Below are 115,343 nucleotides of genomic sequence, written 5' to 3' on the forward strand. Positions count from 1 at the left end.
TACCGTTCCCGGTAAGATAAGCCCCACCAGCGCCAGCGACTCCAGGAAGGCAACCAGCAGAACGGCTATCAGGGAATAGACCGTGGATTGAGTAATAAAGTGTTCCAGCAATGCTTGCATAATGTACCCGGTTTAAAAACGAAGCACGGATTCTCCGGAGCCGCCAATACTTCGTCAAGCCATCAATTGTTTGTATAGTTTACTGGCAGTGTTAATAATCCGGGTCATCATTTCACTTTCTTTACTTTTTATTCACATCCCGCGCGGAACTCACTCGGGCTGGCGCCGGTGCATTTCTTAAATACCCGGGAAAAGTACAATTGGTCCTCAAAGCCCACGTTGCGACCTACGGTGGCGATTGGCATCCTCGTGGTGCTGAGCAGTAGCTTGGCCTGGCTAATTCGCTGATCTTCCCGCCATCCGAGTACGCTGATGCCCAGTTGCTGGCGGAACAGATGCGATAAGCGCGACGGCGACAGGCACACATGTTGGGCGACGCTGGCAATATCAAAATGGCTGTCCGCCAGATGATCGCTAATGTACTGACAGGCATCGCGCACCCTGTTATCCAGCGGCGGGTGCAGCGACTCGTTGATCGCCTCCATGCGCCTTAGCAGCAGTTGCTCCATCAGGTTTATCGCCAGCAGCTCGGAATAACGCCCAGCCCCCTGCCCGGCATCAACAATTTGACCAAACAGTTCGCAAAAACGTGTCTGCCACTGCTCATCGGGGCGAAAAAAACCGGTCTGGGCAAAAATCGTCGGCCAGTTCAGCCATTCATGCCAGTAGGCGCGCGGCCGGAAGTAAACCCATTGGTGATACCACTCCCGGGCATCAGGGTGGCGCCCATAATGGTGAATCTCCCCCGGTGGGAACAGCAGCATATCGCCGGGTCGGCAGATAAATTGCTCTCCGTGGTTGTTGATTACCCCTTCGCCGCGGATCGTCAGGTTCAGAATATACCCCTTCATACCCAGCGGGCGGTCAATGAAGAAATCCAGATAGCCTTCTGCGTCAATTGGCGTCAGGCCCGTCACCAGATGGGCATTAAAGGAGTAACCCGGCAATAAAGGATCGTTTTGCGTTTCGGCCATAAAATCAGCTCTCCCGGAGACATTTTGGACACCAATTGTCCATACCTTGTATTTTATCGTCTGGCTGACAGCCCGTACTGCGACGTGGATTAGAAATCGAATTAAAACCCGCCTTCTCTCGGCAAAAACTGAGCACAGCGCACAATTCATACGCATTCAGCACATAACTGAAGTGTCTATAAATACGGCAGAAAAGTCCACATTGAATATTTGCACGGCGTCACACTTTGCGACCTCACAGCAATATAGTCCATAAGATTAGCGAATACAGCCTGACGGTTTTCGGCACGAATATCTACTGTTTCACCATGAATGTTTTTTAGCATGGAGTAACAGAATGGCAATTGCGATTGGCCTCGATTTTGGCAGTGATTCAGTACGCGCCCTGGCAGTGGAATGCGCGACCGGCGAAGAGCTCGCCGCAAGCGTCGAATGGTATCCGCGCTGGCAGGAGGGGCTGTTCTGCGATGGCCCGAACAATCGGTTCCGCCATCATCCACGTGATTACATTGAATCAATGGAAGCCGCGCTGAAAAGCGTCCTGGCGTCATTGAGCGCCGAACAACGCGCCGCCGTCGTGGGTATCGGCGTCGACAGCACTGGCTCAACGCCCGCGCCGATTGATGCTGACGGCAATGTCCTGGCGTTACGCGAAGAGTTCGCCAACAACCCTAATGCCATGTTCGTACTGTGGAAAGACCACACGTCGGTGGAAGAGGCGGAGGCTATCACCCGTCTGTGCCACCAGCCAGGCAAAGAGGACTACTCTCGCTATATCGGCGGCATCTACTCCAGCGAGTGGTTCTGGGCCAAGATCCTCCATGTCACCCGCGAGGATAGCGCCGTTGCCAAGGCCGCCACTTCGTGGATTGAGCTGTGCGACTGGGTTCCAGCCCTGCTTTCCGGCACCACCCGCCCGCAGGATATTCGTCGTGGCCGCTGCAGCGCCGGGCACAAATCACTGTGGCACGATAGCTGGGGTGGCCTGCCGCCGGCCAGCTTCTTCGATGAACTCGACCCCATTCTTAACCAGAACCTGACCTGGCCGATGTTCAGCGAAACCTGGACCGCCGATTTACCTGTCGGCACGCTGACCGCCGAATGGGCGCAGCGCCTGGGTCTGACGCAAACCGTCACCATCTCCGGCGGCGCTTTCGACTGTCATATGGGCGCAGTCGGTGCTGGTGCCCAACCTAACGCGCTGGTCAAAGTTATCGGTACCTCAACCTGCGACATCCTGATTGCCGACAAACAAAGCGTTGGCGAACGTACGGTGAAAGGGATCTGCGGCCAGGTAGACGGTAGCGTGGTGCCTGACTTTATCGGTATGGAAGCCGGACAATCCGCGTTTGGCGACATCTATGCCTGGTTTGGCCGCATTCTTGGTTGGCCGCTCGAGCAGTTGGCGCTCGCGAATCCGGAGCTGAAAGAGCAGATCAAAGTTAGCCAAAAACAGCTGCTACCTGCGCTGACCGAAGCCTGGGCGAAAAATCCGTCCCTCGAACATCTGCCGGTGGTGCTGGACTGGTTTAACGGTCGCCGCACGCCGAACGCAAACCAGCGTTTGAAAGGGGTGATTACCGACCTGAACCTCGCCACCGACGCTCCGGCGCTGTTCGGCGGACTGATTGCCGCTACCGCTTTCGGCGCACGCGCCATTATGGAGTGCTTCACCGAACAGGGTATTCCGGTCAATAACGTGATGGCGCTTGGCGGCATTGCGCGGAAAAACCAGGTAATCATGCAGGCCTGCTGCGATGTATTGAATCGCCCGCTGCAAATCGTCGCTTCCGATCAGTGCTGCGCTCTGGGCGCCGCCATCTTTGCCGCCGTCGCCGCTGGCGTGTACCGCGATATTCCGACCGCGCAGGAGAACATGGCCAGCCAGGTGGAAAGTACCTTGCAGCCGCGCCCTGAGCAGGCACAACGTTTCGAACAACTCTATCAGCGCTACCAACAATGGTCGGTCAGCGCAGAACAACTCTATCTCCCTTCGACTGCAAAGGCGGAAACAGCCCCGCAATCCCAGGCAGCTCTCACCCATTAAGGACATGAAAATGACAATTTTTAATAACTATGAAGTGTGGTTCGTTATTGGTAGCCAGCATCTGTATGGCCCAGAAACGCTGCGTCAAGTCACGAAGCATGCCGAACATGTGGTGAATAGCCTCAATGCGGAAGCCAAACTGCCGTGCAAACTGGTGCTCAAACCGCTGGGCACCACCCCAGATGAAATCACCCATATTTGCCGCGACGCGAACTACGATGATAAGTGCGCCGGGATGGTGGTGTGGCTGCATACCTTCTCGCCTGCCAAAATGTGGATTAACGGCCTGACTATCCTCAATAAACCGCTGATGCAGTTCCATACCCAGTACAACGCGGCTCTGCCGTGGGACAGCATCGATATGGACTTTATGAACCTGAACCAGACCGCACACGGCGGCCGCGAGTTCGGTTTCATCGGCGCGCGTATGCGTCAGCAGCACAGCGTGGTGACTGGCCACTGGCAGGATCAGGAAGCTCATCAGCGCATCGGCTCATGGATGCGCCAGGCGGTATCAAAACAGGATACTCGCCATCTGAAAGTGTGCCGTTTCGGCGACAACATGCGTGAAGTGGCGGTCACTGACGGTGATAAAGTTGCCGCGCAAATCAAGTTCGGCTTCACGGTTAACACCTGGGCAGTGGGCGATCTGGTGCAGGTGGTTAACGCGGTCACTGAGGGTGAAATCAGCGCGCTGATCGATGAGTACGAAAGTACCTACCGACTGACGCCTGCGGCGCAAATCCACGGCGATAAGCGTCAGAACGTGATTGATGCTGCACGCATCGAACTGGGGATGAAGCGCTTCCTCGAACAAGGTGGGTTCCATGCGTTCACCACCACATTTGAAGATTTACACGGCCTGAAACAGCTTCCGGGTTTGGCCGTACAACGTCTGATGCAGCAGGGCTACGGCTTTGCGGGCGAGGGCGACTGGAAAACCGCCGCTCTGCTTCGCATCATGAAGGTGATGGCAACTGGTCTGCAGGGCGGCACCTCTTTTATGGAGGATTACACCTACCACTTCGAGAAAGGCAACGATCTGGCGCTGGGCTCACACATGCTGGAAGTCTGCCCGACCATAGCTACCGCCGAGAAACCGATTCTCGACGTGCAGCCGCTGGGCATCGGCGGTAAAGCCGATCCAGCGCGTATCATTTTCAATACCCAGACCGGCCCGGCGATCGTCGCCAGCATGATCGATCTCGGCGATCGCTATCGTCTGTTGGTTAACACCATTGAAACGGTGAAAACCCCGCACGATCTGCCGAAGCTGCCGGTGGCTAACGCCCTGTGGAAAGCCCATCCGGACCTGCGCACCGCGTCTGAAGCCTGGATTATCGCAGGCGGCGCGCACCACACCGTCTTCAGCCACGCGCTGACCCTGGACGATATGCGCCAGTTCGCCGAACTGCAGGATATCGAGCTGACCGTCATTGATAACGAGACCCGCCTGCCATCGTTCAAAGATGCGCTGCGCTGGAACGAAGTTTATTACGGTTCAAAACGTTAAGAGGCCGTTCCCCTCACCCTAACCCTCTCCCCAGCGGGGAGAGGGGACCGATCGAGCGCAATGCCGCCTTTCTCCCTCTCCCTTCGGCTGAGGAGGAAAGTTCAAGCGCGGTCCGCCTTTCTCCCTCTCCCTTCGGGAGAGGGCCGGGGTGAGGGAAACCTGACTCGCCTGCTATTTGGAGTACATTATGTTAGAAGATCTCAAACGCCAGGTACTGGAAGCCAACCTGGCCCTGCCAAAGCACAATCTTGTCACCCTTACCTGGGGCAACGTCAGCGCCGTCGACCGTGAACAGGGCGTACTGGTGATTAAACCTTCCGGCGTCGACTACAGCGTGATGACCGCCGAAGACATGGTCGTGGTCAGCCTTGAGACTGGCGAAGTGGTTGAAGGCAAGAAAAAACCCTCTTCAGATACGCCAACTCACCGCCTGCTGTATCAGGCATTTCCAACGCTGGGCGGCATCGTCCACACCCATTCGCGCCACGCCACCATCTGGGCGCAGGCCGGGCAGTCGATTCCCGCTACCGGTACCACCCACGCCGACTATTTCTACGGCGCGGTTCCCTGCACCCGCCTGATGACCGACGACGAAATCAATGGTGAATACGAGTGGGAAACTGGCGAGGTGATTGTCGAAACCTTCCGTGAAAAAGGCATCGATCCGGCGCAAATGCCCGGTGTACTGGTGCACTCCCACGGCCCGTTTGCCTGGGGGAAAAACGCCGAAGACGCTGTGCATAACGCTATTGTGCTCGAAGAGATCGCCTATATGGGCATCTTCTGCCGCCAGCTGGCACCGCAATTACCAGATATGCAGCAAACGCTGCTGGATAAACACTATCTGCGTAAACACGGGGCGAAAGCCTATTACGGGCAGTAAAACTCCACAACCGTCTGCAAGTCTGGTAGCCCGGACAGGTGCGAAGCGCCGCCTCCGGGAACGGATGCCCGCCACACCTGTATAAAACCCCAGCACCATTGCATGAACCAGGCTATAATCAGGCCTGGTTTTTACTAATGAGAGCACGGCGTGACGCAGCCACGAGAAGGTTTTTTACTGACCCGTCACTGGCGGGATACCGCGCAGGGCACCGAACTGACCTTCTGGCTAGCGACCGATGACGGCCCGCTTCAGGTCACGCTGCCGCCGCAGGAATCCGTTGCTTTCATCCCCGAATCCCAGCGCGCGCAGGTTGAACGCCTGCTGCAAGGGGAAAACGGCCACCGTCTTGCTCCCCTTACCCTAAAAGATTTTCATCGCCAGCCGGTGTTTGGCCTCTACTGCCGCGCTCACCGCCAGCTGATGCGGCTGGAAAAAAAGCTGCGCGAAAACGGCATCACGGTCTATGAAGGCGATATTCGTCCGCCAGAGCGCTATCTGATGGAGCGCTTTATCACCGCCCCGGTGTGGGTCGAAGGTGACGCGCGCGGCCAGCAGTTGGTCAACGCGCGAATGAAGCCCAACCCCGACTACCGCCCGCCGCTGAAATGGGTCTCGCTGGATATCGAAACCAGCCGCCACGGCGAGCTCTACTGCATCGGTCTTGAAGGCTGCGGGCAGCGGGTCGTCTATATGCTCGGGCCTGAACCGGCCTCGCCGCCAGCCGTCAATTTTGAGCTGGAGTATGTTGCCAGCCGCCCCCTGCTGCTGGAAAAGCTGAACGCCTGGTTTGCCGCCCACGACCCGGACGTACTGATTGGCTGGAACGTAGTGCAGTTCGATTTACGTGTCCTGCAAAAGCACGCCGAGCGCTATCGTATCCCGCTGATGCTAGGGCGCGGCAACAGCGAACTGGAGTGGCGCGAGCACGGGTTTAAAAACGGCGTCTTCTTCGCTCAGGCCAACGGCCGCTTGATTATCGACGGCATTGAGGCGCTAAAATCCGCCTTCTGGAACTTCTCCTCTTTTGCGCTGGAATCAGTCGCTCGCGAGCTGCTCGGCGAGGGGAAAGCCATCGATAATCCTTGGGATCGGATGGACGAAATCGACCGCCGCTTTAATGAAGATAAACCGGCGCTGGCGACCTATAACCTGCAGGATTGCGAGCTGGTTACGCGTATCTTTCATAAAACGGAGATCATGCCGTTTTTGCTGGAACGCGCGACGGTCAACGGCCTGCCCGCGGATCGTCACGGCGGCTCGGTCGCCGCCTTCGGCCACCTCTATTTCCCGCGTATGCACCGGTTGGGCTACGTCGCGCCAAACCTCGGCGAAGTACCGCCGCAGGCCAGCCCCGGCGGCTACGTGATGGACTCGCGGCCCGGCCTGTATGATTCGGTGCTGGTGCTGGACTATAAGAGCCTGTACCCGTCAATTATCCGTACCTTCCTGATTGACCCGGTCGGGCTGGTTGAGGGGCTGGCGCAGCCCGATAACGAACACAGCACCGAAGGCTTTCTTGGCGCGCGCTTCTCGCGTGAGAAACACTGCCTGCCGGGCATTGTCGGGCAAATCTGGCACGGGCGAGACGAGGCTAAACTGCACAAAAACAAACCGCTGTCACAGGCGCTGAAGATCATCATGAACGCCTTTTATGGCGTGCTGGGCACCAGCGCCTGCCGCTTTTTCGATCCGCGCCTGGCCTCCTCAATCACCATGCGCGGCCACGCGATTATGCGCCAGACCAAAGCGCTGATTGAATCCCAGGGCTATGACGTTATCTACGGCGATACCGACTCCACCTTCGTGTGGCTAAAGCGCGCCCACAGCGAAGAAGAGGCGACGAAAATCGGCCATTCGCTGGTGGCCTTCGTCAATGCGTGGTGGGCAACAGAACTTGGCAAAGATAATCTGACCAGCATCCTGGAACTGGAGTTTGAAACCCACTTCTGCCGCTTTTTAATGCCGACAATCCGCGGTGCCGATACCGGCAGTAAAAAACGCTATGCCGGGATGATTCAGGATGGTGACGAGCAGCGGATGGTTTTTAAAGGACTGGAGACGGTACGCACCGACTGGACGCCGCTGGCCCAGCAGTTTCAGCAGGAGCTTTATCTGCGCATCTTCCGCAATCAGCCTTACCGGGAGTATGTGCGCGAAACCATTGATAAGCTGATGAACGGCGAGCTTAACGATCGGCTGATCTACCGTAAACGCCTGCGCCGCCCGCTGGCGGAGTATCAGCGCAATGTGCCGCCGCACGTGCGAGCAGCCAGGCTCGCGGATGAGCAAAACGTCAAGCTGGGCAGGCCGCAGCAGTATCAGCAGCGCGGCAGCATTAAGTATGTCTGGACCACCAGCGGGCCCGAGCCGGTGGACTATCAGCAATCACCGCTCGATTATGAGCACTATTTGTCAAAGCAATTGCAGCCTGTTGCCGACGGAATTCTTCCCTTTGTCGACGACGATTTTGCTACAATAGTGACAGGTCAGCTGGGGCTATTTTGATTTTTACTCATTCATTCAACCTGCAAAAAAGCAGTAAATTGAAGGGTGAGCAGGACGTGACGAACGTTCCGCCATCCAGTAATATAGCGCCCTTTCCATTCCCGGACCCAATATTGACGCATCTCCGACCTTTCTGGAGACCCTCAACTATTGCCTGCAATTAAAGAACTAAAGAGCCGAACATATATGCCTTTTACACTTGGTCAACGCTGGATTAGCGACACAGAGAGCGAACTGGGATTAGGGACGGTGGTTGCGCTGGATGCGCGCATGGTTACCCTTCTTTTCCCTGCTATCGGCGAAAACCGTCTGTACGCACGCAACGACTCCCCGATCACCCGCGTGATGTTTAACCCGGGCGATACCATCACCAGCCACGAAGGCTGGCAGCTCCAGGTTGACGAAGTTAATGAAGAGAACGGCCTGCTGGCCTATACCGGCACCCGTCTCGATACCGAAGAAGCCAACGTCGTCCTGCGTGAAGTGCTGCTCGACAGCAAGCTGGTCTTCAGCAAACCCCAGGATCGCCTGTTCGCCGGACAGATCGACCGCATGGACCGTTTCGCCCTGCGCTATCGCGCGCGCAAATTTCAAAGCGAACAGTACCGTATGCCGTGGAGCGGCCTGCGCGGACAGCGCACCAGCCTGATCCCGCATCAGTTGAATATCGCCCACGATGTCGGGCGCCGTCACGCGCCGCGCGTCCTGCTGGCAGATGAAGTGGGCTTAGGTAAAACCATCGAAGCCGGGATGATCCTCCATCAACAATTGCTCAGTGGCGCTGCCGAACGCGTGCTGATCGTCGTTCCGGAAACTCTGCAACACCAATGGCTGGTGGAAATGCTGCGCCGCTTCAACCTGCGCTTCTCGCTGTTTGATGACGAACGCTATGCCGAAGCCCAGCACGACGCCTTTAACCCGTTCGAAACCGAACAGCTGGTTATCTGCTCGCTGGATTTCGTGCGCCGCAGCAAGCAACGTCTGGAACACCTGTGCGATGCAGAGTGGGACATTATGGTCGTCGACGAAGCACACCACCTGGTGTGGAGCGAAGAGGCACCTAGCCGTGAATATCAGGCGATTGAACAGCTGGCCGAACGCGTGCCGGGCATTCTGCTGCTGACCGCAACCCCGGAGCAGCTGGGTATGGAGAGCCACTTCGCTCGCCTGCGTCTGCTTGACCCTAGCCGTTTCCATGATTTCGCTCAGTTCGTTGAAGAACAGCAAAACTACCGCCCGGTGGCCGACGCCGTTGCCCTGCTGCTGGCGGGCAATAAACTCAACGATGCCGAGCTGAACGCGCTGAGCGATCTGATCGGCGAGCAGGATATCGAGCCGTTATTGCAGGCCGCCAACAGCGACCGCGATGACGCCCAGGCCGCCCGTCAGGAGCTGGTCTCCATGCTGATGGATCGCCACGGCACCAGCCGCGTGCTGTTCCGCAACACCCGTAACGGCGTCAAGGGTTTCCCGAAACGCGAGCTGCACACCATTCGTTTGCCGCTGCCGACCCAGTATCAGACCGCTATCAAGGTCTCCGGCATTATGGGTGCCCGCAAAACTGCCGAAGAGCGCGCTCGCGATATGCTCTACCCGGAACAGATTTATCAGGAATTTGAAGGTGATAGCGGTACCTGGTGGAACTTCGACCCGCGCGTCGATTGGCTGATGGGCCACCTCACCAGCCATCGCTCGCAGAAAGTGCTGGTCATCTGCGCCAAAGCGGCCACCGCGCTGCAGCTGGAGCAGGTACTGCGCGAGCGCGAAGGTATCCGCGCGGCAGTGTTCCATGAGGGCATGTCGATTATCGAGCGCGACCGCGCCGCCGCCTGGTTTGCTGAAGAGGATACCGGCGCTCAAGTGCTACTGTGTTCTGAAATCGGCTCCGAAGGGCGTAACTTCCAGTTCGCCAGCAACCTGGTGATGTTCGACCTGCCGTTCAACCCGGATCTGCTCGAGCAGCGTATCGGCCGTCTGGACCGTATCGGCCAGGCCCACGATATTCAGATCCACGTTCCGTATCTGGAAAGAACCGCTCAGTCGGTGCTGGTACGTTGGTATCACGAAGGGCTGGACGCATTCGAGCACACCTGTCCGACCGGCCGCACCGTTTACGACAGCGTGCATAACGAACTGATTAACTACCTTGCCGCGCCAGAAAATACCGACGGCTTTGACGATTTGATCAAATCCTGCCGCCAGCAGCATGACGCGCTGAAAGTCCAACTGGAACAGGGTCGCGACCGCCTGCTGGAGATCCACTCTAACGGCGGAGAAAAAGCCCAGGCACTGGCGGAAAGCATTGAAGAGCAGGATGATGACACTAGCCTTATCGCCTTCTCCATGAACCTGTTTGATATTGTCGGTATCAACCAGGACGATCGCGGTGAAAACCTGATTGTGCTGACCCCGTCCGATCATATGCTGGTCCCTGACTTCCCGGGTCTGCCGGAAGATGGCTGCACCATTACCTTCGAACGTGATGTTGCGCTGTCTCGCGAAGACGCACAGTTCATCACCTGGGAGCACCCGCTGATTATCAACGGCCTGGATCTGATCCTCTCCGGCGATACCGGCAGCAGCACCATTTCCCTGTTGAAGAACAAAGCGCTGCCGGTAGGAACCCTGCTGCTGGAGCTGATTTACGTCGTCGAAGCGCAGGCGCCGAAGCATCTGCAGCTTAACCGCTTCCTACCGCCGACGCCGGTGCGCATGCTGCTCGACAAAAACGGTAATAACCTCGCCGGCCAGGTGGAGTTCGAAAGCTTTAACCGCCAGCTGAGCGCAGTTAACCGCCATACCGGCAGCAAGCTGGTTAACGCCGTCCAACAGGATGTTCACGCCATTTTGCAGCAGGGCGAAGGCCAGGTGGCAAAAGCGGCCCAAGCGCTGATCGACGCCGCGCGTAGCGAAGCTGACGATAAGCTGTCGGCTGAACTGTCGCGTCTTGAAGCGCTGCGCGCCGTTAACCCGAACATCCGCGATGATGAACTGGCGGCTATCGAGAGCAACCGTCAGCAGGTGATGGACGCGCTGGCCCAGGCAGGCTGGCGTCTCGACGCGCTGCGCTTAATCGTGGTCACCCACCAGTAACGGAACGCGAATATGGCGATGGAAAACTACAATCCGCCACAGGATCCCTGGCTGGTTATCCTCTATCAGGATGAGCACATTATGGTGGTCAACAAGCCCAGCGGCTTGTTGTCCGTGCCGGGGCGGCTGGAGGAACACAAAGACAGCGTGATGACGCGCATTCAGCGCGACTTCCCGCAGGCTGAGTCAGTGCACCGCCTGGATATGGCCACCAGCGGCGTGATTGTGGTGGCGCTGACCAAAGCAGCCGAGCGCGAGCTGAAGCGTCAGTTCCGCGAACGCGAGACGAAAAAGCAGTACGTCGCCCGCGTGTGGGGGCATCCGGAAAAAGCGGAAGGTCTGGTGGATTTACCGCTGATTTGCGACTGGCCGAACCGGCCAAAGCAGAAGGTGTGTTACGAAACCGGCAAAGCAGCGCAAACCGAGTATGAAGTGCTGGAGTTCGCACAGGATAATACCGCCCGTGTGCGCCTCAAGCCGATTACCGGACGTTCGCATCAGCTGCGCGTGCATATGCTGGCGTTGGGCCATCCGATTCTTGGCGACCGCTTTTACGCCTCGCCAGAAGCGCTGGCCATGGCGCCGCGTCTGCTGCTGCACGCCGAAACGCTGACTATCACCCACCCATCGTTCGGTAACGCGATGACGTTTCGCGCCCCCGTCGATTTCTAATCGTTCAGAACTGTCCCGGGTCGTGCCGCTAGCGGCTCACCCGGGCTATCCCATCGCTTATTCAGCAAACGAGAAGTTCGCGTTAATCGCGGGCAAACCACGCATCAATCATCTTCTCGACGCGAGCGACAACCAGCCCGGTATCATGACGACGACTGCGGGCGCAGGCGTGCGCGGGTTCTTCGCACAGCAGGCAGCGGCGTTGATTTTCACCCATTGATTGACGACCAACCAGACCATTTTTCGGGCAAATCACGTCGATATCCCACAGGCGGCCCAGCGGATGAGTCTGTTCCAGCTCCGAGCAAAACGCTTTGATTTCACTGGCGGCGTGATCAACACACCACAGCGCTTCCGGGCCGGTCGGCAGCCACAATACCTGGCGATCGAGCGTTTGCCAGCGATGTTTCCACAGCATCTGATCGCAGGCCTGCAGCGCCACACCCATCATATTACGGTAGCGAATACTGTCTTTCACCGCACCCGGCGTCACCAGGGTCAGCGAAATCACCGGCTGTTGATAATGGGCTAACCAGTCGGCCTGGCGAGCCGCACGCTGCTCTTTCGCCGCCAGCAGCGCTTCCATGCTTACGCCCTCACGGGCGAGAGTATCCACTGACATTTGTTCCTCTCCTCACTTAATAAAAGACAGCGATCGGGCTGTCGTCGCAATAGCGAATAATGGCGCTGATTGTATCGCTAAACGATCCCTGTTTTGGAGACGGGGCGCAGAAATTTTCTGCGCCATTTAGCACGAAAAAGCAGACTTAACTGTTACAAAAAAGTTAAATCAGGCTAAAAAATGACTGAGGAATAGCAGACCCAATGAAACATTAATCGCACCACCAATTCTTGTTGCGATCTGCGCGAACGGCATCAGGTTCATGCGGTTGCCGGAAGTCAGAATCGCCACGTCGCCGGTGCCGCCCTGACCGCTCTGGCAGCAGGAAACAATCGCCACATCAATCGGGTGCATACCTATCTTTTTCCCCACCACAAAGCCAGTCGCCACCAGCGCCGACACGGTGCTGATAATCACCAGCAGGTTGCTCACAGTGAAGGCGTTGACCAGCTCCTGCCAGGGGGTGATCGCCACGCCAACGGCAAACAAAATCGGATAGGTCACTGCCGTGCGGAAAAATTTATACACCATCTGCGAGCCCTCCTGCAGACGCGGAGAGACACCGTTAGCCAGTTTCAGCAGTACTGCGAGGAACAACATCCCCACCGGAGCCGGCAGGCCAATCATCTTTTGACCCAACATTCCCAGCATATACAGCAGCACAGCCAGCAGCGCGCCGGAGGCCAGCGTCGTCACATCCATTTTTCCCTCAGCGGACTCTTCGCGGTGCGTTTCGTTGCGGCGGTTTGGCATCAGCTGTCCTTCGCCGGTTAAATGCGGGAAGCGCTTGCCGAGCTGGTTTAAACAGCCGGAGATAACAATCGCCGTCAGGCTGCCCAACATCACCATCGGCAGCACGCGGCCCAGCGCAACGCCCTGATCCATATGCATCAGCGCGGCATAGCCTATCGACAGCGGGATAGCCCCCTCACCTACGCCGCCAGCCATAATCGGCAGGACAATAAAGAAGAATACCTGGAACGGCTCCAGCCCCAGAGCGGTACCGACGCCAACGCCAACCAGCATGCCAACGATTTCTCCGCACAGCATCGGGAAGAAAATCCGCAGAAAGCCCTGAATTAGCGTGGTACGGTTCATGCTCATGATGCTGCCGACGATGATGCAGCAAATGTAGAGATAGAGAATGTTGGTCGACTTATAGAACTTGGTGGTCGACTCCACCACCACGTCCGGCAGCAGGCCATAGTGCACCAGCGCGGAGGGAATAAACGTCGCGCAGATCGCCGCCGCGCCGAGCTTGCCCAGAACCGGCAAACGCTTACCGAATTCACCGCAGGCAAAGCCGAAAAAGGCCAGCGTTGCCACCATCACCACAATGTCGCTCGGCAGCTTGCCACCCAGGCAGTCCAGCGTGATCAGGCCACCGGCTAGTAGAAACAGCGGCAGCGGGATAATACCGACTTTCCAGTTATCGAGGATATGCCACCAGCGCTGCTTGAGCGGTGCTTTCGGCGTGTTAATAGGATCGATGGTTGCAGAGAATGCATTGTCTGTGGTGCTCATAATTAAGCCCTCTGGTTATTATTACTTTTCAGGTTAGAGGGCCATACGCAGACTTAATGTGAGTCTTGCCAGATTAAGAACGAAGTTTTAATGGTCACTATGGTTTTTATGGTTTCTATTATTAATGTGATATTTCTCTGATTTATTAGCGTGGTTTTTATGGTTTTAAATCTACCTGCTCATTCACCTTGATAAATTCACCGCCAGCGGATAATTCTGGTTCCCTGACGCCTGTGTAGGCGTTCACAAGTTTCCTTCAACCATGATGTCGGCAGCGCAAAAGATGATAAAGTGCCGCATCCCTGATACTGTGCATCATACTTATGAAAGTTTCATTTCAATTTAAGTTGTTCATTTCGCTGGTCGCCTTTTTCTCAGTTCTGTTCGCACTGCTGGGGGTTTATTATTATTTCGATGCCAGCCATCAGCTTTATCAGGAAATGAGCGCCCGCGCTAAAATACAGGCGGAAGAAATTGCTTTAATGCCGAATTTACGCCAGCAGGTGGCACTTGAAGACCCGCAGGCGATAAAACCGTTTATGCAAAATATCGCCGCCCACAGCGACGCCAGCTTTATTGTGATTGGCGATAAGCGGGGAGTGCATCTATTTCACTCGGTCCATCCGGAATGGGTCGGTACGCGGTTAGTTGGCGGCGATAACCAGGCGGTGCTGGAGGGGAAAAGCACCACCACCATCCGTAAAGGCGGGCTCGGTATTTCGCTACGCAGCAAAGCGCCGATTCTCGATGATGCGGGTCGGGTTGTCGGCATTGTCTCCGTTGGCTATCTCACCAGCTACCTCGACAGCATCACGCTGGAAAAAGTGATTAATATTTTCGTCGCCGCCGTACTGCTGCTTATCGCGCTGTTTGTCTTCTCCTGGTACTTCACCCGCAGCATCAAGAAGCAGATTTTCTCGCTCGAGCCGCGGGAAATCGGCCTGCTGGTGCGCCAACAAAAAGCAATGATGGAGTCGATATACGAAGGGGTGATTGTGATCGACCACAATCGGCGAATTAAAGTGATAAACCATGCCGCCCGCAGCCTGCTCGGGCTGAGCCAGCCCGCGCACCAGCTACGAGGTAAGTCGATCGATAATGTCATCACCCCGCAACCGTTTTTCGCCAGCACAGAGATGCTCGAAAGCGATACCCACGATGAGCTGTGTCGCTTTAATCAGCTTACCGTGCTCGCCAGCCGGGTGCGTATCATGCTGGAGGATTCGCTACAGGGCTGGGTAATTACCTTCCGCGACCGCGACGAAATCAACTCCCTTAGCGCCCAGCTCAGCCAGGTCAAACGCTACGTCGACAACCTGCGCATCATGCGTCACGAGCAGCTAAACCGCATGACCACGCTATCCGGACTACTGCATCTGGGCCACTATGATGAGGCGATTCGCTATATTCAGGCGCAGTCGGAACATGCCCAAGAGCTGCTGGACTTTATCTCATCGCACTTTAATTCACCGACGCTCTGCGGACTGCTGCTGGGTAAAGCCGCCAGGGCGCGGGAAAAAGGCGTTGAGCTGAGCTTTGACCCGGCCTGTCGTATCGACCGTCCTCTGCCGTCGTTGATGGAGTCCGAGTTAATTTCTATCATCGGCAACCTGCTGGATAACGCCATTGAAGCCACTCAGCGCGCCGAACTGCCGCACGAACCGGTTGAGGTTCTGATCCAGTTGAACGCCCGGGAGTTAATGATTGAAGTGGCTGACCGCGGGGTTGGTATTCGTGCGGAAATCCGCGAGCGCATTTTTGAACGCGGTGTTACCACCAAAACCCGTGGCGATCACGGCATGGGTCTGTATCTTATTGAACGTTATGTCACTCAGGCGGGCGGCACAATTGAAGTGTCCGATAACACGCCGCGCGGCGCGATTTTCACGCTGTTTATTCCCGCTGATGGGCCTGTTCATCCGCAACAAGAGACGCACTATGCATCATGACCTGGTCGATGTCCTGATCATCGAAGATGAAAACGAACTGGCGCGGCTGCACGCCGAGCTTATCCAGAAACACCCGCGCATGCGTCTGGTGGGTATAGCAGCCTCACTCACTCAAGCGCGGCAAATGCTCAATACCAGGCCACCGCAGTTGGTGCTGCTCGATAACTACCTGCCGGATGGTAAAGGGGTCACGCTGATGACCGATCCTGTTCTGGCTAATGCCCACTGCTCGGTGATTTTTATCACTGCCGCCAGCGATATGGAAACCTGTAGCCTGGCTATCCGCAACGGCGCTTTCGATTACATTCTCAAGCCGGTGTCATGGAAGCGCCTGAGCCAGTCGCTAGAGCGGTTTGTGCAGTTTTACGATCAACAGCGTGAATGGAAGATTGTCGACCAGCAGAACGTCGATTCGCTGTATCAACTACAAGCAAAAAACTACCGTACCGACAGCGGCAGTAAAGGCATTGAGGAGAAAACGCTGGCGCTGGTGCAAAACCTGTTTACCGGCAGAGAGGATCGCTGCTTTTCGGTGGATGAAGTGGTTAGCGAGGCTGGATTAAGCAAAACCACTGCCCGGCGCTATCTGGAGCACTGCGTGGAGATCGGCTTTCTGGAAGTGGAGATGCTGTACGGGAAGATTGGCCATCCGCGCCGTATGTATCGTCGCGCCACAAGCGCATCCTGACGCCTCTCCCCAACGGGGAGAGGCCAGTAGTTTAGAATCCGCGCTGCTCTTTAATCAGCTCCCAGGCTTTCTGGATTTCCTGCGCTTTTTGCTTAGCCATCTCCATCATTTCCGGCGGTAAGCCTTTCGCCACCAGTTTATCCGGATGATGCTCGCTCATCAGCTTACGATAGGCGCGCTTGACGGTGGTGGCATCGTCGGTCGGCTTTACCCCCAACACATTACAGGCATCTTCAAGAGTTGGCCCGCGCTGCGCCTGCTGCCAGCCAGCGTTGCCGCCATGCTGCCCGTATGACTGCTGCGAACCGCCGCCAAACTGCGCGCCGCCCTGCATCATACGCAGGAACTGCTCAAACTGGGCGCGGGAGATACCCAGTTCATCGGCAATGACAAACAGTACTTCGCGTTCGTTGGGGTGCAGGTCGCCGTCAGCGAAGGCCGCCTGCAGCTGAATTTCCAGAAACATCCGAATCAAATCGAACCGACCAAAACAGACGCTGCGCAGCTGGCGCATTTTCTCACGCAGCGGGTAATCATCTGATTTTCCGACCCGAAACGCGTGCTGCGCCGCGGTGCGCGCTTCGCCGTGCAGGCTCATGCGATCCATCAGTAAATTGGCGACGTGGATATCCGCTTCGGTGACGCGCCCTTTGGATTTAGTCAGATGCCCCATCACCTCGAAGGTGGTGGAGAAAAATAGCGACTGACGCTCCTGCTGGTTGGTAAAAACATTCAGCCGACGACTGCGCGCCCGGTCAAACATATGTCCAATTAAGAAGCCCAGCACCACGCCCCAGAAGCCGCCACCCATCATCAACGCAACCGCAACGCCAATTATTTTACCCAAATACTGCATAGACTCCCCAATCTCTCTGCCGCCAGTTAAGCTATATCTGACCGCACATTACAAAGCGTTGACGCCTCGGTCAATTGTGGGACATAGCCTATAATTTGCTTTATCATACTCGTCATTCTACACGGTGCCTAACGCTCGGGTTCGAAACGGGCAGGATTAACACTAGCGCGATTAAGATGAGTACGTTAGGCTCTGACCGTTTGCAAGCCGCTGCCACACGATGACGGAACAACAAATACAACGTATGAAAAAACGTATTCCCAGCCTCCTGGCCACCATGATTGCCAGCGCCTTGTATAGCCAACAGGGCCTCGCTGCCGATCTCGCCACGCAATGTATGCTTGGCGTCCCAAGCTACAATCGTCCTCTGGTTGAAGGGAAACCCAACGACCTGCCGGTGACGATCGATGCCGATCATGCGAAGGGTAATTATCCTGATAACGCCGTTTTTACCGGCAACGTTGATATCAATCAGGGTAATAGCCGCCTGCAGGCCGATGAAGTTCAGCTCCATCAACAGCAGGCCGCGGGTCAGCCGCAGCCTGTACGCACGGTCGATGCGCTCGGCAACGTTCACTACGACGACAATCAGGTTATCCTGAAAGGGCCAAAGGCCTGGTCGAACCTGAACACCAAAGATACCAACGTCTGGCAGGGCGACTACCAAATGGTTGGCCGTCAGGGGCGCGGTACCGCTGACCTGATGAAACAGCGCGGTGAAAACCGCTATACCATTTTAGAAAACGGCAGCTTTACCTCCTGTCTGCCGGGCTCTGACACCTGGAGCGTCGTCGGCAGCGAAGTTATCCACGACCGCGAAGAGCAGGTCGCGGAGATCTGGAACGCACGCTTTAAGCTCGGCTCAGTACCGATTTTTTACAGTCCCTACCTGCAGCTGCCGGTGGGCGATAAGCGTCGTTCAGGCTTCCTGATCCCTAACGCTAAATACAGCACCAAAAACGGCGCAGAATTCTATCTTCCTTATTACTGGAATATCGCGCCGAACTTTGATGCCACCATCACCCCGCACTATATGAGCAAGCGTGGCGGCGTGATGTGGGAAAACGAATTTCGCTACCTGACTCAGGCTGGCGCGGGTTTATTCGAGTTTGATTACCTGCCATCGGATAAGGTTTACGAGGACGATCACTCTGGCGACAGCAACAGTCGCCGCTGGCTGTTCTACTGGAACCATTCTGGCGTCGTAGACCAGGTGTGGCGCTTCAATGCCGACTACACCAAAGTCAGCGACCCGGACTACTTTAACGATTTCAGCTCCAAATACGGTTCCAGTACCGATGGCTACGCTACGCAAAAATTGAGCGCGGGCTACGCCAATCAGAACTTTGACGCGACCGTATCGACCAAGCAGTTCCAGGTCTTTGACCGCGACTCAAGCAACGCCTATTCCGCTGAGCCGCAGCTGGACGTGAACTACTATCAGAACGATGTCGGCCCGTTTGATACCCATTTTTACGGGCAGGCGGTGCATTTCGTTAACTCGAACAGCAACATGCCGGAAGCGACTCGCGTTCACTTCGAGCCGACTATCGATCTGCCGCTGTCTAACGGCTGGGGCAGCATCAATACCGAAGCCAAACTGCTGGCGACCCACTATCAGCAGAATAATATTGATGAATACCGCTCTTATACCAAGCGGCAATACAGCAACAATCCTTCGGACTCAAATCGAAATGCACTTGATTCCGCAAATGCTCTAAAAGATTCAGCTAACCGTGTGATGCCGCAGTTTAAAGTTGATGGCAAAATGGTGTTCGAACGCGATATGCAAGAGAGCTATACCCAGACGCTCGAACCGCGTATGCAGTATCTGTACATCCCCTATCGTGACCAGAGCCATATTGGCACCTACGACTCAACGCTGCTGCAATCGGACTACAGCGGTCTGTTCCGCGACCGTTCATACAGCGGCCTCGACCGTATTGCATCTGCCAACCAACTCACTACCGGCGTCACATCTCGCGTTTATGATGCCGCCGCAGTTGAACGTTTTAATATTTCCGTTGGTCAAATCTACTATTTCACCGAGGCACGTACCGGTGATGACAACATCAACTGGGAGAACAACGACACGCGGGGTTCACTGGTATGGGCTGGCGATACCTACTGGCGCATCACCGATGACTGGGGTTTACGCGGGGGAATTCAGTACGATACGCGTCTGGATAACGTCGCTACCGGCAGCGGAACCGTGGAATACCGTCGCGACGAAAACCGTTTAGTGCAGCTTAACTATCGTTACGCGAGCCCGGAATACATTCAGGCGACTCTGCCATCGTATTCCACCGCGAAGCAATATAAAGATGGTATTTCGCAGGTCGGGATGACCGCCAGCTGGCCAATCGTCGATCGTTGGGCAGTCGTTGGCGCGTACTACTACGACACGAATACCAGAAAGTCAGCAAATCAGATGTTAGGGGTGCAGTATAGCTCTTGTTGCTACGCTATCCGTGTCGGCTATGAACGTAAGATCAACGGCTGGGATAACAGCAGCAGCGAAAGCAAATACGACAACACCTTCGGCTTTAACATCGAGCTGCGTGGTCTGAGCTCCAATTACGGCCTCGGCACACAGCAGATGCTGCGTTCGAACATTTTACCGTACCAGAGCTCCCTGTGATGTGGCTGGTTTAAACGTAATCCGCAATTGCGGTTAATTGAAATGGAAAAAGTATGAAGAACTGGAAAACGCTGCTTCTCGGTATCGCCATGATCGCGAATACCAGTTTCGCTGCCCCACAGGTTGTCGATAAAGTAGCGGCTGTCGTCAATAATGGCGTTGTTCTGGAAAGCGACGTCGCTGGTTTGATGCAATCGGTAAAACTTAACGCCGGCCAGGCCGGGCAGCAGCTGCCGGATGACGCCACCCTGCGTCATCAGATCCTCGAACGTCTGATCATGGATCAGATAGTGCTGCAGATGGGCCAGAAAATGGGCGTGAAGATCTCTGACGATCAGCTCGACCAGGCCATTGCCAACATCGCTAAGCAGAACAATATGTCGATGGATCAGATGCGCAGTCGTCTGGCCTATGACGGCATTAACTACAACACCTACCGTAGTCAGATTCGCAAAGAGATGACGATTTCGGAAGTGCGTAATAACGAAGTTCGTCGTCGCATCACCGTTCTGCCGCAGGAAGTAGAAACCCTGGCAAAACAAATTGGCGATCAGAATGACGCCAGCACTGAGCTGAACCTCAGCCACATCTTGATCCCGCTGTCGGAAAACCCAACTTCCGAGCAGGTTGCAGAGGCTCAGGACCAGGCAAACTCAGTAGTTGAGCAGGCGCGTAGCGGCTCAGACTTCGGCAAATTAGCCATCACCTACTCTGCCGATCAGCAGGCGCTGAAAGGCGGCCAGATGGGCTGGGGTCGAATTCAGGAACTGCCGGGCATCTTTGCTCAGGCGCTAAGCACCGCGAAGAAAGGCGATATCGTTGGCCCGATTCGTTCCGGCGTTGGCTTCCATATCCTGAAAATTAACGATATGCGCGGCGGCAGCAAAAGTATCTCCGTTACCGAAGTTCACGCTCGCCACATTCTGCTGAAACCTTCGCCGATCATGAACGACGATCAGGCACGGGCGAAGCTTGAGCAGATCGCAGCAGATATTAAGAGCGGCAAAACCACCTTTGCTCAAGCGGCGAAAGAGTTCTCTGAAGATCCAGGTTCTGCTAACCAGGGCGGTGATTTAGGTTGGGCGACGCCGGATATTTTTGATCCGGCGTTCCGCGACGCGATTCTGCGCCTCAACAAAGGCCAGACCAGCGCTCCGGTTCACTCATCCTTCGGCTGGCACCTGATTGAACTGCTGGATAGCCGCAACGTCGACAAAACCGACGCCGCGCAGAAAGACCGTGCTTACCGCATGCTGATGAACCGTAAATTCTCCGAAGAAGCGGCTACCTGGATGCAGGAACAGCGCGCCAGCGCGTACGTTAAAGTTCTGAGTAACTAAATGACCGGTACACAACGAGTCGTTATCACTCCCGGCGAGCCCGCCGGGATTGGCCCCGACCTCGTCGTGCAGCTTGCGCAGCGCGACTGGCCGGTAGAGCTGGTGATTTGCGCCGATGGCGCCCTGTTATCCGACCGAGCAAACCTGCTCGGTCTTCCTTTATCCCTTAGGCCTTACGACCCCACCGTTCCTGCCTCAGCGCAGCGCGCGGACACCCTGACGCTTCTTCCTGTCGCTCTCAACGCTCCGGTTGAGCCAAGTGTGCTTAACGTTAGCAACGGTAGTTACGTGGTCGACACGCTGGCCCGCGCCTGCGATGGCTGCCTGAACGGCGAATTTGCCGCGCTGATCACCGGGCCAGTACATAAGGGCATTATCAACGATGCAGGTATCGCTTTTACCGGCCACACCGAGTTCTTTGAAGAGCGCTCGCAGGCCAGTAAAGTGGTGATGATGCTGGCAACCGAAGAGCTGCGCGTGGCGCTGGTGACCACTCATCTGCCGCTAAAAGCGATAAGCGATGCGATTACGCCAGACCTGCTGCGTGAAATCATCACCATTCTGCATCACGACCTGCGCACCAAATTTGGCATTAATGACCCGCACGTGCTGGTCTGCGGCCTGAACCCGCATGCAGGCGAAGGCGGTCACATGGGAACGGAAGAGATCGATACGATTATTCCGGTGCTTGAAGAGATGCGCGCAAAGGGCATGAACCTGAGCGGCCCGCTACCGGCAGACACCCTGTTTCAGCCGAAATATCTCGACCATGCCGATGCAGTACTCGCGATGTATCACGATCAGGGCCTTCCCGTGCTAAAATACCAGGGCTTTGGCCGCGGCGTGAATATTACGCTCGGTTTACCTTTTATTCGCACCTCCGTTGACCACGGTACCGCACTTGAACTTGCGGGCCAGGGAAAAGCGGAAGTCGGCAGTTTTATCACGGCGCTTAATCTCGCCATCAAAATGATTGTTAATACCCAATGAATAATCGAGTCCATCAGGGCCACTTAGCCCGTAAACGTTTCGGGCAAAACTTTCTCAACGATCAGTTCGTGATCGACAGCATTGTCTCGGCCATTAATCCACAAAAAGATCAGGCGATTGTTGAAATCGGCCCCGGCCTTGCGGCACTGACCGAGCCGGTCGGTGAACGCCTCGACAAGTTGACCGTTATCGAGCTGGACCGCGATCTGGCTGCACGTTTGCAAACGCATCCGTTCCTCGGACCGAAGCTGACGATTTATCAGCAAGATGCCATGACCATGAACTTCCGCGAGCTGTCGCAGACCATGGGCCAGCCGCTGCGCGTGTTTGGCAACCTGCCGTACAATATCTCCACGCCGCTGATGTTCCATCTGTTCAGCTATACTGATGCCATTGCCGACATGCACTTTATGCTGCAAAAAGAAGTCGTCAATCGTCTGGTTGCCGGGCCGAACAGTAAGGCGTATGGTCGATTGAGCGTGATGGCGCAATATTACTGCCAGATAATTCCGGTACTTGAAGTTCCGCCGAGCGCCTTTACGCCAGCACCTAAAGTGGATTCTGCCGTCGTGCGTCTGGTGCCTTACCGCACGCTGCCGCATCCGGTAAAAGAGATTCGCGTGCTGAGCCGCATCACCACCGAAGCTTTCAACCAGCGTCGGAAAACGATCCGTAATAGCCTCGGCAATCTGTTCAGCGTCGAGGTTCTGACCGAGCTGGGTATCGACCCGGCGAAGCGCGCAGAAAATATTTCCGTGGCGCAGTATTGTCAGTTAGCTAACTGGTTATCTGAGAACGCGCCCACCAAGGAGAGCTAACCATGATCAATTCGCCCCGAGTTTGTGTGCAGGTACAAAGCGTCTATATCGAATCGCAATCTTCTCCGGAAGAAGAGCGCTACGTTTTCGCTTATACCGTCACCCTGCGTAATTTGGGGCGGACTCAGGTTCAGCTTCTTGGTCGCTACTGGCTTATCACCAACGGCAATGGTCGTGAGACCGAAGTTCAGGGTGAAGGGGTTGTCGGCGAGCAGCCGCATATTCCGGCCGGCGGCGAATTTCAATATACCAGCGGCGCGGTCATTGAAACGCCGCTGGGCACCATGCAGGGACACTATGAGATGATCGATGTGAACGGCGCGCCGTTCTCCGTTGATGTCCCTGTTTTCCGTCTCGCAGTACCCACTCTCATCCATTAAAACAATGTCTACATACCTTATTGGCGATGTTCACGGTTGCTACGATGAACTGATCGCATTATTAGAGCAGGTGGAGTTTAATCCTGAGGCTGATACGCTGTGGCTCACGGGCGACCTGGTCGCGCGCGGCCCCGGTTCTCTGGAAGTACTGCGTTTCGTTAAGCTACTCGGCGATAGCGTACGCACCGTGCTGGGCAATCACGACTTACACCTGCTGGCGGTTTTCGCGGGTATCAGTCGTAACAAGCCGAAAGACCGGCTGAAATCATTACTTGAAGCACCAGACGCTGACGAGCTGCTCAACTGGCTGCGCCGCCAGCCGCTGATGCAAATCGATGAAGAGAAAAAGCTGGTGATGGCTCATGCAGGCATCACTCCGCAGTGGGATCTGGAAACCGCCAAACAGTGCGCCCGCGATGTTGAAGCGGTGCTGTCCAGCGACTCCTACCCGTTCTTCCTCGATGCCATGTACGGCGATATGCCGAACAACTGGAGCAACGAGCTCAGCGGTCTGGCACGCTTGCGCTTTATCTCCAACGCTTTTACCCGCATGCGCTACTGCTTCCCGAACGGGCAGTTGGATATGTATGCCAAAGAAGCACCGGAAAGCGCCCCCGCGCCGCTAAAACCGTGGTTTGCCATTCCTGGCCCGGTGGCCAGCGAATACAGCATTGCCTTCGGTCATTGGGCTTCGCTGGAAGGAAAAGGAACGCCGGAAGGGATTTACGCGCTGGATACCGGCTGCTGCTGGGGCGGAGATCTCACCTGCCTGCGCTGGGAAGATAAAATGTACTTCACGCAGCCGTCGAATCGACAGAAAAATATGGATGAAGGCGAGGCGATCGCCTCCTGAACAAAGCGTCCCGAATAGCGCACGGAAGAGCAATCAGGCTGCTGACACCGTGCGTTCTTCTGAATTTTCCCGGCGGCGCTTCGTTTGCACGGGCCGACAAAAACCAGTGAATACGTAGGCCGGGTAAGGCGCAAGCCGCCACCCGGCAGAACTACGAGCACAATATCTGAGCCGGTTTTTCATCAGCCCCAAACTCTAAAAGAGCGCGTATCCGGGCATAATATCCGCGTCAAATGAATACTCCACTGGCGGATTCATGAATTAATAAACCTCTTCAGCCAAAGGCAGCGCACGGTCCCTGGACCAACGAGCATACAGCACCAACGCAGCGTTCACTTCGTCAGAATCAAATGTATACAAATGCTCCATCATTTTCTGCGGATCGGCATCTGGCTGTTCAATAAAATCCAGCAGCGCCTCGAAATCCTCTTTATTTTGTTGGTTTTTTTGCGGATCGCTAAGGATATCAAGTAAGTGCATATGGCTGTCAGGCCCCCCGCAATCTTCCATAGGACAACGCATCCTGCCGTCAATGCAACCAAAAGGTAAAGGGATGGCGTCCTCTTCAATGAAATTTTTATTTTTGAGGACGATTTCATGCACCCAATCATCACCGAAATCATATGTATAGGTCAGAGTGTTACCACTTTTCTTGAGCAGTTCATTTAAGCGGGTCAACGCTTCATCTTCATCATCGAAGGATTCAGGCTCTTCAAGCCAGACCTTATTTTTGAATTTGAAGCTGTGAAGATGGCAATCCTCCCACCCCATCACAATTTGAATCACATCATGAAGGCGATCGAGAGTAATATCGGCAGGTACGACGAAGGAACGCCAGACAGGCGGGCTGACATCTTTGAGGGTGATTTTCAACTGATAGAATTTGTTCATGCAAATCTCCTTTTGATGAGCGCTATACATTCAGAATGTTAGCTTACACCAACCCCCGGCAACCTTGCGCTACCGGGGAGGAGAATCATGATTTAGCGGCGTTCCAGAATCTCGAAGCAGTAGCTGTGGGAGTTCTGCGCATCAGCGTCGTGAAACTCGCTGAATACCGACTCCCACTGGTCCGGATCGTAATCCGGGAAATGGGTATCGCCTTCCACTTCCGCATCAATATGCGTCAGATAAAGCTTGTGCGCTTTCGGCAAAAACTGCTCGTAAACGCGACCACCGCCAATCACCATCATCTCTTCAACATCGCCGCAGGCGGCAATGGCTTCATCAACGGACTTCACCCACTGCACGCGATCGTCGGTGCCGGGCTGGCTGCTAATAACGATATTTTTACGCCCCGGTAACGGGCGTCCGATGGATTCCCAGGTCAGACGACCCATGACTACCGGCTTGTTTAAGGTGTTGCGCTTAAACCAGGCGAGATCGGCAGGCAGATTCCACGGCATGGCGTTTTCCATACCGATGACGCGATCTACCGCTAACGCCGCAATCAGACTGATCATTGATTAATTCCCGAATGCAAAAAATTGCCGCCACTATACGGAAAGCGTAATACTTCGTCGACTGGGCGAAGAGTAAAGAATCAGAAAATTTTAAGATTTGCTGGCAAGCCCACGTAAGCCACGTGAGCCGCCAGAACAGGATCTAAATTGAAAACAAATTGTTACTTGTAAAGCTAGCGTAACACGCGTAATTCATCGTCAGGCCGAGGGCTTATTCTGTGGCTCATCGGCAATATCGCCAGTGTGCCGTCCCTCTTCCGTCCCCTGCCAACCATGGCGCTGAACCAGCGATAAATGGTTGCGATCCTCGTTGATAATGCCGGTCAGCATATCGCTGGTGCGTTTGAACACCGCCACCCGGGAAGCCGCATCATTTTCCGCCATCGCCACCATCTCTTCGACCATTTGCAGATTGAAACGGCGGAACAGATCGGCACGCTCGCGAGCCTCATATGCCCCCAGCCCCAGCGCTTCGAGGGTCATACGCCCGGACTTCAGCGCCGCTTCAAAGGTTTCACGCTCTGGCGCTTCCACTCCGGCCTGACGCAGCTTGATGTAATGATCGACATCGCGGGCGCGAGAGATAATTTGCAGATGCGGGAAGTGCTCTTTCGCCAGTTCCGCCAGCTGCAGGTTAGTCTGCGGATCGTCGATGGCGTTAATCAGCACTTCTGCTTTTTCCGCCCCCGCCGATTCAAGCAGATCAACCCGCGTCGCGTCGCCGTAGAACACTTTCATATCAAACTTACGCAGGGTATCGACGTGGTCTGGGTCGTGATCGAGGATAACCATCTTCACGCCGCTGGAGAGCAGCACACGACCGGCAATCTGCCCGTAGCGACCGAATCCGGCGATGATGACTCGCGGCTGCTCTTCATCAATCTCATCGGCTTCACGCTCCTGACCGCTGGCGGATTTTTCCAGACGGGTCAGCAAAACCAGCAGGATTGGCGTCGCCGCCATCGATAATGCAACGGCCAGGGTCAGCGCCTTCGCCCACTCGCTGTCCAACACATCAGCCATCTGCGCCGCGCCGAAGACCACGAAAGCAAACTCGCTTCCCTGCCCGAGTAACACCGCAAACCAGCGGCGCTGGGAGCGCGGCACGCCTAACGGTTTAGCAATCAGCCACAGCATCACGGACTTGATAACCAGGAAACCCACCAGCAGAATAAGAATGCGCAGCGGGTGAGTCACCAGGGTACCGAAGTCGATAGACATTCCGACGCCGATGAAAAATAACCCCAGCAGCAGACCTTTAAACGGCTCAATATCGCTTTCCAGCGCATGACGGTACTCGGAGCTTGCCAGCAATACTCCGGCAAGGAACGCCCCCATCGCCATCGATAGCCCGACCTCTTCCAGCAGCAGTCCGAAGCCAAACACCAGAAACAGGGCCACGGCGCTGAACACTTCACGCAGACCGGAGCGCGCAACAAAGCGCAGCATAGGCCGGGTCAGATAGCGGCCGAGCGCCACCACCAGCGCCAGCGCGCCCGCCACCTTCAGCGCTGACAGAGCAAACGCCCCCAGCGTCGTTGAACCGCCGCTCGCCGCCAGCAGCGGGATCATCGCCACCAGCGGAATTGCCGCGATATCCTGGAACAGCAACACCGCAAAGGCGCTCCGGCCCAGCTGCGTCACCGTCAGGTTACGTTCGTTCATCGCCTGCATGGCAATCGCCGTTGATGAGAGCGCTAGGGTCATACCAATCAGCTCCGCCACCTGCCAGCGCAGGCCCAGCGACATACAGAACAGGCCGATTAGCGCCCCGCAGACCACCATCTGCAACGCCCCGCCACCGAACACCGAGGCGCGCAGCTTCCACAGGCGCTGCGGATCCAGCTCCAGGCCGATGACAAAAAGCATCAGCACCACGCCGATTTCCGCAAAATGCAGAATCGATTCGGCGTCGGTGACTAGCCGCAGCCCCCACGGGCCAATAATACAGCCAGCGATTAAGTAGCCGAGCACCGACCCCAGCCCAAGACGCACGGCAATCGGCACAATCAGCGCGGCGGACCCCAAATAGATGAGCGCCTGTATGAGCGTATGGCTATCCATTATTGTGCGCCTCCTGCCATTCGATTAAGCGTTGCCGATAATGACGCGCCTGCGCCTGAAGGGTTTCGTCATCGCAGACAAAGGTGCAATGCATGGCGAACGGCGGCAGCCATTTCATGCCACAGTACAAACCCGTCGCCTGCAGCGGCTGCGCCAGAACGTCAAAACCGGGGAATGAACCGATAGCAAAGTGGCTTTCGCCGCCGCCGGTGGTCACTGCCCACATCAGCGATTTCCCGCGCAGCGCGATGCCGTTGTGGCCGTAAGCCCAGCCGTGCGACAGAACTTTATCCATCCACAGCTTCAGCAACGGCGGCACGCTATACCACTGCATCGGATGCTGCCAGATGACCAGATCGGCGCGAGCCAGCGCCGCCTGTTCGGCGGCGATATCGATGTTGAAATCGGGATAAAGTTGATAGAGAGAGCGTATCTCTACGCCATCAAGCGTCCTTGCCTGCTCAAGCATCCGCTTATTCGCATGCGAGTGCTGCGGATAGGGATGTGCATAAATTATAAGAATCATTGATTCGCCTGCGTTAACTCTTGTTGTAATCAGCAAGAGTGTAGACAGTTAATTGAATCGCTTACAATGATAAGTGTGATTTATATCTCATAGTGTTACGCATTCCGCGGTTGTTTAACGATCGCGGCATCCGGCTGAGCGGTATCGAGGTCGCACTTCTTCGGCAGCAGAAAGGTAATCGTCCCGGCAATGATTAACGATCCGGCCAGCGCGCAAACCGCCACGTTCTGCCCGTAAAGATAAATCATCACCCCCACCAGATACGGACCGCAGAACCCACCAAGGTTACCCAGGCCATTAATCACGCCGCGCGCGCTACCGGCCACCTCCGGCGAGGCGATACGTCCCGGCATTGACCAGAATGGGCTGGTTGCCGATTTCAGGAAGAAGCCGCAGACCACCAGCGCGATATAGGCCGCCACCACATGTTCACGCAATATTACCGAGGCCACCAGCGCCGCTGCGAAGCAGTAAAGCGAGAAACGAACCCACAGACGACGTTTGCCGCTGCGGTCGCTGAACAGCGAAATCACGTAGATTCCTGCCAGCGTCGCCATGAACGGCAGTATGGCGAGGAACCCGACGCTGGCCATGCTACCGCCGGTCAGCCCCTTCAGGATGGTCGGTAGCCACAACGTGTAGCCATAATCGCCGGTCTGGTAGAAGAAATTGAGGATCACCAGCTTCATCAGGCCAGGGTTGCGGAACACATCTTTAACCGGCGCGTTGCTTACCGGCGCTTCCGCCAGCTTCGCCGCCCGCTCGGCGGCCAGGGTAGTGACCAGATACTGACGCTCGCTTTCCGGCAACCAGCGCGCCTCTTCCGGACGGTCACTGATCATGAACCACCACACTACCAGCACCACTATCGACAGCAGGCCTTCGATGATAAACAGCCAGCGCCAGTCAAGCGCCGCGATAATCGCGCCCGATACCGGCGCGGTCAGCATGCCGCCCAGCGGAGCAAACATCATCACGAAAGCATTCGCCCGGCCGATCTCTTTCTCCGGGAACCAGTTGCTGATCATGGTCAGCACCACTGGCAGCATTCCGCCCTCAGAGACGCCGAGAATAAAACGCAGTACCAGCAGCTGATATTCGTGAGTGACAAAACCGGTGGCAATAGAGACCACCGCCCAGGCCACCAGCGACCAGGCAATAAATTTCTTCCCACTGCCGTTTACCGCAATTCTGCCGCCGGGTATTTGCAGAAATAAATAACCAATAAAAAATATTCCGCTGGCGACACCGGCCATCTGGCTGGTAATACCTAAATCGGTTTCCATTCCGCCGGGCAGCGCAAAGCTAATATTAACCCGGTCCATAAACGAAATAATACAGGCGATCAACACCGGCGTAATAATACGCAACCAGCGGGTGCTGGGGATTTTATCGTTCATATATCGCACTCTCTATGCAGAGGTTATCATTGTAATAAAGTGAGCGTAGGGACAGAGAAAAAGAGATGATAATTAATTAATCGCGTTGGGTAATATCGTACCGGCGAAATAAGCGGCAACGTTGGCATATACCACATCGCTCATTTTCTGCCGCGTCTCATGAGTCGCGCTGGCAACGTGTGGTTGCAGGACCACATTGTCGAGCGCAATGAGTTCAGCTGGTACGTTTGGCTCATCTTCGAAGACGTCGAGACCGGCCCCGGCGATAACACCGTTTTGTAACGCATGTATCAGCGCTTTCTCGTCCACCAGCGAACCACGGGCGATATTAATCAGCCAGGCGTGTTTCGGCATGACGTTAAACACGGAAGCATCAATCAGCCCGCGGTTAGCTTCGCCGCCCGAAGCCGCGATCACCAGGAAGTCGCTTTCGTGGGCCAGCGTGTGCAGGTCCGCGCACCACTGATAGCGCAGTCCTTTAACCTTTTTGCGATCGGTGTAGAGCACTTCCATATCGAACCCGCTCGCGCGGCGGGCGATAGCCTGACCGATATTGCCCATCCCCAGCAGGCCAATGCGTTTGCCGCTCACCTGGGTTGCCAGCGGCAGTCCGCCGTTCAGCCAGCGCCCCTCACGCACAAAACGATCGCCCTGACACAGCTGACGCGAACCGGCCAGCAGCAGACCCATCGCCAGGTCGGCAACATCGTTGGTCAGCACGCCGGAAGTGATAGAGACGGCAATCTGCCGGGAGCGAGCGAAATCTAAATCAACAGCATCAGTACCCACGCCGAAGATAGCAATCAACCCAACATGCGGCAGCAGCTCCAGAACGCTGTTCTGTACGCCAACATCGCCTCGGGTCACTACAGCGGCAATGTTTTCCCCCTGCTCGCGCAGAAAAGCGATCGGGTCTTCCTGCTCATACAGGCGATACAGCGGAAACTCTGCAGCCAGTTGCGCCTGCAGAGCGTCAATAACGGGGGCCACTAAAAGGACGGCGCGGGTAATAGCATTATTCATCAGATCACCTGTTTGATAGTTCAGTACAACGGTAGTCACTATCAAACGGGTTTTTTGTGTGGTTTTTTGCGATCTGCGTCACGCTGAATCGTGTTAAAAATAGCTGTTACGCTCTCCGTGATCGCTAAGACAAAACTGGCTTGCGGCGGGCGTACGGTGGACGATGCGTTAACCTTCTGCTAACACCGAGCCATCGCCGTTCAGGCAGGGTTAAATGGTTTCGCCCATCGACAGCCGATAATGCAGATCGACTTTTTCGATAGTGGGCAGCCCTTTGATTTTCTTGATTAAGATCTCTGTTGCCACTTTGCCCATCTCAAAGCGCGGGGTCAGCACGCTGGCGAGGCGCGGAGAGATTATCTGCCCTATCTCCAGGCCATGAAAACCAGCAATTGCCAGCTCCTGCGGCACATTGATACCGCAAGCGAGGCATTCCTGTAACACGCCAACTGCCAGATCGTCATTGGTGCACAAAATCGCGTCCATATCGGCATACATCTGCCGCGCCAGGGTCATCATTCCGGTGCCTATCGACACCGACGATACCTTATTCGGCGCGATACGCCCTTGCGGCAATCCGGCATTCACCATCGCCTGACAGTAACCGGCATAGCGCTGCTCATCACGCACGTCGGACATCGAACCAAAGTAGATAACCCGCCGCTTACCGCTCGCCAGCAGCATGTTGGTCATATCAAACCCGGCTTTAAAATTATCGAAGCCGACATTGATGCGCCCGACGTTGTCCGTCAGCCCCATCACTTCAGCCACGGGAATTTTCGCCGCATTGAGATATTTGTCAGCCCGCAAAGTATGCGCCGACTCGGTTAACAGCAGACCCTTGACGTTAAAGGCCAGCACGGCGGCGATCTGCTCCTCTTCGCGCTGGCGGTCGTAATCGTAGTTCACCACCAGCGTCTGGTAGCCGTGCGCGGTGGTGACCGACTCAATTCCAGCCAGCAGATCGGCAAAAATTTGATTATGAAAGGAGGGAATAAGCACGCCAATGCGCGGGACGACAACGCTGATCATCGCCGGATTATCGGGGTCCGGCTCATAGCCAATTTCGGCAATCACGCTGGCAATACGCTCCGCCGTTTCAGGCTTCACTTTATCCGGGGTACGTAAATAGCGGCTGACGGTCATCTTGGTTACGCCCGCCAGCGCTGCAATATCATTGAGCGTAATGCGTTGTGCTTTCATCTATCGGCCCGTCAAATACATCCACTGCATCAGGCCATTATGCCTGTCGTGGGTTAAAAAGAGAATCTTACCACTGACGAGTTAACCCGTTGAGCGATGGTAATTTCCGCCCCGCCTCACGTTTAGCGTAACCCCTTTTAGTAACATGGTTTTGAGTGATCTGCATCACAGTTTTACCCGTCGAAAATCCGTGAGATAGAGCACAGGTCATTCCGCTTTCGTTATTCAGGAAATCAGAATCACCGGGCACAACATTATTTATACCCTAAATAATTCGAGTTGCAGGAAGGCGGCAAGGGAGTGAATCCCGATGAGCTTACTCAGGTAAGTGATTCGGGTGAACGAGCGCAGTCAACACACCTGCAACTTGAAGTATGACGGGATATATTCAGCCGTTAATCAGGATATCAAAATGAAAGACCTTTTCAGCTTACAAGGCAAACGCATTTTAATTACTGGCGCAGGACAGGGAATTGGATTTGTCATGGCGCAGGGCCTTGCGCAATATGGTGCAGAAATTATTGTTAATGATATTTCGGCCTCGCGCGCTGATGATGCGGTCATGAAATTACGTGATGTGGGCGCGACTGCCCATGCGGCAGTATTTAATGTTACCGATGCTGATGCCGTTGAAAATGCCATTAATCAAATCGAAAATGAAATTGGCCCTATCGACGTATTATTTAATAATGCCGGAATTCAGCGCCGCCACCCGTTTACCGAATTTCCGGTACAGGAATGGAACGACGTTATTTCGGTCAACCAAACCGCCGTATTTCTCGTTTCCCAGGCCGTCGCCAAACGCATGATTGACCGCCAGCAGGGAAAAATCGTCAATATCTGCTCAATGCAGAGCGAACTCGGGCGCGACACGATAACCCCATACGCTGCGGCGAAAGGCGCAGTAAAAATGCTGACCCGTGGGATGTGCGTCGAGCTGGCGCGCTATAACATCCAGGTCAACGGTATTGCGCCAGGCTACTTTAAAACCGACATGACCCAGGCGCTGGTTGACGATAAAGCCTTTACCGACTGGCTGTGCAAACGCACACCTGCCGCTCGCTGGGGTGACCCGCAGGAGCTGGTCGGCGCAGCAGTATTTTTATCATCCAACGCCTCGAATTTCGTTAATGGCCATCTGCTGTTCGTCGACGGCGGAATGCTGGTCGCCGTCTGAACAAGGAGTTCACCATGGCAGGACAATGCATTATTTTGATGGGTGTATCCGGCACCGGCAAGACCACCGTCGGCCAGGCCTTAGCCCAGGCGCTTGGCGCGAAATTTATCGATGGCGACGATCTGCATCCTCGCAAAAATATCGTCAAAATGGCCGCCAGCCAGCCGCTTGATGATGACGATCGCCAGCCGTGGCTGGAGCGTATTGGCGATGTTATTTTCAGTCTCGGGCAGAAGAACGAGTCCGGCGTGCTGGTGTGTTCGGCGCTGAAAAAGCGCTACCGCGACCAGCTGCGGAAGGGGAATCCCCATTTACGCTTCCTGTGGCTGACCGGTGACTACGACTGCATTTTGCAGCGTATGCAGGCGCGCAAAGGCCACTTTATGCCTGAAGCCCTGCTGCGCAGCCAGTTCGCCGCGCTGGAAACGCCAGACGCCAGCGAAAGCGACATTTTAGCCGTCGATATCGCCCCCGATGTCGCGAGCATTGTGGCGCACTCCATCACGCTACTCAACCATCATCAACGACAGGAGATACCGGCATGATTATTGATACCTTAACCGCCGCCGCCCAAAATAGCTTTTACCCGCCGGTTATCCGCAAAGCGCTGCAGGCGGTTTTGCAACAGGAGCCGCACGCCCTGCCGCCGGGGAAATATACCGTTGATGGCGATAATTTATTTTTTACCGTCGTTGAAGGCAGCACTAAACCACTGGCGGAACAGCGCCCGGAATATCATCGTCAGTACATAGATATTCATATTGTGCTGAGAGGTGAGGAGGTTATCGGTGCCGGTAACAAGGGTCTGGAGATCGTTGACGATGGGCCGTTTAATACCGCGCATGATATTGGCTTTTGCCAGGCAATCAGCAGCGAAACGCTGATTCACCTACATCCTGAAGAGCTGGCAATCCTGTTCCCAGGCGAACTACACCGGCCCATGGCCGCGATGGATGCAGGCGCGGCATTGCGCAAAATTATCGTCAAAATTGACTACGCCTTACTTTAAATCAACCGGCCCCGCCGCACTCCTCGCGGGGCCACGGATAACGCTTAGTTATCCAGTTTGTCCATCGATTTCACCTGATCGCGATTGATCTGCTCGGTGCGGCCGGTTTCAGCATTTTTATAGGACACCAGCCCGGTATCATCATCTACCTGCGGTTTGCCATCGGTCACAATCGTTCTGCCATCGGTGGTTTTTAGCGACTGGTTTGTTGAACACCCGGCGATGGTAAACAGTGCAGCGGCGGTAAAAATTGCCGCAGTGAGTGGTTTGAATTGCATCGTGTTTCTCTCCCGTTATTCAGTCAAATTAATTATCACCCTAACCACTTTAGGCTAGCTGACTGAACAGGGAGAGAAAACCAGAACTCTCCGAAGTGGCGTTTTAGCGCGAATTCCTTTGTTTTTGCTCGAAACTCACCGCCGCGCCAATCAGGTTGGCCTCGTTGCGATACTGGCAGAGCAGAACCTGCGGCAGGAATTCTGCCAGTTCTTTCTCTTGCACCAGTTCAGCCAGGCGCTGCTTAATACCGGCAAAAATCTTATCGCTGGCGGAGATACCGCCGCCGATAATCAGGCAATCCGGGTCATAGCAGACCTGCAAATTGAGTAAGCCCACCGCCATCCAGTGGTAAAACTGCGCCACTTCCTGCTGTGCAATATCATCCCCCTCTTCCGCCAGGCGAAAAACGTCAGCGCCAGTGAGCGAATCTGACGCCAGCGACATTCTCTGCGCGTAACGTCGCGCCATCGCCACCGCGGTCGCCAGCTCGCTAAAGGTTTGCCCATCGTGAAGCGTCATCAGGCCAAACTCTCCCGCATAGCGATGGCTACCGCGCCGCAGGACCTTGTTTTCGACAATCGCGCCGCCCACGCCGGAACCGACGATCACAAACAACACGTGCTGGTAGTCCCGCCCCGCCCCCTGCGCCGCTTCGGCGATACCCGCCGAATTGGCGTCGTTTTCAATGCACACCGGCAGCGAGAATAATGTCTCCAGCTCTTCGACAATCGCAAAGTGGTGAATATAGGGGATGGCGCTCAGCCCGCCAATTACCCCGCGCAGGGCATCGACGCTCCCCGGCGCGCTGATGGAAACGCCCTCAATAGCATAGCGCTGCTGAAATTGCTGGCACAGCATCAGCAGCTGCGCCTTCATCTCCGGCCAGCTGGCTGGAGTCTTAACCGACCCGGTATCAGCTAATGCGCCCTGCTGCCAGACGCCATACTTAATCGCGCTACCACCCCAGTCAAACAATAGAATTGCCATATATATCCCCTTGATTAAATTCGTAAAAACAAATTAATGCTCACAAGGATAGTCACTTTTGTTTAGCCCCGGCTTATCGCAACGCAAAAAAAAGCGCCTCCGGTGTCAACCACCGGAGGCGCAGTTACTGGCAGATTACATTACTTTTTAATCTGCGCGTGCATTTCCTGCACCGACGTCACTTTCTCAATCGCGTTGGCATTCAGCGCCATCGCCGTGGCGAAGCCGCCGTTCAGCGTGGTGTCGTAATGCACTTTGTACTGCAACGCGCTGCGGCGAATCAGCTTGGAGTCGGCAATCGCCTGACGACCCTCAGTGGTGTTGATGATGTAAGTATATTCGCCATTCTTGATACGGTCCTGAATGTGCGGACGACCTTCATGCACCTTGTTCACCAGGCGCGGATTGATGCCGGCTTCACCCAGCACAATCGCGGTACCGTGGGTGGCATCCAGCTCGAAGCCGAACTTCAGCAGTTTTGCCGCCAGGTCCACCACGCGCTCTTTGTCGCCTTCGCGTACGGAGAGCAGCGCGCGGCCCGATTTCTTCATCGTCGAGCTACTGCCCAGTTGCGCTTTAGCGAACGCTTCCGCGAAGGTGCGGCCCACGCCCATCACTTCACCGGTGGAGCGCATTTCAGGCCCCAACAGTGGGTCTACGCCCGGGAACTTGTTGAACGGCAGCACCACTTCTTTCACCGAGTAGTATGGCGGGATGACTTCTTTGGTCACGCCCTGCTGCGCCAGCGTCTGGCCTGCCATCACGCGCGCCGCGACTTTTGCCAGCGCAACGCCGGTGGCTTTCGAGACGAACGGTACGGTACGCGCTGCACGCGGGTTGACTTCAATCAGGTAGACTTCGTTGTTTTTAACCGCAAACTGCACGTTCATCAGGCCGCGTACCTGCAATTCGAAGGCCAGCTTCTGCACCTGCTCGCGCATCACGTCCTGAATTTCCTGGCTCAGCGTGTAGGCTGGCAGGGAACACGCGGAGTCACCAGAGTGGACGCCTGCCTGTTCGATGTGCTCCATGATGCCGCCAATCAGCACCATTTCGCCGTCGCAGATAGCATCCACATCGACTTCTACCGCATCATCAAGGAAGCGGTCCAGCAGCACCGGCGCATCATTAGAGACGCTGACGGCGGTCTGGAAGTAGCGACGCAGGTCAACTTCGTCATAGACGATTTCCATTGCCCGACCACCGAGCACGTAGGACGGACGCACCACCAGCGGGTAGCCAATCTCTTTCGCTTTTTCGACAGCCATTTCGATGGCGGTTACGGTGGCGTTTGCCGGTTGCTTCAGCTTCAGACGGTCAACCGCCTGCTGGAAACGCTCACGGTCTTCTGCACGGTCAATCGCATCCGGGCTGGTGCCGATAATCGGTACGCCTGCCGCTTCCAGCGCGCGCGCCAGCTTCAGCGGAGTCTGGCCGCCATACTGCACGATAACGCCTTTCGGCTTCTCGATGCGCACGATTTCCAGCACGTCTTCCAGGGTGACCGGCTCAAAGTACAGGCGGTCGGAGGTGTCGTAATCGGTCGAAACGGTTTCCGGGTTACAGTTGACCATAATGGTCTCGTAACCGTCTTCGCGCAGCGCCAGCGAGGCGTGAACGCAGCAGTAGTCAAATTCGATACCCTGACCGATACGGTTCGGGCCGCCGCCGAGGACCATGATTTTGTCGCGGTCAACGGACGGGTTCGCCTCGCACTCATCTTCATAAGTGGAGTACATATAAGCGGTGTCGGTGGCAAATTCCGCCGCGCAGGTATCTACGCGCTTGTAGACCGGGTGCAGGTCGAACTGGTCGCGCAGCTTGCGGATTTCCGCTTCGCGCACGCCCGAAAGCGCGGCCAGACGCGCATCGGCAAAACCTTTACGCTTGAGCTGACGCAGGAAGTCAGCGTCAAGGCCGGTAATACCGACTTCAGTCACTTTCTCTTCCAGACGAACCAGCTCTTCAATCTGCACCAGGAACCAGCGGTCGATATTGGTCAGGTTGAACACGCCGTCAACGGACAGACCAGCGCGGAAGGCATCAGCGATATACCAGATACGCTCGGCACCGGCATCTTTCAGCTCGCGGCGAATCCTGGTCAGCGCTTCCGGGTCATCCAGGCTCACTTTCGGATCGAAACCGGTCGCGCCCACTTCCAGGCCGCGCAGCGCTTTCTGTAAGGATTCCTGCTGAGTGCGGCCAATCGCCATCACTTCACCGACCGATTTCATCTGGGTGGTCAAGCGGTCGTTCGCGCCGACGAATTTCTCGAAGTTAAAGCGTGGGATTTTGGTCACAACGTAGTCGATGGACGGCTCAAACGACGCCGGAGTACGGCCGCCGGTGATGTCGTTCATCAGCTCATCAAGGGTGTAACCTACCGCCAGTTTCGCCGCCACTTTAGCAATCGGGAAGCCGGTGGCTTTCGAGGCCAGGGCCGAGGAGCGGGAGACGCGCGGGTTCATTTCGATAACGATCAGGCGACCGTCTTTCGGGTTGACCGAGAACTGAACGTTGGAACCGCCAGTTTCTACACCAATTTCACGCAGTACCGCCATCGATGCATTACGCATGATTTGGTACTCTTTATCGGTCAGGGTCTGCGCCGGGGCGACGGTGATGGAGTCACCGGTATGGATGCCCATCGCGTCGAAGTTTTCGATAGAGCAGACGATGATGCAGTTGTCGTTTTTATCACGCACCACTTCCATCTCGTACTCTTTCCAGCCAATCAGCGACTCATCAATCAGCAGCTCTTTCGTTGGGGAAAGATCCAGCCCGCGTTCGCAAATCTCTTCAAACTCTTCACGGTTGTAAGCGATACCGCCGCCGGTGCCGCCCATGGTGAAAGATGGGCGAATGATGCACGGATAGCCGACGTCAGCGGCAACCGCCAGCGCTTCTTCCATAGTGTGAGCGATGCCGGAGCGCGCGGTGTCGAGGCCGATTTTCTTCATCGCCACGTCGAAACGGCGGCGGTCTTCGGCTTTATCAATCGCGTCAGCAGTGGCGCCAATCATGGTGACGCCAAACTCTTCGAGTACGCCCTGACGTTCCAGTTCCAGCGCACAGTTCAGCGCAGTCTGGCCGCCCATGGTCGGCAGAACCGCATCCGGGCGCTCTTTTTCGATAATTTTGCGTACCACTTCCCAGTGAATCGGCTCGATATAAGTCGCATCGGCCATTTCCGGGTCGGTCATGATGGTCGCCGGGTTGGAGTTCACCAGAATGACGCGATAACCCTCTTCGCGCAGCGCTTTACACGCCTGCGCGCCGGAGTAGTCAAATTCACAAGCCTGGCCGATAACGATCGGGCCAGCGCCAAGAATCAGGATGCTTTTTATATCTGTACGTTTTGGCATTTTGTTTGCTCCTGATTATTTTGCTGAAGAACGGTAGTGCTTAATCAATTCGATAAAGTGGTCGAACAGCGGCGCGGCATCGTGCGGACCCGGGCTCGCCTCCGGGTGTCCCTGGAAGCTGAACGCTGGTTTATCGGTACGATGAATCCCCTGCAGGGTGCCGTCGAACAGCGACTTGTGGGTCACGCGCAGGGTAGCAGGCATCGAGGCTTCATCCACCGCAAAACCGTGGTTCTGCGCGGTAATCATCACCACGTTGTTATCAATATCTTTAACCGGGTGGTTACCACCATGGTGACCAAACTTCATCTTGATGGTCTTCGCTCCGCTCGCCAGCGCCAACAGCTGATGGCCAAGGCAGATGCCGAATACCGGAATCTCGGTTTCGAGGAACTTCTCAATCGCTTCGATGGCGTAGTCGCACGGAGCCGGGTCACCGGGGCCGTTAGACAGGAAGATGCCGTCCGGATTCATCTTCAGCACGTCTTCAGCGGAGGTCTTCGCCGGCACTACCGTCAGACGGCAGCCGCGGTCGACCAGCATGCGCAGAATGTTGCGTTTCGCGCCGAAATCATAGGCCACAACGTGGAACGGCAGGTCGTTTTCTGCTTTGGCTTCCGGCAGGTCGCCCGCCAGAGTCCAGCTACCTTGCGTCCAGCTGTAGGTTTCTGCGGTAGTCACTTCCTTCGCCAGATCCATCCCGTTCAGGCCCGGGAACGCTTTCGCTTTTTCCAGCGCCAGCTGCGCATCCGGGCTGTCGCCCGCAATAATGCAGCCGTTCTGCGCGCCTTTCTCACGCAGCAGACGGGTCAGCTTACGAGTATCGATATCGGCGATCGCCACGATGTTATGGCGCTTCAGGTAAGAAGAGAGGTCTTCGGTATTGCGGAAGTTGCTGGCAATCAGCGGCAGGTCGCGAATGACCAGGCCCTGCGCATGTACCTGAGAAGATTCTTCATCAGCGGCGTTAGTGCCGACGTTGCCGATATGGGGATAAGTCAGAGTGACGATTTGGCGGGAATAGGAAGGATCAGTGAGGATTTCTTGATAACCGGTCATTGAAGTATTGAAAACGACTTCCCCAACCGCCGTGCCGGTAGCCCCAATGGCCCGACCGTGAAACTGGGTTCCGTCTTCCAGAACCAATAGCGCTGACTTAATCAAAACACCCTCCAGAGAATATCCACTCACTTTATTTGCATATTAATTCATAATGCAGATCTGAATCAATGCAAATCTGTTGCCCGCAGAATTTTGGCAAACGGCGGCATTCTGGAGAGATGGCGGGTAAAAGTCAACTTAAAGCGGATATTTTTAATCTTATTTCAGGCCACTGTTCAGCAATACCAGCCTTAGCTGGTAAAAAGATCAACTAACTAGCCAGGGAAAACGCTTGCGGGGCCGGATTATTGTAAAATCATTGAGCGGAGAACAAAAAAGTAGACCAGATGGTCAAAATTTACAATAAAACAACAATAAATACAAAGATAACATAATCTTTTGAAGACTTGATGATAAAAATATAAAAAAATCGGAAAAATAAAAAGGGCAATAAAATATTGCCCTTTGCAATCAATTACATATTGAATGCAATAACCACATCACGATGGGTAATAATCGTTATAAAGAGTTCAGTTCAAGCACGTCACGCATATCAAAAAGACCGTTTTTCTTACCTTTCAACCATAATGCTGAGCGAACTGCACCATTTGCAAAAGTCATCCGGCTGGAGGCCTTATGGCTGATTTCGATACGTTCGCCGATATCGGCAAACATCGCTGTATGCTCACCGACGATATCTCCGGCGCGTACGGTGGCAAAACCGATCGTGCCCGGCTCGCGTTCACCGGTGTAACCTTCGCGACTGTAGACCGCACAGTCCTTCAGATCTTTATCCAGAGCACCGGCAATCGCCTCGCCCATCGCTAACGCCGTACCCGATGGGGCATCGACTTTGTGGCGATGGTGCGCTTCGATAATTTCGATATCGGTGTAGTCGCCCATCACCTTCGCCGCTTTCTCCAGCAGCTTTAACATCACGTTGACGCCGACGCTAAAGTTAGCGGCGAATACAATGGCGATTTCCTGCGAAGCATCGCGAATCGCCTGCTTCCCGGCATCATCAAAGCCGGTGGTGCCGATCACCATCCCTTTACCGTGTTGACGGCAAAAAGCGAGGTGGTTCAGCGTGCCTTCCGGGCGGGTAAAATCGATGAACACGTCGAAATCATCTTTTACCGCCTCAAGGCTGCTTTGCACCACAACGCCTGACTTACCCACGCCCGCCAGCTCGCCCGCATCGCTGCCGAGCAGTGAGGAGCCTTCACGTTCCAGAGCCGCGCCAAGCGCCGCGCCGTCCATTTGCTGTACCGCCTGGATTAACTGGCGTCCCATCCGGCCGCCCGCGCCCGCGATGGCCACGCGGATTTGTGCATCATGCATAGCTATTCTCTTTTGTTAACACTACGTAAATTGTTTTCAGAGTAACCAGCCCGTCGATGAGCCGCTACTCAAAAACACCGATAATTAGAAATTTATGACAAACTGCCGCCGATATCAGTAAAAACTATACGATTGTGCCGGGAATTTGGCGTTGAGTAGTGAGAAGGGGTACGCATGTGGATTCAGGAACCCCGGTTCGGCCATTTGCAGGCCAATCCGGGGTCAGCTATTGATGAAAAGCCGAACAATTAATGCAGGAACAGCTCTCCTGGAGGGAAGCCATACAGGAACCAGGTGACCGCCAGCAGATCGGCGCTGCCGCCGGGGCTGAGATGGCGAACAATCAGTTCATCGTCCAGCTGACGTAACGCTTCCAGCCCACCGTCGGCCAGCACTCCGCCTTCCCACAGCAGCTTTTGCGCCTGCTGCTGAACAAAGTTGAGTCCTTCCAGCCCGCCGCGTGAAACCAGGTTGGTATCGTCATTCCATGCCATCAGATGCAGCAAGGTCTGTAATAACGCCAGATTGGTATCGCCGGTATCCGCCATCACGCGATTAAATACCGGCATAGCCTGAGTGCGCACGGTACGAAAGCCGCTTTCCGCTTCACCCCGGGCACCAGACAGCCCGTAGCGCAGGAAATGCGCCTCGCCTTTGCTCACCTTCTTCCCTTCCGAGGGGGAAAGCTCGCGCCCAACCACGCCGCGACAGAATCGGGCAACCTGATCGCAAACCCGGTGCTGTTCAACCGGCTCCCCTCGGGCAACCAGCCTTCCTGCCGCCGCGCTGAGCAGGCCAAAAGCGAAGATCGCCCCGCGATGGGTATTCACCCCCCCGGTGACCTCCAGCATATCCGTCTCGCAGGCCATGCCCACTGGACGCAGCATCATCAGCACCTGTTCCGGTGTGATATTGGCCGTATCGTGACCCATAATGAAAAACTTCTCCATCCACGGGGCGACAACCGCCGTACTGGCTTCAAATGACGCTAGGTCCATATCCTGATGCGCGCCGGTGTTACGGATATCCACCAGACCCGGTTTTGGCGTCAGGCGAACTTCCGTCAGCAGCGCCCGCTCCACGCGAGAAACGATATCCTCCGCCGCGACCGTTTGACGACTCAACTGGCGATGCTGGCTCATGATCACTTCGCTCATGCCTTCTCTCCTCGATGCGTTTAGCTGGCGGTTTTAACCTGATGAATCACGTCAATCACTGAACCATCGCGATAACGCACTACCGCCACCACCCGGTCGGTAAATTCGATCGACTCAGGTTTACCGGTCAGGAGCTCAGCGCGCTGTTGTAGCTCTTCAATCGTCATCAGCGGGATACCGGCGCTGCGCAGGTTATCGATCAGATCCTGACGCGCCGGATTCACGGCAATACCGTGGTCGGTCACCAGCACATCCACGCTGGCCCCCGGCGTGACGCGAGTTAGCACCTTCTCCACCACGCACGGAATACGCCCGCGCACCAGCGGCGCGGTGATAATGGTTAAATCAGCCCCTGCCGCCGTATCGCTATGGCCACCAGATGCCCCACGCAGCACGCCGTTGGAGCCGGTCATCACGTTGACGTTGAACCCGGTATCAATTTCCAGCGCGCTCAGCATCACCACGTTCAGGCGCTCGCAAGAGATGCCTTTAGAACTTGGGTTCGCGTACTGATTAGCAGAGATTTCGATATGGTTCGGGTTATTCGCTAGCGAACGCGCAGCATCGCCGTCGAAAGACTGGGTATCCAGCAGCGCTTTTATCAGGCCCTTTTCATGCAGATCGACCATCGTGCCGGTGATCCCGCCCAGACCAAAGCTGGCGGTGATCTCATTACGACGCATCTTATCTTCGAGGAAGCGGGTTACCGCCAGCGACGCGCCGCCGGTGCCGGTTTGCAAAGAGAAGCCGTCTTTGAAGTAGCCAGAATGTTCGATCACTTTGGCCGCCTGGCGAGCGATCAGTAGCTCGCGCGGGTTGCTGGTCAGGCGGATCGCCCCGGCGGTGATTTTCGCCGGATCGCCAACTTCCTCAACCTGCACGATCAGATCAACCTGATCCTGAGCGATACTGGCCGGGTAGTTCGGATAATCAACCCACTCTTCGGTCAGCAGCACCACGCATTTGGCCGCGTCAGCATCCACTTTGGCGTAGCCCAGTGAGCCGCAGCGAGATTTGCCGCTAAAGCCGTTGGCGTTGCCATACTCATCGCAGCACGGCACCCCAAGGAACGCCACGTCAATATTCAGTTCGCCGGTTTGCACTAAATGCGCACGGCCGCCGTGGGAGTGAATTTGTACCGGGTTTTCCATCAGGCCCGCAGAGATCTCTTCCCCGAGCTTACCGCGCAGGCCAGAGGTATAAATCTGGCGAACCACGCCGTTTCTAATATGCTCGATCAGCGGCCAGTGAGCGTCGATCAGCGAGCTTGAGGCTAACGTCAGATCGCGAAAGCCCATTTCAGCCAGCTTCGCCACCACCATATTGACCACCTTGTCGCCGCCGCGAAACGCGTGGTGGAAGGAGATGGTCATGCCGTTTTGCAGCCCGGAGCGGCGAATCGCCTCTTCCAGCGAGGCGCAAATTTTACGTTGGCGCTTTTCGCTTTCGCTGGCCAACCACGGGCTTTTCGCGGTCACGCCCGCATAGGGCTCTAACCCTTCCGGCACGACGTATTGTTGATTAAGCATTGCCACGATCTCTTTCATTATTTACCCCTTAATCACGAATGCCGGAAGCCGACAGCGCCACGACTTTGCGCGCATGATCGATAATCGGTCCATCTATCATCTTGCCGTTCAGCGATACCACGCCCAGGCCGCGCTCTTCCGCCTCTTCCGCCGCCGCGATAACTTCGCGCGCATGCTCGACATCTTTAAGCGTTGGGGCATAAACCTGATGCAGCAGCTCAATCTGGCGCGGGTTGACCAGCGATTTGCCGTTAAAGCCGAGGTTTTTCGCCAGATTCGCTTCCGCGAGGAAACCTTCTTCGTTGTTGATATCCGACCACACCACGTCATAGGCCGCGATCCCGGCAACGCGGGCGGCGTGCAGCACCGCGCAGCGAGCATAAAACAGCTCGGTGCCGTCGCCGCGGCAGGTGCCCATATCCATCACGTAGTCAAAGGCCGCCAGCGCAATGGCCGACAAACGCGGGCTGGAGCGGGCGATCTCGACCGCATTCACCACGCCAAGCGCTGATTCAATCGCCGCCATTAATTTGGTGCTGCCCACTTCCCGGCCACACTCGCGCTCAATGCGCTCAACGTGGGCTTCCAGCTCATGGATATCTTCTTTGCTATCGGTTTTCGGCAAACGGACCATATCCACGCCCGCGCGCACCACCGCTTCGAGGTCAGCAAGGCCAAACGGGGTATTGAGCGGATTAATACGCACCACGGTTTCGACATCCCGATACAGTGGATGCTGGAGCGCGTGATGCACCAGCAGGCGGGCGGTATCTTTTTCACGCAGTGAAACGGCGTCTTCGAGGTCAAACATCACCGCGTCTGCGCCGTAAACAAAAGAGGTGCTTAACATCGCGGCATTCGCGCCGGGAATAAACAGCATACTGCGACGAGGTTTCATAGCTGGCTCCATTGCAGTTGAGATTGTTTAGCTGCGCGCAGCGCCGCGGCCTGAACGCGAGCCTTCAGTACGCATTCGAGCGCACCTTTATCATCGACGACCACATTCGCCTGGGTGACGTCAAGCTGCGCCAACGTCTCTCTGACCACCCGCTCAATCGCGGCGCCAAACTGCTGCTTCACGACGCTGTCGATTTCAAGCTGGATACCCGGCTCATTAGCAGGCCCAATCCTGACCATCACATCGCTGGACTCCAGCGTGCCGGCCAGGGCGTCAATCATCATTTCCATAGAGGCAGATCCTTAGTTATGGAGGTAAAATCAGGCGGTTTGATGTTCGCTTTCCGCCAGATGCATCAGAAAAGAGAGCGTTCCCGGCGGAACCAGCGGCTCGATAGCCGACCAGCGGCGCTCTTTATAGAGCTTGCGCACTCGGGAAGCGGAGATCGGCCCGCCATCTTTCTCAACCCGATCCAGCTCAACCACTTGAATGGTCGGTGTAGCGCCGGGCGCTTCAAGCAGCTGCTGCATGCGCAGGTTGTAATGACGGGTTAATGAACACAGCGGCTCGCTGCCGACAAAACGGTGGGTTATCTGTAGCGCCGGGGCGAGATGTTCGCGGAAAAGCTGGAGATCGATCTGGCAGTGGCAGTCGTCGACCACGCCTTTGTCTTTCAGGAAATAGCCGGGGAATGTCGCCCGGGAGATCAGGTAAGCCGATCCCGGATGCAGGGTGACGTTTTCAATTCCCGCAATCCCTTGCTCAATCAGCATGACGCGCTCCTGATAGCTGAAAAATGACGCATCTTCCTTCACCACGAACAGATGCAGCCAGTCGCACTGGCGGGCGGCCTGCTCGACCAGCCATCGATGCCCCAGCGTAAAGGGATTGGCGTTCATCACGATGGCGCCAATTTTTTCCCCCGGCTGGCGATACATCGTGAGCTGGCGGCAATAACGGGCCAGACGTTCGCGGCTATTTTCCATCAAAACGGCCTGGTCTCCCGCGCGGGCGATAGGCCAGAATCCAGCGCAGGAAAAGAGCGCGGCGTTATACGGTTTGGTGAATAAAAACAGTTCGCTGCGGCCCAGTTCATACGCCTGAGTCATCAGTTCGGTCAGCAGCTTCAGGCTTAGCCCTTCCCCCTGTAGCGACGAGTCGACGGCAATACACTTCAGAACACATCCGGCAATTGCGCCACAGCCAACGATGCGCCGCTGATGTTCGGCGACAATCACGATTTCGCAATCTGCTTCCAGCGAGAGCTGATGTTCATGAAGGAAAAGATCGATAGCCTCCCGCCGACGGGGATCTTTCTGTACCGTGACGCGTTTTAATATCAAGTTCATTTTTTTAGCGCTTCATTGACCAAAAACGAACTGTATTTCGCCACCGTTCCCGTAGCGGTTCTTTTATTTAAATCACACTTTTTCCCGTACCTTAATTGGCTTTATGGTTTTTATGTTGTTAATTAATTCAGAAGAATAAAAACAATTAAATTAATTAAAAACACGACCGATCAGTGAAGATAATCACATATCAGCCCAGAGCATATTTATTATGATGCCGCCGTCTTATTATTGCTTTTTCCAACGGCATTATTCCTTTTTTTAACAGGGTGACGTCTTATGACTAACATGAGCCAGGCTCCGGCTGCGGAGAAAAAAGGCGTTAGCGATATACTGGGGTTTAAAATCTTCGGTATGCCGCTTCCGCTTTACGCGTTTGCATTAATTACACTACTCCTTTCACACTTTTATGACGCGCTACCCACTGATATCGTGGGTGGCTTCGCGATAATGTTTATTATTGGCGCTATCTTTGGTGAAATTGGTAAACGTCTGCCGATATTTAATAAATATATTGGTGGCGCACCGGTAATGATCTTCCTGGTAGCCGCGTATTTTGTTTATGCCGGTATTTTCACGCAGAGAGAAATCGACGCAATCACCAATGTGATGGATAAAAGTAACTTCCTGAACTTATTCATCGCAGTGTTGATTACCGGTGCTATTCTCGCGGTTAACCGTAAACTGTTGTTGAAATCCCTGCTGGGTTATATTCCAACTATCCTTATGGGGATCCTCGGCGCATCAATCTTTGGCATTGCTATCGGGCTGTGCTTCGGTATTTCCATCGATCGCATCATGATGCTGTATGTCCTGCCGATTATGGGCGGCGGTAACGGCGCAGGCGCGGTTCCGCTGTCTGAAATTTATCACTCCGTCACCGGTCGTTCTCGTGAAGAGTACTACTCAACCGCGATTGCTATTCTGACCATCGCCAACATCTTCGCCATCGTTTTCGCCGCACTCCTCGATATTATCGGCAAAAAATATACCTGGCTGAGCGGTGAAGGCGAGCTGGTACGTAAAGCTTCGTTCAAAGTCGAAGACGATGAAAAAGCGGGCGCGATTACCCATCGTGAAACGGCTGTCGGCCTGGTGCTCGCCACCACCTGCTTCCTGCTGGCCTACGTCATTGCCAAGAAAATTCTGCCAAGCATTGGCGGCGTGTCTATCCACTACTTCGCCTGGATGGTACTGATCGTCGCGGCGCTGAACGCCTCTGGTCTCTGCTCGCCGGAAATCAAAGCTGGTGCTAAACGTCTGTCTGACTTCTTCTCTAAGCAACTGCTGTGGGTGCTGATGGTCGGCGTCGGCGTGTGCTACACCGACCTGCAAGAGATCATCGACGCGATCACCTTCGCTAACGTGGTGATTGCCGCTGTCATCGTAGTGGGTGCCGTCGTCGGTGCCGCCGTCGGCGGCTGGCTGATTGGCTTCTTCCCGATTGAATCCGCAATTACCGCTGGCCTGTGTATGGCTAACCGCGGCGGTTCCGGTGACCTGGAAGTGCTCTCTGCCTGTAACCGTATGAATCTTATCTCCTATGCGCAAATCTCCTCCCGTTTGGGCGGCGGTATTGTGCTGGTCATCGCGAGCATCGTGTTCGGCATGATGATGTAATAAACACGCACGATGGCGATGTTTGAGCGTAAACCACAGCGGTGCAAATTAGGGTCCAGGGCCGGGGGCGGCTTCGGGAAATCCACCCTAACTCCTTAGCCGGACGCACCAATGAATTTACTTTCAAACACGCCATCGTGCCCTTACTTTTGGACCTTTTCATGAGTGATGCAGTACTGCTGGGTGAAGGCTTCACCCTGATGTTCCTCGGCATGGGATTCGTGCTGGCGTTTCTGTTCCTGCTGATTTTCGCCATCCAGGGCATGTCCGTCGCCGTCAACCGCTTCTTCCCTGAACCGGCCCCGGCGCCCGGAGCGGCTCCCGCTGCCGCCGCGCCCGCTGACGACTTCGCCCGCTTAAAGCCGGTGATTGCCGCCGCTATCCACCACCATCGCCGCCTTAACCCTTAATTCACGGAGCATTCCATGACCGTTGCCATTACCGATGTCGTCCTGCGCGACGCCCACCAGTCCCTTTTCGCCACCCGCCTGCGTCTTGACGATATGCTGCCCATCGCCGCTCAGCTCGATGACGTCGGCTACGGCTCCCTCGAGTGCTGGGGCGGCGCCACCTATGACGCCTGCATCCGCTTTCTCGGCGAAGACCCGTGGGTCCGCCTGCGCGAGCTGAAAAAAGCCATGCCGAAGACCCCGCTGCAGATGCTGCTGCGTGGCCAGAACCTCCTCGGCTACCGCCACTACGCCGATGACGTGGTGGAGCGCTTCACTGAGCGCGCCGTCAAAAACGGCATGGACGTGTTCCGCGTCTTCGACGCCATGAACGACCCGCGCAATATGAAAGCGGCTTTACAGGCCGTGCGCAGCCACGGCGCGCACGCCCAGGGCACGCTCTCGTACACCACCAGCCCGGCGCACACCCTGCAGACCTGGCTGGACCTGACCGAACAGCTGCTGGAAACCGGCGTCGATTCCATCGCCATCAAGGATATGTCCGGCATCCTCACCCCGTCGGCCGCCTTTGAGCTGGTGAGCGAAATCAAAAAACGCCACGACGTGCGCCTGCACCTGCACTGCCACGCCACCACCGGGATGGCGGAGATGGCCCTGCTGAAAGCCATCGAAGCGGGCGTTGACGGCGTGGATACGGCTATCTCCTCGATGAGCGCCACCTACGGTCACCCGGCCACCGAGGCGCTGGTGGCGACGCTTGCCGGAACGCAGTACGACACCGGGCTGGATATCCTCAAGCTGGAGAGCATCGCGACGTACTTCCGCGAGGTGCGCAAAAAGTACCACGCCTTTGAAGGCCAGCTGAAGGGTTACGACAGCCGCATCCTGGTGGCCCAGGTGCCGGGCGGGATGCTCACCAACCTCGAGGGCCAGCTGAAGCAGCAGAACGCCGCCGACAGGCTGGATGAGGTGCTGGCGGAAATCCCCCGCGTGCGCGAGGACCTCGGCTTTATCCCGCTGGTCACCCCGACCTCGCAGATTGTCGGCACCCAGGCGGTGCTTAACGTCCTCACCGGCGAGCGCTACAAAACCATCGCCAAAGAAACGGCGGGCATTCTGAAGGGCGAATACGGCCATACTCCGGTACCGGTGAATGCGGCATTGCAGGCCCGCGTGCTGGACGGCGCAGAAGCCATCACCTGCCGCCCGGCGGATTTACTCAAACCGGAGCTGGCGCAGCTGGAAGCCGACGTGAAGCGCCAGGCGCAGGAGAAGGGTATTCAGCTTGCGGAAAACGCCATCGACGATGTGCTGACCGTGGCGCTGTTCCCGCAAATCGGCCTCAAATTCCTTGAGAACCGCCACAACCCGGCGGCGTTTGAGCCGGTGCCGCAGGCGGAAGCCGCGCAGCCGGTGGCAAAAGCAGAAAAACCTGCCGCCTCCGGCGTCTATACCGTGGAAGTGGAAGGTAAAGCCTTTGTGGTGAAGGTCAGCGACGGCGGCGATATCAGCCAGCTCACTGCCACCACATCAGTTGCACCGGCTCCGGTAGCCGCTCCGGCAGGCGCAGGCACCCCGGTGACCGCGCCGCTGGCGGGCACCATCTGGAAGGTGATTGCCACCGAGGGCCAGACGGTGGCGGAAGGCGACGTGCTGCTGATTCTGGAAGCCATGAAGATGGAAACCGAAATCCGCGCCGCACAGGCCGGGACCGTACGCGGTATCGCGGTGAAGTCCGGCGATGCGGTCGCCGTGGGCGACACCCTGATGACGCTTGCGTAAGGAAGAGGAACGGAAATGGAAAGTCTGAACGCCCTGATTCAGGGCATGGGCCTGATGCACCTTAGCATCGGCCAGGCGCTGATGCTGCTGGTGAGCCTGCTGCTGCTGTGGCTGGCCATCGCGAAGAAGTTCGAGCCGCTGCTGCTGCTGCCGATTGGCTTCGGCGGCCTGCTGTCGAATATCCCGGAGGCCGGGATGGCGATGACCGCGCTGGAGAGCATGCTGGCCCATCACGATGCCGGGCAGCTGGCGGTGATTGCCGCGAAGCTCAACTGCCTGCCGGACGTGCATGCCATCAAGGAGGCATTAGCGCTGGCGCTGCCGTCGGTACAAAACCAGATGGAAGAGATGGCGGTCGATATGGGCTACTCGTCCGGGGTGCTGGCGATTTTCTATAAGGTCGCCATCGGTTCGGGCATTGCGCCGCTGGTGATTTTTATGGGCGTGGGAGCGATGACCGACTTCGGCCCGCTGCTGGCCAACCCGCGCACCCTGCTGCTGGGAGCGGCGGCGCAGTTCGGTATCTTCGCCACGGTGCTCGGGGCGCTGACGCTGAACTACTTCGGCCTGATTTCCTTCACCCTGCCGCAGGCGGCGGCCATCGGCATCATCGGCGGGGCGGACGGCCCGACGGCGATTTATCTGTCGGGCAAGCTGGCGCCGGAATTACTCGGCGCTATCGCAGTGGCGGCGTACTCGTATATGGCGCTGGTGCCGTTAATCCAGCCGCCGATTATGAAGGCGCTGACCACAGAGAAAGAGCGGAAAATCCGCATGGTCCAGCTGCGCACGGTGAGCAGGCGGGAAAAAATCCTCTTCCCGGCGGTGCTGTTGCTGCTGGTGGCGCTGCTGCTGCCGGACGCGGCGCCGCTGCTGGGGATGTTCTGCTTCGGTAACCTGATGCGCGAGAGCGGCGTGGTGGAGCGCCTGAGCGATACGGTGCAGAACGGGCTGATTAATATCGTGACCATTTTCCTCGGGTTGTCGGTGGGCGCGAAGCTGGTGGCGGACAAGTTCCTGCAGCCGCAGACGCTGGGCATTCTGGTGCTGGGGGTGATTGCATTCGGTATCGGGACGGCGGCCGGGGTATTGATGGCGAAGCTGCTCAATAAATTCAGTAAGAATCCGATTAACCCGCTGATTGGTTCAGCCGGGGTCTCGGCGGTGCCGATGGCGGCCAGGGTGTCGAACAAGGTGGGCCTGGAGTCAGACCCGCAGAACTTCCTGTTGATGCACGCGATGGGCCCGAACGTGGCCGGGGTGATTGGCTCGGCGATTGCCGCCGGGGTGATGCTCAAGTACGTGCTGGCAATGTAGTTCTGTGCTCTTCCCGGAGGCGGCGCGTTGCGCCTGTCCGGGCTACCGGATTGCCTGGATCCGTAGCCCGGGTAAGGCGCTTGCGCCGCAACCCGGGGAGATGTACCCCGTCATACACAGCGCCACCGGAGGTACGTAAAACGTCGTATTCCGACTGAATGACTTCTGAAATCAGCAAAACTGTGGGCCGATTCAGCGTCATTGGCCCCGAAAAAAGAGAAAATGACCTTTTGATGTCAATTCGTCCAATGTTTACCCGAAAAATCACGCACTGGTTTGCCCGGCGTTCGTTCCAGAACCGTATCTTTCTGTTGATCCTGTTCACCTCAACAATCGTGATGCTGGCGATGTCATGGTATCTCACCAGCATTACGGAAGAGCGCCTGCATTACCAGGTTGGCCAGCGCGCGCTGATTCAGGCGATGCAAATCTCCGCCATGCCCGAACTGGTCGAAGCAGTGGAAAAACACGATCTGGCGAGGATTAAGGCGCTTATCGACCCAATGCGATCGTTTTCCGATGCCACCTACATCACCGTCGGCGACGCAAAAGGCCAGCGCCTGTATCACGTGAATCCTGATGAAATCGGTAAATATATGGAGGGCGGCGACAGCGACGACGCGCTGTACAACGCCAAAAGCTACGTTTCGGTACGCAAAGGATCCCTTGGCTCTTCATTACGCGGCAAATCGCCGATCCAGGACAGCACTGGCAAAGTGATCGGTATCGTATCGGTGGGCTATACCATCGAACAGCTGGAAAACTGGCTCAGTTTACAGATCGGATCGCTGATGATCCCGATGGCTATCATGCTGCTCCTGTTGCTCTACTGCGCCCGACGCTTCTCACTGCATATTAAAAAACAGATGCTGAATATGGAACCGCAGCAGCTATCACAACTGCTTATTCAGCAAAGCGTGCTGTTTGAATCGGTATTTGAGGGGCTGATTGCTATCGATTCACACTACAAAATTACCGCCATTAATCAGACTGCGCGGCGGCTATTGAACCTGAGCCAGCCGGAAACCATCCTGATCGGCAAAAGCATCAGCAGCGTTATCTCCCAGGAGACGTTCTTCTACGACGCGCCGCAGGAGAACAAGAAAGATGAAATCGTCACCTTTAATCAGATCAAAGTGATCGCCAGCCGGATGGCCGTTACGCTCAATAGCGAGCCTCAGGGCTGGGTCATTAGCTTTCGTAGCAAAGACGATATCAACACCCTTAGCCTGCAGCTCAGCCAGGTCCAGCAATACGCAGATAACCTGCGTGCCGTGCAGCATGAGCATCGCAACCTGATCTCCACTATCGCCGGTCTGCTGTTTTTAAAACGCTACGACAACGCGCTGGATCTCATTCAGCAGCAATCTGAAAGCCACCAGAAAGTGCTCGATTTTATTGCGCGTAATTTTAAAGTGAACCACCTCGCCGGGTTGCTGATCGGCAAATACTATCGCGCCAAAGAGCTCGGTTTAGAACTGGTATTCGACCCCTCCTGTTACGTCGATACTCTACCTTCATCACTTTCACACAATGAATGGATCTCGATCGTCGGCAATCTGCTGGACAACGCCTACAATGCCACCCTGCGCCAGCCGGCAGGCTCAAAGCAGATCGAGTGCCTGATCAACAGCGAGGGCGGTGAAGTGATCATCGAGATCGCCGATCAGGGCTGTGGAATTGATGAGCCAATGCGCGATCGCATTTTTGAACGCGGCGTGACCAGCAGCGACAGCGGCGATCATGGTATCGGCCTGTGGCTGGTTCGCAGCTACGTTGAGCAGGCGGGCGGCAATATCGTTGTCGATGACAACATCCCCTTTGGCGCTATTTTTACTCTTTATATCCCCCTGACCCGAGATGAACATCATGGATAGCATCACAACCCTCATCGTTGAAGACGAACCTATGCTGGCGGAAATCCTGGTGGATACCATCAAACAATTTCCCCAGTTCGCAGTCATTGGCATTGCCGATAAACTGGAAAGCGCCAAAAAGCTGCTCCGTCTCTATCAGCCACAGCTGATTCTGCTGGATAACTTTTTGCCCGATGGCAAAGGCCTCGATCTGATCCGCCACGCCGTCAACACCAACTACAAAGGCCGCATCATTTTTATTACTGCTGATAATCACATGGATACCATCAGTGAAGCCCTGCGGATGGGGGTTTTTGATTATCTGATTAAGCCGGTGCACTATCAGCGCTTGCAGCATACGCTTGAGCGCTTTGCCCGCTATCGCAGCTCCCTGCGCTCCAGCGAACAGGCCAGCCAGACCCACGTTGACGCCCTGTTTAATATTCAGGCCAAGGAGCATACCGAAGCCGCTGGGTCTGCGCTGCGCGGCATCGATGAAAGCACCTTTAATCGCGTATTACAGCTCTTCACTGACCCGGAAATCGTTCATACTGCCGACACGCTCGCCCGCATTCTCGGCAGTAGTAAAACCACCGCTCGCCGCTACCTGGAGCAAGGGGTGAAAAACGATTTTCTCGAAGCGGAAATCAGCTACGGTAAAGTCGGCAGACCGGAGCGGATTTATCACGGTAAAGTGACCGACACCGCTTAATCACCCCGGCGAAAACCGCAAGATTCGCGGATCACCAGCGCGGGTGGCAGAATAATACGTTTCGGCGGCTCATCATTGCCCTGAATACGGCTATACAGCAGCTCGCCCGCTTTACGACCAATCTCTTTCGCCGCCACCGAAACGGTGGTTAGCGCAGGCTGAACCAGCGCCGCTTCGGTAATATCATCGAAGCCCACCAGCGCAAAATCTCGCCCCGGTTCGCGGCCCATTTTACGCAGCGCCTGCATCACTCCCAGAGCGACAATATCCTGATAGCAAACGGCGGCGGTAATTTGCGGATATTGCGATAACAGCGATTCCGCCACTTTGGCGCCATCAATCTGGCTTGCCTGCGCGGTGACGATCCAGTGTGGATTCGGAGAAATACCGCTTTCCAGCAGCGTGCTGGTAAAACCGCCAATGCGCTGCGCCCGGGTGCCGGAACTCGGGCTACCGCCGATAAAGGCGATATTCTGATGACCCATTTTTAGCAGATGCGTCGTCGCCATCTGGGTGCCGAGAAAGTTGTCGGTGCCGACAAAATCAAAGTCCGGGTCGCTCAGCGGGCGCACCACCATAATGGCCGGGATATTGCGTCTTTTCAGCGCATCGAAAAACGAGGACGGCGTTTCCCGCGCCGCGCACAGCACCATCCCGCAGGCGCTATTGCGCATCAGCGAATCCACAAACTTCTGCTGACGTTCGCCAGACTCTTCACTGTTAGCCAGAAACAGCAGTAAATCATGGCGTTCCATTTCATGGCTCAGGCCCGCCGTCATCTCACCATAAAACGGGTTGGTGATGTCGTGCAGCAGCAGTCCAACCTGATTGCTGCTGCGGTTGCGTAGGTTGGCGGCGGTCTGATTGTAGACGTAGCCGGTATCATCCAGCGCTTTCAATACCCGGTCGCGCGTGGCCTGCGAAATACGCCCCCGATTGCGCAATACCATTGAGACGGTCGCCGTAGAGACCCCCGCCCGTTCGGCGACCTGCGCCAGCGTCACTGTCGTCATGATTCCTCCTGTTCGTTCACATCAGGTTAATCGAATAACCTAAAAATTGCATTTTTCCCTGTGACTGCACTCACATTAACGCCCATTTCACTCGCTCAGTTGCTGATTATGCCGGGTTAATCGCGTTAACCACACTATCAAAATAAGGTTAATCGATTAATCTTAATTTAGCGAATATGGAGAGAATACATGCAAACGACCTATGATAAATTCCCTGAAGTGGCTATTCAGGGTTACGACGACCAGGCCTGGCAAGGCTGGGAAGCGATCGCCGCGGCGCTTAATAGCCGAATTTCCACCGCGTCCAGAACCATCGTAGTTGTGGATTGTTATCCTGGCGTACGGCTTGCAGAGCTGGAGCAACGCCTGCTGCCGTTACTCAATGCCCGGCTTGCGCTCAACGTCGAGTCTGCCCGCCGGGATGAGCAAGCGCTGCACGACCTATTGGCGCGCAACCTCACCGACGACCGCGTATTCGGCGTCCTCTCCTGTCATCATCTGGATGAGTTTTTTGATGAAGAAAAGCTATGCCGGATACGCCAGCAAATCGACGCCACCCGCGAGGGCGTCATTGTCGTCTACGGGCCAGGCGCGGCATTAGCGCATCCAGGCGATGTCCTGATTTACGCCGACCTGCCGCGCTGGGAAATTCAGCAGCGTATGCGCCACGATGGGCTGGGCAACTGGGGGGCTAAGAACCAGGATGAAGATATTCTTCGCCGCTACAAGCGTGCCTTTTTTATTGAATGGCGGGTCTTCGATCGCCATAAAACGCCGCTGCTCAAGCGAGCTGATTTCCTGCTCGATACCACCGTAGAAAATGCCCCGGCGCTGGTCAGCGGAGACGCGCTGCGCGCCGGGCTGCAACAAACCACCTCTCGTCCATTCCGCGTCGCTCCCTTCTTCGACCCCGGCGTCTGGGGCGGGCAGTGGATGAAACAACAGTTCGATCTCGATCCCACGGCCCCCAACTACGCATGGTGTTTTGATTGCGTGCCCGAGGAAAACAGCCTGTTACTGCGTTTTGGCAACGTGCGGATCGAGATCCCCTCTCAGGACCTGGTGCTGTTACACCCTCGTGCGCTGCTTGGCGAGAAGGTTCACGCCCGCTTCGGCGCGGAATTTCCGATCCGTTTTGATTTTCTCGACACCATCGGCGGGCAAAATCTGAGTTTCCAGGTCCACCCGCTGACCGAATATATCCAGCAGCAGTTTGGCATGCATTACACCCAGGATGAGAGCTACTACATTCTTGAAGCAGAGCCAGGCGCAGTGGTTTATCTCGGCACCAAAACCGGCATCGAGCCGCTGGCGATGCTGGACGACCTGCGCGCCGCCGGACGCGGAGAAAAAGCGTTCGACGATGTGCGTTTTGTTAACCAAATCCCGGCGCGGAAACACGATCACTTCCTGATCCCGGCTGGGACGGTCCACTGCTCCGGCAGCGGCACGATGGTGCTGGAGATCAGCGCCACACCGTATATCTTCACCTTCAAGCTGTGGGACTGGGGCCGCCTGGGCCTCGATGGTTTACCGCGCCCTGTGCATCTCGATCACGGCGAGCAGGTTATCGACTGGCAGCGTGATACGCGGTGGGTCGAGGAGAATCTGGTGAACCGTATCGATCCCATCGCCGAAGGTGAAGGCTGGCGGGAAGAGCGAACCGGAATGCACGAACGCGAGTTTATCGAAACCCGTCGTCACTGGTTTACCGCGCCAGTCACTCACCACACTCAGGGCGGCGTGAACGTGCTGAACCTGGTAGAGGGCGCTCAGGCGGTGGTCGATAGCCCAAGCGGAGCATTTGAGCCCTTCACCGTTCACTATGCCGAGACCTTTATTATTCCCGCAGCGGTCGGCGAATACCGGATTTCACCGGCGGGCGAAGGCATCGGGCAGCAGCTCGCCACCATCAAAGCCTGGGTAAGAGGGTAAACGCATGATCAACGTGATTGTCGCCAGCCACGGTCCTCTCGCCGACGCCCTGCTCGCCAGCAGCCGGATGGTTTACGGTGAATTACCGCATGTTTTCACCGTGACGCTTAGCGATCAGGCGGGCATTGAAGGCTTTAAACAGGATTTCGCCACGACGCTGAAAAACGCCGGGCACAACGCCGATGGCGTGCTGGTGCTATGCGATATGCAAAGCGGGACCCCGTGGAACGTCGCCTGCCAGCATGCATTTTCCACCGAAACAACGCCTCCGCTCGCCGTCGTGGCGGGCGTGAATTTTCCCATGCTGCTGCAAAGTGAAGACGTTAGCCATTTCACCGACGTTCATGCCGCAGCCGAGCAACTACTGGAAATGACCGTCCCGACGCTGATAAAAGCCGTTCCGGTTTTATCCGTTCAGTCAGATGATTTTTAAAGGAAACCGCTATGAGTATCTCATTTGTTCGTATTGATGACCGCGTTATCCATGGGCAGCTCGTGACACGTTGGGCCAAAGAGCTGCCCTGCGATGGGATTGTCGCTATTGACGACGCCGTCGCGGCCGACCCGCTGCTCTCATCGGTGATGAAAGGTGCCGTGCAGGACACCAAAGTCTGGCTGTTCGATACCGCAACGGCAATTGAAAAACTGCCCAAGGTGATCGCCAGCGAGAAGCGCTATTTCGTTATCGGTAAATCCCCGCTCACTCTGCAACGCATTGAGCAAGCGGGGATCAGCCTGAAAAACGCCAACGGCAAAATCAACGTTGGCCCGATGAGCGCCCGCGCCGATACCACGACCATCGGCCCGAATCAGTCGGTCAACGCGGACGAGATCGCCGCCTTTGACTGGCTGGTGCAGCACGGGCATCACGTGGAATTCCGCCTGGTCCCGGATGCCAGCTGCTACAGCTGGCAGGACGCCCGACAGAAGCTGAAATAAGGAGCGAACGATGATTATCGAAGCTACGCTAATTGGCATTCTCTGCTACCTGGGTGCGCTGAGCAGTCCCTGGCTTTTCGGGCTGACCGGCGGCTGGTACCTGATTACCCGACCGCTGGTTTCCGGAATGCTGGTCGGGCTGATTCTCGGCGATCTGAAAACCGGGATCATGATAGGCGTTGCGGTACAGGCGGTGTATATCGCGATGGTGACGCCGGGCGGCTCAATGCCTGCGGATCTCAACTTTGTCGCTTATCCGGCCATCGCGCTGGGTATTTTATCGGGCAAAGGCCCGGAAGTGGCGGTGGCGCTGGCGGCGACAATTGGTATCGCCGGAACCATTTTATTCAACGCGATGATGGTACTGAACTCCTTCTGGAACCACCGGGCCGACGTGGCGCTGGATCGCGGCGATGAGCGCGGGCTGTATCTGAACAGCGCGATCTGGCCGCAGGTGACGAATTTCATTTTGCGTTTCGTACCCACGTTTATCGCGGTCTATTTCGGCGCGCAGTACATCAGCGGTTTTATGGATAGTCTGCCGAAAATCGTGCTGTCGACGATGAACGTGCTGGGCGGCATCCTGCCCGCCGTCGGGATCGCGATCCTGCTTAAGCAGATCATTAAAAACTACACCATGCTGATCTACTTTCTGGTCGGTTTCGTCTGCATCGTTTTTTTAAAGCTCAACATGGTCGCGCTGGTGATCGTCGGTTCGCTGCTGGCGCTTATCCATTACAACTATAAACCGGAACCGCCGCAGGCTGCGGGCGCGAGACCGGTGGTCGATGATGAGGATGAATTCTGATGGAAGAGCGTACTCTTACCCGTAAAGATCTGCGCCGCTGCTGGCGGGCGTGGATGATGCATAACCTGTCGTCAATGAGCTTTGAGCGCCTTGAGTCCTTCGGCTTTTGCCTGAGCATGCTGCCGGTGGCGAAAAAGCTCTACCCGGATGCCGCCCAGCGTACCGAGATGCTGCGCCGTCACGCCTCGTTCTATAATACAGAACCGCAGATCGGCGCGATCGTTAACGGGATGGCGCTGGGGCTGGAGGAGAAAAAGGCCAACGGCGAGCCGATCGACGGCGAAACGATCAACACCCTGAAAGTGGGTCTGATGGGACCGATTGCCGGGATCGGCGATTCGATGATCCCCGGAATGCTGATCCCTATTCTGCTCAGCATCGGGATGGCGCTGGCGGCAGGCGGTAATATTCTTGGGCCGCTATTTTATACCGTCGCCTGGCTGGCGATTATCCTGCCCGGTTCGTGGTTCCTATTTCTCAAAGGCTACAAAATGGGCTCCGGCTCGGTGGAGATGCTGGTCAGCAGCAAATCAGCCCGCCTGCGCGAAGCCCTATCGCTATTAGGCGTTTTTGTGATGGGCGGCGTGGCAGCCAGCTACGTTAAGCTGGGCACCGGGCTGGAGTTCATCACCCAGGATGGCGTCAATATCCACGTTCAGCAGATGCTCGACGGCATCTTCCCGCAGCTGCTGCCGCTGGTGGTGGTGTTAGGGACCTGGTATTTGATGGCGAAGCGCGGCGTTTCACCGGTGAAAGCGATGGTACTACTGCTGGTGCTGGCAGCGCTTGGCGTCGCCAGCGGCCTGTTTGCCGGTTAATTTTTGTGGATGTGACACACCGGGGCGTTCAGCCCCGGTTTTTTATGGATGGAAGTTGCGCCACAGCTCTGCCGTTTTATCCGGGCGGGAGATAAACTGAAAGCGTGCCGGATCGTCAATAAACTGCTGATAAATCGGGGCGGAGGTTATACCAAACTCGGTGTACTCCCGAGGGGTGACCGCCTGTAAACGTCCAGGAACGTAGCGCGGATTGTGCTGCCAGACCACATGCTTATCCTGCAATAGCGGATACCACGCCAGCCCCTTATGCGCCCGTACGGCCTCATATTCAAAACCATATTCACGGTCGCACCAGGCGCCAAAGGTGAGCGGCACCTCCGGGTTAGCCGATATTGTGGCGTGCCCCCACCCCGGCGGGACCAGCACTTTTTCGCCGGGTCCGGCAATCACCGCAAAGCAGCGGCCCGGGTCGTCCTCAACGTACTCCTGCATATAGATAATCGCGCTGCCCTGCCAGATTTCATACAGCTCCGGCGGCGACCAACCGCTGTGCTGGCTAATACGATGAACATGCCCCTGGCTGCGAATCGGCTCTTCACCCAAACGCCCGGCGGCATAGGTCACCACGCCAAACAGCAGCATGCGCTTTTGCAGCGTTTCGCGATCCTGCATCCTCGCCACATCCATGGCGATGGCATAGACCTCTTGCGGGCCGTCGCAATGCGGGTCGCGCAGCGAAGCGCGAATATGATCGAGGCGGCGGATCTCCGGCATCGGCCCGGTCACATCTTCACCATAGCTAAAACCCAGCGGCTGATGATGAATCGCCATATCCAGGCCGTAACGGCGGGCTGAGTCAGCCATTCTGCACCTCCTTTGCCTGAACGGTCTGATTTTCCTCAATCACCCGCAGCGCAAAGCCGTCTGCCAGCGCCGCGTAATCATGCCCGGCGACGGCAGGCCAAACCGCCAGCGCGGAAAGCACATCATCGCCGGTATTGATCAGCCGGTGAGCGGTAAAACCAAGAATGATATGGACCGAACCGGCAAAGACCTTCTCCAGTCGCGCCTCGCCCTGTTCATTTTGCAATAGCAGCAAGCCGCTCCCGCGCAGGCCGAAATAGACTTCGCCCTGCTCACGACGGTGATGGAAATGGCCGCGGGTCATAAAAAACTCATGGCCGACTTTGCCGGGATAAAGGTGGGTTACGCCAGTGTAGAGTTCACCCTCGGCGGGTGAAGTGGTCAGCATTTCAACATCATAAACGGTGAGATCGCCGGGCATTGCCTGCCGGGCGAGTTCATCAACAAAAATCCCAACAAGATCTTCGATTCGCGTTGATTTACGTAATAGCGGGCCGTCGGATAATGCTCCGCTAGCCCATGCCACCTGCGGCGGCTGGATAAAAACAGGATTCATATGTGTCTCCGGCCCGAGGAGAACAGCGTTGTCAGAATAGCAGATTAATCGATTAACCTGCTATCAAGATGGCGTCTTTGCTGGCGAAATCACACAAACAGATTACAGCCATGCGCCCTCCTTTTCACTCCAGAGTGTAGCTCACGATCATCTGGCCCTTTTTCATCTTCACCTGAGTAATGACGACTTTCCCCAACTCAGACAGGCTGGCAACGTGGGTACCGCCGCAGGGATAGCTCAGCATGTCGCCGAAGCCCACCTTGCGCAGGCCATCAGCAAAAGAGACCTGACGCGGTAAATTCTCTGCCTGCCAGGTTTCAACTTTTTCCAGCAGCATGCTGGCCTCGGGCAGCACGGCATTAGCACCCGCCGCAAAGGTAATGCGCCCTTCTCCCGGCCAGTGATGAGCTTTAATCGGCTGCCAGCCGAACAACTCACCGGCCTGACCCAGCAAGTGCCCGGCAGAGTGCAGACGCGCGTGGACCTGCCTCGCCTCAATATCAATGCGGATTGCCACCTCATCGAGCGCCAGCGGCTGCGAAACAATATGCGCAATGCTATCGCCGCGCGCGATAACGCTTTCAACCGCAACATCAGCAATCCAGCCGCGATCTGCTGGTTGCCCGCCGCCCTGCGGATGAAACAGGGTGCGGTCCAGTTCAATGGCGTAGCGCCCATCGGCTTCGCTCAGGCAATTCACCACTCGCGCACGGCATTCGGCGGCATCGCTGGTGTAATAAAGACGTTCAGTCATGGTTGTTCTCCTCTCTGTCAACACAGTATATTGATATTACCGACAGCGATAATCCCGTCAGACATCAATGCAATTTTGCTCAGGAAGCACAAATGAATTTGAACTTACTTCCCGACCTCGCCCTGTTTGTGCAGATTGTCGAACAGGGCAGTTTTTCCGCCGTCGCCCGTCAGGCAGGCGCCACGCCGTCCGCCATCAGCCGCAGCGTCTCACGGCTGGAACAGGAGATGGGTTGTAAGCTGCTGCACCGTACCACGCGCAAGCTGCGTCTCAGCGATGCCGGTAAGACGGTTTACGACCATGTGCTGGAGATGCTGGAGGCGGCCCGTCAGGCCATGGACTCCGCCAGCAGTGCTCAGGCGGTAGCGCAAGGTAAGCTGACATTAAGCGTGCCGAAAGCGGTGGGACGGTTTGTGATTCATCCGCTAATGCTGGAGTTTTTTGCCCGCTATCCGCAGGTCGATGTTTGCCTGCGTCTCGAAGACCGGGTGCTCGATTTTATTGATGATGGTATCGACCTGGCGCTGCGTATTACCCATACACCCTCCCCGGGTCTGCACGGCAAGCCGCTGATGCCAATCGGCCATGTTATCTGCGCGACGCCTGGCTACCTGGAACAACATGGACATCCGCAAACGCCGCAGGATCTGCGCGATCATAGTTGTATCAGCCTTGGCGAAACGCCCGCCGACGCGCGCTGGAAGTTCCGCCGCGATGGCAAAACGGAGACGATTCAGACTCACGGTCGCTATGCTGCCAACCATACCGCCGTGCGCCTCGATGCCGTGAAGCAAAATCTGGGGATCGGCAGCCTGCCGCTGTTTACCGCCCGCGAAGCGCTGGAGCGCGGCGAGATTGTGCAGGTTCTGCCGGAGTGGGAGTTTATCAGCCGCTATTCCGGCCAGCTTTGGCTGCTGTGGTCGGGCAATAAGCATATGCCCGCCAGAATGCGGGCGATGATTGATTATCTCAGCGAGAAGATGAAACCGGCTTCAGGCAACATAGCCACAGCGCGACGAGCAAAAACCACGGAATAATCAAACACAGGGCGAACCACCAGCCCGAGCGTCCGATATCGTGCATACGCCGACAGCCGACTGCCAGCAGAGGGATAATCATAGGTAGCAATAAAATAGCGCTGAGCGGCAGGGCGTAAAAAATAAATACCCCGTACTGATAGTTATGCTGCATCGCCAAAAACCAGGCCGCCAGCGGCAGCGCCAGAATCAGCAGGTTGGTGATAAAAAAGGACCAAAACTCCTGCCTGCTGGCTACGCCACTAAAATTGAAGCCCTTTTTCCAGCCGTTGAAATACGCTTGTCCGTAAGTCATGGTGTCCATTTCCCTGATGTGAGACTGATGACAAACCTGTATTGAACATTGTGCCCACCTTTCTGCCGGGTGGCGGCTAACGCTTTACCCTGCCTACAAAACCCGCAATATCAAGAAATTATGCAATTTCACAGGCCTGTGCAAGCGAAGCGCCGCCAGGCAATTCCTAAAGAGCGCACTTTGTCAGTAGTCTGACATCTCCCTGATATTTATCTTTGATGGTTAAGGTGCCAGCGCAATCACCTCGGCCGCCCAGCGCTGGAATCCTTCGACATCCAACCCCAGCGCCACCTGCGCGTTTGCCGGTTGGCCCAGCTTGCCTTCAATATCGACCACCGTGGTGCCTGAGGTCCATGTCCCCTGAGTTTCCACCGCCACAAAACACGGCTCGAGGGTAAAGAGCTGCGGGCGAACCAGCCACGCAATCGCGCACAGGTCGTGCATGCGCAGGCCGCTGCTCATGCTACCGCTGCGATAGTGACTAAACAGCGCATGAAGCATTTTTCCAGTCTGGTTAAGCGTGGGTAGCGTGGCAAGATACTCAGGGGTCAGCATCGCCTGATTGGTGACGTCCAGTCCACACATCACGATCTCCAGCCCGCTGTTGAACACTTTGGCCGCCGCTTCCGGATCGATGGCGATGTTAAATTCCGCATTCGGCGTAAAATTGCCGCGCCCGGCAGAGCCACCCATGATCACCAGACGGCGGATGTTAAAACGGCATTCGGGATATTGGGTCAGCAGCAGCGCGATATTGGTTAACGGGCCAATCGCCACCAGGGTCATCGGCTCCGGCGCGTGCATTAACGCATCGCGGATGGCCTGAAATGCCGGTTTCGCCAGCGGCTGGCGGTTATGCTCAACGAAATCGTAGCCTTCCATACCGGACTCGCCGTGCACGGAGGCGGCGTCGCGCAGCGGGCGAACCAGCGGCATCGATGCGCCCTGTGCCAGCGGGACATCGGCGTTCCAGAAGTGCAGCAGTTGCAGAGCGTTGCGGGTGGTTTTCTCCACCGACACATTGCCCGCCACCGTAGTCATCAGCTGCAGATCCAGCTCGGGTGCGAACAGCGCCGCGGCAATCGCCGCCGCATCATCAATGCCGGGATCGGTATCCAGAATGATCGGTAAGCGCATAGTTTCTCCATAAAAAATGCCAGACGTTAAGTCTGGCATCTTCTCATACTGTGGCGGGAAAGAACTTACTCTACTTCACGGACATCTACGCGCAGTTCTTTCGGCACTTCGAAAACAATGTTCTCTTCGCGGCCTTCCAGCGGCACCGCTTCACCGCCGCCCAGCTCCTGCAAGCGGGAAATGACGTTCTGCACCAGAATATCCGGCGCCGATGCGCCTGCAGTCACACCTACGCATTGCACTTCTTTTACCCATGCTTCCTGGATATCGGACGCGTCGTCAATCAGATACGCTGCTTTCCCCATCCGTTGGGCCAGTTCGGCCAGACGGTTGGAGTTGGAGGAGTTTTTCGACCCCACCACCAGCACAACATCAGCCTGCCCGGCTAGCGCACGAACCGCTTCCTGACGGTTGGTGGTGGCGTAGCAAATGTCGTCTTTACGCGGCCCGACGATTTTTGGGAAACGTTCGCGCAGGGCATCAATCACGTCAGAGGTATCGTCGACGGAGAGGGTTGTCTGGGTCATAAACGACAGCTTAGCGTCGTTTTTCACATCCAGCGTCCAGACATCATCCGGTGACTCCACCAGATACATTCCGCCCTGCGGATTGCTGTACTGGCCCATGGTGCCTTCGACTTCTGGGTGGCCGGCGTGACCAATCAGAATCGACTCTTCACCACGACGGCTGGCGCGGGCAACTTCCATATGCACTTTGGTTACCAGCGGGCAGGTCGCGTCAAAGACCGTCAGATCGCGGCTTTTCGCTTCGTTGCGTACGGCCTGGGAGACGCCGTGGGCGGAGAAAATCAGGATCGCGCCGTCCGGCACTTCGCTAATCTGCTCGATAAAAATCGCGCCGCGTTGGCGCAGGCTGTCCACAACATAGCGGTTGTGCACGACTTCATGACGCACGTAGATCGGCGCGCCGTAGAGCGTCAGCGCGTTTTCAACAATGCTGATAGCGCGGTCAACGCCTGCGCAAAAGCCGCGCGGGTTAGCCAACAGAATCTGCATTTTACCCCTCCAGCGCCGGATCGATCTCCAGCACTTCAACATCAAAATGAACGGTACGCCCGGCCAGCGGATGGTTGAAATCAACGGTGATCGAATCGCCGTTCACTTCGCGGATCACACCAGGCATTTCGCTGCCATCCATTGCGGTAAAGAGCATAATCGCGCCGATTGAAGGCTCACCCGCGTCGATAAATTCCCGGCGCGAGAAATATTGAATCAGATCCGGGCTCGTTACGCCAAACGCGGCATCCGGTTCCAGAGTAAAGGTCGTTTTATCCCCCTCTTTCAGCCCCAGCAGATGCTGCTCAAGACCTTCAGAGAGCGAGGTATCGCCCAGGCGGAAAAGCGCGGGTTTACCGTTATTGCGGGTTGACTCTGCGGTGGAGCCATCGTCGAGCTTTAGGGTGAAGTGCACCAGCACCGCACTGTTGCTTTGTACAGAGTTTGACATGCAGGTTTGCTCTTTTACATTGCCGCCGCTTGTTTGCCCGGCGGCGCTGTGCTTACCGGGCCTACAAAGGCCGATGTATACTGTAGGCCGGATAAGACGCTTTAGCGTCGCCATCCGGCAATTTTTTATGATGTTTTTTTATCACTGGAAGGCAAGAAGCCTTCCAGCACAATCAGCGCCGCACCGACACAAATCGCGGTATCAGCAAGATTGAAGGTGGCGAAATGCCAGTCCCCGACGTAGAAATCAATCATATCGACGACAAAACCATGCCACAGCCGGTCGAATAAATTACCCAATGCGCCGCCAATAATCAGCGCATAGGCAATGTTATTCAGCTTTTGCGTCGCCTTCGAGCGATACATCAGCACCGCGAGGATCACGCAGATACCGATAGCGATACCCGCGAAGAACCAGCGCTGCCAGCCGCCGCTGTCGGCGAGGAAGCTAAAAGCCGCGCCGTAGTTACGCGCATAATGCAGATTAAGCGACGGAAACAGCGACACCGTATCCCCCAGAGCAAAGTTCTGGAGGATCAGGTATTTGCTGCCTAAATCGATAATCAGCACGACTACCACCAGCCATAGCCAGCGTAGCCCTGTTGAACCAATCGGTTTACTCATCAGGCAAATTTACGTTTTTCGCCGTCACCGGCAATGTTGCTAACACAGCGTCCGCAGATTTCCGCATGTTCCGCCACCTTGCCGACATCCGTGGTGTAGTGCCAGCAGCGCGGGCACTTATCACCTTCAGCTTTGCTCAGCACAACTTTCAGTCCTTTCAGCAACTCACTCTGCCATGCGTCGGCCGGAGCCTGCGCATAATCGGCAACTTTCGCCCCGGAGGTCAACAGGACAAATCGCAATTCATCGTCCAGCGCATTCAGCTTCGCCGCGAGGTCAGCATCGGCATACAGGGTGACCGCTGCTTCCAGAGAGCCGCCCACTTGCTTATCCGCACGCGCCTGCTCGATAACCTTGTTGACTTCGCCACGCACTTTCAGCAGCTCGTCCCAGAAACCGTCGTTCATCGCTTCATCATCGGCCAGGCCGAACAGGCCTTCATACCACTCACCGGTAAAGACGTATTTCTCACGGTCGCCCGGCAGGTAACCCCAGATTTCGTCGGCAGTGAAGGACATGATCGGCGCCATCCAGCGCACCAGCGCCTCGGCAATATGGTACAGCGCGGTCTGGCAGCTACGACGCGCGACGCTGTCCGCTTTGGTGGTGTACTGGCGATCTTTGATGATATCGAGCCAGAACGAGCCCATTTCGATGGAACAGAAACGCATCAGGCGCTGCACCACTTCGTGGAAATCGTAAGACTCATAGGCTTTCAGGATATCTTCCTGCGCCGCTTGCGCGCAGCCTACAGCCCAACGATCCAGCACCACCATGTCTTCCGGTTTCACCATGTCTTTTACCGGATCGAAACCGTTGAGGTTCGCCAGCAGGAAGCGCGCGGTGTTACGGATACGACGATAGCTGTCGGCGGCGCGTTTGAGGATCTCGTCGGAGACCGCCATTTCGCCGGTGTAATCGGTGGAAGCCACCCACAGACGCAGAATATCCGCGCCCAGTTTGTTCATCACGTCCTGCGGAGAGACGGTGTTGCCTATGGATTTAGACATCTTGCGGCCCTGACCATCAACGGTAAAGCCGTGGGTCAGTACCTGACGATACGGTGCTTTGCCCTTCATCGCGGTAGAAATCATCAGCGAGGACATAAACCAGCCGCGGTGCTGGTCGGAACCTTCCAGATACATGTCGGCGGCGTGACCAGAGAACTCCGGACGCACGTCAACGACAGAAGAGTGAGTTGAACCAGAGTCGAACCACACGTCGAGGGTATCCGGCACTTTCTCGTAGCTATCAGCATCAGCGCCGAGGATGTCGCGGGAGTCGAGATCCCACCATGCCTGGATGCCGTCGACTTCTACGCGTTTAGCGACTTCTTCCATCAGTTCCAGCGTGCGCGGATGCAGCTCTTGCGTCTCTTTATGCACGAACAGCGACATCGGTACGCCCCAGGTGCGCTGACGGGAGATACACCAGTCAGGACGGTTGGCGACCATCGATTCGATACGCGCCTGGCCCCAGTCCGGGATCCACTGCACGCCTTTGATTTCGGAAAGCGACTGCGCGCGCAGGCCTTTCTGATCCATGCTCACGAACCACTGCGGGGTGGCGCGGAAGATGATCGGTGACTTGTGACGCCAGCAGCATGGGTAGCTGTGCTGCATTTTTTCAACGTGCAGCAGCGCGCCTTTTTCCGTCAGCAGGGCAACCACAAGGTCGTTGGCTTTAAAGACATTAACGCCGTCCAGCGTCGGGTAAGTACCCGGCAGGTAAGTGCCGTCCGGACCGACCGGGTTAGCCACTTCCAGACCATATTTTTGACCGATAACATAGTCATCAGGGCCGTGGCCTGGCGCGGTATGTACCGCACCGGTACCCGCGTCCAGGGTGACGTGATCGCCAAGGATCGCCGGGACATCGAAATCAAGGAACGGGTGCTTAAAGCGCATCAGCTCCAGTTCAGCACCGTTCACCACCGCGAGGATAGTGTAATCAGTGATACCGGCACGTTGCATCACGCTTTCGACCAGGTCTTTGGCGAGGATCAGCGCCTGGCCGTCAACCTGCACCAGCGCATAGTCGAATTCCGGCGACAGGGAGATCGCTCGGTTAGCTGGCAGGGTCCACGGAGTGGTAGTCCAGATAACCAGAGAGACCGGGCCGTTAACGTCGGCTATGCCAAATTTCGCCAGCACCGCCGCTTTATCCGTCGCGTGGAAGGCCACGTCGATGGACGGGGAGGTTTTGTCGTAATACTCAACTTCCGCTTCCGCCAGCGCAGAACGGCAGTCTACGCACCAATGCACTGGCTTCGCGCCTTTGTGCAGGTGACCGTTGCCGATGATTTTACCCAGCGCGCGGATGATATTGGCTTCAGTTTTGAAGTCCATGGTCAGGTACGGGTGCGACCAGTCGCCGAGCACGCCCAAACGGATAAAGTCTTCACGCTGGCCGTCAATCTGCAGAGCTGCATATTCGCGACACTTGGCGCGGAATTCGGCGGCGGTGAACTTCTCGCCCGGCTTGCCGTATTCCTGCTCCACTTTCAGCTCAATCGGCAGACCGTGGCAGTCCCAACCCGGAACGTACGGAGAGTCATAGCCCGTCAGCCCTTTGGACTTAACGATAATGTCTTTCAGAATCTTGTTAACCGAGTGACCAATATGAATGCTGCCATTCGCATAAGGAGGGCCATCATGCAGAATGAAGGTTTTTTTGCCTTTTTTGGCTGCACGAATGATGCCGTACAGGTCATCATCGGTCCAACGCGCCAGCATTCCCGGTTCACGCTTGGCGAGGTCGCCGCGCATCGGGAACCCTGTTTCCGGCAAATTCAGGGTCGATTTATAGTCACTCATCAGATTCTCGGTTCCGTATTTCGGTTTGATAAACACCGTCAGGGTTATGCCTGCCCGGTTAGCCCAAAGAAGTCGCGGGCCGTTAACTCATCACGTGCGATTTGCGCTTTCAGTTCATCGAGCGACGCAAATCGCTGCTCGTTACGTATTTTTTTACGCAGTATTACATCTATATGGCGACCGTAGAGGTCCATTACAACATCCAACAGATGTACTTCCAGCTGCTGACGCACGCCGGATACCGTTGGACGAGTGCCAATGTTGGCAACGCCTACAAGAGGTTTGTCGCCAAGCCCTGTCACTTCAACCGCATAGACCCCTTTTACCGGGGAAACCTGACGACGCAGCGGTAAATTCGCCGTCGGGAAGCCTATCGTGCGCCCCAGTTCATCGCCGTGGACAACGCGCCCGGAGATGGTAAACGGATGCCCCAGCAGGGTTTCCGCCAGCGCCAGATCGTCATCCGCCAGCGCCTGACGCACCGCCGTGCTGCTAATGCGCAAACCGCCTTCACAGAAGGTTTGGGTGCTGGTGATGTCAAAGCCGTATTCCACACCGGCCTTTTGTAATAACAAGAAATCCCCCTGGCGACCAGCGCCAAAGCGGAAATCATCGCCAACGGCAAGGAACTGCACACCTAAACGGCGGACCAGCAGTTCACTAATAAAATCCTGGGCGGTCAGTGCCGCAAAGCGCCGATCAAAACGCACGCACAGCACGTAGTCGACGCCGCTTTCAGCCAGATAGTTCAGTTTTTCACGCAGACGCGTTAAACGCGCCGGCGCTTTATCGGCAGCAAAAAGCTCAAGCGGCTGTGGCTCAAAAATCATCACCACCACCGGTAAACCGCGCTGGCGACCTTCTGCGCGCAAACGCTGCAATAATGCCTGGTGCCCGCGATGCACGCCGTCAAAATTTCCAATGGTCAGCACGCACCCGTGCGGGGCCTGACTGAGATTATGTATGCCGCGTATCAGCTTCATGTCTGGCTCAAAACAGTGAAAATCGTCCGAGTATACCTTGTACAACTGGCGACGTTAACCAGCGATTGCACCTCTTCACCGAAAGATCCCGGTAATTCATCAACTCAGCGTAGCAATGCAGGAAAAACTACCCGGCCCCATCGATTTTTATGGTTGAAAGGCTGTATTCGCTAGCAACAAGCTGGTAGAATCTTGCGCCATCACTACGTAATGAAGCGTTGTTGTTTTAAGCGACGCTTATTTGCACAAATCCATTGACAAAAGAAGGCTAAACGGGCATTCTCCTCGGCCTTTGAATTGTCCATATAGAACACATTTGGGAGTTGGACCTTGGCTAATATCAAATCAGCTAAGAAGCGCGCCGTTCAGTCTGAAAAGGCCCGCAAGCACAACGCTAGCCGTCGCTCTATGATGCGTACTTTCATCAAGAAAGTATACGCAGCCATCGAAGCTGGCGACAAAGCTACTGCACTGAAAGCATTTAACGAAATGCAACCAATCGTGGACCGTCAGGCTGCTAAAGGTCTGATCCACAAAAACAAAGCTGCGCGTCATAAAGCAAACCTGACCGCTCAGATCAACAAACTGGCTTAATCGCCTGCTTGTTGTCGCTTTGTGAAAAAACCCGCGAAAGCGGGTTTTTTTATGCCTGTTGGTTATCGACTTCGCTCATCTATCACCATCGCCCCGCTTCTTTCGCCTTACCAACCAGCCCCCTCGCCAGGATCACGAATAGCGCATATGAAAGATATTTTCTTTCATTGTATAAATGATTTTATTTCATTTCCGATGAAAATGTGACCAGCATGGCAAATAGCATAATAACTCATAGAAAAACGAATAAACGCAATCCTGATGTAAGATTTGATAATTGATCGCACCGCTGTGGTTAACTATTTTTATGTACAATTTAATGACTCCATTTAACCCTAAGGTCACTATTCATAAAGATTAAAAAATAAAAAACACCCTACAGCTTAGAAAATAAAAGCTGTTTTTCTGGGCGTATCGTTCCAATACAGGAGTTATCACCATGAGTTCTGTTATTGAGGATACCCAGACTTCCGGGTCAACATCATTATCTTTGCTACAGCGCATCAGCTACGGTTCTTTAGATGTCGCTGGCAATCTGCTGTACTGTTTCGGTTCAACGTACATATTATATTTCTACACCGACGTTGCAGGTATTAGCCTTGCGGTAGCAGGCGTGATCCTTCTGCTGGCGCGTATTGTAGACGGTATCGACGCCCCTATCTGGGGGATTATCATCGATAAAACACGCTCTCGCTACGGGAAATGTCGCCCCTGGTTTCTGTGGCTACCGCTGCCATTTGGCGTATTTAGCGCGCTGTCTTTTTGGTCTCCCGATATCAGCATGACTGGAAAAGCCATATATGCAGCAATATCCTACATGATCGCCAGCATTTTATTTACCGGACTCAATACGCCGCTCAGCGCAATATTACCGCTAATGACTTTATCTCCTAAAGAGCGCCTGGTATTAAACTCATGGAGAATGACAGGAGGACAAATTGGGGTCCTGTTAATGAACGCCACCGCGCTGCCGTTAGTGGCTTTTTTAGGTAAAGGTAATGACCATGCCGGGTTTATTTACACCGCGATTCTGTTCGCCATTATATCCTGTTCGCTAACCCTTTTTGCGTTTAAAAATATTCGCGAAATGGATGCGGATAAAATACAGCAAGAACCCAAACTGCCGATGAAAAAGAGCTTCGCGGCAATGAAAGGCAACTGGCCGTGGATACTGATGGTGCTGGCAAATCTGATCTTCTGGATAGCCCTTCAGCAACGCTCAACAACCATCGTCTATTATCTGACCTACAACCTCGATCGCAAAGATCTGGTCCCGCTGATTAACAGTCTGGCCACTATTCAGATTCTGTTTATCATCGCCATCCCTTTCTTCAGTAAATATATCGCCAAGACCTGGATTTGGATTAGCGGCCTGCTGGTCGCTACGCTGGGCGGCGTGATGATGTGGCTGGCTGCGGATAACATTCCTTTGCTGATCGCCGCCTGGGTTATCGGCAATATCGGTAGCGGCATCGCCTGCTCGATGCCCTTTGCCATGCTGGGCTTCGCCGTCGACTTCGGTGCCTGGAAAACGGGCATTAAGGCAACCGGTATTCTTATCGCCTTCGGCAGCACCTTCTGCATCAAGATGGGCAGCGGCATCGGTACCGCCTTCGCCGCCTGGATAATGAACAGTTTTGGCTACGTCCCCAACCACGCCCAAAGCGCCGTCGGGCTGGAGGGGATAACCTGGGCCTTCATTTGGGCACCCGCCCTGCTCTTCGCCCTCGCCGCGATCCCGCTACTGTTCTTCCGAAAATACGAAGCCATGGAAGACAGGGTTCGCCACGATCTGGAAACAACCAACCACTAACACTCTTCACCTTCACCACCTGAATATGGGAGGAACCACCATGCCATTTTTGCAACAAGACCCGCGTCGTCTGGTGTGGCAGCAAAACGATCGCTATTTATGGATAGAACCCTGGGGTGAGAACAGCCTGCGCGTGCGCAGCGGCCGTCATCTACCGGTTATGCGAAATGAAGACTGGGCGCTGACGGAGCCCGTCGCTGAAAGCGCCTGCCACATCGTTTATGACCAAAAGCAGGCCACGCTGACCAACGGAAAGATTATCGCTATCGTCAATCAAAAGGGGCAAATCGCCTTTTATCGCCATCCGCATAAGTGCCTGTTGCAGGAGTTCTGGCGTCAGCGGGGGGAAATTGGCGAAGATGAATCCTCTCACGGCCAGTACGTCAGCGCCCTTAATCTTGAGGGCCGCGAGTTCCGTCCGATTCAGGGCGGGAAATATGCGGTCAAAGCCCGCTTCGAAGCCGCCGAAGGGGAAAAAATTTACGGCATGGGCCAATATCAGCAGGCGAATCTTGATCTCAAAGGGTGCGTACTTGAGCTGGCCCAGCGCAACTCTCAGGCTTCGGTACCTTTTATGCTCTCCAGCCTGGGCTACGGATTTTTGTGGAACAACCCGGCCATCGGTCGGGCGACGTTTGCGCAAAACGTGACGGAATGGGAAGCCCACGTCAGCGAACAGCTGGACTACTGGATCACCGCCGGAGATACCCCGGCAGAAATTAGCCAGGCTTATGCGCTCGCTACCGGCACGCCGCCGATGATGCCGGATTACGCCATGGGCTTCTGGCAGTGCAAACTACGCTATCGCACGCAGGAAGAGTTGCTCGCGGTCGCCCGCGAATATAAACAGCGCAACTTGCCCATCTCGGTGATCGTTATCGATTTCTTCCACTGGCCGAATCAGGGCGACTGGATGTTCGACCCGCGCGACTGGCCCGACCCCGACGCGATGATTGCCGAGCTGAAATCATTGGGTATCGAGCTGATGGTCTCCGTCTGGCCAACGGTTGACAGCCGTACCGAGAGCTATCGGGAGATGCGCGAAAACGGCTGGCTGGTACAGACGGAACGCGGATTGCCGATTAACATGGACTTCCTCGGCAATACTACCTTCTTTGATGCCACCCATCCCGGCGCCCGCGACTACGTTTGGGGCAAGGCAAAGCGCAATTATTACGACAAGGGCGTGAAGCTCTTCTGGTTAGATGAAGCCGAGCCGGAGTTTAGCGTCTATGACTACGATAACTATCGCTATCACGCCGGGCCGGTGCTGGAAGTCGGCAATATCTATCCGCGAATGTACGCCAAAACCTTCTTTGACGGCATGAAATCGGATGGTGAAGATCAGGTTATCAACCTGCTACGCTGCGCGTGGGCGGGCAGCCAACGCTACGGTGCGTTGGTGTGGTCAGGCGACATTCACTCTTCGTTTCGTTCTCTGCGCAACCAGTTTGCCGCCGGCCTGAATATGGGGATCGCGGGCATTCCGTGGTGGACGACGGACATTGGCGGCTTTCATGGCGGGAATATTCACGACCCGCGCTTTCATGAGCTGCTGATTCGTTGGTTCCAGTGGGGAGTCTTTAGCCCGGTGATGCGCCTGCACGGCAATCGCGATCCGCAGATTTTGCCGGATCAGCCTTATCGGGATGGGATTGCCCAGTGCCCAACCGGCGCGCCAAATGAAGTCTGGAGCTATGGCGAGGACGTGTGTGACGTGCTGACGGGCTGTCTGACCTTGCGAGAGAAGCTCAAGCCTTATATTAAAGCGCTGATGGCAGAAACCCATAAACGCAATACACCGGTCATGCGGACCCTGTTTTTTGAATTCCCCGATCAGGTAAAAAGCTGGGAAATCACCGATCAGTACTGTTTCGGCCCCGATCTGCTGGTTGCGCCCGTTATGCATGAAGGCATGCGCGAGCGCGACGTCTGGCTGCCGGAAGGTGAGAAATGGACCGACCTTGCCACTGGCGAGAGCTATCAGGGAGGGCAGGCGCTGCGCTACGGTACACCCCTAAGCCGCATCCCGGTATTTATCCGCGAAGGCGGGCAATATCGTAGCTTGCTGGCGCTGTAGTTTAACCCGGCTGCGGTACTCATCACCGCAGCCGGAAATATTGCGTGCTTTATGCCTGCGGCGGCGTGAAAAGCGCCGAATAATCACGGTTACAGATACGCTGTACTGCCGGATGCTGAATCATCCTTTCCGCGAAGATGGCGTGATACTCTTCCATCACGTTGTCCATCCGCCCGATCTCAACTATCGATTTATCACTATAAAAGTCATGAACATATAGCGTTGGCGCAACGAAAATGGCGTTGTGAGCCGCACCGAAGGCTTTCATCAGCGCCGCATCATCAAACTCTCCCAGAATTTCCACCTTTAATCCCTGCGAGTTAAACCAGTTGAGCAGCTTACGCCCCAGCATCGAGCGGCGTCCGGGGATCAGTAATCGACGTTCTTCCAGGCAGGCCGGGAACGGCTTTTTCGGCGGTGGATTCATGCACCAGAAGCTAACGCTACATTCGCCGATTTTCACCGAAAACAGCCCTTCCTGTTGAGTGGAGTCGATAGGGCAATCGGAGATGATCATGTCGAGTTTATGCTGACTTAGCTGCTCAAGCAGCATTTCGTGGGTCGATTCAAAACAGCGTAAATGGATCTGTTCGTTGCCGACGACCGCAGCATCAAGGACGCCGCTAACCAACCTTTTTGACAGCGCATCCGCAACGCCGACATCAAACAGCAGATTGGACTCTTTGCGATAGTTAACGATATCCAGCATTTCCTGGCTCAGCGTAAACATGCGATCGGCATAGCGGAAAACCAGTTCCCCGAGCTCACTGGGCTCCAGCCCTCTTCCTTTGCGTTTGAACAACTTCCCCTGCAGACGTTCTTCCAGCGCTTTAATCTGCCCGGTGATGGTTTGCGGTGTCAGAAACAACGCCTCTGCCGCACCGACAACAGAGCCTTCTTTGTAGACATGCCAGAAGTAGTACAGGTGGTTGTAGTTGATATGCGACATGCTTCTCTCCCTGATAATGTCCAGGAGAGCCGTAACGGCTCTCCGTGAGTTGTTAAGCAGCGTAGCCCGATTCCGTTACGCGCTTACGCAGTATGATGTATCCCGTGACTGCCGATAATATCGATCCAATCAGGATGCCAAGCTTGGCCCAGTTGATCAATCCCGGGTCAACGCTACTGAAAGCCAAAGTGGCGATAAAAATCGACATGGTGAAGCCAATTCCGCACAGAATACCGACCGCCATAACCTGCTTACAGGTCGTCCCCTCCGGCAGAGAAGCCCATTTCAGCTTCAGTGCCAACCAGCAAAATACACTGATCCCAAGCGGCTTACCGATAAACAGTCCGGCGATGATACCCAGCGGCAGCAGAGAGGTTAGCCCTTCAACCGTCACGCCCTGCAGCGAGACCCCCGCATTAGCAAAGGCGAACAGCGGCAGGATTAAGAATGCCACCCATGGATGCAGAACGTGCTCAAGCTGCTTCGCCGGAGATTTACCGTTCTGCTCTTTTAGCGGGATCATAAAGCCAACAATAACTCCCGCCAGCGTCGCGTGAACGCCTGATTTTAATACCGCAGTCCAAAGCACCGCACCGACCAGAATGTAGATTCCGGTACGCCGCACGCCGCTCAGATTTAACGCCGCCAGAACAACGATTGCCCCTGCAGCAACGATCAATGACAGCACTGAAAGGTCGTTGGTATAGAACAGGGCAATAATAATAATCGCCCCGAGGTCATCAATGATGGCCAGCGCCATCAGGAAGATCTTCAGCGCGGCGGGAACCCGATTGCCCAACAGCGCCAGAACGCCCAACGCAAAAGCGATATCGGTCGCTGCCGGAATCGCCCATCCCTCTCTGGCAATCGGATCTTGGGCATTAAATGCCAGATACACCAGTGCCGGAACCACCATGCCACCTAATGCCGCTACGACCGGGAATACGGCCTGGCGACGGCTGGCTAACGCCCCCTGGTTCATCTCACGCTTAACTTCCAGGCCAATCAGCAGGAAAAACACCGCCATCAGCGCGTCGTTAATCCACAACAGCATGTTTTTGTTGATCTCTAACGCGCCCACGCGCAGTTGAACCGGCGTTTCCAGAAAAGAGTGATAAAAACCACTGGTCACTCCAGTATTTGCCAATAACATCGCCAACACGGCGGCGAAGATTAAGATAATGCCCCCGGAAGCATCGCTACTAAAAAAACGCTGCAGATGTTTCACTTTTACTCTCACCTTGCTGGTCAACAACTCGATAAAAGTATAATACAGCCGGCAAAACATCGAAAAAATCAGTTTTAAATTGCTTTTATGATCGGTTTTAACGAATAAAAGAATATCGAGAATTTGCCTTATCAATGATATGGGTAAGCTTAAACCAATCTTAACAATCCCACGGCGAGCGGTACTGACGGGCAATTCCCGTCAATCATAAACCACCCGAAGTAATGTCAGTTGCTTATCCTCATCCAGATAGTTTTTCTCAATCGTGGCATGGGGAGAGGTCGTGGGGACAACGAGATTTTCCACCGTGATATGACGCTCAACGCGATCCTCTCGGTGGCATAAAATATCGGAGGTTCCCATTTCATTCCAGCAACCCGCGGTAACCACGCTGCCAGAAAATCGGAGCTGGCCGCCGGAAGCGGCAAGCGCGCAGCCAATAAAAAAAAGCGGCATGACCACGGTTGGAACCACAAAACGAACGAGAGGCGTTTTATCCATAATTCGGCACTCCTGTATTTGATCTCACCAGGGCGCGACCGCCCCGGTGTATAGCGCCGACCTTAGCCTTTTGCTTTCTGAATCGCCATTTGCAGGGCGTCCTGCGATGAACTTCCTGGCATCACCGAAACGCGGTTGGCCTCCGGCGTTTTTGACTGCGGCATCACCACGAACGCAGGCGTACCGGAGAAATTCATATGCTGAGCCAGCGCCTGATTTGTCAGCAGCGCATCATGTATTGCACCGCTGTCCTGCGCCTGTTTGACCTCCGCAATCTTTTCCTTCGACAGATAATGCTGCGCAAGGCTGTAGACATCTTGTTCCGCTAGCGCACCCTCGACTTTACCTGTGGCATATAACGCGTTGTGCCAGTCGAGATATTTCGTACCACCATCAGTTAACCACACCTGCTCACCAACTCGTGCCGCCAGCCCGGAAACCGGCCAGCGCGAAGAGAAGATAGGGAACTCTTTGAAAATAAAGCGTGTATCCGGGTTGGCTTTGATCAGGTTCTCAACGACCGGCGCCATCTTGCTGCACCAGGAACACTGGTAATCAAAAAACATGACCACCGCTGATTTCGCATCAGCCGGGCCGACGGAGGGGCTGGCGCTGCTCAGCAATCCTGACTGGTACTGTAGCGCCAACTGCACATAGGCTTGCTGTTGGGCAATTTGCTGACGTTGATGCAGCGTTTCGCTGGCAGCAATCAAGAATTCAGGGTGGTTCGCCAGATACGTCGCCACCGCTTCGCCGACTTTATCCGGGTGGCTGGCGATATACGCTTCGGCCGCAGGGCCAATCTGCGATGCCGGGTCGCTGTCGGTTGCCAGCGCGGGTAATGAAATCGCGCCGCTCGCCAGCGCCAGGACCGCCAGCCGGGTCAGTTTTAAAGATGAAAAATGCATAGAAAAGCTCTCATTCCAGGGGGTAAACAGGTCAGCGCGCAAGCGCCGTATTCGCCGTTATCGGCGGCAGCACCCGACCATAATCATTGATGCTTTGCCAGCGCACAGCGCAGGTATGCACCTGCTGGCACCATGGGGTTTTGCGCGTTGAAAAAGGGGCGACGACGCCCGCCGTATCGACAGGCTTGCCGTTAGTATTGAGCAGGAAAAGCGTGACGTAATAAGGACCGGGGTTCTGCACCGCCAATCCCTCCCGGGTCAGCGTCCAGCGCAGTTGCCGGTACGCCTGTTGCGGCTCACCCGCCAGGCCGGAAGGGCGATAGATAAGCTTCAACGCGGAACGAAACGCCATCTGTAAGCTGTTGACGCCAGGTTTGCCGGATGGGATCGCGGCAATACTTAAGGTAAACAAACTTTCCCGATCGACGGGCAAACTGTCGCCAGTCCAGGTCACGCGCAGCGTATTCTCCTGCCCAGCCGCAAGGCGAAACAGCGGCGGCGTGATAACAAACGGAGGCTTACCTCCAGGCGTAACAACCGCGCCGGGCCAGCGTTGTGCCGATTGAATATGGCTATCAATAAGCCAGCTTTCAGAGGTGGTATTGCTCACAGGGACGCTTAGCGTCGTCATCTTTGCGTTATAGATAAAACGCGTCCCGCCAATCACCACCCCCGCCTGCGCCTGCGAAACCGGCAACAGCAGGACCATCAGGATAAAAAGAATAAACTTATTCATAGGCGAGGATAAATGTTGCTGAAGCATTAGCCGTGCCGGCGATAACCGCGCTGCCGTCGGCAATGTAGCGAGCATAAAATTGTAAGTGAGCGGAAGCCTGCCCCGAGGAGAGCGCCATCACTTCACTCTCCTGCCCCAACGGAATCAGGTTTTTATCTTTGTCATAGATGCCAATCCCAACGCCTGCGGCATCGTCAGCCCCTTCGACCAGCGCCAGCAGGTCCGCATTTCGCCCGTTTGCCGTGCCGCTGAAGCTCACCGTAACGCCGCTGACGGTACTGCCGCAGTTCTGCAAATCAATGGCAAAAGGCTGCCAGGCAGAGCCATCGCCAGCCTGGTAAAACTGGCGGTTCGACACGGTTCCCATATCCACGTCAATATTTTCTGAATCCGGCGACAGCGTGCAGGTGTTATCGGTAATCGTACCGGTAACATAGACCCGCCCGTCGTGGGCCTCTGTTTTCCCCAGCGCCAGAACGAAGTAAGCCATGCACACAAAATAAATATATTTGTTCATTGCCACGTCCTATTCGTATTGCAGGTCGAAATACATCACCGCCGTGGCGTTACCGGAGGTGACCGTAGGTTGAGTGGATTTGTAACGAATATAGAAAGAGAGCGTATTGCGTCCGGCCTTCAGCGGATAGACCGCCGAGTCGCTGTTATTGATGCTAATGTCATCCCCATCGTCATTAATAATCTTCACGCCAACACCGCTAGCCAACATATTCTCGCTGCCCATACCGGTATCGCTCAGCGCCAGTAGAGACGGGTCATCGCTATCCGCCGTGCCGGTAAACCAGATTTTGGTTCCCGTGATCCCGCGCGAGCAGTTCTTCAGGTTGATATTAAACGGCTTAACTTTCGTCATCGTTCCGGTCGAGGGGAAATCTTCAACCGAAAACTGCCCTAAATCGATGCTCTGACTGAGGCTGGAAAGCTCAACATCGCAGGTTTGCGCCACAATCGTGCCGGTGAACTCCAGATTGTTGCCGGTATCATCGGCCTGGCAAAATGAGCACCAGCACAGGAGAGCTAAAAATAAGCCACGTTTTAGATTCATTTAGTCGAAGTCCACCCGTAGATTAGCCAGGGCAGTAAATACGCCCTCGGCGGGGGTTTCTCCGGTCGTGCTGACGGGGTATGCCTGTAGCGAAATATTGGCCTTGCCCGCATCGTCGGTAACAAAAGGCTCCACGCTGCTGGTATCGTTTGGCGTCAATACCGCGCCCTCGTTGGTTTCAACCACCACACCTACATCCGGATTATCGGACGCAATGGCCTGGCTAACGTGGCTATCCGCCGTCGCGATGAGTCTCAGGCTTAAATTGACCTGCGAATCCACGCCGCTGCATTTCACCGGCACATTGAATTTTTTAATTCTGACGCCCGTTGGTTTCTCTCCTGCGTGGGTAAAGCCCCCGCTATAGAGCGAACCAAAATCTACAAGAATGGTCTGCCCGGCGTTGATCTCACAGCTTTGCGGGACGGTCACCGTGCCGCTGTAACTGATGTTGTAAACCACGTCGCTGAGCGGGTCGTTTGCCGCCGTGGTCACATAAACGCTGAACATCGTTTTTGGCGCAATAGTGACGGTGCCAACAAAAGGTTTAACGATCTTGAGCTGAAAAGTCAGATTTGAGTCATGAATGGCAAAACTTTCGCCCGAGGTCGCATTAGTGCGAGTTCCCATGTAAACGTAGTTAGCAGGAGGATAGATTTTTTCTCCTGATGCGCCGTCTATGCGGATAGCACCTTCCAGATAAGTCGAATCCAGTGCCATATACTGCCAGCCGCTGCGGGTTTCCACGATCGGCGAAGAAGCGACGTAGGAGCGGTAACTTCGCCCCGACGAAGATAAATCCGTAGGACAAACCGCCTGCACGCTCGTATCCTGGCGCTTCACCAACGGTATCGTATTCCCGGCCTGGTTTTGCGCTGCCGTCAGCGTCTTACTCAGATCATAATCGACGCTGGAAGGCGAACCATTGATATTCTGGCACACCTCCGCCAGCCCAATTCGGCTCAGCAGCAGCCCCACCAGCAGGATAAATAGCAGGCGTATCTTCATTTAGCGGCATTCCACATGTTGTCGCACCAGGGCCTGCCGGGTTGCGGGAAGTTGATAATGCACGAGGCATTGTTGTGAAGCCTCGCGGCCCCACTGCACTTTTAGCGTTCCCTGCGGGCTCAGTCCGGATAGGTAGACCTCGCCATCATCGCCAACAATCGCCTCTTGCGCAGGGGCATCGGTCGAGGCGGTCGCGCCAAACGGTACCGGCTGCCCGCCATGTAGAAGCGTCAGGAGCGCACGCTCACCGACCCGCGCTTTAAAGTTGGCCAGCACCAGCGCGCCCTGGGTAGGCACGACGTTGACGACGGCGTCATCGATATCCACATCATCCGCCATGGAGTTCACATCCAGCGCCATGCGGTTTTGTCGATAGGTCGTGGCATAAGGCACCACGGCATAGCCCCGGCTATCGGTATGAATACCCGGTTGGTCATCAATATTGACGTTTCCTGCTCCCGGCGCGGCGATCAACACGTTGGTATCCCCAAGCGGCTGGCTCAACGTCACGCCATGCGCATGCGCCACAATGCCGCCGCTCAGGCCGTAGTTAACCTGCTGGTAATCGCCGTTATCACTGGTGTTGTAACCCGCATTAACATTGCCCTCGGCACCATCATATTCGAGACTAGCGGCACCGCTTTCACCGACGCCATGATTCTGATAGCCCTGCTGCACGCTATAGCTGAGGTTGTTTTGATCCAGCAAAGTACCGCTGAGCCCGGCGTTTTGCGTGACGCCGCCGTGCTGATCCGTGCTGGTACTGAAGGTGGCGTAGATATTGTGGTTTTTATGCGTAATGTCGTCGTTGTGGTGTAGCCACTGCCCCAGCGGCAGCGAGATGTTCAGGGCTAAAAGCTGGTCGCTTTTGTCCTCGCCCGGCGCACGGCTTTGGTTGTAGGAAAGGCTCCATGATACGCCCGCCAGGGTATCGCTATACCCCACCTGCAGCAGCGTATTCTTCTCATCGGTATGCCAGTAGCTCTGCTGGCTGCCGGTAACATACAGAGAGCCAAAATGACCCAGTTGCTGAGAGATATTCAACTGAATTTTGCCGCGTTTGGTGTAATACAGATTGTAATAATCGTTCCAGTTACGCTGATCCTCATCCTCGTCGGTCGGTCCGTTGTAGCCCGACATCCGTTTCCAGGCCGTATCATCGAGAGTATAAAAACCCGATGTCGAGTAGCGATAACCGAGCAGCTGGAAATTAGTCCCCAGGCTATTCAGCGATTTAGCGTACAGAAAACGCATCGATTGCCCCTGATGTTCGCTATCGTCCGCCAGGGTGCTGTATGCCTGAGTGACGTCGACGGATACCGCGCCCCAATCGCCCAGATTAGCCCCCGTCCCTAACGCCAACGCGCGATAGTTGTCAGAAAACTGCGTCCCGCCATAGACGGTAAAACCGTGTGGCAGACCCCGCATCAGCATCGCCTGAGCAAACTTCACATTATCTTTTTGGCTACTGTCGCCGCGATAGCTCGCCACCGTGGCCGCATATTTCAGCCGCCCTTCGCGTTGCAAAACCGGCACCGCGGAATACGGCACGCTATAGCGGGTGACGCTGCCATCGGCTTCTTTAACCTCAACACTTAAATCCCCGCTGGAGGCCGTCGAATAAAGGTCATTAATGGTAAATGCGCCGGGTGAAACATAGCGCTGGTCGATGATGTAGCCATTCTGGCGGATCGTCACCTGGGCGTTGCTTTTGGCGATACCGTGAATGGTCGGCGCAAAACCTTTCATGCTGTCAGGCAGCATATTGTCATCGGAAGCGAGCTGCAGGCCGCGAAAGGGCAAGCTATCGAATACCGCCGAGGGCGTATAGCTGTCCCCTGCCGTCAGCTCGCTTTTCAGCGCCGCCAGATCGCGTTCCACGTAGGTGCTGATATGCTGCCAGTCGCTTTTATTGTTCTCGCTACTGCTGTTGTAGTTCCATGTCGAATAGTTACGCAAACGCCAGGCACCCAGATTCAGACCGCCATTCAGGCCAAGAAACAAGGTGTTATCGTTAACGCCACCTTCACTACGATCCCGGCTGTTCGCGCCGGTAAATGTATAATTGAGCAGTAGCGCGTTGATGCCTTCATCCCAATATTTCGGCGAAATATAGCCTCTGGCGCTATTTTTCATCGCCGCCTGAGGAATGCTGATATTCAGACGTTGCTGGGTGAAATCAAACCGGGTATAGGCTGCCGGAATGGCTGCTGCGATATCCGCACACCCCTTCTTGCCGGACGTCAGTAATGTCGGAAAAGCCTCAACATTGACCTTCATCTCACTGAGCATATCGGGCGTCAGGCAAGCGCTCAGTCCGGAGTCATCGGCTGAAGCTTCCGTCACCGTAGCAGCATTCACCTTCGTGGCCTGAAAAGTGATATCGCGGGTAACCAGAAAAATGCCGTTCAGATAGACATCGACCCGATAGACGCCGGGGGCCTGGCCGTTGCCTTCGAAACGCGAAAGATCGGCGATCTTCGACGGATCGTCAGACAAGAACGCGGGATTGAAATAGTTATCTGCCCAACTCTTCGGCAGCGTCAACACGCATACCAGAGTCAGGGTCATCAGCACCGGTTTACTGACGGACGGTGAATGACGCGTCATGGCATCAATTTCCAGCACAATGTTAGTGGCTCTGGCAGGTTTGTACTGGCGTTGTTGCGCCGAAATCATTTACGGTCTGGAAAGTCGCCCGGTTTTCAGAACTTTTTAACGTCAGTTCACTTTTCGGTGCAACCATCGTATTAGGCAGTTTTTGGTTTCCAGCGTGTATTTCTACCAGCGAAACATAGTAAGGCGACGGGTTGGCGACGGTTAATCGACCATTTTGGCTATGGCAGCGAAGCATCGCGGGCGCATCCGCAGAAGGAATAGGTAAATCCTTAGGCCGAATGAACAGTTTAATCACGCTTTGGGTGGCGATTTGCAACGAGTTTTTCGCCAGCGTTGTTTTATCGACTGAGGGGACGGCCTTGCTATTGAGATAGAAAACGCTTTCCCGATCGGTTGGCAAAGAGGGGCCGACATACATAATCCGCAGCGTGTTCTCTTTTTTTGGCTGAATCACGAAGAGCGGCGGCGTGATAATGAAATCAGACGCCCGACTGCCATCGGCATTCGCAACCCAGGACTGAATTAAGAAGACGTTGCTATCAGAGGAGTTAATCACCGGAAGGGAGACTTGTTTACTCCCCTGCGGATAAATAACCCGGGTTGCTCCCAGAGCGATACCGCCCGCATGCGCCAGGTTTATTATTCCGGACATGGCCAGCAGCAGCGATAAAATTTGAATTGTTTTTTTAATCATTTTCTAAATATTCAGAAGGTTTTGTTCGCAACACACATAACGTTTCCTCGGTGATGCTTCCAATTAGTAGAACATGTGTTTTTCAATAAACGTCCCGATGACTTTTTCGTGGATCTCTACTGAACGCGAGAAGCAGATTGTTTTACGAGCCAAGCGCTTAATGCGGGTGCGCAGCGTCAGGTTATTGCGCTCAATCCGTTGGGTGAATATTTTTCCGGTCAGATGCTTATCCTTCGGCACCTCCCGGCCATAGCTGCCCCAGTCGTCGCTGGTGATCATGCCGATGTTGAATGGCGTAAGCAGTGCCAGTAGTTCCCGGCAGGTTTCATCGGTACGGGGACCAAAAGTGTAGGCCAGTACACCCCCTGTTTTGGTGTTATACGCGTACCAGAGCCAGTGTTGCCGGGCTTTACTGCCAACGAAACTCCATTGCTCATCAAGTTCGCAGATAAGCGCCACATCAGCATGAGCAACGGGCGAAGACGTTATTCGCTTTGGCGTGAGTTTTTTAAAGTCCGGATGACGGTGTTAATGCCAATTTTCAGTGTTCTGGCGGTATCGCGAACCCCGGCGCCATTGAAGGCCATTTCAGTGATCAGCTCTTTAATGCCCGGCTTACGGGCCTCATAAGTGTAAGTGAGCTGAAAAACGCGGTGGCAGTCACGGCAGCGAAATCTGTCATGGCCTTTAGGGTTCTGACCATGGCGGTAGACCTGTGCAGACTGACAACGAGGACAATGAATGTTAACGCTGGCCATGAAAGAACCTCAAAAGCCCGCATTATACATCAGATTCAACTAATTAGAGGCATCACCGATTGAATCACTACGATAACCCACAGTGCGAGTTCCTTTATAATAAGGATCATCTTTAAATAACCCGCTATCATTGATAATCATTGGGGAGTTCATTCCAGATTGATAGGTGGCATGGCGTGAGGAATAGAAATGATGCAATGAGAGTTGGGATAGTTGGCTTAACATGTGGTTACCCGCACAGATGCAGACAAAGCTCTTAAAACTATCAATCATTTGATTATCAATACCGGGTACCGCCACTGGCTCTACGCTCATCACTAAATCACACTCTGCGGTGAACAATTGCTCAATCATTCGCTCGCGACTTATATTTCTGGACGAGAAGTGGTTTATTAAGACTCGATCAAAAACATCACTATCATACAATTGTGAAAGGTAATAATTTTCAATGATATCGCTTCCCAGAACGGTGAGCTGCGCCTCATCATCCTTTTTATGACCCGTCTGAAACGTGTCGCTAACCAGCTCCATGACTTGACGAAAATTCTGATGGATTTCGATAGCTTTAGCGGTGGGTAGTAACCCCTCCTTTCCGCGAACGAACAGTTCTTCCGGGTAATAGCCCTGCAAGCGTCTGAGTGCCAGCGAGACCGCTGCGGGAGTAATCCCGAGTTTTTTGGCTGCTTTAGCCGCATTTCCAGCCGAAATAACAGCGTCAAGGATTTTGATTAAATTATAATCAAAATCCTTGTTGGCACCTTTCGATCCCATCCGCTGTTAGCCTCTAAATACGAAAAAAAGCAATATAGATAATACTCAAAATAAATCAATTCTTAGCCCTTATAAATAATAGGATAATTCAAGAAAAGCGAAGGCTAAGATAGAAAAAAAGCCTGAGCACAAAGGCCCAGGCTTGAGATAAGACAGGAAGTGAACAGCAATCAGCGGGTCAAATCGTCGAAAAACTTCTTCACACCGTCGAAGAAACTTTTGGAGCGTGGGCTATTTTTCTCGCCCGTTGGCCCACCAAAACTTTCCTGGAGATCTTTCAGTAGCTGCTTTTGCTTGTCATTGAGACCAACCGGCGTTTCGACCACTACGCGGCACAGCAGATCGCCCTGCGCACCACCGCGCACGGACTTCACGCCTTTACCACGCATGCGGAATAGTTTACCGGTCTGCGTCTCACCAGGCACTTTCAGGTTCACGCGACCATCCAGCGTCGGTACTTCAATCTCGCCGCCAAGTGCAGCCATAGTGAAGTTAATCGGGACTTCACAATACAGGTTGTTCCCTTCACGCTCGAAGATTGCATGCTGCTTAACCTGAACCTGAACATACAGATCGCCCGCTGGCGCGCCATGCTCGCCCGCTTCGCCTTCACCCGCCAGGCGGATACGATCGCCGGTATCTACGCCTGCCGGGATCTTAACCGACAGGGTTTTTGTCTTCTCAACGCGACCGTGACCGTGGCATTTGTTGCACGGATCTTTAATCAACGTCCCGCGACCCTGACAGTGTGGACAGGTCTGCTGTACGGCGAAAAAGCCCTGGCGCATCTGAACCTGGCCTGCTCCATGACAGGTCGGGCAGGTTTGCGGTTGGCTACCCGCTTTAGCGCCGCTGCCGTGGCAAACATCACACTCTTCCAGCGTTGGGATACGAATCTCTTTGGTCACGCCGCGAACGGCTTCTTCCAGAGTCAGATCCATGTTGTAGCGTAGATCGGCACCGCGCGAAGCGCGCTGACGGCCACGACCGCCACCGAAAATATCGCCAAATACATCGCCAAAGATATCGCCGAAGTCAGCACCGCCGCCACCAAAACCACCGCCGCCGCCCATGCCGCCTTGTTCAAAGGCCGCATGACCATACTGATCGTAGGCCGCGCGCTTCTGGGCATCGGTCAGGATTTCATACGCTTCTTTGATTTCTTTGAATTTTGCTTCGGCCTCTTTATCGCCCTGGTTACGGTCCGGGTGATATTTCATGGCCAGGCGCTTGTACGCTTTTTTGATTTCACGCTCTTCCGCTGTTCTGGAAACGCCTAAAATCTCGTAATAATCTTGCTTTGCCATTGGTGTTTTTCAGCCCCTTAACATGCGTGCACGGGCGGAGAGGAAACCTCTTCGCCCGTGCCAGTGTTTTACCCGTTCAAAGGGCGATTATTTTTTGTCTTTCACTTCTTCGAACTCAGCGTCAACAACATCGTCGTCCTTCGCGTTGCTCTCTTGAGCGTCAGCGCCGCCAGCCTGCTGCTGTGCATGCTGCTGCTGAGCGATTTCCATCAGCTTCTGAGAAACCTGGGCCAGCGCCTGCATTTTCGCTTCGATGTCCGCTTTATCTTCACCTTTCAGCGAAGTTTCCAGCGCGGTTAATGCAGACTCGATGGCAGTTTTATCGTCAGCCGGCAGTTTGTCGCCTGCTTCTTCAACCTGCTTACGCGTGCTGTGCAGCAGATGGTCGCCCTGGTTACGGGTCTGAACCAGCTCTTCAAACTTACGGTCAGATTCTGCGTTCGCTTCTGCTTCGCGAACCATCTTCTGAATTTCTTCTTCGTTCAGACCAGAAGAAGCCTTGATGGTGATCTTCTGCTCTTTACCGCTGTTTTTGTCTTTCGCGGAAACGTGCAGGATACCGTCAGCATCGATGTCGAAAGTGACTTCGATCTGTGGCATACCGCGTGGTGCCGGGCTGATACCGTCCAGGTTAAACTGGCCAAGATCTTTGTTATCAGAAGCACGTTTACGCTCACCCTGCAGCACATGGATGGTTACCGCAGACTGGTTGTCTTCAGCGGTAGAGAACACCTGGCTGTGCTTAGTCGGGATGGTGGTGTTTTTGTTGATGAGCGCAGTCATCACACCGCCCATGGTTTCGATACCCAGAGACAGCGGGGTAACGTCCAGCAGCAGTACGTCTTTCACTTCACCCGTCAGTACACCACCCTGGACAGCTGCACCGATAGCAACGGCTTCGTCCGGGTTAACGTCTTTACGCGGCTCTTTCCCAAAGAATTCAGCCACTTTCTTCTGAACCATTGGCATACGTGTCTGACCACCGACCAGGATAACGTCCTGGATATCAGATACGGACAGGCCAGCATCCTGCAGAGCGACTTTCAGCGGCTCGATTGAACGGTTCACCAGGTCTTCAACCAAGCTTTCCAGTTTCGCACGGGTCACTTTGATGTTCATGTGTTTCGGACCAGACGCATCTGCGGTGATGTACGGCAGGTTCACGTCGGTCTGTTGCGCAGAAGACAGCTCAATTTTCGCTTTTTCTGCGGCTTCTTTCAGGCGCTGCATGGCCAGCGGATCATTACGCAGGTCAATGCCCTGATCTTTCTTAAACTCATCAACGAGGTAGTTGATCATACGGCTGTCGAAGTCTTCACCACCGAGGTGGGTATCACCGTTGGTCGCCAGAACTTCAAAGGTTTTTTCGCCGTCAACTTCGTCGATTTCGATAACGGAGATATCGAAAGTACCACCACCCAGGTCATAAACCGCGATAGTACGGTTACCGACTTCTTTATCCAGACCGTAAGCCAGCGCAGCTGCGGTTGGTTCGTTGATGATACGTTTGACTTCCAGACCTGCGATACGGCCGGCATCTTTAGTAGCCTGACGCTGAGCATCGTTGAAGTATGCAGGTACGGTGATAACCGCTTCAGTTACCGGTTCACCCAAGTAATCTTCAGCCGTTTTCTTCATTTTTTTCAGCACTTCAGCAGAGATCTGCGGCGGTGCCATTTTCTGGCCCTTAACATCAATCCATGCATCACCGTTGTCAGCACCGATGATTTTGTACGGCATGATGGCTTCATCACGCTGTACTTCTTCGTCCTGGAAGCGGCGACCGATCAGGCGTTTAATCGCAAACAGGGTATTTTGCGGGTTTGTCACTGCCTGACGTTTAGCCGGCTGACCAACCAGAGTTTCACCATCCTGGGTATAGGCAATGATAGAAGGTGTGGTGCGATCGCCTTCGGCGTTCTCCAGCACACGTGCAGTAGTGCCATCCATAATCGCTACACAAGAGTTGGTAGTACCCAGGTCGATACCAATAATTTTACCCATCTAAACGTCTCCACTAAAATTTCATTCAACATGTGGTTGTGAACCTGTAATAAGGGCGAAACGTGCGGTTTCAACTGCCCAGACATCATTTTTTTTCAGGTTCATTCACTGCGGTTGACTACAAGATGGGGTCACCCACCGCTTCATCAAGGGGGGACAACAAAAAAAATTTGCCTTCGCAGCCCTACTGGATGGGACGAACCGGGGTCAAAAGTCGAATATGGGGGTAAAAAAACGCCAACACATAAATAATTAAAATGATTACAGGTAATATATTCATAAAATTATTGACATAATCCGCAATAATTACCGACTAAAAGCAATAAAGCTCCGGTGATAAAGTATTTTTCAGGTGTAATAAATTAAATAATTGGAAAATTCTCATGAAATCACTCATTCATATATCAACGGGATTGCTTTTAAGCACCGCATTAGTGGCTTCAGTATCTGCTAACGATCATAAAATTTTAGGCGTAGTGGCCATGCCAAGAAATGAGACTAACGACCTGACTCTGAAGCTGCCTGTTTGTCGGGTGATTAAGCGTATCCAGCTCACGACTGACCGAGGCGATGTCCAGCTCTCCGGCGCAACGGTGTACTTTAAAGCCAGCAATAGCGCCAGCCAGAGCCTCAATGTGCCGTCAACGATAAAGCAAGGTACAACCACCAACTGGATTAACATTAATAGCGACAACGATAATAAACGTTGCGTGAAGAAAATTGCTTTTTCCGGCCACACGATCAACTCCTCTGACATGGCCTCGCTAAAAATTATCGGCGATGATTAATATCACTGACTACGCATACAAGCCCCTATGAAAATTAATTATCTGGATGATGAAGATCTCTCTTTTCTCCATCAATGTAGTGAAGAACATCTGGCAACATTCACGCGTATTCTGACCCACAACGAGAATGGCAAGCCACGTCTCTCAAGCACACTATTACGTAATGAAACTTTTCAGGCGATGGAAGGACATCCTGAACGCTATCGTCGTAACTGGCAGTTGATCGCCGGGGAGCTCCAGCACTTTGGTGGCGATAGCATTGCCAATACGCTTCGTCGTCACGGCAAGTTCTATCGAGCAATCCTGCTGGATGTTTGCAAACGATTGAAAGTCAAAGCTGATAAACAAATGTCCACACCTGAAATTGAGCAACATCTGTTGGAACACTTCCTGGAACATAGTTGGAAGAAGATGGATGACCAACAGAAAGCCGATTTCTTCACTGCCGTGGAGTGTCGAGTCAAAGAGCAAAAAGAGCTACTTCCCCATCTGATCCAGACACATAAGCTGGCACAAGGGGTCTCGCATATTCTTGAAGCACGCTTGACGAAGATTCTCCGCACCCACGCTGCGGTCAGCGTTATCGGCCATGGTTTAGTCCGCGGTGCAGGGCTTGGCGGCCCCCTCGGCGCAGCGGTTAATGGTGTAAAAGCCGTTAGCGGTAGCGCTTATCGAGTCACCATCCCGGCAGTGCTCCACGTCGCTTGTTTAAGGCGAATGGCCAGGCTTCATCAGGCAGAATAATAAATTGGTGAAAAATACCCCGCCAGATCATAGACAGTGCTGCAACTCCTCATTATTATGCCGCGCCCTGTCGCTAAGTGGCGGGGTAATGCTTCCCTTTCTAATCAATATTTTGAGGAATTATGGGCAACACTAAGTTGGCTAATCCGGCACCGCTGGGCCTTATGGGCTTCGGCATGACCACTATTTTGCTTAACCTGGCGAATAGCGGCCTGTTCGCGTTCGATGTAGCTATCCTGGCGATGGGCATTTTTTACGGCGGTATTGCGCAGATTTTTGCCGGCCTGCTGGAATTTAAAAAAGGCAACACCTTTGGTTTAACCGCATTTACGTCCTACGGCGCCTTTTGGTTGACGCTGGTCGCGATTCTTCTGATGCCGAAAATGGGCCTTGCTGAAGCGCCTAACGCGCACTTCCTCGGCATGTACCTCGGCCTGTGGGGAGTCTTTACCCTGTTTATGTTCTTTGGCACCCTGAAAGCCGCACGTATGCTGCAATTTGTCTTCCTGAGCCTGACCGTGCTGTTTGCTCTGCTGGCGATTGGCCACCTGGTTGATAACGAAGGCATAGTTAAGATTGCCGGCTGGGTGGGTCTGGTCTGCGGCGCTAGCGCCATCTATCTGGCGATGGGTGAAGTGTTGAACGAGCAGTTTGGCCGCACCGTTCTGCCAATCGGCGAAAAGCATTAATTCACTTCGCCGCCCGATAGCGGGCGGCAAAGTGGGTCACCTTGATTTAAGGCAGGCGCTGCAGCTCACCTTGTGGTGCAGCGACCTGTTTATCCAGCCCCTGGCGTAGCCAAATCCCCAGCCCCAATCCCATAAACGACAGCGCCAGCACATACCAGGCAGGTGCCATCGGCGACACGCCCATCAGCATGGTCACAGCAATCGGCGTCAGGCCGCCGAAGATGGCATAAGACACGTTGTAAGAGAATGAAATACCAGTAAATCGCACCTCCGCCGGGAAAGCACGCACCATCACATACGGTACCGCCCCCACCACGCCGACACACAACCCGACCGTGCCATAGAGCAGAAACAGACGCTGCGGGCTATCGCCGGAAAGATGATAGAAAGCCCAGCTAGAGGCCGCCAGAAATAAACTCCCGACAATAAACGTACGGCTGGCACCAAACTTATCGGCCGCCAGGCCTGCCAGCAGACAGCCGATGCATAACATGATGGTGGCGATGCTGTTAGCTTGCAGGGTGATTGCAGGGGCAAAACCATAGTGCTTTTGCAGCCAGACCGGCGACATCAGAATCACCACCACCACCCCGGCGGATAAGAGCCAGGTCAGCAGCATAGAAACGACCACTGCTTTTTGATGCTTCAGCGCAACCGCCTTAACCGGCAACTCCTGCGCTAACGCTTTGCGCTGCTGCATTTCAAGGAAAATAGGCGTCTCCTGCAACCAACGACGCAAGTACATGGCGACAAGACCAAACGCGCCGCCTAACAGGAAAGGAATACGCCAGCCGCCATCGTGGATACCCTGCGGGGTCATATTGGTATTAATCAGCGTTGCCACTACCGATCCCAGTAAGATGCCCACCGTCAGACCCGCAGTCAGCGTACCGCATGCGATACCAATCCTTTTCTCTGGTACATGTTCTGCGACGAAGACCCAGGCCCCGGGAACTTCACCACCAATGGCAGCCCCCTGAAGAATACGCATAAACAACAGTAGCAGCGGCGCCAGCAGCCCCATTGATTCATAAGTTGGCAGCAGACCAATCGCCAGCGTCGGCAGCGCCATCAGCAAAATGCTCAGGGTAAACATTTTCTTACGCCCGACCAGATCGCCGAAGTGGGCCATAATGATGCCGCCGAGAGGACGTGCTAAATAGCCCGCGGCAAAAATACCGAAGGTCTGTACCTGGCGCAGCCACTCAGGAATATCTGCCGGGAAGAACAGCTCGCCGACGACGGCAGCGAAGAAGACAAAGATAATGAAATCATAAAACTCCAGCGCTCCACCGAGGGCGGCCAGCGTCAGAGTTTTATAATCCTGTCGATTCAGAGGTCGGGTGTTTTGTGACATAACGGACAATCATCCAGAAGTATGAAGGTGTTTTACGCAACGTGTAAAGTAAAAAACACTATATCGTAAATAAAACAACACACCACAGACGATGCAGGTTATGTCAGGAATGCATCAAATTCAGGATAAAGTTTCACGCCTTGCGCTTTTAGGACGAAAAGCTGCTACCACATCGGGATTGGTTTCAACATAAGGTCCCTCAAGTAACTGTACACAATACGGTACACTTGCAAACACACCGTGCACCAGCACCTTGCCTTCAGCATCTTTAACACCTTCCAGCGTTTCTTCGATGGCTTTTGGCTGGCCAGGGAGATTGAGGATCAGCGCCTGCTTGCGGATAACGCCTACCTGGCGAGAAAGAATAGCCGTCGGCACAAAGTGCAGGCTGACCTGGCGCATTTGCTCGCCAAAACCAGGCATAACCCGATCGGCAATCGCCAGCGTCGCATCCGGGGTCACATCGCGTCGCGCTGGACCAGTACCGCCGGTAGTCAGCACCAGATGACAACCCATTTCATCAACCAGTTCACACAGAGTTTGCTCGATAATAACCTGCTCATCCGGGATTAAACGGGTCTGTAATTCGAAAGGCGTGGTCAGCGCACGCGCTAGCCACTCTTCAAGCGCCGGAATGCCTTTATCCTGATAGACGCCGCTGGAGGCGCGATCGGAAATGGAAACTAAGCCGATTCGTAAGGTGTTCATGATTATTCCGTTCAAACAGTATTAATAGACAGAATAATACACCGAGGGGGGCAAGGCAGACAGTTTAATGTGGCCGACGGGCGTCGGCCACATGCGGGATTACAGCAGATCGCCGATCATTTTTTCCAGTTTTTCCTGGTCGATCGCAAACTTACGGATACCATCCGCCAGTTTGTCTACTGCCATCGGATCCTGGTTATGCTGCCACAGGAACTGGGATTCGGTAATGCGAGCCGGACGCGCTTTAACTTCACCGCTGAACGCCAGTTTGCGTTCGATTGCACCTTCGCTTTCCGCCAGCTCTTTCAGCAGGGTTGGAGCGATGGTCAGGCGGTCACAGCCAGCCAGTTCCAGAATTTCGCCGAGATTACGGAAGCTCGCGCCCATAACCACAGTTTCATAGCCGTGCTGTTTGTAGTATTCGTAGATTTCTCTTACGGAAACCACGCCTGGATCTTCTGCCGGTGCATATTCTTTCTTATCGGTGTTCGCTTTGTACCAGTCGAGGATACGGCCAACAAACGGAGAAATCAGGAACACGCCCGCTTCCGCACAAGCACGCGCCTGAGCGAAGGAGAACAGCAGAGTCAGGTTACAGTTGATGCCTTCTTTTTCCAGCTGCTCAGCAGCACGGATGCCCTGCCAGGTAGAAGCCAGTTTGATCAGAATGCGATCGTTACCGATGCCAGCATCGTTATACAATTTGATGATGCGCTTAGCTTTGGCAATCGACGCCTCGGTGTCGTAGGACAGACGAGCGTCAACTTCGGTGGAAATACGGCCTGGGATCAGCTTGAGGATTTCGAGACCGATGTTCACCGCCAGCTTATCGGAAGCATCGATAATCTGCTGTGCGCGATCGCTGCTCTGGCCACGGGCCCAGGCAACAGCATCATCAATCAGCTTACGGTACTCAGGAATCTGAGCCGCGCCGAGAATCAAAGAAGGGTTGGTCGTGGCATCCTGAGGCTGATACAGCTTCATTGCCGCGATATCTCCGGTATCAGCTACGACAGTGGTGTACTGACGCAGAGAAGTCAATTTATCCGTCATGATAGTGTTTCTCTTAAACAGCAGTTAAGGGGATGTAACCGGTCTGCCAAGATGATAACACGCTGCCGGGTCAGCGCAACCGCCGACAATGTAAGAGCGCAGAGTGTGATAAACTCAGCCAATTAATTATCTGAACACTAAAGGATTGTCACTGAATTGGTAGCGCTTACACTCGCGCGCCGGCATGGACAAGAGGATGTTTAATGCCTGATTTTCTGTCTTTTATCAATGAAGTACTCTGGGGCTCGGTAATGATTTACCTGTTACTGGGCGCTGGTGTCTGGTTTACCTGGCGAACAAAATATATTCAGTTTCGTTATGTTCGCCAGTTTGGCAAAAGTCTGAAAAAAAGTCTTCAGCCGCAGCCTGGAGGATTAACATCCTTTCAGGCATTGTGTACCAGTCTGGCTGCGCGCGTCGGTAGCGGTAATTTGGCCGGCGTCGCACTCGCCATTACCGCTGGTGGACCCGGAGCTGTTTTTTGGATGTGGGTCTCCGCCCTGCTCGGTATGGCCAGCAGCTTCGCTGAGTGCTCCCTCGCACAGCTGTATAAAGAACGCGACTCTCGCGGGCAATTTCGCGGCGGGCCCGCCTGGTACATGGCTCGAGGATTAGGCATGCGCTGGATGGGAGTCCTGTTTTCCATTTTGCTACTGATAGCCTACGGCGTCATTTTCAACACCGTGCAGGCCAACTCCGTTGCGCATGCGATGGAGTACGCATTCCATTTACCCGAGATTATCACCGGCAGTGTGCTCGCGATTCTTACCCTATTGGTTATCGTTCGCGGCATTCGTGGCGTAGCACGATTAATGCAATGGGTAGTCCCCGTGATGGCCCTGCTTTGGGTGATGGCCAGCCTTATCATCGGTCTCTGGCATTTCACCGCGCTGCCGACGATTTTTGAAACCATTTTCCGCTGTGCCTTCGGTTGGCAAGAAGCGGCCGCAGGCGCGGTCGGCTATACCATTAGCCAGGCACTCACCAGCGGTTTTCAGCGCGGTATGTTCTCCAACGAAGCTGGCATGGGTTCGACACCGAATGCCGCGGCGGCGGCGGCTTCCTGGCCCCCGCATCCTGCCGCTCAGGGAATCGTCCAAATGATAGGCGTCTTCATTGATACGATAGTGGTCTGCACTGCCAGCGCCGTGATCATCATGCTCGCGCCGAGAGACGACAACGGTGAGGCGGTGAACGGTATTCAGGCGATTCAACATGCCATGAGCAACCTCGTCGGCGGCTGGGGGTCCAGCTTTGTCGCCTTTATCGTATTGCTTTTCGCCTTCAGTTCCATCGTTGCAAACTACATCTATGCCGAGAATAATCTGATCTTTCTGCGCCTGGATAGTACACGGAACATCTGGGTGCTACGACTTCTCACGCTGAGCATGGTTGTCACCGGAGCGATGGTCAGTTTACCGGTTGTCTGGCAGATGGCGGATATCATCATGGCACTCATGGCGATTACTAACCTGACGGCAATCCTGCTGCTGTCGCCAACGGTACGGATCATTGCCAGTGATTACCTACGCCAGCGCCGACTGGGGCAGCGACCAGAGTTTGATGTCACCCGCTATCCCGAGATTCAACAGCAACTGGTGCCGGGGACCTGGGATAATCTGCCGCGTGAATAACGCGGCAATCGCAGCTATCGATCCTCCCAGGACTTTTTTTTGATAAAGTCATAACAAATTTCCCGCAAGGACTGGATATGCTGATTCTGATTTCACCTGCAAAAACGCTTGATTATCAAAGCCCGCTGGCGACCGCTCGCTATACCCAGCCTGAACTATTAGAGTATTCTCAGGAGCTTATCAGCATCGCCCGTCAGCTATCAGCACCGCAAATAGGTAAGCTGATGAGCATCAGCGATAAACTGGCTGACCTCAATGCGACCCGCTTTCATGACTGGCACCCGGATTTCACACCGGATAACGCCCGTCAGGCCATTCTGGCGTTTAAGGGCGATGTCTACACTGGCCTACAGGCAGAAACCTTTAGCGAAGCTGACTTTGATTTTGCCCAGCAGCATCTGCGTATGCTCTCCGGCCTTTACGGCGTGCTACGCCCGCTGGATCTCATGCAGCCTTATCGCCTGGAAATGGGCATTAAGCTTGAAAACGCAAAAGGCAAAGACCTGTATCAGTACTGGGGAGAGGTGATTACCGATAAGTTGAATCAGGCGCTGAAAGCGCAAGGTGACGATGTCGTGATTAACCTGGCCTCTGATGAATACTTCAGATCGGTCAAAACCAAACAGCTTGAGGGTCAGTTGATTAAGCCGGTTTTCCTCGATGAGAAAAACGGTAAGTTCAAAGTGATCAGCTTCTATGCTAAAAAAGCGCGCGGCTTAATGAGTCGTTACATTATTGAAAATCGCTTAACCAAACCCGAGCAGCTAACCCACTTTGATAGCGAAGGTTATTTCTTTGATGCCGATGCTTCAGACAAAGGCGAGATGGTATTTAAACGCTACGAACAGTAAAACAGACTCCCCTGGCGCAGAACGGCGCGTCAGGGGAGCATGCTTCAGGCTTAACCCATCATCAGCTTACGCAGCGCGGCATAATCTGCAGGCAGGTTATGTGACAGCAGTGGCAAGTCAGCACGATCGGCCAGCTCTCTCGGCAGCGGCAGCGTCTCTTGAAGAATCTCTTCCACGCTCTCTTTAAATTTCGCCGGATGTGCCGTTCCAAGGAACAGACCATACTCACCAGGCTGCAACTGGTCGCGCAGCGCGCGATAAGCAATCGCCGCATGCGGTTCTGAGGTATAGCCAATGGCTTTCAGTTCACGCATGGTGTCTTTGGTGGTTTCATCATCCACCGCCGCGTAACCTAACTCGTTCAAACGCCAGGTCTTGCGGCGGAACAGTTCTTCCACGCGCGGCCAGTTATTCGGCTGGCTGACGTCCATGGCGTTAGACAAGGTAGCCTGTGTCGCTTTCGGCGACCAGTTACCGTCCTGCAGGAAGCGCGGCACGGTATCATTGGCATTGGTTGCCGCAATAAAGCGTTTGATCGGCAGGCCCAGAGACTTCGCCAGCAGACCCGCAGTCAGGTCGCCAAAGTTGCCGCTTGGCACAGAGATAACCAGTTGATTACGGGCTTCCTGCGGCAGCTGTGCTACCGCTTCAAAGTAGTAGCAAATCTGCGCCAACAGGCGGCTAATATTAATTGAGTTTGCCGAATTCAGACCTAGCGCAACCTTCAGCTCTTCATCGTCAAAAGCCTGCTTAACCAGCGCCTGACACGCATCAAAATCACCATCGATAGCGACGGTCTCGATGTTTCCACCGAGGGTACAGAACAGTTTTTCCTGCAGCGGGCTGATTTTGCCGCTCGGATAGAGGATGACGACCTTGACGTTTGGCAGGCCATAAAACGCGTGTGCCACCGCCGCACCGGTATCGCCCGACGTTGCCGTCAGAATGGTCACCGGTTTGTCGCCCGCGATATGGGTCAGCATCTGCGCCATAAAGCGGCCGCCGAAGTCTTTAAACGCCAGCGTTGGGCCGTGGAACAGCTCCAGGCAGCCCACGTCGTCTTGCACTTTGCTGACCGGCGCCGGGAAGGCGAAGGCTGCGCCGATACGCTCTTGCAGGACCGCCTGCGGGATCTCATCGCCAATCATTGCCGATAAAATTTTCGCGCTACGCGAGACAAAATCCAGCGCCAGCATGTCATCGATTTCGCTCAGGTTGAATTCCGGCAGATCGTGCGGAAAGAACAGTCCCTGCTGCTTGCCAAGCCCCTGCGTCACGGCCTGCGCAAAGCTGACCTGTTCGTTATGATCTTTTAAGTTATAGAGTTTCATTGGTTATCCCACTACTCGAGCGCCCGCCGTGTCCAGCCGACAAATATGAACGAAGCCTTCCTGATTTTGCAGATAGTGCGTAGCCAGCCAGTCGGCGACGCGCTGCGCGGTTTCCGGTTTATCGCATAACGCGAACAACGTCGGACCGGAACCGGAAATGCCGCACGCCTGCGCGCCAATTTCCATTGCTGCCTGACGCGCTTCGCTGAAGCCCGGCAGTAGTTTGGTACGATACGGTTCGGCAATCACATCTTTCATCAATTTCGCCGCCAGCTGAGGCTGACGGGTATAGCAGGCGTGAATGAAGCCCGCCAGATGGCGACCGTGTGCAATACAGTCCTGGCGGCGATACTGTGCCGGGAGAATCGCCCGCGCTTCCGCCGTTGAGACTTTAATCCCCGGATAAGCCAGCACCCATAGCCACTCGTCAAACCCTGGAATCTGCTGACTGATGATGCCGTTTTCTTCAAGCATCAACTGGATACCGCCAAGGTAGCAAGGCGCGACGTTATCGTAATGAATACTGCCGGAAATCCGCCCTTCCATCTCGCCCATCAGCGCCAGCATCCGGGTTTCATTGAGCGGTTTACCGCAGAATTCATTCATTGCCACCAGCGCAGCGACGACGGAACAGGCGCTGGAACCCAGGCCGGAACCGATCGGCATATTTTTTTCCAGCGTCATCGCCACCGGGATCTTTTTGCCAATTTCCTGACAGAAACGCTCCCAGCATTGATAGACGATATTTTCCTGCGGAACTGTCGGCAGCTTGCTGGCGAAACGACCAACGTTTTGCAGGCTGAAGCTCTCAGCGGCTTCCACCGTCACATTGTCTCCCAACAGCGTACCGTCGACCGGCGTCACCGCAGCCCCCAGCACATCAAACCCGACGCTCATATTAGCACTGGAAGCCGGGGCATATACTTTGACCATCTTAAACTCCTAACTTCCATGACAGGGTACGCAGCAGGTCAGCGAATACGCCCGCCGCCGTTACATCGTTACCCGCGCCATAGCCGCGCAGCACCAGCGGCAGCGGCTGATAATAGTGGCTGTAAAAGGCCAGCGCGTTCTCGCCGTTTTTCACTTTGAACAGCGGATCGTTGCCGTCAACCGCGGCAATTTTCACGCGGCAGGTGCCATCCTCTTCGATGTTACCAACATAACGCAAGACTTTACCTTCATCGCGCGCTTTAGCGACCCGTGAGGCAAACTCATCATCGAGAGAAGGCAGGCGTGCCATAAAGCTTTCAACATCGCCGCTGGCGTCAAAACCTGCCGACAGCGCCGGCTCAACGATAATGTCAGACAGCTCCAGCTCACGTCCGGTTTCACGTGCCAGGATCAGCAGCTTGCGCGCAACATCAACGCCGGAAAGATCGTCACGCGGATCCGGTTCGGTGTAGCCCATCTCACGCGCCAGCTTCGTTGCATCAGAGAAACTCATGCCTTCATCCAGCTTACCGAAGATAAACGACAGCGAGCCGGACAGAATACCGGAGAAGTGCAGCAGCTCATCGCCAGCATTCAGCAGATTTTGCAGGTTTTCAATGACCGGTAGGCCCGCGCCGACGTTGGTATCGTATAAGAACTTACGCCGAGAGCTGCTCGCGGCATGACGCAGTTGGTGATAGTAATCGAGTGATGAAGTATTCGCCTTTTTGTTCGGCGTGACCACGTGGAAGCCTTCGCGCAAGAAATCCGCGTACTGATCGGCGACGGCCTGGCTGGAGGTACAGTCGACAATAACCGGGTTCAACAGGTGATACTCTTTCACCAAACGAATAAGTCGACCCAAATTAAATCCATCTTTGGCCTCCACCAGCTCATCGCGCCAGTGTTCAAGATTGAGACCGTGTACGTTGGTCAGCAAAGCGTGAGAATTGGCGACGCCGCAAACGCGCAGATCGATATGTTTACTCTTCAGCCAGCTTTGCTGGCGCTTGATCTGTTCGATCAGCGCACCTCCGACACCGCCGACACCGATAACAAACACTTCAATGACCTGATCGGTATTGAACAGCATCTGGTGAGTCACGCGCACGCCGGTTGTTGCGTCATCATTGCTGACAACAACAGAGATGGAACGCTCAGAAGAGCCCTGAGCAATCGCGACAATATTGATGTTGGCGCGCGCCAGCGCGGCAAAGAACTTGGCGGAGATACCGCGCAGAGTCCGCATCCCATCACCGACAACAGAGATGATCGCCAGACGGTCCATAATAGAAAGCGGTTCCAGTTGGCCCTCTTTCAGTTCCAGATAGAACTCTTCTTCCATCACCCGCTTCGCCCGCGCGCAGTCGCTCTGCGGTACGCAGAAGCTGATGCTGTATTCCGAAGAGGATTGGGTGATCAAAACGACAGAAATTCCGGCGCGAGACATGGTAGCAAAAACACGCGCCGCCATTCCTACCATGCCTTTCATGCCCGGACCGGAGACGTTGAACATCGCCATATTATTAAGATTGGAGATCCCCTTCACCGGCAGACCATCTTCATCAAGACTCGCACCGATAAGCGTGCCTGGTGCCTGCGGGTTACCCGTATTTTTGATTAAACAAGGGATCTGGAACTGGGCGATTGGCGCAATGGTACGCGGGTGCAGAACTTTGGCACCAAAATAAGAAAGCTCCATCGCTTCCTGATAAGACATCGACTTCAGCAGGCGCGCATCTGGCACCTGACGAGGGTCGCAGGTATAAACACCATCGACGTCAGTCCAGATTTCACAACAGTCGGCGCGCAGGCAGGCAGCCAGTACCGCGGCGGAGTAGTCAGAACCGTTACGACCCAGAACCACCAGTTCACCCTTTTCATTGCCCGCGGTGAAACCGGCCATCAGCACCATATGGTCTGATGGGATCTGACTGGCGACAATGCGGCGAGTCGATTCAGCGATATCAACTGTGGACTCAAGGTAGTGACCTACTGCTAGCAATTTTTCGACTGGGTTAATGACCGTGACGTGATGACCACGCGCTTCCAGCAGACCGGCCATAATCGCGATAGAAAGCTTTTCACCCCGGCAGATTAGCGAAGCGTTGACGCTATCCGGGCACTGCCCAAGCAGGCTGATACCGTGCAGCACATGCTTGATTTGCGCAAATTCTTGCTCAACAAAAATTTTCAGCTGAGCAAGCGGGAAACCAGGTTGGGCCTCAGCTAGCCCCTGCAGAAGTTCGGCAAAAATGCGTTCGGCATCGGCGATATTGGTAAGTGCATCCTGACCACCGATCGTTTTCTCAATCATCGCAACCAGGTGGTTAGTAATCTTCGCAGGGGCAGAAAGTACGGTGGCTACCTGCCCCTGCCTGGCATTGCTCTCCAGAATATCGGCAACTCGCAGAAAACGTTCTGCATTTGCCACTGATGTACCGCCGAACTTCAACACACGCATGGTTGTAACCCCTTAATCTTTTATCGAAAAAAAAGCCCGCACTGTTCAGGTGCGGGCTTTTTTCTGTGTTTCCTGTACGCGTCAGCCCGCACCGTTACCTGTGGTAATAGTGGTGGTGATAATCGTGGTAATCATGCCGATGCGATTCATGGATGTTGTGTACTCTGTAATTTTTATCTGTCTGTGTCCTGTGCCTATATTGGTTAAAGTATCTGTCGACTTAAGTCAACGATTTTCTACTTTTAGCCATTTTTTGCGCACCCGGTCAATGCGCCATAATTACCTGACAATCCCCCCGGGTTTACGCATAAGGACAGATGAAATCAGAATATAAAACCATATAAAAATAATATGACAGCACTTTACTCTGATAGGTTTTTTTCAATATCATGCAATAAACGATGCAGCATCGCAGTATCGCGCTGTTGTAAAAGACCGATTCGCTGCTGTAGCCAATCGGTAAGTTTTATATCATCCCCGACACCCAGTCGGGTGAGCAAGTCGAGCGTTCTTAGACGTAATGCCTGCAGCTGATTATCATCCACGCCGGCAGATGTCGCCGGGGTTTGCTGCAACAAAGAGGTCAGTTGATAGCAATACACCATCACCGACTGTCCTAAGTTCAGCGAAGGATAGTCCGCCACCATCGGTACACCAGTCAACACATCGGCAAGGGCCAGCTCTTCGTTAGTTAGCCCGGAATCTTCACGACCAAACACCAGCGCGGCATGATTCATCCACTGCGCTTTCTCCTCCAGCAGCGGCAACAGCTGCTGCGGCGTCGCGTAGTAATGGAAACGCGCCCGGCTACGGGCAGTGGTGGCAACAGTAAAATCGACATCATGTAGCGCCTGCTCCAGGGTGGGATAAGTGCTGATATTATCGAGAATATCCCCGGAGCCGTGTGCAACCCAGCGCGCCGCAGGCTGCAAATGAGCATCGCTATCGACGATACGCATGTCGCTAAACCCCATTGTTTTCATTGCTCGTGCTGCAGCACCTACGTTCTCAGCCCGAGCGGGGGACACTAATACAATTGATAAACGCATTCGGTTTCTCTTTTACCTTTTTACGCAGCGGAAATATCACTCCACGCGTTCATTTTACGCGTTGAGAATTTACAAATTTGCAACAAAAATCACTAAATTTGAGTTTGATCACCCATAAAAAAAACTAAACTATTCCCAAGGCCCCACGACACGGAGTATGTTAACAGAACGTCTTTATCCATATGTTTGGCAATGAAATTTATGTCAGAGTACGTTTCAAGGCGTTGGATTCATCATATTTATTATTTTCTTAGCGCAACTAATTGAGCCGTGTATGAATTGTGACTATGAATCGCATATCGATGCAATGATTTCACAAGACTGTTAACGTGCTACAATTGAACTTGATATATGTCAACGAAGCGTAGTTTTATTGGGTGTCAGGACTCTCTTAGCCTGTTATGTTGCTGTTAAAATGGTTAGGATGACAGCCGTTTTTGACACCGTCGGGTCCAGAGGGAAAGTACCCACGACCGAGCTAATGTTGTTGTTGACGTTGATGGAAAGTGCATCAAGAACGCAATTACGTACTTTAGTCATGTTACGCCGGGCATGTTAATTTGCGACATGTACCAGGCAGGTCAGGGACTTTGGTACTTCCTGTTTCGATTTAGTTGGCAATTTAGGTAGCAAACATGCAGACCCCGCACATTCTTATCGTTGAAGACGAGTTGGTAACACGCAACACGTTAAAAAGTATTTTCGAAGCAGAAGGTTACGATGTATTCGAAGCGACCGATGGCGCGGAAATGCATCAGATCCTGTCTGAAAATGATATCAACCTGGTGATCATGGATATTAACCTACCAGGTAAAAATGGTCTCCTGTTAGCACGCGAATTGCGTGAACAGGCGGACGTCGCGCTAATGTTCCTTACCGGTCGCGATAACGAAGTGGATAAGATTCTTGGCCTCGAAATCGGTGCCGATGACTATATCACTAAACCATTTAACCCTCGTGAACTGACGATTCGCGCACGCAACCTGCTCTCCCGTACCATGAATCTGGGTACGCCGAGTGAAGAACGCCGCAGCGTAGAAAGTTATAAATTCAACGGTTGGGAACTGGATATCAACAGTCGTTCACTGGTAAGCCCAAATGGTGAGCAGTACAAGCTGCCGCGCAGTGAATTCCGCGCCATGCTGCACTTCTGCGAAAATCCAGGCAAAATCCAGTCTCGCGCAGAACTGCTGAAGAAAATGACCGGTCGTGAGCTTAAGCCACACGATCGTACCGTAGACGTGACCATCCGTCGCATTCGTAAGCATTTTGAGTCCACTCCGGATACCCCGGAAATCATCGCCACCATTCATGGCGAAGGGTACCGCTTCTGTGGCGACCTGCAGGAATAACTCTGGTTCTCTTGCGGTAATAACGTAAAAACGGCGCTATTCGCGCCGTTTTTTTTATTTCCAGATTCTGAGTTTGTCGTCGCTCCCACTATCACCACCGTCATTGCCATCGCCACCTGGCTGCTCTTCCTTCGGCTTCGGGAGAGATAAAGCATACCAGTCAACATGGCGCGTCAGGAACATCAGCGCACTCAACGCCAATAGCAGCACTCCAGTCCCCAACAACAAGGCACTATCTTCTGAACGCAAGAGCATCCACATCACACCATCCAGCAGTAATAACGCGCAGACGAAAAGCAAACTATTACGCCACCCTTTCATGACGGCATGCAGATACACCCCGTTGATTAATGCCCCTATCAGGCTGGCGACAATCCAGGATGGTGTAAAGCCGATATGCTCAGAAAGCGCCAGCAATACCAGGTAGAACATCACTAACGACAGCCCCACCAGCAGATACTGCATCGGGTGCAAACGGCGCTGGGTTAAACTTTCGAATACGAAAAATGCCATGAAAGTTAGTGAAATCAACAGAATGGCATATTTCGTCGCTCGATCGGTCAGCTGGTACTGATCGGCTGGTGTGGTAACGTTGACGTTGAAAGCAGGCAGCTGTCGCCACTCAACCTCCCGATCGTCAACAAAAAACTTCGCCATGTTGTTGGCAAACCAGCTGCTTTGCCAGTGAGCGCTGTAGCCCGAAGCGCTGACCTCACGGTTAACGGGAAGAAAATCGCCGAGAAAACCAGGGTGTGCCCAGTTGCTGGCCAGTTGCAGTTCACTGTTGCGTCCGATCGGCACCACCGAGAAGCTCCCGGTTCCGTTCAGGTTAAGTGTGAATTCAACATCCAGCGTTTTTTGTTCAGATGATAACAACGGCATCGGCATATGAATGCCCTCTCCGCTACCGCTAAGACCGAGCCCTGGCTCTACGGACAACGTCTCACCATTAATCTGCGGCGCGACGATAGCGCCAATCCCGCGTGCATCGCTAACGCCGACCACCATAAAAGGTTGGCCCAACGCAATATTGTCTTTTTTGAGTTCAGCCAGACGGGAAACGTCGAAATGCGCTTTAATTCCGAGATCGTTGTGCCAAATTTGACCTTCATAAATGCCGATTTTCCGCGATTCAACATTCTGTTTTCCGGTTATCGCCAGCGTTTCTGGCAACCAGTAATGCAGCCAACTACGTTGATACTCAACCTCTTTTTTATCTTCAATGCGGGTCAGCGTCTCGGTAACGGGAATAGCAATCAGCGGCCCGGTCAGCTTTTGCGGCCCGCTAGTACTGCTCTGTAGAGCATCGACAACATCGCTGCGATAATCCGCACGTTCAACGATCAGTTGCCTGACGATCATCAGCGGGATCGACAACAGTAAAATGCATCCCAGCAGGGTGCTCATTTTCCAGAATAGTGGTGATTTCAACATAGCCCTCTCCTTAGTGATGGGTACACCTTAGATGGGCTATGTGGGGGGAGTTTGAAGCTATGTGAAGTGAGCGTGAAGTCTTAGCAAAGCGCACACGCCGCCTTCGGGACGATTGATCAACTGGATATCTCCCTGATGTAAGCGTGCGACTTCACGGACAAATGCCAGGCCCAGACCACTACTTTTATGACCATTTTCTCGCGGTAAAGAATAGAAACGCTCAAAGATGCGTCCCAGGGCATAATCTGGAATACCGCTACCCGTATCGCTCACCGTTAATAGCACGCCTCCATCGCTTTCCTCTGCGCCAAGCAGGATCTCTCCTTCAACAGGCGTAAAATCAATAGCGTTATCCAGCAAATTACCTAACGCCTGCGCCAGGAGTTCGCTATCGCCCTCAACTGACAGATTGGTTTCCTGCCAGCAGAGAGTGAGATTTTTCGCCGCCAGCGCTATTTCACGCTCCTCAGCCAGGCGGCTAAAAAGAGCAGCGACAGAGACAGGGCGCCGCGCAATCTCCAGCCTGTTTTCAAGACGCGCCTGCTGGAGCAAATTCTCCACCAGAGACTGCATCCGCGCATTTTGCGCGAGGATATTGCCAGTAAAGCGCGCAGCTATCTCAGGTGGAGGACCTTCATGGAGAATTTCCGCCGCGCCGCGAATTGCCGCCAGCGGACTCTTCAGCTCATGAGTCAGCGCATAAACATAGTTCTCAATCGCGTTTTTACCCTCCAGCTTGAGACGCATACTCTCCAGCGCCTGCGCCAGTTTACGCAGTTCTCTGCTGCCCACATCCGGCAACGGAACCGGCCGGTCGGCAGTCACCGAATCTGCGTAACGAACCAGCTTACCGATGGAGAAATTAATCCACCACACCATCCCAGCGCCAATCAGTAGTGCAATTCCCAGCAGTGCGCCGCTCGCCCACAGAATACGCCGCTCGCTACGTTTGATAACCGGTGCCATGGCCAGGTTCGGTTTGCCGACGCTCAGCACGCCAATAATTCGACCATTATCAGTGACCGGTGCGGCGATATACATAATCGAACTATTATCATCGTTCGGGTCACTGCGCGTGCTGCGCGCACCGTACTGTCCGCGCAATGTAAGCCAGACATCGTTCCAGCGAGAGTAGTCTTGTCCCAGCGCTTTACCCGTGGAATCAAACACCACCTTCCCTTGCGCATCGGTCATGTAGACGTGATATTCATTGCGAACTTTGTTAATACCGGCGATGTTGGCGTTGATCGGCTGACGATGAAGCGTCTGAAAGGCCTGGGCCAGGCGTCCATGCTGCGGATCGGCGGAAAGCAGGTCCTCACGAGCCAGCTCTGCGAGCAAGGTCGCGGTATCGATCAACGTGTCTTCCGTTGCCCGCCGCACGCCCGGCTTAATCTCCTGGACGAAAATGGAGAGAACAAACCACGCCGCAATCGCCACAATCAAGAAGTAGCCCAACAACAAGCGCATCCCAATGCGCATCAGAAGCCTCCGAGGCTATAGCCCATGCCGCGATGCGTATTGATGGGGGAGATGTTGGGATTCACTTCGCGCAGCTTAGCGCGCAGGGTTTTGATATGGGTATCAACGGTGCGATCGAAGCTCTCGTTCGCATCGCCCCATACCTGCTCCATAAGCTGCTGGCGGGAAAATATGCGACCAGGGGCGTGCAGTAGCGTTTTTAACAGCAGAAACTCATAGCGGGTGAGATTCAACGATTGACCGTACCACGTCACCAGGGCGGAGGCATCATTGAGCGTAAACTCCCCCACGCGCATTAGCGACGAAGGAGCCGCGAATTTCTGCAACCGCCGCAGGACAGTGCGCACTCTGGCGCAGACTTCACGAGGGGAAAAAGGCTTGGCGATATAATCATCAGCACCGATTTCCAGGCCAAGTAACTTATCCACCTCTTCACTGCGGGCCGTCAGAAACAGCACCGGCAGCGCCGGATGGCGGGCCAGCAGTCGACGGCATAGTTCAAAGCCGCTGATATCAGGCAGCCCAACATCCAGAATCGCCAGGTCGGGTACCTGAAGGTGGGCCGCATCAAGTGCAGGCAGTCCACGTTCAAACGCCGTAACGATAAAACCTTCCTGTTGCAGCATGTAGACCAGCGTATCCGCAATGCTCAACTCATCTTCCACCAACCAGATCCGCGGTTGTTGCATCGTCGTTCCCTGTTATTTATTCCATGGCATAATTGGCACGGCGCTAATGGCATTCTTCGGCGAGCCGTCAACGATTTTATCCGAATAGGTCAGATAGACCAGCGCGTTACGTTTGGCATCGTAAAAACGCACGACCTGCAGCTTTTTAAATACCAGCGAGGTACGTTTCTGGAAGACTACATCGCCCTGGGTTTTGCCTTTTTTAATTTTATCCGTCAGCTCAATGGGCCCTACCTGCTGACAGGATATCGCGGCATCAGAGGTATCTTCCGCCAGACCCAATCCGCCTTTAATTCCCCCGGTTTTCGCCCGGCTGATATAGCACGTCACGTTCTGGACATCCGGGTCGTCAAAAGCCTCAACGACTATCTTATGGTCCGGTCCGAGAAACTTAAACACGGTATCCACCGAGCCGATTTGCTCCGCCTGCGCCATCTGACAGCCGGCCAGTAAAAACATACCCGCAACTAACTTCTTGTATTTCATATTGTTACCATTTTTAAAAATTTAGCTGAGTGATTATCACACATTAAGAAGAAAAGTTTTATAGATCACAGCTTTACAAAATTACCACCATAACATCTGGAATAATCGCATTTAAAAGCAAAAAAAACACTGAATGCTAAAACATCAAAAAATGCTATTATCCGCTACCTTTAGTATCAGGCACCTGAGTTTAAGGATGGGGATATTTTATGGATCAAGCAGGGATTATTCGCGATCTCCTTAGCTGGCTGGAAGGTCACCTGGATCAACCACTCTCACTGGACAATGTGGCAGCGAAGGCAGGCTATTCCAAGTGGCATTTACAAAGAATGTTTAAGGACGTAACCGGCCACGCCATCGGTGCCTATATTCGCGCCCGTCGCTTATCCAAGTCGGCGGTAGCCCTACGCCTGACCGCGCGTCCGATTCTGGATATTGCGTTGCAATATCGCTTTGATTCGCAGCAGACCTTTACGCGCGCGTTCAAAAAGCAATTCTCACTAACGCCAGCTCTTTATCGTCGTTCTCCAGACTGGAGCTCTTACGGTATGCGCCCCCCACTGCGTCTGGGCGAGTTCGCGATGCCGAAACACGAGTTTGTCACTCTTAACACGACTCAACTGGTTGGCGTCACCCAGAGCTACACCTGCAAGCTGGAGGAAATCTCCGATTTCCGTAACCAGATGCGCGTCCAATTCTGGCGAGAATTCCTTGCTAATACGCCGACGATACCCCCGACCTTGTACGGGCTGCATGAGCCGCGTCCAAGCCAGGATAAAGACGATGAGCAAGAGGTGTTCTACACCACCGCGCTGACGCCAGAACTGGCTAACGGTCACCTGCACAACTCCCATCCAGTTATTCTGGAAGGCGGCGAGTACGTGATGTTTACCTACGAAGGTTTAGGTACGGGTTTACAGGAATTTATCCTGACGGTTTACGGCACCTGTATGCCGATGCTCAACCTCACCCGCCGTAAGGGTCTGGATATTGAGCGTTTCTTCCCGGAAGATGAAAGCCGGAATCAGGAACCACCTATTCAGCTGCGCTGTGAGTACCTGATCCCGATTCGTCGTTAACGCTGTAGTTCATCCATCGCGGGGGCATCAAGATGCGAAACATCCCCCGCGGTTTCTACAACCCAGCCTGATGCCAGCCAGGGGCTTTGCTGATAATCAACGCGGGAAATGGAGCAGTTGCGCAAGCGCAAGCGACGCTCGGCATACGCCGGCAAGCCAAGAATCGTACTCACCAGACAGCCCAGCGCCATCCCATGACTCACCAGCAGCGGCCGACTGCCCGCAGGCAGTTCCAGACAAGACGCCAGCGCCGCATGCATACGATCGCTCAGCTCTTGCATTGACTCCCCTTGCGGAATACGACCGTCTGGCGTGCCGTTAACCAGTTGCCGACGCCAACCCTCTTCTTCCTCGCTCAACGAGTCGATATGGCGTTTCTCAAGCACGCCCATATCCAGCTCACGCAAGCGGGGCTCAGGAATGATGTTGCAACCACAGGCTTCAGCAATGATTTCCGCTGTGCGCCGCGTACGGCCTAAATCGCTGGCGATAATATGCGTGATGCCCAACGTTCTGGCACGCTCGCCGACTTGCCAGGCCTGACGCTCACCGTGGGCGGTAAGTGGACTGTCCGACTGGCCCTGAATACGTCGCTCGGCGTTCCACTGCGTTTCGCCGTGGCGAACAAGGTATACCTCTAACATGCTTTATTATCCGTTCTGAGCTCTTAACCATTGAGTGACAAGCATAGCCGCCAGCAACAACAATGATTTGGAGTATACTGCGATGATGTTAAGTAATTCTGAGTTGTTTTGATTATGCACCATGTTGTCTCAGCTACCACTAATCCCGCCAAAATTCAGGCAATTCTGCAGGCTTTTAACGAGATCTTCGGTGAAGGATCCTGCCATATTGAGTCCGTCTCCGTCGAGAGCGGCGTGCCGGAACAGCCATTCGGTAGCGACGAAACGCGCGCTGGCGCACGAAACCGCGTGACGAATGCGCGCCGCGCGCAGCCAAATGCCGACTTCTGGGTAGCCATTGAAGCCGGGATCGACGAAGGCAGCACTTTTAGCTGGGTAGTGATTGATGATGGGAATCTGCGCGGCGAAGCGCGCTCAGCGACTCTGCCGCTCCCACAAGTTATTCTTGAAAAAGTTCGCGCTGGCGAAGCCCTGGGGCCGGTGATGTCGCAGTATACCGGCATCGATGAGATTGGTCGCAAAGAGGGAGCCATTGGCGTGTTTACCGCCGGGAAGCTTACGCGCAGCAGCGTTTATCATCAGGCGGTCGTGCTGGCGCTAAGCCCGTTTCATAACGCTATTTATCGTTAACTTTCAGCAGCGATTGTTCCAGCCACTGGCGAAGCTCCGCCGGGGCTGACTTCAGGCTATTTGAGCCACGGGTGATAGTCGCAATCCCGGCGCCAAGCTCGTTTTTCAGCTCGCGCTGGCTCATCTCGCCGCGCAGCAGCTCTTCAATAATACGCACTCGCGTCCCCAGCGCCTCGCGCTCGTCGGGAGTCAGCATGAGTTGTAAAAGCGGCAGATGCAAATCGTCGGCGTATGCCTGCTGCAAAAGCGCCACGAAGCGCAGCCACTCCTGATGACGCTGTTCGGCTACGGCTGCTGAATAAGGGGATTGTTGGGTCATGTTACGCCACCTGTCGTGTGTACTCACTAACGAGTACAAAGCATAACATACTTCTGTCCGTACTCTATGGATTTCGGGCAACATAGCAAAATGCTATGTTGCCCGAAGGTGATGGTATTAGTAGCGCAGCTTCCACTCCGCATCGCTCATAAGCGTATCTTTTTGTCCCATGAAGTAGCGATAGTAGGCATCATAAGACAGGACGTTTTTCACGTAACCGCGCGTTTCCGAGAACGGAATACTCTCGATAAACGCCACTGCATCGATACGCCCACCGCTGTTGCCGCGCCAGGTACGAACGCGTCCAGGACCCGCATTATAGGCAGCAGAGGCGAAGATACGATTGTTGCCAAACTGCTGATAAACATATTGCAGGTAGCTGGTACCGATGTTGATATTCATTTCCGGATCCAGCAGCTGCGACGTGCCGCTGTAACCCGGAATATTAAACATCTTCACCGTATGCGTAGCCGTACCCGGCATAATCTGCATCAGGCCGCGGGCCCCCACCGGTGAACCGGCTTTCGGGTTCCAGGCGCTCTCCTGACGCGCAATCGCCATCGCGTAGCTTTGCGGGATATCTTTACCGCTGATATAGCGGGTAAAGATGTCGTTATAAGCCAGCGGAAAACGCTCTTCCAACTGATCCCATAATTTCCCGGCGATCGTGGCCTGGACGCTGAGATCCCACCAGTTCTGATTAAACGCGTACCGCGCCAGCTGCGCCTGCTGATCTTTGGTCTTGCTGGTCACCAGGTTCGCCCACTCGCTACGCGCGGTATTATCCATATTCCAGTACATTAGCTCGCGAACCCGCGCCATTTCCGGCCCGGAGGTTAACGCCGGATCGAGATTAGCCGGCGCTTTATCGATGCGGAAAGTGTACTCTTCGCCAAGACGCTGGGCAGCGACCATCGGGTAGAAGCCGCGTTGTTGCATCAGAGAACGCAGAATGTCTTTGGCTTCATCATCACGCCCGCGCTCCAGCAGCAGATCGGCCTGCCAGTAGCGCCATTCATCCTTCTCTTTCGCCTCCATCGGCAAACGCGCCAGCCAGGTGTTCAAACCACGTCGATCTGCAGCGCCAAGCGCCATCCGCACCCGGCGTTCCACCAGCGAGGTGGATTGCGAACGCATAATGGCATCATCGCGCCAGATAGCCTGCTCTTCGGTCACGTCGCTGCCCATCAGACGCCAGGCGACAATATCCCGCAGCTCCTGGGTCTGGTCTTCATTCAGCTGCTGTGCCTGCGCTAACGATGGGATCATCAGGCGCGCATTTTCCACATCCTGACGCGCAACGCTGGCAAAAGCGACCGCCGCCATCTGGCGCGTAAAGTCCGTCGCCCCGGTAGTGCGTGCGAAAGTCATGACGCTATTGGGATCGTTAGCCAGCGCGACAACCGCCGTCGAAATCGTTTGATAATCAGACGGCATCTGCTGGGCCAGAACCCGTACCAGACTGGTATTCCCCGCTTTCATCGCCAGACGGATCCGCTCAAGGTAAGCCAGCGGATCCTGCTGGCCGGAGGCGCGCCAGGCACCAAACAGCTGGTCGCAGGCATTTGGCTGGCTTTTGCCACTCAGCCACAGCTCTTTCGCCCCATCCCAGGCTTCCTGCGTTTGGCCCACACTCCATTTTGCATAGTAGTAATTACACTGTGCTTCGGTGCTGGCTGGTTTATCCGGGCTGAAGGACAACAGTCCACGCCAGTCGCTACGACGCGCCAGCTCGTTGACGAAACGTGATTTCAGCGATCGCGCCGGGGGCAGCGTCGGGTTGGAGGCGATAAAATTGGTCACCACCAGAGCGGGTTGGTTCATCAAATCATCGGTTATCTGCCGGTACTGGAGATAAGGATAGAGCGGGTAAGTCGTCAGCGTCGGCATCAACTGGTTAACGACATCCATTTGTCGGTTGTCCCACGCCTGTTTAATTTGAGCATAGCGGCTGCGTTGTTCATCCAGTGAATCCGCATGCGCCAGTTGGCTTAGCGTCAGTAGACATACGCTGGCCGCCAGCAGGCGCCAGGTAACGTGTTTGGCTTTGTCCACAAGCTCTTCCTCTTATCGTGTTACGTCTGTGCAGCATCATGCCGCTTAATAGATTCATGCTAATCAGACATTGCAGAAAGTGCCACGTTCCGGACACTTTTTTACTTTTGTTGCGAGTGAGCTCTGCTGGCTGGGATTAGAACGTGAAAAAGGCTACACTTCGCCTTTGATAACTATTCACTACCCTACTCAAAATCATTCTGGCTGCATCAAGGCGGCAAAAGAGAAAATCCCTGCGAGCATAGATGGCTATGTAACCGGGGTTTTCGAATGCAGCCAACACAGAGGCAGCCTGAAGGATGAAGAGTATATAAAAGAGGCGAAGTCCAACGTGGCTCAATTCGTTTATACCATGCATCGTGTCGGCAAAGTGGTTCCGCCGAAACGTCATATTCTGAAAAATATCTCCCTGAGCTTTTTCCCAGGTGCAAAAATCGGCGTTCTCGGCCTGAACGGCGCCGGTAAGTCTACCCTGCTACGTATTATGGCCGGCATTGATACCGATATCGAAGGCGAAGCTCGCCCGCAGCCCGGCCTTAAAATTGGCTACCTGCCGCAGGAACCAAAGCTGAATCCAGAGCAGACCGTTCGTGAATCGGTCGAAGAAGCCGTGGCCGAAGTGGTCAACGCGCTGAAGGGTCTGGACGAGGTGTACGCTAAGTACGCTGAACCGGATGCCGATTTCGACAAACTCGCCGCTCAGCAGGGCAAGTTTGAAGAGATCATCCAGGCGCACGATGGCCATAATCTGAACGTGCAGCTTGAGCGCGCCGCGGATGCACTGCGTCTGCCGGATTGGGATGCCAAAATCGCCAATCTGTCCGGTGGTGAACGTCGCCGCGTGGCGCTGTGCCGTCTGCTGCTCGAAAAGCCAGACATGCTGCTGCTCGACGAACCGACTAACCACCTGGATGCCGAATCCGTGGCGTGGCTGGAACGCTTCCTGCACGACTTCGAAGGTACCGTCGTGGCGATTACCCACGACCGTTACTTCCTCGATAACGTTGCCGGCTGGATCCTCGAGCTTGACCGTGGCGAAGGTATTCCGTGGGAAGGTAACTACTCCTCCTGGCTGGAGCAGAAAGATCAGCGTCTGGCGCAGGAAGCTTCTCAGGAAGCGGCCCGTCGTAAATCTATCGAGAAGGAGCTGGAGTGGGTTCGTCAGGGCGCGAAAGGCCGTCAGTCTAAGGGTAAAGCCCGTCTGGCACGCTTTGAAGAGCTGAACAGCGCTGAATACCAGAAACGTAACGAAACTAACGAACTGTTTATTCCACCAGGAGCTCGTCTGGGCGATAAAGTGGTTGAAGTCAGTAACCTGCGTAAATCTTACGGCGATCGTGTACTGATTGACGACCTGAGCTTCTCAGTACCGAAAGGGGCTATCGTCGGCATCATCGGTCCAAACGGTGCGGGTAAATCCACCCTGTTCCGCATGATGTCCGGTCAGGAAGCGCCTGATAGCGGCACCATTACCCTGGGCGACACCGTGAAGCTGGCCTCCGTTGATCAGTTCCGTGACGCGATGGATAACAGCAAAACCGTGTGGGAAGAAGTTTCCGGCGGACAAGATATTATGCGTATCGGCAACACCGAAATGCCAAGCCGTGCCTACGTGGGCCGCTTTAACTTTAAGGGTGTCGATCAGGGCAAACGCGTCGGCGAACTGTCCGGCGGTGAGCGCGGTCGTCTGCATCTGGCGAAGCTGCTGCAGGTTGGCGGTAACGTACTGCTGCTCGATGAACCAACCAACGACCTGGACATCGAAACCCTGCGCGCGCTGGAAAACGCCCTGTTGGAATTCCCGGGCTGCGCAATGGTTATCTCGCACGACCGTTGGTTCCTTGACCGCGTAGCAACCCACATTCTGGATTATCAGGATGAAGGTAAAGTCGAGTTCTTTGAAGGTAACTTCACCGAATACGAAGAGTACAAGAAACGCACCCTCGGCGCAGACGCGCTGGAGCCGAAGCGTATCAAGTACAAGCGTATCTCGAAATAAAAGCAAAAGGGCAACGCAAGTTGCCCTTTTTAATGTCTGCTCCCTCTCCCCAAAGGGGCGAGGGGATCAACCCTCTGCACCGGGCAGGTCGGTTTTCTCCCTCTCCCCGTGGGAGAGGGTCGGGGTGAGGGCATCAGACCGCAGAGGTACTGAACTACCCCTGCTCACCCATCATCTCTTTGACCAGCTCGACGCAGCGCAGGAATCGGGCATCGTAATCCGCCTCTTTTACATGCACGAAGTCGATCTCATTCTCTCTGAGCAGCGACACCAGCAGCGTCTGGAACTCCTTGCGATCCACTGAACTACCAAGGCTACGCAGACCATCGGCCACCCAAGGCGTATTGTTTTCCAGCAGGATAACCAGATCAAAGCGATACTCATCGATCAGCGCCTGAACGAAAGGATGTTCCCGACCTTCATACTTCAGACAAAATGCCTGGGTGCTGACGAAATCGGTATCGATAAACGCCACCTTATTGGCGTATTTCACCG

At 54.7% G+C, this 115,343-nt stretch carries 103 protein-coding genes, 2 pseudogenes and 1 other annotated feature (2 of these 106 only partly in view); of the genes and pseudogenes, 41 read left to right on the forward strand and 64 right to left on the reverse strand.

From position 1 onward, the window contains the following. A protein-coding gene (locus AC07P6_RS25365) for a DedA family protein (protein WP_478314961.1) crosses the window boundary here: on the reverse strand, positions 1-120 show its 5' end (the start). It extends 648 nt beyond the left edge of the window; only the first 120 of its 768 coding nucleotides appear in the window; it begins with the start codon at positions 118-120; its stop codon lies off the left edge, out of view. 128 nt (positions 121-248) lie between these two features. Beyond that, positions 249-1,094, reverse strand: a complete 846-nt coding sequence (araC, locus tag AC07P6_RS25370) for an arabinose operon transcriptional regulator AraC (protein ID WP_110272589.1) — start codon at positions 1,092-1,094, stop codon at positions 249-251. Positions 1,095-1,431: 337 nt separating this feature from the next. Between araC and araB the strand changes: the two genes are divergently transcribed. The 6 genes from araB (at position 1,432) to rluA (ending at position 11,810) form a co-directional block, all read left to right on the forward strand. Then, a complete protein-coding gene (gene araB / locus AC07P6_RS25375; protein ID WP_434660141.1) occupies positions 1,432-3,141 on the forward strand; it encodes a ribulokinase in 1,710 nt (569 codons plus the stop codon). A 10-nt stretch (positions 3,142-3,151) separates the two neighbouring features. Continuing rightward, positions 3,152-4,654: an L-arabinose isomerase gene (araA, locus tag AC07P6_RS25380; protein ID WP_110272591.1), complete on the forward strand. Its 1,503-nt coding sequence runs from the start codon at positions 3,152-3,154 to the stop codon at positions 4,652-4,654. A 187-nt stretch (positions 4,655-4,841) separates the two neighbouring features. After that, a complete protein-coding gene (gene araD / locus AC07P6_RS25385) occupies positions 4,842-5,537 on the forward strand; it encodes an L-ribulose-5-phosphate 4-epimerase (RefSeq protein WP_182236295.1) in 696 nt (231 codons plus the stop codon). Positions 5,538-5,687: 150 nt separating this feature from the next. Beyond that, complete coding sequence (gene polB / locus AC07P6_RS25390; RefSeq protein WP_304255955.1) at positions 5,688-8,045, forward strand: DNA polymerase II; 2,358 nt, start codon at positions 5,688-5,690, stop codon at positions 8,043-8,045. Between the two features lie 186 nt (positions 8,046-8,231). Beyond that, positions 8,232-11,138: an RNA polymerase-associated protein RapA gene (gene rapA, locus AC07P6_RS25395; RefSeq protein WP_478314962.1), complete on the forward strand. Its 2,907-nt coding sequence runs from the start codon at positions 8,232-8,234 to the stop codon at positions 11,136-11,138. Positions 11,139-11,150: 12 nt separating this feature from the next. Beyond that, positions 11,151-11,810, forward strand: coding sequence for a bifunctional tRNA pseudouridine(32) synthase/23S rRNA pseudouridine(746) synthase RluA (gene rluA / locus AC07P6_RS25400; protein WP_478314963.1), 660 nt, complete (start codon positions 11,151-11,153; stop codon positions 11,808-11,810). A gap of 82 nt (positions 11,811-11,892) precedes the next feature. Here rluA and citX read toward each other — a convergent pair whose 3' ends face one another. Together citX and AC07P6_RS25410 are read right to left on the reverse strand one after the other, a co-directional pair. Continuing rightward, entirely contained in the window at positions 11,893-12,432 is a 540-nt protein-coding gene (gene citX / locus AC07P6_RS25405; RefSeq protein WP_110272603.1) for a citrate lyase holo-[acyl-carrier protein] synthase, read from the reverse strand. 168 nt (positions 12,433-12,600) lie between these two features. After that, on the reverse strand, positions 12,601-13,956 hold the full coding sequence (locus AC07P6_RS25410) for a 2-hydroxycarboxylate transporter family protein (RefSeq protein WP_478314964.1): 1,356 nt from the start codon (positions 13,954-13,956) through the stop codon (positions 12,601-12,603). A gap of 323 nt (positions 13,957-14,279) precedes the next feature. On the opposite strand from AC07P6_RS25410, the gene AC07P6_RS25415 reads away from it, so the two are divergent. Continuing rightward, the gene (locus tag AC07P6_RS25415) at positions 14,280-15,905 is read left to right on the forward strand and encodes an ATP-binding protein (protein WP_304255947.1); all 1,626 of its coding nucleotides are present in this window, start codon (positions 14,280-14,282) and stop codon (positions 15,903-15,905) included. Then, positions 15,895-16,593: a response regulator gene (locus AC07P6_RS25420; protein ID WP_478314965.1), complete on the forward strand. Its 699-nt coding sequence runs from the start codon at positions 15,895-15,897 to the stop codon at positions 16,591-16,593. Before AC07P6_RS25415 ends, AC07P6_RS25420 begins: the two co-directional genes overlap by 11 nt. Before the next feature lie 31 nt (positions 16,594-16,624). Here AC07P6_RS25420 and djlA read toward each other — a convergent pair whose 3' ends face one another. Next, positions 16,625-17,449: a co-chaperone DjlA gene (gene djlA, locus AC07P6_RS25425; RefSeq protein ID WP_181483625.1), complete on the reverse strand. Its 825-nt coding sequence runs from the start codon at positions 17,447-17,449 to the stop codon at positions 16,625-16,627. 244 nt (positions 17,450-17,693) lie between these two features. On the opposite strand from djlA, the gene lptD reads away from it, so the two are divergent. Genes lptD through apaH form a run of 6 tightly spaced genes read left to right on the forward strand, consistent with a single transcriptional unit; the run spans position 17,694 to position 24,471 of the window. After that, positions 17,694-20,090 carry an LPS assembly protein LptD gene (lptD, locus tag AC07P6_RS25430; protein WP_478314966.1) on the forward strand — a complete coding sequence of 799 codons (2,397 nt, stop codon included), beginning with the start codon at positions 17,694-17,696 and terminating at the stop codon, positions 20,088-20,090. Positions 20,091-20,143: 53 nt separating this feature from the next. Further along, the gene (gene surA, locus AC07P6_RS25435) at positions 20,144-21,430 is read left to right on the forward strand and encodes a peptidylprolyl isomerase SurA (protein ID WP_304255939.1); all 1,287 of its coding nucleotides are present in this window, start codon (positions 20,144-20,146) and stop codon (positions 21,428-21,430) included. Further along, positions 21,431-22,420, forward strand: coding sequence for a 4-hydroxythreonine-4-phosphate dehydrogenase PdxA (gene pdxA / locus AC07P6_RS25440; protein ID WP_478314967.1), 990 nt, complete (start codon positions 21,431-21,433; stop codon positions 22,418-22,420). It abuts the gene before it with no gap. Further along, positions 22,417-23,238 carry a 16S rRNA (adenine(1518)-N(6)/adenine(1519)-N(6))-dimethyltransferase RsmA gene (gene rsmA, locus AC07P6_RS25445; RefSeq protein WP_110272611.1) on the forward strand — a complete coding sequence of 274 codons (822 nt, stop codon included), beginning with the start codon at positions 22,417-22,419 and terminating at the stop codon, positions 23,236-23,238. The genes pdxA and rsmA overlap by 4 nt, the downstream gene beginning before the upstream one ends. Before the next feature lie 2 nt (positions 23,239-23,240). Continuing rightward, entirely contained in the window at positions 23,241-23,618 is a 378-nt protein-coding gene (gene apaG / locus AC07P6_RS25450; protein WP_110272612.1) for a Co2+/Mg2+ efflux protein ApaG, read from the forward strand. Positions 23,619-23,622: 4 nt separating this feature from the next. Beyond that, positions 23,623-24,471 carry a bis(5'-nucleosyl)-tetraphosphatase (symmetrical) ApaH gene (apaH, locus tag AC07P6_RS25455; RefSeq protein WP_181483630.1) on the forward strand — a complete coding sequence of 283 codons (849 nt, stop codon included), beginning with the start codon at positions 23,623-23,625 and terminating at the stop codon, positions 24,469-24,471. A 261-nt stretch (positions 24,472-24,732) separates the two neighbouring features. On the opposite strand, the gene AC07P6_RS25460 is transcribed toward apaH, so the two are convergent. From AC07P6_RS25460 to AC07P6_RS25490, 7 genes are all read right to left on the reverse strand, one after another. Further along, positions 24,733-25,362 (reverse strand): plasmid pRiA4b ORF-3 family protein, encoded by a 630-nt coding sequence (locus tag AC07P6_RS25460; protein ID WP_182236279.1) that lies wholly within the window; start codon positions 25,360-25,362, stop codon positions 24,733-24,735. Between the two features lie 92 nt (positions 25,363-25,454). Further along, entirely contained in the window at positions 25,455-25,934 is a 480-nt protein-coding gene (folA, locus tag AC07P6_RS25465; RefSeq protein WP_112215565.1) for a type 3 dihydrofolate reductase, read from the reverse strand. Positions 25,935-26,132: 198 nt separating this feature from the next. After that, entirely contained in the window at positions 26,133-27,998 is a 1,866-nt protein-coding gene (gene kefC / locus AC07P6_RS25470; protein ID WP_181483631.1) for a glutathione-regulated potassium-efflux system protein KefC, read from the reverse strand. After that, positions 27,991-28,524 (reverse strand): glutathione-regulated potassium-efflux system oxidoreductase KefF, encoded by a 534-nt coding sequence (gene kefF / locus AC07P6_RS25475; RefSeq protein ID WP_110272616.1) that lies wholly within the window; start codon positions 28,522-28,524, stop codon positions 27,991-27,993. Before kefF ends, kefC begins: the two co-directional genes overlap by 8 nt. Before the next feature lie 95 nt (positions 28,525-28,619). Further along, positions 28,620-29,924: an MFS transporter gene (locus tag AC07P6_RS25480; RefSeq protein ID WP_434660156.1), complete on the reverse strand. Its 1,305-nt coding sequence runs from the start codon at positions 29,922-29,924 to the stop codon at positions 28,620-28,622. 72 nt (positions 29,925-29,996) lie between these two features. Further along, entirely contained in the window at positions 29,997-30,947 is a 951-nt protein-coding gene (locus AC07P6_RS25485; RefSeq protein ID WP_478314968.1) for a 2-hydroxyacid dehydrogenase, read from the reverse strand. A gap of 210 nt (positions 30,948-31,157) precedes the next feature. Then, complete coding sequence (locus AC07P6_RS25490) at positions 31,158-32,150, reverse strand: LacI family DNA-binding transcriptional regulator (RefSeq protein WP_478314969.1); 993 nt, start codon at positions 32,148-32,150, stop codon at positions 31,158-31,160. A 412-nt stretch (positions 32,151-32,562) separates the two neighbouring features. Here AC07P6_RS25490 and idnO point away from each other — a divergent pair, with 412 nt between their 5' ends. From idnO to AC07P6_RS25505, 3 genes are read left to right on the forward strand one after another with little or no spacing between them, the layout of a single operon-like run. Beyond that, a complete protein-coding gene (idnO, locus tag AC07P6_RS25495) occupies positions 32,563-33,327 on the forward strand; it encodes a gluconate 5-dehydrogenase (RefSeq protein ID WP_478314970.1) in 765 nt (254 codons plus the stop codon). Between the two features lie 14 nt (positions 33,328-33,341). Continuing rightward, entirely contained in the window at positions 33,342-33,872 is a 531-nt protein-coding gene (locus AC07P6_RS25500) for a gluconokinase (RefSeq protein ID WP_478314971.1), read from the forward strand. After that, positions 33,869-34,336, forward strand: coding sequence for a NanQ anomerase/TabA/YiaL family protein (locus tag AC07P6_RS25505; RefSeq protein ID WP_182236269.1), 468 nt, complete (start codon positions 33,869-33,871; stop codon positions 34,334-34,336). The genes AC07P6_RS25500 and AC07P6_RS25505 overlap by 4 nt, the downstream gene beginning before the upstream one ends. A 44-nt stretch (positions 34,337-34,380) precedes the next feature. Here AC07P6_RS25505 and AC07P6_RS25510 read toward each other — a convergent pair whose 3' ends face one another. The 10 genes from AC07P6_RS25510 to citC all read right to left on the reverse strand — a co-directional run bounded on the left by AC07P6_RS25510 (position 34,381) and on the right by citC (position 46,342). Next, entirely contained in the window at positions 34,381-34,614 is a 234-nt protein-coding gene (locus AC07P6_RS25510; protein WP_478314972.1) for a YgdI/YgdR family lipoprotein, read from the reverse strand. 103 nt (positions 34,615-34,717) lie between these two features. Continuing rightward, complete coding sequence (locus tag AC07P6_RS25515; protein WP_478314973.1) at positions 34,718-35,602, reverse strand: ROK family protein; 885 nt, start codon at positions 35,600-35,602, stop codon at positions 34,718-34,720. Between the two features lie 140 nt (positions 35,603-35,742). Further along, positions 35,743-38,967, reverse strand: a complete 3,225-nt coding sequence (carB, locus tag AC07P6_RS25520; protein ID WP_181483639.1) for a carbamoyl-phosphate synthase large subunit — start codon at positions 38,965-38,967, stop codon at positions 35,743-35,745. Between the two features lie 15 nt (positions 38,968-38,982). Beyond that, positions 38,983-40,131 carry a glutamine-hydrolyzing carbamoyl-phosphate synthase small subunit gene (gene carA, locus AC07P6_RS25525; RefSeq protein WP_478314974.1) on the reverse strand — a complete coding sequence of 383 codons (1,149 nt, stop codon included), beginning with the start codon at positions 40,129-40,131 and terminating at the stop codon, positions 38,983-38,985. Between the two features lie 456 nt (positions 40,132-40,587). After that, positions 40,588-41,409: a 4-hydroxy-tetrahydrodipicolinate reductase gene (gene dapB / locus AC07P6_RS25530; protein WP_304255904.1), complete on the reverse strand. Its 822-nt coding sequence runs from the start codon at positions 41,407-41,409 to the stop codon at positions 40,588-40,590. A gap of 248 nt (positions 41,410-41,657) precedes the next feature. Next, entirely contained in the window at positions 41,658-42,551 is an 894-nt protein-coding gene (gene citG, locus AC07P6_RS25535) for a triphosphoribosyl-dephospho-CoA synthase CitG (RefSeq protein ID WP_434664245.1), read from the reverse strand. A gap of 35 nt (positions 42,552-42,586) precedes the next feature. Beyond that, the gene (gene citF / locus AC07P6_RS25540; protein WP_478314975.1) at positions 42,587-44,113 is read right to left on the reverse strand and encodes a citrate lyase subunit alpha; all 1,527 of its coding nucleotides are present in this window, start codon (positions 44,111-44,113) and stop codon (positions 42,587-42,589) included. 10 nt (positions 44,114-44,123) lie between these two features. Next, entirely contained in the window at positions 44,124-44,993 is an 870-nt protein-coding gene (citE, locus tag AC07P6_RS25545) for a citrate (pro-3S)-lyase subunit beta (RefSeq protein WP_112215576.1), read from the reverse strand. After that, positions 44,990-45,283 (reverse strand): citrate lyase acyl carrier protein, encoded by a 294-nt coding sequence (citD, locus tag AC07P6_RS25550; protein WP_182236252.1) that lies wholly within the window; start codon positions 45,281-45,283, stop codon positions 44,990-44,992. The genes citE and citD overlap by 4 nt, the downstream gene beginning before the upstream one ends. 30 nt (positions 45,284-45,313) lie before the next feature. Beyond that, positions 45,314-46,342 (reverse strand): [citrate (pro-3S)-lyase] ligase, encoded by a 1,029-nt coding sequence (gene citC / locus AC07P6_RS25555; protein ID WP_478314976.1) that lies wholly within the window; start codon positions 46,340-46,342, stop codon positions 45,314-45,316. Between the two features lie 279 nt (positions 46,343-46,621). Between citC and citS the strand changes: the two genes are divergently transcribed. The 6 genes from citS (at position 46,622) to citB (ending at position 54,039) form a co-directional block, all read left to right on the forward strand. Beyond that, positions 46,622-47,962 (forward strand): citrate/sodium symporter CitS, encoded by a 1,341-nt coding sequence (gene citS, locus AC07P6_RS25560; RefSeq protein WP_181483643.1) that lies wholly within the window; start codon positions 46,622-46,624, stop codon positions 47,960-47,962. A 161-nt stretch (positions 47,963-48,123) separates the two neighbouring features. Beyond that, positions 48,124-48,372 carry an oxaloacetate decarboxylase subunit gamma gene (locus tag AC07P6_RS25565; RefSeq protein WP_478314977.1) on the forward strand — a complete coding sequence of 83 codons (249 nt, stop codon included), beginning with the start codon at positions 48,124-48,126 and terminating at the stop codon, positions 48,370-48,372. Between the two features lie 15 nt (positions 48,373-48,387). Beyond that, positions 48,388-50,154, forward strand: a complete 1,767-nt coding sequence (oadA, locus tag AC07P6_RS25570; RefSeq protein ID WP_478314978.1) for a sodium-extruding oxaloacetate decarboxylase subunit alpha — start codon at positions 48,388-48,390, stop codon at positions 50,152-50,154. A gap of 15 nt (positions 50,155-50,169) precedes the next feature. Then, complete coding sequence (locus tag AC07P6_RS25575; RefSeq protein ID WP_478314979.1) at positions 50,170-51,471, forward strand: oxalacetate decarboxylase subunit beta; 1,302 nt, start codon at positions 50,170-50,172, stop codon at positions 51,469-51,471. Between the two features lie 248 nt (positions 51,472-51,719). Beyond that, on the forward strand, positions 51,720-53,348 hold the full coding sequence (citA, locus tag AC07P6_RS25580) for a citrate sensor histidine kinase CitA (protein WP_182240637.1): 1,629 nt from the start codon (positions 51,720-51,722) through the stop codon (positions 53,346-53,348). After that, positions 53,341-54,039: a citrate response regulator transcription factor CitB gene (gene citB / locus AC07P6_RS25585; protein WP_110272637.1), complete on the forward strand. Its 699-nt coding sequence runs from the start codon at positions 53,341-53,343 to the stop codon at positions 54,037-54,039. Before citA ends, citB begins: the two co-directional genes overlap by 8 nt. On the opposite strand, the gene AC07P6_RS25590 is transcribed toward citB, so the two are convergent. Beyond that, a complete protein-coding gene (locus AC07P6_RS25590; RefSeq protein ID WP_478314980.1) occupies positions 54,036-55,052 on the reverse strand; it encodes a LacI family DNA-binding transcriptional regulator in 1,017 nt (338 codons plus the stop codon). The genes citB and AC07P6_RS25590 overlap by 4 nt on opposite strands. 189 nt (positions 55,053-55,241) lie before the next feature. Between AC07P6_RS25590 and AC07P6_RS25595 the strand changes: the two genes are divergently transcribed. The 5 genes from AC07P6_RS25595 to AC07P6_RS25615 are packed head-to-tail and all read left to right on the forward strand — an operon-like array spanning position 55,242 to position 59,552. Beyond that, positions 55,242-56,987: a class I mannose-6-phosphate isomerase gene (locus tag AC07P6_RS25595; RefSeq protein WP_478314981.1), complete on the forward strand. Its 1,746-nt coding sequence runs from the start codon at positions 55,242-55,244 to the stop codon at positions 56,985-56,987. Positions 56,988-56,991: 4 nt separating this feature from the next. Continuing rightward, positions 56,992-57,420 carry a PTS sugar transporter subunit IIA gene (locus AC07P6_RS25600; RefSeq protein WP_112215032.1) on the forward strand — a complete coding sequence of 143 codons (429 nt, stop codon included), beginning with the start codon at positions 56,992-56,994 and terminating at the stop codon, positions 57,418-57,420. Positions 57,421-57,431: 11 nt separating this feature from the next. Continuing rightward, positions 57,432-57,926 carry a PTS sugar transporter subunit IIB gene (locus AC07P6_RS25605; RefSeq protein ID WP_112215033.1) on the forward strand — a complete coding sequence of 165 codons (495 nt, stop codon included), beginning with the start codon at positions 57,432-57,434 and terminating at the stop codon, positions 57,924-57,926. Positions 57,927-57,936: 10 nt separating this feature from the next. Next, positions 57,937-58,734, forward strand: a complete 798-nt coding sequence (locus AC07P6_RS25610; protein WP_112215034.1) for a PTS mannose/fructose/sorbose/N-acetylgalactosamine transporter subunit IIC — start codon at positions 57,937-57,939, stop codon at positions 58,732-58,734. Further along, a complete protein-coding gene (locus tag AC07P6_RS25615; protein ID WP_181483651.1) occupies positions 58,734-59,552 on the forward strand; it encodes a PTS system mannose/fructose/sorbose family transporter subunit IID in 819 nt (272 codons plus the stop codon). The genes AC07P6_RS25610 and AC07P6_RS25615 overlap by 1 nt, the downstream gene beginning before the upstream one ends. A 42-nt stretch (positions 59,553-59,594) precedes the next feature. Here AC07P6_RS25615 and AC07P6_RS25620 read toward each other — a convergent pair whose 3' ends face one another. From AC07P6_RS25620 to AC07P6_RS25630, 3 genes are all read right to left on the reverse strand, one after another. Beyond that, on the reverse strand, positions 59,595-60,377 hold the full coding sequence (locus AC07P6_RS25620) for a glucose-6-phosphate isomerase family protein (protein WP_478314982.1): 783 nt from the start codon (positions 60,375-60,377) through the stop codon (positions 59,595-59,597). Next, positions 60,370-60,933, reverse strand: coding sequence for a glucose-6-phosphate isomerase family protein (locus tag AC07P6_RS25625; RefSeq protein WP_478314983.1), 564 nt, complete (start codon positions 60,931-60,933; stop codon positions 60,370-60,372). Before AC07P6_RS25625 ends, AC07P6_RS25620 begins: the two co-directional genes overlap by 8 nt. A 124-nt stretch (positions 60,934-61,057) precedes the next feature. Further along, the gene (locus AC07P6_RS25630; RefSeq protein ID WP_434660179.1) at positions 61,058-61,687 is read right to left on the reverse strand and encodes an alanyl-tRNA editing protein; all 630 of its coding nucleotides are present in this window, start codon (positions 61,685-61,687) and stop codon (positions 61,058-61,060) included. Positions 61,688-61,779: 92 nt separating this feature from the next. On the opposite strand from AC07P6_RS25630, the gene AC07P6_RS25635 reads away from it, so the two are divergent. Then, positions 61,780-62,724, forward strand: coding sequence for a LysR family transcriptional regulator (locus AC07P6_RS25635; RefSeq protein WP_478314984.1), 945 nt, complete (start codon positions 61,780-61,782; stop codon positions 62,722-62,724). On the opposite strand, the gene AC07P6_RS25640 is transcribed toward AC07P6_RS25635, so the two are convergent. The 7 genes from AC07P6_RS25640 to ribF all read right to left on the reverse strand — a co-directional run bounded on the left by AC07P6_RS25640 (position 62,657) and on the right by ribF (position 70,045). Then, entirely contained in the window at positions 62,657-63,019 is a 363-nt protein-coding gene (locus tag AC07P6_RS25640; RefSeq protein WP_182236226.1) for a DUF805 domain-containing protein, read from the reverse strand. The genes AC07P6_RS25635 and AC07P6_RS25640 overlap by 68 nt on opposite strands. A 222-nt stretch (positions 63,020-63,241) precedes the next feature. Continuing rightward, complete coding sequence (gene rihC / locus AC07P6_RS25645; RefSeq protein ID WP_304255850.1) at positions 63,242-64,156, reverse strand: ribonucleoside hydrolase RihC; 915 nt, start codon at positions 64,154-64,156, stop codon at positions 63,242-63,244. 65 nt (positions 64,157-64,221) lie between these two features. Further along, a complete protein-coding gene (gene ispH / locus AC07P6_RS25650) occupies positions 64,222-65,172 on the reverse strand; it encodes a 4-hydroxy-3-methylbut-2-enyl diphosphate reductase (protein WP_110272650.1) in 951 nt (316 codons plus the stop codon). Between the two features lies 1 nt (position 65,173). Continuing rightward, positions 65,174-65,623 (reverse strand): FKBP-type peptidyl-prolyl cis-trans isomerase, encoded by a 450-nt coding sequence (gene fkpB, locus AC07P6_RS25655; protein WP_182236222.1) that lies wholly within the window; start codon positions 65,621-65,623, stop codon positions 65,174-65,176. A gap of 125 nt (positions 65,624-65,748) precedes the next feature. Beyond that, positions 65,749-66,246, reverse strand: coding sequence for a signal peptidase II (gene lspA / locus AC07P6_RS25660; RefSeq protein WP_304255844.1), 498 nt, complete (start codon positions 66,244-66,246; stop codon positions 65,749-65,751). After that, positions 66,246-69,062, reverse strand: coding sequence for an isoleucine--tRNA ligase (ileS, locus tag AC07P6_RS25665; RefSeq protein ID WP_478314985.1), 2,817 nt, complete (start codon positions 69,060-69,062; stop codon positions 66,246-66,248). Before ileS ends, lspA begins: the two co-directional genes overlap by 1 nt. A gap of 44 nt (positions 69,063-69,106) precedes the next feature. Next, on the reverse strand, positions 69,107-70,045 hold the full coding sequence (ribF, locus tag AC07P6_RS25670; protein WP_182236218.1) for a bifunctional riboflavin kinase/FAD synthetase: 939 nt from the start codon (positions 70,043-70,045) through the stop codon (positions 69,107-69,109). A gap of 330 nt (positions 70,046-70,375) precedes the next feature. Here ribF and rpsT point away from each other — a divergent pair, with 330 nt between their 5' ends. From rpsT to AC07P6_RS25685, 3 genes are all read left to right on the forward strand, one after another. Then, positions 70,376-70,639 (forward strand): 30S ribosomal protein S20, encoded by a 264-nt coding sequence (gene rpsT / locus AC07P6_RS25675; protein WP_003018940.1) that lies wholly within the window; start codon positions 70,376-70,378, stop codon positions 70,637-70,639. A 439-nt stretch (positions 70,640-71,078) separates the two neighbouring features. After that, the gene (locus AC07P6_RS25680) at positions 71,079-72,452 is read left to right on the forward strand and encodes an MFS transporter (protein WP_478314986.1); all 1,374 of its coding nucleotides are present in this window, start codon (positions 71,079-71,081) and stop codon (positions 72,450-72,452) included. A 40-nt stretch (positions 72,453-72,492) separates the two neighbouring features. Then, the gene (locus AC07P6_RS25685; protein ID WP_478314987.1) at positions 72,493-74,532 is read left to right on the forward strand and encodes a glycoside hydrolase family 31 protein; all 2,040 of its coding nucleotides are present in this window, start codon (positions 72,493-72,495) and stop codon (positions 74,530-74,532) included. A 49-nt stretch (positions 74,533-74,581) separates the two neighbouring features. Here AC07P6_RS25685 and nhaR read toward each other — a convergent pair whose 3' ends face one another. The 14 genes and pseudogenes from nhaR to dnaK form a co-directional block, all read right to left on the reverse strand. Beyond that, entirely contained in the window at positions 74,582-75,481 is a 900-nt protein-coding gene (gene nhaR, locus AC07P6_RS25690; protein WP_434660187.1) for a transcriptional activator NhaR, read from the reverse strand. A 52-nt stretch (positions 75,482-75,533) separates the two neighbouring features. Continuing rightward, positions 75,534-76,709, reverse strand: coding sequence for a Na+/H+ antiporter NhaA (gene nhaA / locus AC07P6_RS25695; RefSeq protein ID WP_478314988.1), 1,176 nt, complete (start codon positions 76,707-76,709; stop codon positions 75,534-75,536). Positions 76,710-76,910: 201 nt separating this feature from the next. Then, a complete protein-coding gene (locus tag AC07P6_RS25700; RefSeq protein WP_434660190.1) occupies positions 76,911-77,210 on the reverse strand; it encodes a hypothetical protein in 300 nt (99 codons plus the stop codon). Positions 77,211-77,272: 62 nt separating this feature from the next. Then, a complete protein-coding gene (locus AC07P6_RS25705; RefSeq protein ID WP_182236206.1) occupies positions 77,273-78,118 on the reverse strand; it encodes a DsbA family protein in 846 nt (281 codons plus the stop codon). Positions 78,119-78,149: 31 nt separating this feature from the next. Further along, positions 78,150-78,854, reverse strand: a complete 705-nt coding sequence (locus AC07P6_RS25710; protein ID WP_478314989.1) for a pili/flagellar-assembly chaperone — start codon at positions 78,852-78,854, stop codon at positions 78,150-78,152. Continuing rightward, the gene (locus tag AC07P6_RS25715; protein WP_478317089.1) at positions 78,847-79,344 is read right to left on the reverse strand and encodes a fimbrial protein BcfF; all 498 of its coding nucleotides are present in this window, start codon (positions 79,342-79,344) and stop codon (positions 78,847-78,849) included. The genes AC07P6_RS25710 and AC07P6_RS25715 overlap by 8 nt, the downstream gene beginning before the upstream one ends. A gap of 36 nt (positions 79,345-79,380) precedes the next feature. Then, entirely contained in the window at positions 79,381-79,917 is a 537-nt protein-coding gene (locus AC07P6_RS25720; RefSeq protein WP_478314990.1) for a fimbrial protein BcfE, read from the reverse strand. After that, the gene (locus AC07P6_RS25725; RefSeq protein WP_478314991.1) at positions 79,918-80,925 is read right to left on the reverse strand and encodes a fimbrial protein BcfD; all 1,008 of its coding nucleotides are present in this window, start codon (positions 80,923-80,925) and stop codon (positions 79,918-79,920) included. Beyond that, on the reverse strand, positions 80,926-83,535 hold the full coding sequence (locus tag AC07P6_RS25730; protein ID WP_478317091.1) for a fimbrial biogenesis usher protein: 2,610 nt from the start codon (positions 83,533-83,535) through the stop codon (positions 80,926-80,928). It abuts the gene before it with no gap. A 22-nt stretch (positions 83,536-83,557) separates the two neighbouring features. After that, entirely contained in the window at positions 83,558-84,238 is a 681-nt protein-coding gene (locus tag AC07P6_RS25735) for a fimbria/pilus periplasmic chaperone (RefSeq protein WP_478314992.1), read from the reverse strand. 63 nt (positions 84,239-84,301) lie between these two features. Continuing rightward, positions 84,302-84,996, reverse strand: a protein-coding gene (locus AC07P6_RS25740; RefSeq protein ID WP_087786203.1) for an IS1-like element IS1N family transposase whose coding sequence is annotated in 2 segments (ribosomal slippage) — positions 84,302-84,750 and positions 84,750-84,996 — 696 coding nt in all. Because the reading frame shifts where the segments join, the coding sequence is not laid out codon by codon here. A gap of 57 nt (positions 84,997-85,053) precedes the next feature. Further along, a pseudogene (locus AC07P6_RS25745) lies at positions 85,054-85,767 on the reverse strand (LysR family transcriptional regulator); the annotation flags it as partial. A gap of 170 nt (positions 85,768-85,937) precedes the next feature. After that, the gene (gene dnaJ / locus AC07P6_RS25750; protein WP_110272663.1) at positions 85,938-87,074 is read right to left on the reverse strand and encodes a molecular chaperone DnaJ; all 1,137 of its coding nucleotides are present in this window, start codon (positions 87,072-87,074) and stop codon (positions 85,938-85,940) included. An 87-nt stretch (positions 87,075-87,161) separates the two neighbouring features. Then, positions 87,162-89,078 carry a molecular chaperone DnaK gene (gene dnaK, locus AC07P6_RS25755; RefSeq protein WP_112215052.1) on the reverse strand — a complete coding sequence of 639 codons (1,917 nt, stop codon included), beginning with the start codon at positions 89,076-89,078 and terminating at the stop codon, positions 87,162-87,164. Between the two features lie 383 nt (positions 89,079-89,461). Between dnaK and AC07P6_RS25760 the strand changes: the two genes are divergently transcribed. From AC07P6_RS25760 to satP, 3 genes and pseudogenes are all read left to right on the forward strand, one after another. Beyond that, positions 89,462-89,866 carry a DUF2541 family protein gene (locus AC07P6_RS25760; protein WP_181483682.1) on the forward strand — a complete coding sequence of 135 codons (405 nt, stop codon included), beginning with the start codon at positions 89,462-89,464 and terminating at the stop codon, positions 89,864-89,866. Positions 89,867-89,893: 27 nt separating this feature from the next. Then, positions 89,894-90,643 (forward strand): annotated as a pseudogene (gene msyB / locus AC07P6_RS25765) (acidic protein MsyB). A gap of 89 nt (positions 90,644-90,732) precedes the next feature. Further along, positions 90,733-91,299, forward strand: coding sequence for an acetate uptake transporter (gene satP / locus AC07P6_RS25770; RefSeq protein ID WP_110272667.1), 567 nt, complete (start codon positions 90,733-90,735; stop codon positions 91,297-91,299). A gap of 46 nt (positions 91,300-91,345) precedes the next feature. On the opposite strand, the gene AC07P6_RS25775 is transcribed toward satP, so the two are convergent. The 3 genes from AC07P6_RS25775 to tal all read right to left on the reverse strand — a co-directional run bounded on the left by AC07P6_RS25775 (position 91,346) and on the right by tal (position 94,417). Then, positions 91,346-92,656 carry an MFS transporter gene (locus tag AC07P6_RS25775; protein ID WP_304255794.1) on the reverse strand — a complete coding sequence of 437 codons (1,311 nt, stop codon included), beginning with the start codon at positions 92,654-92,656 and terminating at the stop codon, positions 91,346-91,348. A gap of 120 nt (positions 92,657-92,776) precedes the next feature. Beyond that, positions 92,777-93,364, reverse strand: a complete 588-nt coding sequence (gene mog, locus AC07P6_RS25780) for a molybdopterin adenylyltransferase (RefSeq protein ID WP_110272669.1) — start codon at positions 93,362-93,364, stop codon at positions 92,777-92,779. Positions 93,365-93,463: 99 nt separating this feature from the next. Further along, positions 93,464-94,417, reverse strand: a complete 954-nt coding sequence (gene tal, locus AC07P6_RS25785) for a transaldolase (RefSeq protein ID WP_110272670.1) — start codon at positions 94,415-94,417, stop codon at positions 93,464-93,466. Positions 94,418-94,620: 203 nt separating this feature from the next. Between tal and AC07P6_RS25790 the strand changes: the two genes are divergently transcribed. Both AC07P6_RS25790 and yaaA read left to right on the forward strand, forming a co-directional pair. After that, positions 94,621-96,051: an alanine/glycine:cation symporter family protein gene (locus AC07P6_RS25790; RefSeq protein ID WP_478314993.1), complete on the forward strand. Its 1,431-nt coding sequence runs from the start codon at positions 94,621-94,623 to the stop codon at positions 96,049-96,051. 77 nt (positions 96,052-96,128) lie between these two features. Continuing rightward, complete coding sequence (gene yaaA, locus AC07P6_RS25795) at positions 96,129-96,902, forward strand: peroxide stress protein YaaA (RefSeq protein ID WP_478314994.1); 774 nt, start codon at positions 96,129-96,131, stop codon at positions 96,900-96,902. A gap of 50 nt (positions 96,903-96,952) precedes the next feature. Here yaaA and thrC read toward each other — a convergent pair whose 3' ends face one another. The 6 genes from thrC to yjjY all read right to left on the reverse strand — a co-directional run bounded on the left by thrC (position 96,953) and on the right by yjjY (position 103,219). Beyond that, positions 96,953-98,233: a threonine synthase gene (gene thrC, locus AC07P6_RS25800; RefSeq protein WP_478314995.1), complete on the reverse strand. Its 1,281-nt coding sequence runs from the start codon at positions 98,231-98,233 to the stop codon at positions 96,953-96,955. A gap of 3 nt (positions 98,234-98,236) precedes the next feature. Beyond that, entirely contained in the window at positions 98,237-99,166 is a 930-nt protein-coding gene (gene thrB, locus AC07P6_RS25805) for a homoserine kinase (protein WP_181483689.1), read from the reverse strand. A 1-nt stretch (position 99,167) separates the two neighbouring features. Further along, positions 99,168-101,630, reverse strand: coding sequence for a bifunctional aspartate kinase/homoserine dehydrogenase I (gene thrA / locus AC07P6_RS25810; RefSeq protein WP_181483690.1), 2,463 nt, complete (start codon positions 101,628-101,630; stop codon positions 99,168-99,170). Positions 101,631-101,655: 25 nt separating this feature from the next. Next, positions 101,656-101,773: a sequence feature (Thr leader region), on the reverse strand. Further along, positions 101,712-101,780 carry a thr operon leader peptide gene (gene thrL, locus AC07P6_RS25815; RefSeq protein ID WP_004222578.1) on the reverse strand — a complete coding sequence of 23 codons (69 nt, stop codon included), beginning with the start codon at positions 101,778-101,780 and terminating at the stop codon, positions 101,712-101,714. Its footprint overlaps the feature before it by 62 nt. Positions 101,781-101,992: 212 nt before the next feature. Beyond that, positions 101,993-102,679 carry a tRNA/rRNA methyltransferase gene (locus tag AC07P6_RS25820; RefSeq protein ID WP_434660213.1) on the reverse strand — a complete coding sequence of 229 codons (687 nt, stop codon included), beginning with the start codon at positions 102,677-102,679 and terminating at the stop codon, positions 101,993-101,995. Between the two features lie 399 nt (positions 102,680-103,078). Continuing rightward, entirely contained in the window at positions 103,079-103,219 is a 141-nt protein-coding gene (gene yjjY / locus AC07P6_RS25825; protein ID WP_110272677.1) for a YjjY family protein, read from the reverse strand. 95 nt (positions 103,220-103,314) lie between these two features. On the opposite strand from yjjY, the gene arcA reads away from it, so the two are divergent. Further along, positions 103,315-104,031: a two-component system response regulator ArcA gene (arcA, locus tag AC07P6_RS25830; protein WP_004132265.1), complete on the forward strand. Its 717-nt coding sequence runs from the start codon at positions 103,315-103,317 to the stop codon at positions 104,029-104,031. 54 nt (positions 104,032-104,085) lie between these two features. Here the strand turns inward: arcA and creD are convergent, their stop codons facing one another. Genes creD through creA form a run of 4 tightly spaced genes read right to left on the reverse strand, consistent with a single transcriptional unit; the run spans position 104,086 to position 108,122 of the window. Beyond that, positions 104,086-105,465 (reverse strand): cell envelope integrity protein CreD, encoded by a 1,380-nt coding sequence (gene creD, locus AC07P6_RS25835; protein WP_478314996.1) that lies wholly within the window; start codon positions 105,463-105,465, stop codon positions 104,086-104,088. 57 nt (positions 105,466-105,522) lie between these two features. Then, positions 105,523-106,947 carry a two-component system sensor histidine kinase CreC gene (creC, locus tag AC07P6_RS25840; RefSeq protein ID WP_478314997.1) on the reverse strand — a complete coding sequence of 475 codons (1,425 nt, stop codon included), beginning with the start codon at positions 106,945-106,947 and terminating at the stop codon, positions 105,523-105,525. Then, on the reverse strand, positions 106,947-107,636 hold the full coding sequence (gene creB, locus AC07P6_RS25845; protein ID WP_304255780.1) for a two-component system response regulator CreB: 690 nt from the start codon (positions 107,634-107,636) through the stop codon (positions 106,947-106,949). Before creB ends, creC begins: the two co-directional genes overlap by 1 nt. Positions 107,637-107,648: 12 nt before the next feature. Next, complete coding sequence (creA, locus tag AC07P6_RS25850; RefSeq protein WP_434660217.1) at positions 107,649-108,122, reverse strand: protein CreA; 474 nt, start codon at positions 108,120-108,122, stop codon at positions 107,649-107,651. Between the two features lie 209 nt (positions 108,123-108,331). On the opposite strand from creA, the gene robA reads away from it, so the two are divergent. Further along, positions 108,332-109,201: an MDR efflux pump AcrAB transcriptional activator RobA gene (gene robA / locus AC07P6_RS25855; protein ID WP_110272681.1), complete on the forward strand. Its 870-nt coding sequence runs from the start codon at positions 108,332-108,334 to the stop codon at positions 109,199-109,201. Here robA and gpmB read toward each other — a convergent pair. Next, entirely contained in the window at positions 109,198-109,845 is a 648-nt protein-coding gene (gene gpmB / locus AC07P6_RS25860; protein WP_182236155.1) for a 2,3-diphosphoglycerate-dependent phosphoglycerate mutase GpmB, read from the reverse strand. The genes robA and gpmB overlap by 4 nt on opposite strands. Positions 109,846-109,959: 114 nt before the next feature. On the opposite strand from gpmB, the gene yjjX reads away from it, so the two are divergent. Next, positions 109,960-110,475: an inosine/xanthosine triphosphatase gene (gene yjjX / locus AC07P6_RS25865; RefSeq protein ID WP_112215068.1), complete on the forward strand. Its 516-nt coding sequence runs from the start codon at positions 109,960-109,962 to the stop codon at positions 110,473-110,475. Here the strand turns inward: yjjX and trpR are convergent. Then, positions 110,462-110,794, reverse strand: coding sequence for a trp operon repressor (gene trpR / locus AC07P6_RS25870; RefSeq protein ID WP_110272684.1), 333 nt, complete (start codon positions 110,792-110,794; stop codon positions 110,462-110,464). The two genes, yjjX and trpR, sit on opposite strands and share 14 nt — an antisense overlap. Positions 110,795-110,911: 117 nt before the next feature. Beyond that, positions 110,912-112,849: a murein transglycosylase gene (gene sltY, locus AC07P6_RS25875; protein ID WP_478314998.1), complete on the reverse strand. Its 1,938-nt coding sequence runs from the start codon at positions 112,847-112,849 to the stop codon at positions 110,912-110,914. 331 nt (positions 112,850-113,180) lie between these two features. Between sltY and ettA the strand changes: the two genes are divergently transcribed. Further along, positions 113,181-114,848: an energy-dependent translational throttle protein EttA gene (gene ettA / locus AC07P6_RS25880; RefSeq protein WP_110272790.1), complete on the forward strand. Its 1,668-nt coding sequence runs from the start codon at positions 113,181-113,183 to the stop codon at positions 114,846-114,848. A 154-nt stretch (positions 114,849-115,002) separates the two neighbouring features. On the opposite strand, the gene nadR is transcribed toward ettA, so the two are convergent. Continuing rightward, positions 115,003-115,343: the 3' portion of a multifunctional transcriptional regulator/nicotinamide-nucleotide adenylyltransferase/ribosylnicotinamide kinase NadR gene (gene nadR, locus AC07P6_RS25885; RefSeq protein ID WP_181483698.1), read on the reverse strand. 892 nt of this gene lie beyond the right edge of the window; only the last 341 of its 1,233 coding nucleotides appear in the window; its start codon lies off the right edge, out of view; it ends in the stop codon at positions 115,003-115,005.

The sequence above is a fragment of the Klebsiella sp. GFKo11 genome, assembly GCF_056490265.1.

Coding starts and splice junctions, on each gene's coding strand:
- AC07P6_RS25685 (WP_478314987.1), top strand. CDS start 72,493: ATGCCATTTTTGCAACAAGACCCGCGTCGTCTGGTGTGGCAGCAAAAC.
- ileS (WP_478314985.1), bottom strand. CDS start 69,062: ATGAGTGACTATAAATCGACCCTGAATTTGCCGGAAACAGGGTTCCCG.
- AC07P6_RS25720 (WP_478314990.1), bottom strand. CDS start 79,917: ATGAATCTAAAACGTGGCTTATTTTTAGCTCTCCTGTGCTGGTGCTCA.
- yjjY (WP_110272677.1), bottom strand. CDS start 103,219: ATGACTAAAGTACGTAATTGCGTTCTTGATGCACTTTCCATCAACGTC.
- arcA (WP_004132265.1), top strand. CDS start 103,315: ATGCAGACCCCGCACATTCTTATCGTTGAAGACGAGTTGGTAACACGC.
- AC07P6_RS25820 (WP_434660213.1), bottom strand. CDS start 102,679: ATGCGTTTATCAATTGTATTAGTGTCCCCCGCTCGGGCTGAGAACGTA.
- trpR (WP_110272684.1), bottom strand. CDS start 110,794: ATGACCCAACAATCCCCTTATTCAGCAGCCGTAGCCGAACAGCGTCAT.
- AC07P6_RS25635 (WP_478314984.1), top strand. CDS start 61,780: ATGAATTTGAACTTACTTCCCGACCTCGCCCTGTTTGTGCAGATTGTC.
- AC07P6_RS25480 (WP_434660156.1), bottom strand. CDS start 29,924: ATGAACGATAAAATCCCCAGCACCCGCTGGTTGCGTATTATTACGCCG.
- yaaA (WP_478314994.1), top strand. CDS start 96,129: ATGCTGATTCTGATTTCACCTGCAAAAACGCTTGATTATCAAAGCCCG.
- AC07P6_RS25415 (WP_304255947.1), top strand. CDS start 14,280: ATGAAAGTTTCATTTCAATTTAAGTTGTTCATTTCGCTGGTCGCCTTT.
- tal (WP_110272670.1), bottom strand. CDS start 94,417: ATGACGGATAAATTGACTTCTCTGCGTCAGTACACCACTGTCGTAGCT.
- AC07P6_RS25510 (WP_478314972.1), bottom strand. CDS start 34,614: ATGCAATTCAAACCACTCACTGCGGCAATTTTTACCGCCGCTGCACTG.
- creC (WP_478314997.1), bottom strand. CDS start 106,947: ATGCGCATTGGGATGCGCTTGTTGTTGGGCTACTTCTTGATTGTGGCG.
- gpmB (WP_182236155.1), bottom strand. CDS start 109,845: ATGTTAGAGGTATACCTTGTTCGCCACGGCGAAACGCAGTGGAACGCC.
- dnaJ (WP_110272663.1), bottom strand. CDS start 87,074: ATGGCAAAGCAAGATTATTACGAGATTTTAGGCGTTTCCAGAACAGCG.
- carB (WP_181483639.1), bottom strand. CDS start 38,967: ATGCCAAAACGTACAGATATAAAAAGCATCCTGATTCTTGGCGCTGGC.
- nhaR (WP_434660187.1), bottom strand. CDS start 75,481: ATGTCGCATATCAACTACAACCACCTGTACTACTTCTGGCATGTCTAC.
- citC (WP_478314976.1), bottom strand. CDS start 46,342: ATGAACTTGATATTAAAACGCGTCACGGTACAGAAAGATCCCCGTCGG.
- djlA (WP_181483625.1), bottom strand. CDS start 17,449: ATGCAGTATTTGGGTAAAATAATTGGCGTTGCGGTTGCGTTGATGATG.
- thrA (WP_181483690.1), bottom strand. CDS start 101,630: ATGCGTGTGTTGAAGTTCGGCGGTACATCAGTGGCAAATGCAGAACGT.
- AC07P6_RS25605 (WP_112215033.1), top strand. CDS start 57,432: ATGAGTATCTCATTTGTTCGTATTGATGACCGCGTTATCCATGGGCAG.
- citG (WP_434664245.1), bottom strand. CDS start 42,551: ATGAGCCAGCATCGCCAGTTGAGTCGTCAAACGGTCGCGGCGGAGGAT.
- AC07P6_RS25705 (WP_182236206.1), bottom strand. CDS start 78,118: ATGCATTTTTCATCTTTAAAACTGACCCGGCTGGCGGTCCTGGCGCTG.
- kefF (WP_110272616.1), bottom strand. CDS start 28,524: ATGATTCTTATAATTTATGCACATCCCTATCCGCAGCACTCGCATGCG.
- oadA (WP_478314978.1), top strand. CDS start 48,388: ATGACCGTTGCCATTACCGATGTCGTCCTGCGCGACGCCCACCAGTCC.
- rsmA (WP_110272611.1), top strand. CDS start 22,417: ATGAATAATCGAGTCCATCAGGGCCACTTAGCCCGTAAACGTTTCGGG.
- araD (WP_182236295.1), top strand. CDS start 4,842: ATGTTAGAAGATCTCAAACGCCAGGTACTGGAAGCCAACCTGGCCCTG.
- dnaK (WP_112215052.1), bottom strand. CDS start 89,078: ATGGGTAAAATTATTGGTATCGACCTGGGTACTACCAACTCTTGTGTA.
- citA (WP_182240637.1), top strand. CDS start 51,720: ATGTTTACCCGAAAAATCACGCACTGGTTTGCCCGGCGTTCGTTCCAG.
- apaH (WP_181483630.1), top strand. CDS start 23,623: ATGTCTACATACCTTATTGGCGATGTTCACGGTTGCTACGATGAACTG.
- mog (WP_110272669.1), bottom strand. CDS start 93,364: ATGAACACCTTACGAATCGGCTTAGTTTCCATTTCCGATCGCGCCTCC.
- AC07P6_RS25575 (WP_478314979.1), top strand. CDS start 50,170: ATGGAAAGTCTGAACGCCCTGATTCAGGGCATGGGCCTGATGCACCTT.
- AC07P6_RS25735 (WP_478314992.1), bottom strand. CDS start 84,238: ATGATTAAAAAAACAATTCAAATTTTATCGCTGCTGCTGGCCATGTCC.
- araB (WP_434660141.1), top strand. CDS start 1,432: ATGGCAATTGCGATTGGCCTCGATTTTGGCAGTGATTCAGTACGCGCC.
- rapA (WP_478314962.1), top strand. CDS start 8,232: ATGCCTTTTACACTTGGTCAACGCTGGATTAGCGACACAGAGAGCGAA.
- AC07P6_RS25775 (WP_304255794.1), bottom strand. CDS start 92,656: ATGTCACAAAACACCCGACCTCTGAATCGACAGGATTATAAAACTCTG.
- kefC (WP_181483631.1), bottom strand. CDS start 27,998: ATGGATAGCCATACGCTCATACAGGCGCTCATCTATTTGGGGTCCGCC.
- dapB (WP_304255904.1), bottom strand. CDS start 41,409: ATGCATGATGCACAAATCCGCGTGGCCATCGCGGGCGCGGGCGGCCGG.
- AC07P6_RS25715 (WP_478317089.1), bottom strand. CDS start 79,344: ATGGCTTACTTCGTTCTGGCGCTGGGGAAAACAGAGGCCCACGACGGG.
- araA (WP_110272591.1), top strand. CDS start 3,152: ATGACAATTTTTAATAACTATGAAGTGTGGTTCGTTATTGGTAGCCAG.
- ispH (WP_110272650.1), bottom strand. CDS start 65,172: ATGCAGATTCTGTTGGCTAACCCGCGCGGCTTTTGCGCAGGCGTTGAC.
- AC07P6_RS25625 (WP_478314983.1), bottom strand. CDS start 60,933: ATGAATCCTGTTTTTATCCAGCCGCCGCAGGTGGCATGGGCTAGCGGA.
- AC07P6_RS25725 (WP_478314991.1), bottom strand. CDS start 80,925: ATGAAGATACGCCTGCTATTTATCCTGCTGGTGGGGCTGCTGCTGAGC.
- thrB (WP_181483689.1), bottom strand. CDS start 99,166: ATGGTCAAAGTATATGCCCCGGCTTCCAGTGCTAATATGAGCGTCGGG.
- AC07P6_RS25680 (WP_478314986.1), top strand. CDS start 71,079: ATGAGTTCTGTTATTGAGGATACCCAGACTTCCGGGTCAACATCATTA.
- AC07P6_RS25710 (WP_478314989.1), bottom strand. CDS start 78,854: ATGAATAAGTTTATTCTTTTTATCCTGATGGTCCTGCTGTTGCCGGTT.
- citS (WP_181483643.1), top strand. CDS start 46,622: ATGACTAACATGAGCCAGGCTCCGGCTGCGGAGAAAAAAGGCGTTAGC.
- AC07P6_RS25640 (WP_182236226.1), bottom strand. CDS start 63,019: ATGACTTACGGACAAGCGTATTTCAACGGCTGGAAAAAGGGCTTCAAT.
- lspA (WP_304255844.1), bottom strand. CDS start 66,246: ATGAGTAAACCGATTGGTTCAACAGGGCTACGCTGGCTATGGCTGGTG.
- AC07P6_RS25505 (WP_182236269.1), top strand. CDS start 33,869: ATGATTATTGATACCTTAACCGCCGCCGCCCAAAATAGCTTTTACCCG.
- AC07P6_RS25600 (WP_112215032.1), top strand. CDS start 56,992: ATGATCAACGTGATTGTCGCCAGCCACGGTCCTCTCGCCGACGCCCTG.
- AC07P6_RS25595 (WP_478314981.1), top strand. CDS start 55,242: ATGCAAACGACCTATGATAAATTCCCTGAAGTGGCTATTCAGGGTTAC.
- araC (WP_110272589.1), bottom strand. CDS start 1,094: ATGGCCGAAACGCAAAACGATCCTTTATTGCCGGGTTACTCCTTTAAT.
- robA (WP_110272681.1), top strand. CDS start 108,332: ATGGATCAAGCAGGGATTATTCGCGATCTCCTTAGCTGGCTGGAAGGT.
- AC07P6_RS25485 (WP_478314968.1), bottom strand. CDS start 30,947: ATGAATAATGCTATTACCCGCGCCGTCCTTTTAGTGGCCCCCGTTATT.
- AC07P6_RS25760 (WP_181483682.1), top strand. CDS start 89,462: ATGAAATCACTCATTCATATATCAACGGGATTGCTTTTAAGCACCGCA.
- AC07P6_RS25610 (WP_112215034.1), top strand. CDS start 57,937: ATGATTATCGAAGCTACGCTAATTGGCATTCTCTGCTACCTGGGTGCG.
- AC07P6_RS25620 (WP_478314982.1), bottom strand. CDS start 60,377: ATGGCTGACTCAGCCCGCCGTTACGGCCTGGATATGGCGATTCATCAT.
- pdxA (WP_478314967.1), top strand. CDS start 21,431: ATGACCGGTACACAACGAGTCGTTATCACTCCCGGCGAGCCCGCCGGG.
- AC07P6_RS25615 (WP_181483651.1), top strand. CDS start 58,734: ATGGAAGAGCGTACTCTTACCCGTAAAGATCTGCGCCGCTGCTGGCGG.
- creD (WP_478314996.1), bottom strand. CDS start 105,465: ATGTTGAAATCACCACTATTCTGGAAAATGAGCACCCTGCTGGGATGC.
- AC07P6_RS25590 (WP_478314980.1), bottom strand. CDS start 55,052: ATGACGACAGTGACGCTGGCGCAGGTCGCCGAACGGGCGGGGGTCTCT.
- apaG (WP_110272612.1), top strand. CDS start 23,241: ATGATCAATTCGCCCCGAGTTTGTGTGCAGGTACAAAGCGTCTATATC.
- citF (WP_478314975.1), bottom strand. CDS start 44,113: ATGAAAGAGATCGTGGCAATGCTTAATCAACAATACGTCGTGCCGGAA.
- rihC (WP_304255850.1), bottom strand. CDS start 64,156: ATGCGCTTACCGATCATTCTGGATACCGATCCCGGCATTGATGATGCG.
- thrC (WP_478314995.1), bottom strand. CDS start 98,233: ATGAAACTCTATAACTTAAAAGATCATAACGAACAGGTCAGCTTTGCG.
- creB (WP_304255780.1), bottom strand. CDS start 107,636: ATGCAACAACCGCGGATCTGGTTGGTGGAAGATGAGTTGAGCATTGCG.
- citX (WP_110272603.1), bottom strand. CDS start 12,432: ATGTCAGTGGATACTCTCGCCCGTGAGGGCGTAAGCATGGAAGCGCTG.
- lptD (WP_478314966.1), top strand. CDS start 17,694: ATGAAAAAACGTATTCCCAGCCTCCTGGCCACCATGATTGCCAGCGCC.
- fkpB (WP_182236222.1), bottom strand. CDS start 65,623: ATGTCAAACTCTGTACAAAGCAACAGTGCGGTGCTGGTGCACTTCACC.
- AC07P6_RS25630 (WP_434660179.1), bottom strand. CDS start 61,687: ATGACTGAACGTCTTTATTACACCAGCGATGCCGCCGAATGCCGTGCG.
- rluA (WP_478314963.1), top strand. CDS start 11,151: ATGGCGATGGAAAACTACAATCCGCCACAGGATCCCTGGCTGGTTATC.
- AC07P6_RS25700 (WP_434660190.1), bottom strand. CDS start 77,210: ATGGATAAAACGCCTCTCGTTCGTTTTGTGGTTCCAACCGTGGTCATG.
- folA (WP_112215565.1), bottom strand. CDS start 25,934: ATGATCAGTCTGATTGCGGCGTTAGCGGTAGATCGCGTCATCGGTATG.
- AC07P6_RS25515 (WP_478314973.1), bottom strand. CDS start 35,602: ATGGCAATTCTATTGTTTGACTGGGGTGGTAGCGCGATTAAGTATGGC.
- citE (WP_112215576.1), bottom strand. CDS start 44,993: ATGAAACCTCGTCGCAGTATGCTGTTTATTCCCGGCGCGAATGCCGCG.
- AC07P6_RS25730 (WP_478317091.1), bottom strand. CDS start 83,535: ATGACGCGTCATTCACCGTCCGTCAGTAAACCGGTGCTGATGACCCTG.
- surA (WP_304255939.1), top strand. CDS start 20,144: ATGAAGAACTGGAAAACGCTGCTTCTCGGTATCGCCATGATCGCGAAT.
- satP (WP_110272667.1), top strand. CDS start 90,733: ATGGGCAACACTAAGTTGGCTAATCCGGCACCGCTGGGCCTTATGGGC.
- yjjX (WP_112215068.1), top strand. CDS start 109,960: ATGCACCATGTTGTCTCAGCTACCACTAATCCCGCCAAAATTCAGGCA.
- AC07P6_RS25790 (WP_478314993.1), top strand. CDS start 94,621: ATGCCTGATTTTCTGTCTTTTATCAATGAAGTACTCTGGGGCTCGGTA.
- AC07P6_RS25410 (WP_478314964.1), bottom strand. CDS start 13,956: ATGAGCACCACAGACAATGCATTCTCTGCAACCATCGATCCTATTAAC.
- AC07P6_RS25490 (WP_478314969.1), bottom strand. CDS start 32,150: ATGAAAGCACAACGCATTACGCTCAATGATATTGCAGCGCTGGCGGGC.
- idnO (WP_478314970.1), top strand. CDS start 32,563: ATGAAAGACCTTTTCAGCTTACAAGGCAAACGCATTTTAATTACTGGC.
- AC07P6_RS25460 (WP_182236279.1), bottom strand. CDS start 25,362: ATGAACAAATTCTATCAGTTGAAAATCACCCTCAAAGATGTCAGCCCG.
- citD (WP_182236252.1), bottom strand. CDS start 45,283: ATGGAAATGATGATTGACGCCCTGGCCGGCACGCTGGAGTCCAGCGAT.
- AC07P6_RS25565 (WP_478314977.1), top strand. CDS start 48,124: ATGAGTGATGCAGTACTGCTGGGTGAAGGCTTCACCCTGATGTTCCTC.
- citB (WP_110272637.1), top strand. CDS start 53,341: ATGGATAGCATCACAACCCTCATCGTTGAAGACGAACCTATGCTGGCG.
- ribF (WP_182236218.1), bottom strand. CDS start 70,045: ATGAAGCTGATACGCGGCATACATAATCTCAGTCAGGCCCCGCACGGG.
- creA (WP_434660217.1), bottom strand. CDS start 108,122: ATGAAATACAAGAAGTTAGTTGCGGGTATGTTTTTACTGGCCGGCTGT.
- AC07P6_RS25500 (WP_478314971.1), top strand. CDS start 33,342: ATGGCAGGACAATGCATTATTTTGATGGGTGTATCCGGCACCGGCAAG.
- AC07P6_RS25420 (WP_478314965.1), top strand. CDS start 15,895: ATGCATCATGACCTGGTCGATGTCCTGATCATCGAAGATGAAAACGAA.